The sequence below is a fragment of the Streptomyces gobitricini genome, assembly GCF_039532985.1.
In the GTDB taxonomy this organism is placed as follows: Bacteria; Actinomycetota; Actinomycetes; order Streptomycetales; family Streptomycetaceae; genus Streptomyces; species Streptomyces gobitricini.
Genome location: NZ_BAAASR010000015.1, coordinates 1 through 113,214, shown reverse-complemented (window position 1 = coordinate 113,214; position 113,214 = coordinate 1). Strand labels below are relative to the sequence as shown.

General features: G+C 73.2%; 99 protein-coding genes, 1 tRNA gene and 3 pseudogenes (1 of these 103 only partly in view). 39 read left to right on the top strand and 64 right to left on the bottom strand.

Annotation, left to right across the window (positions count from 1 at the left end; translation table 11 throughout):
• The 3 genes from ABD347_RS13020 to ABD347_RS13010 all read left to right on the top strand — a co-directional run.
• Positions 1-110 carry the final stretch of a nuclear transport factor 2 family protein gene (locus ABD347_RS13020; RefSeq protein WP_344360378.1) on the top strand. Its footprint begins 301 nt before the window's first position, so only the last 110 of its 411 coding nucleotides appear in the window; its start codon lies beyond the left edge, outside the window; it ends in the stop codon at positions 108-110.
• A gap of 178 nt (positions 111-288) precedes the next feature.
• Positions 289-1,176 (top strand): SDR family oxidoreductase, encoded by an 888-nt coding sequence (locus tag ABD347_RS13015; protein ID WP_344360376.1) that lies wholly within the window; start codon positions 289-291, stop codon positions 1,174-1,176.
• Positions 1,173-2,333 carry an FUSC family protein gene (locus tag ABD347_RS13010; RefSeq protein WP_344360374.1) on the top strand — a complete coding sequence of 387 codons (1,161 nt, stop codon included), beginning with the start codon at positions 1,173-1,175 and terminating at the stop codon, positions 2,331-2,333. Before ABD347_RS13015 ends, ABD347_RS13010 begins: the two co-directional genes overlap by 4 nt.
• 49 nt (positions 2,334-2,382) lie before the next feature.
• Here the strand turns inward: ABD347_RS13010 and ABD347_RS13005 are convergent, their stop codons facing one another.
• Positions 2,383-3,477 carry a YihY/virulence factor BrkB family protein gene (locus tag ABD347_RS13005; RefSeq protein WP_344360372.1) on the bottom strand — a complete coding sequence of 365 codons (1,095 nt, stop codon included), beginning with the start codon at positions 3,475-3,477 and terminating at the stop codon, positions 2,383-2,385.
• A gap of 119 nt (positions 3,478-3,596) precedes the next feature.
• Here ABD347_RS13005 and ABD347_RS13000 point away from each other — a divergent pair, with 119 nt between their 5' ends.
• Positions 3,597-5,000 carry an NADP-dependent succinic semialdehyde dehydrogenase gene (locus ABD347_RS13000; protein ID WP_344360371.1) on the top strand — a complete coding sequence of 468 codons (1,404 nt, stop codon included), beginning with the start codon at positions 3,597-3,599 and terminating at the stop codon, positions 4,998-5,000.
• Between the two features lie 106 nt (positions 5,001-5,106).
• Here ABD347_RS13000 and ABD347_RS12995 read toward each other — a convergent pair whose 3' ends face one another.
• Both ABD347_RS12995 and ABD347_RS12990 read right to left on the bottom strand, forming a co-directional pair.
• Complete coding sequence (locus ABD347_RS12995; RefSeq protein WP_344360370.1) at positions 5,107-6,090, bottom strand: glutathione S-transferase family protein; 984 nt, start codon at positions 6,088-6,090, stop codon at positions 5,107-5,109.
• A 95-nt stretch (positions 6,091-6,185) separates the two neighbouring features.
• On the bottom strand, positions 6,186-7,016 hold the full coding sequence (locus ABD347_RS12990) for an MmyB family transcriptional regulator (RefSeq protein ID WP_344360368.1): 831 nt from the start codon (positions 7,014-7,016) through the stop codon (positions 6,186-6,188).
• Between the two features lie 215 nt (positions 7,017-7,231).
• Here ABD347_RS12990 and ABD347_RS12985 point away from each other — a divergent pair, with 215 nt between their 5' ends.
• Complete coding sequence (locus ABD347_RS12985; protein WP_344360367.1) at positions 7,232-8,275, top strand: hypothetical protein; 1,044 nt, start codon at positions 7,232-7,234, stop codon at positions 8,273-8,275.
• A gap of 517 nt (positions 8,276-8,792) precedes the next feature.
• On the opposite strand, the gene ABD347_RS12980 is transcribed toward ABD347_RS12985, so the two are convergent.
• Entirely contained in the window at positions 8,793-9,815 is a 1,023-nt protein-coding gene (locus tag ABD347_RS12980) for a PHP domain-containing protein (protein WP_344360366.1), read from the bottom strand.
• The gene (locus ABD347_RS12975) at positions 9,815-11,890 is read right to left on the bottom strand and encodes a SpoIIE family protein phosphatase (protein ID WP_344360365.1); all 2,076 of its coding nucleotides are present in this window, start codon (positions 11,888-11,890) and stop codon (positions 9,815-9,817) included. The genes ABD347_RS12980 and ABD347_RS12975 overlap by 1 nt, the downstream gene beginning before the upstream one ends.
• 250 nt (positions 11,891-12,140) lie before the next feature.
• On the opposite strand from ABD347_RS12975, the gene ABD347_RS12970 reads away from it, so the two are divergent.
• Positions 12,141-14,672: an alpha-L-arabinofuranosidase C-terminal domain-containing protein gene (locus tag ABD347_RS12970; RefSeq protein ID WP_425575641.1), complete on the top strand. Its 2,532-nt coding sequence runs from the start codon at positions 12,141-12,143 to the stop codon at positions 14,670-14,672.
• A 461-nt stretch (positions 14,673-15,133) separates the two neighbouring features.
• Positions 15,134-17,185: a SpoIIE family protein phosphatase gene (locus tag ABD347_RS12965; RefSeq protein ID WP_344360847.1), complete on the top strand. Its 2,052-nt coding sequence runs from the start codon at positions 15,134-15,136 to the stop codon at positions 17,183-17,185.
• Positions 17,186-17,194: 9 nt separating this feature from the next.
• On the opposite strand, the gene ABD347_RS12960 is transcribed toward ABD347_RS12965, so the two are convergent.
• The 7 genes from ABD347_RS12960 to ABD347_RS12930 all read right to left on the bottom strand — a co-directional run bounded on the left by ABD347_RS12960 (position 17,195) and on the right by ABD347_RS12930 (position 25,791).
• The gene (locus ABD347_RS12960) at positions 17,195-18,346 is read right to left on the bottom strand and encodes an aldose epimerase family protein (protein WP_344360364.1); all 1,152 of its coding nucleotides are present in this window, start codon (positions 18,344-18,346) and stop codon (positions 17,195-17,197) included.
• Between the two features lie 22 nt (positions 18,347-18,368).
• Complete coding sequence (gene mmsB, locus ABD347_RS12955) at positions 18,369-19,598, bottom strand: multiple monosaccharide ABC transporter permease (protein WP_344360363.1); 1,230 nt, start codon at positions 19,596-19,598, stop codon at positions 18,369-18,371.
• Positions 19,599-19,607: 9 nt separating this feature from the next.
• On the bottom strand, positions 19,608-21,167 hold the full coding sequence (gene mmsA / locus ABD347_RS12950; RefSeq protein WP_425575640.1) for a multiple monosaccharide ABC transporter ATP-binding protein: 1,560 nt from the start codon (positions 21,165-21,167) through the stop codon (positions 19,608-19,610).
• Positions 21,168-21,175: 8 nt separating this feature from the next.
• On the bottom strand, positions 21,176-22,288 hold the full coding sequence (gene chvE / locus ABD347_RS12945; RefSeq protein WP_344360361.1) for a multiple monosaccharide ABC transporter substrate-binding protein: 1,113 nt from the start codon (positions 22,286-22,288) through the stop codon (positions 21,176-21,178).
• A gap of 3 nt (positions 22,289-22,291) precedes the next feature.
• Entirely contained in the window at positions 22,292-23,272 is a 981-nt protein-coding gene (locus tag ABD347_RS12940) for a hypothetical protein (protein ID WP_344360359.1), read from the bottom strand.
• Positions 23,273-23,383: 111 nt separating this feature from the next.
• Positions 23,384-24,376, bottom strand: a complete 993-nt coding sequence (locus tag ABD347_RS12935; protein ID WP_344360843.1) for a zinc-dependent alcohol dehydrogenase — start codon at positions 24,374-24,376, stop codon at positions 23,384-23,386.
• Positions 24,377-24,636: 260 nt separating this feature from the next.
• On the bottom strand, positions 24,637-25,791 hold the full coding sequence (locus tag ABD347_RS12930) for a mandelate racemase/muconate lactonizing enzyme family protein (protein WP_344360357.1): 1,155 nt from the start codon (positions 25,789-25,791) through the stop codon (positions 24,637-24,639).
• A gap of 216 nt (positions 25,792-26,007) precedes the next feature.
• Between ABD347_RS12930 and ABD347_RS12925 the strand changes: the two genes are divergently transcribed.
• From ABD347_RS12925 to ABD347_RS12905, 5 genes are all read left to right on the top strand, one after another.
• A complete protein-coding gene (locus tag ABD347_RS12925) occupies positions 26,008-26,781 on the top strand; it encodes an IclR family transcriptional regulator (protein WP_344360355.1) in 774 nt (257 codons plus the stop codon).
• Complete coding sequence (locus tag ABD347_RS12920) at positions 26,778-27,641, top strand: SMP-30/gluconolactonase/LRE family protein (protein WP_344360353.1); 864 nt, start codon at positions 26,778-26,780, stop codon at positions 27,639-27,641. Before ABD347_RS12925 ends, ABD347_RS12920 begins: the two co-directional genes overlap by 4 nt.
• A gap of 111 nt (positions 27,642-27,752) precedes the next feature.
• Positions 27,753-28,289 (top strand): SigE family RNA polymerase sigma factor, encoded by a 537-nt coding sequence (locus ABD347_RS12915; RefSeq protein WP_344360840.1) that lies wholly within the window; start codon positions 27,753-27,755, stop codon positions 28,287-28,289.
• On the top strand, positions 28,277-28,924 hold the full coding sequence (locus tag ABD347_RS12910) for a hypothetical protein (protein ID WP_344360351.1): 648 nt from the start codon (positions 28,277-28,279) through the stop codon (positions 28,922-28,924). The genes ABD347_RS12915 and ABD347_RS12910 overlap by 13 nt, the downstream gene beginning before the upstream one ends.
• A gap of 291 nt (positions 28,925-29,215) precedes the next feature.
• Complete coding sequence (locus ABD347_RS12905) at positions 29,216-29,416, top strand: hypothetical protein (protein WP_189551108.1); 201 nt, start codon at positions 29,216-29,218, stop codon at positions 29,414-29,416.
• A 725-nt stretch (positions 29,417-30,141) separates the two neighbouring features.
• On the opposite strand, the gene ABD347_RS12900 is transcribed toward ABD347_RS12905, so the two are convergent.
• Positions 30,142-31,191, bottom strand: a complete 1,050-nt coding sequence (locus ABD347_RS12900; protein ID WP_344360348.1) for an iron-containing redox enzyme family protein — start codon at positions 31,189-31,191, stop codon at positions 30,142-30,144.
• Entirely contained in the window at positions 31,188-32,729 is a 1,542-nt protein-coding gene (locus ABD347_RS12895; protein WP_344360347.1) for an FAD-dependent oxidoreductase, read from the bottom strand. Before ABD347_RS12895 ends, ABD347_RS12900 begins: the two co-directional genes overlap by 4 nt.
• 63 nt (positions 32,730-32,792) lie before the next feature.
• On the opposite strand from ABD347_RS12895, the gene ABD347_RS12890 reads away from it, so the two are divergent.
• The 6 genes from ABD347_RS12890 (at position 32,793) to ABD347_RS12865 (ending at position 38,549) form a co-directional block, all read left to right on the top strand.
• A complete protein-coding gene (locus ABD347_RS12890) occupies positions 32,793-33,449 on the top strand; it encodes a HemK2/MTQ2 family protein methyltransferase (protein ID WP_344360345.1) in 657 nt (218 codons plus the stop codon).
• Entirely contained in the window at positions 33,433-33,654 is a 222-nt protein-coding gene (locus ABD347_RS12885; RefSeq protein WP_344360343.1) for a CDGSH iron-sulfur domain-containing protein, read from the top strand. The genes ABD347_RS12890 and ABD347_RS12885 overlap by 17 nt, the downstream gene beginning before the upstream one ends.
• A 28-nt stretch (positions 33,655-33,682) precedes the next feature.
• A complete protein-coding gene (locus ABD347_RS12880) occupies positions 33,683-33,928 on the top strand; it encodes a DUF6480 family protein (protein ID WP_344360341.1) in 246 nt (81 codons plus the stop codon).
• 14 nt (positions 33,929-33,942) lie between these two features.
• Positions 33,943-34,359 carry a CBS domain-containing protein gene (locus ABD347_RS12875; protein ID WP_344360340.1) on the top strand — a complete coding sequence of 139 codons (417 nt, stop codon included), beginning with the start codon at positions 33,943-33,945 and terminating at the stop codon, positions 34,357-34,359.
• Positions 34,360-34,998: 639 nt separating this feature from the next.
• Positions 34,999-37,008 carry a serine/threonine-protein kinase gene (locus tag ABD347_RS12870; RefSeq protein WP_344360338.1) on the top strand — a complete coding sequence of 670 codons (2,010 nt, stop codon included), beginning with the start codon at positions 34,999-35,001 and terminating at the stop codon, positions 37,006-37,008.
• A complete protein-coding gene (locus ABD347_RS12865; RefSeq protein WP_344360337.1) occupies positions 37,005-38,549 on the top strand; it encodes a phytoene desaturase family protein in 1,545 nt (514 codons plus the stop codon). Before ABD347_RS12870 ends, ABD347_RS12865 begins: the two co-directional genes overlap by 4 nt.
• Positions 38,550-38,646: 97 nt before the next feature.
• Here the strand turns inward: ABD347_RS12865 and ABD347_RS12860 are convergent, their stop codons facing one another.
• The 5 genes and pseudogenes from ABD347_RS12860 to ABD347_RS12840 all read right to left on the bottom strand — a co-directional run bounded on the left by ABD347_RS12860 (position 38,647) and on the right by ABD347_RS12840 (position 43,087).
• Entirely contained in the window at positions 38,647-38,823 is a 177-nt protein-coding gene (locus ABD347_RS12860; RefSeq protein ID WP_159028900.1) for a hypothetical protein, read from the bottom strand.
• A 349-nt stretch (positions 38,824-39,172) separates the two neighbouring features.
• Positions 39,173-39,366 (bottom strand): annotated as a pseudogene (locus tag ABD347_RS12855) (antitoxin).
• Positions 39,367-39,436: 70 nt separating this feature from the next.
• Positions 39,437-41,257: a serine hydrolase domain-containing protein gene (locus ABD347_RS12850; RefSeq protein ID WP_344360335.1), complete on the bottom strand. Its 1,821-nt coding sequence runs from the start codon at positions 41,255-41,257 to the stop codon at positions 39,437-39,439.
• Between the two features lie 247 nt (positions 41,258-41,504).
• Positions 41,505-41,725 (bottom strand): annotated as a pseudogene (locus ABD347_RS12845) (penicillin acylase family protein); the annotation flags it as partial.
• A gap of 252 nt (positions 41,726-41,977) precedes the next feature.
• The gene (locus ABD347_RS12840) at positions 41,978-43,087 is read right to left on the bottom strand and encodes a glutamate--cysteine ligase 2 (RefSeq protein ID WP_344360333.1); all 1,110 of its coding nucleotides are present in this window, start codon (positions 43,085-43,087) and stop codon (positions 41,978-41,980) included.
• A 150-nt stretch (positions 43,088-43,237) separates the two neighbouring features.
• On the opposite strand from ABD347_RS12840, the gene ABD347_RS12835 reads away from it, so the two are divergent.
• The gene (locus ABD347_RS12835; protein ID WP_344360332.1) at positions 43,238-43,912 is read left to right on the top strand and encodes a restriction endonuclease; all 675 of its coding nucleotides are present in this window, start codon (positions 43,238-43,240) and stop codon (positions 43,910-43,912) included.
• Positions 43,913-43,955: 43 nt separating this feature from the next.
• Here ABD347_RS12835 and ABD347_RS12830 read toward each other — a convergent pair whose 3' ends face one another.
• Positions 43,956-45,041, bottom strand: coding sequence for a saccharopine dehydrogenase family protein (locus tag ABD347_RS12830; protein ID WP_344360330.1), 1,086 nt, complete (start codon positions 45,039-45,041; stop codon positions 43,956-43,958).
• Positions 45,042-45,142: 101 nt separating this feature from the next.
• On the opposite strand from ABD347_RS12830, the gene ABD347_RS12825 reads away from it, so the two are divergent.
• A complete protein-coding gene (locus ABD347_RS12825; protein WP_344360328.1) occupies positions 45,143-46,102 on the top strand; it encodes a helix-turn-helix domain-containing protein in 960 nt (319 codons plus the stop codon).
• A 39-nt stretch (positions 46,103-46,141) separates the two neighbouring features.
• Here ABD347_RS12825 and paaK read toward each other — a convergent pair whose 3' ends face one another.
• Positions 46,142-47,434 (bottom strand): phenylacetate--CoA ligase PaaK, encoded by a 1,293-nt coding sequence (gene paaK, locus ABD347_RS12820; RefSeq protein ID WP_344360326.1) that lies wholly within the window; start codon positions 47,432-47,434, stop codon positions 46,142-46,144.
• A gap of 355 nt (positions 47,435-47,789) precedes the next feature.
• On the bottom strand, positions 47,790-48,287 hold the full coding sequence (locus ABD347_RS12815; protein ID WP_344360324.1) for a GNAT family N-acetyltransferase: 498 nt from the start codon (positions 48,285-48,287) through the stop codon (positions 47,790-47,792).
• Positions 48,288-48,822: 535 nt separating this feature from the next.
• Here ABD347_RS12815 and ABD347_RS12810 point away from each other — a divergent pair.
• Positions 48,823-49,065, top strand: coding sequence for a DUF397 domain-containing protein (locus ABD347_RS12810; RefSeq protein ID WP_344360322.1), 243 nt, complete (start codon positions 48,823-48,825; stop codon positions 49,063-49,065).
• On the opposite strand, the gene ABD347_RS12805 is transcribed toward ABD347_RS12810, so the two are convergent.
• Complete coding sequence (locus ABD347_RS12805; protein ID WP_344360321.1) at positions 49,058-49,426, bottom strand: hypothetical protein; 369 nt, start codon at positions 49,424-49,426, stop codon at positions 49,058-49,060. The two genes, ABD347_RS12810 and ABD347_RS12805, sit on opposite strands and share 8 nt — an antisense overlap.
• 132 nt (positions 49,427-49,558) lie before the next feature.
• Here ABD347_RS12805 and ABD347_RS12800 point away from each other — a divergent pair, with 132 nt between their 5' ends.
• The 3 genes from ABD347_RS12800 (at position 49,559) to ABD347_RS12790 (ending at position 51,376) form a co-directional block, all read left to right on the top strand.
• Positions 49,559-49,960, top strand: a complete 402-nt coding sequence (locus ABD347_RS12800) for an ACT domain-containing protein (RefSeq protein ID WP_344360319.1) — start codon at positions 49,559-49,561, stop codon at positions 49,958-49,960.
• Between the two features lie 364 nt (positions 49,961-50,324).
• Positions 50,325-50,825, top strand: a complete 501-nt coding sequence (locus tag ABD347_RS12795; RefSeq protein ID WP_344360317.1) for a glycosyltransferase family protein — start codon at positions 50,325-50,327, stop codon at positions 50,823-50,825.
• 161 nt (positions 50,826-50,986) lie between these two features.
• Entirely contained in the window at positions 50,987-51,376 is a 390-nt protein-coding gene (locus tag ABD347_RS12790; protein ID WP_344360316.1) for an RNA-binding S4 domain-containing protein, read from the top strand.
• 21 nt (positions 51,377-51,397) lie between these two features.
• Here the strand turns inward: ABD347_RS12790 and ABD347_RS12785 are convergent, their stop codons facing one another.
• The 4 genes from ABD347_RS12785 to ABD347_RS12770 all read right to left on the bottom strand — a co-directional run bounded on the left by ABD347_RS12785 (position 51,398) and on the right by ABD347_RS12770 (position 58,133).
• Entirely contained in the window at positions 51,398-53,659 is a 2,262-nt protein-coding gene (locus tag ABD347_RS12785) for a terpene synthase family protein (RefSeq protein WP_344360314.1), read from the bottom strand.
• Positions 53,660-53,778: 119 nt separating this feature from the next.
• On the bottom strand, positions 53,779-55,689 hold the full coding sequence (locus tag ABD347_RS12780) for an N-acetylmuramoyl-L-alanine amidase (RefSeq protein ID WP_425575639.1): 1,911 nt from the start codon (positions 55,687-55,689) through the stop codon (positions 53,779-53,781).
• Positions 55,690-55,948: 259 nt separating this feature from the next.
• A complete protein-coding gene (locus ABD347_RS12775; RefSeq protein WP_344360311.1) occupies positions 55,949-57,703 on the bottom strand; it encodes a PP2C family protein-serine/threonine phosphatase in 1,755 nt (584 codons plus the stop codon).
• A gap of 145 nt (positions 57,704-57,848) precedes the next feature.
• Positions 57,849-58,133 (bottom strand): GlsB/YeaQ/YmgE family stress response membrane protein, encoded by a 285-nt coding sequence (locus ABD347_RS12770; RefSeq protein ID WP_344360309.1) that lies wholly within the window; start codon positions 58,131-58,133, stop codon positions 57,849-57,851.
• Positions 58,134-58,386: 253 nt separating this feature from the next.
• Between ABD347_RS12770 and ABD347_RS12765 the strand changes: the two genes are divergently transcribed.
• Both ABD347_RS12765 and ABD347_RS12760 read left to right on the top strand, forming a co-directional pair.
• Positions 58,387-58,848, top strand: coding sequence for a hypothetical protein (locus tag ABD347_RS12765; protein ID WP_344360307.1), 462 nt, complete (start codon positions 58,387-58,389; stop codon positions 58,846-58,848).
• A gap of 25 nt (positions 58,849-58,873) precedes the next feature.
• Entirely contained in the window at positions 58,874-59,221 is a 348-nt protein-coding gene (locus ABD347_RS12760; RefSeq protein ID WP_344360305.1) for an ANTAR domain-containing protein, read from the top strand.
• Positions 59,222-59,259: 38 nt separating this feature from the next.
• Here the strand turns inward: ABD347_RS12760 and ABD347_RS12755 are convergent, their stop codons facing one another.
• The 3 genes from ABD347_RS12755 to ABD347_RS12745 all read right to left on the bottom strand — a co-directional run bounded on the left by ABD347_RS12755 (position 59,260) and on the right by ABD347_RS12745 (position 61,814).
• Positions 59,260-59,439, bottom strand: coding sequence for a hypothetical protein (locus ABD347_RS12755; protein ID WP_344360303.1), 180 nt, complete (start codon positions 59,437-59,439; stop codon positions 59,260-59,262).
• A 216-nt stretch (positions 59,440-59,655) separates the two neighbouring features.
• Positions 59,656-60,372: a DNA alkylation repair protein gene (locus tag ABD347_RS12750; RefSeq protein WP_344360301.1), complete on the bottom strand. Its 717-nt coding sequence runs from the start codon at positions 60,370-60,372 to the stop codon at positions 59,656-59,658.
• A gap of 323 nt (positions 60,373-60,695) precedes the next feature.
• Positions 60,696-61,814, bottom strand: a complete 1,119-nt coding sequence (locus ABD347_RS12745; RefSeq protein ID WP_344360299.1) for an aminoglycoside phosphotransferase family protein — start codon at positions 61,812-61,814, stop codon at positions 60,696-60,698.
• A gap of 234 nt (positions 61,815-62,048) precedes the next feature.
• On the opposite strand from ABD347_RS12745, the gene ABD347_RS12740 reads away from it, so the two are divergent.
• Positions 62,049-63,542, top strand: coding sequence for a DNA-binding protein NsdB (locus tag ABD347_RS12740; RefSeq protein WP_344360297.1), 1,494 nt, complete (start codon positions 62,049-62,051; stop codon positions 63,540-63,542).
• A 304-nt stretch (positions 63,543-63,846) separates the two neighbouring features.
• On the opposite strand, the gene ABD347_RS12735 is transcribed toward ABD347_RS12740, so the two are convergent.
• Both ABD347_RS12735 and ABD347_RS12730 read right to left on the bottom strand, forming a co-directional pair.
• Positions 63,847-65,289, bottom strand: a complete 1,443-nt coding sequence (locus ABD347_RS12735; protein WP_344360295.1) for a PP2C family protein-serine/threonine phosphatase — start codon at positions 65,287-65,289, stop codon at positions 63,847-63,849.
• A gap of 210 nt (positions 65,290-65,499) precedes the next feature.
• Positions 65,500-66,294: an SDR family NAD(P)-dependent oxidoreductase gene (locus ABD347_RS12730; protein ID WP_344360293.1), complete on the bottom strand. Its 795-nt coding sequence runs from the start codon at positions 66,292-66,294 to the stop codon at positions 65,500-65,502.
• A 184-nt stretch (positions 66,295-66,478) separates the two neighbouring features.
• Here ABD347_RS12730 and ABD347_RS12725 point away from each other — a divergent pair, with 184 nt between their 5' ends.
• Positions 66,479-67,498, top strand: coding sequence for an NAD-dependent epimerase/dehydratase family protein (locus ABD347_RS12725; protein WP_425575638.1), 1,020 nt, complete (start codon positions 66,479-66,481; stop codon positions 67,496-67,498).
• 123 nt (positions 67,499-67,621) lie between these two features.
• Positions 67,622-68,500 carry a hypothetical protein gene (locus ABD347_RS12720; RefSeq protein ID WP_344360289.1) on the top strand — a complete coding sequence of 293 codons (879 nt, stop codon included), beginning with the start codon at positions 67,622-67,624 and terminating at the stop codon, positions 68,498-68,500.
• A gap of 13 nt (positions 68,501-68,513) precedes the next feature.
• Here ABD347_RS12720 and ABD347_RS12715 read toward each other — a convergent pair whose 3' ends face one another.
• The 4 genes from ABD347_RS12715 to ABD347_RS12700 form a co-directional block, all read right to left on the bottom strand.
• Positions 68,514-69,785 (bottom strand): cation:proton antiporter, encoded by a 1,272-nt coding sequence (locus ABD347_RS12715; RefSeq protein ID WP_344360287.1) that lies wholly within the window; start codon positions 69,783-69,785, stop codon positions 68,514-68,516.
• Positions 69,782-70,588 (bottom strand): VOC family protein, encoded by an 807-nt coding sequence (locus tag ABD347_RS12710; protein WP_344360286.1) that lies wholly within the window; start codon positions 70,586-70,588, stop codon positions 69,782-69,784. Before ABD347_RS12710 ends, ABD347_RS12715 begins: the two co-directional genes overlap by 4 nt.
• Before the next feature lie 128 nt (positions 70,589-70,716).
• Positions 70,717-71,598 carry a ribonuclease BN gene (locus tag ABD347_RS12705; RefSeq protein WP_425575637.1) on the bottom strand — a complete coding sequence of 294 codons (882 nt, stop codon included), beginning with the start codon at positions 71,596-71,598 and terminating at the stop codon, positions 70,717-70,719.
• Positions 71,599-71,694: 96 nt separating this feature from the next.
• Positions 71,695-72,345 (bottom strand): HAD family acid phosphatase, encoded by a 651-nt coding sequence (locus tag ABD347_RS12700; protein WP_344360284.1) that lies wholly within the window; start codon positions 72,343-72,345, stop codon positions 71,695-71,697.
• A 171-nt stretch (positions 72,346-72,516) separates the two neighbouring features.
• Here ABD347_RS12700 and ABD347_RS12695 point away from each other — a divergent pair, with 171 nt between their 5' ends.
• A complete protein-coding gene (locus ABD347_RS12695) occupies positions 72,517-73,470 on the top strand; it encodes a GNAT family N-acetyltransferase (RefSeq protein ID WP_344360282.1) in 954 nt (317 codons plus the stop codon).
• A gap of 521 nt (positions 73,471-73,991) precedes the next feature.
• The gene (locus ABD347_RS12690) at positions 73,992-74,180 is read left to right on the top strand and encodes a hypothetical protein (RefSeq protein WP_344360280.1); all 189 of its coding nucleotides are present in this window, start codon (positions 73,992-73,994) and stop codon (positions 74,178-74,180) included.
• A gap of 72 nt (positions 74,181-74,252) precedes the next feature.
• On the opposite strand, the gene ABD347_RS12685 is transcribed toward ABD347_RS12690, so the two are convergent.
• The 4 genes from ABD347_RS12685 to ABD347_RS12670 form a co-directional block, all read right to left on the bottom strand.
• Complete coding sequence (locus ABD347_RS12685; protein WP_344360278.1) at positions 74,253-74,603, bottom strand: hypothetical protein; 351 nt, start codon at positions 74,601-74,603, stop codon at positions 74,253-74,255.
• Between the two features lie 57 nt (positions 74,604-74,660).
• On the bottom strand, positions 74,661-76,409 hold the full coding sequence (locus ABD347_RS12680) for a ThuA domain-containing protein (protein WP_344360276.1): 1,749 nt from the start codon (positions 76,407-76,409) through the stop codon (positions 74,661-74,663).
• A 22-nt stretch (positions 76,410-76,431) separates the two neighbouring features.
• Entirely contained in the window at positions 76,432-79,278 is a 2,847-nt protein-coding gene (locus tag ABD347_RS12675; protein ID WP_425575636.1) for a PQQ-dependent sugar dehydrogenase, read from the bottom strand.
• Positions 79,279-79,547: 269 nt separating this feature from the next.
• Complete coding sequence (locus tag ABD347_RS12670) at positions 79,548-80,465, bottom strand: S1 family peptidase (protein WP_344360274.1); 918 nt, start codon at positions 80,463-80,465, stop codon at positions 79,548-79,550.
• A 1,108-nt stretch (positions 80,466-81,573) separates the two neighbouring features.
• Here ABD347_RS12670 and ABD347_RS12665 point away from each other — a divergent pair.
• Positions 81,574-81,768 carry a hypothetical protein gene (locus tag ABD347_RS12665; protein WP_344360272.1) on the top strand — a complete coding sequence of 65 codons (195 nt, stop codon included), beginning with the start codon at positions 81,574-81,576 and terminating at the stop codon, positions 81,766-81,768.
• 99 nt (positions 81,769-81,867) lie between these two features.
• Here the strand turns inward: ABD347_RS12665 and ABD347_RS12660 are convergent, their stop codons facing one another.
• Entirely contained in the window at positions 81,868-82,026 is a 159-nt protein-coding gene (locus ABD347_RS12660; protein ID WP_344360270.1) for a hypothetical protein, read from the bottom strand.
• Between the two features lie 440 nt (positions 82,027-82,466).
• Here ABD347_RS12660 and ABD347_RS12655 point away from each other — a divergent pair, with 440 nt between their 5' ends.
• On the top strand, positions 82,467-83,021 hold the full coding sequence (locus tag ABD347_RS12655) for a hypothetical protein (RefSeq protein WP_344360268.1): 555 nt from the start codon (positions 82,467-82,469) through the stop codon (positions 83,019-83,021).
• On the opposite strand, the gene ABD347_RS12650 is transcribed toward ABD347_RS12655, so the two are convergent.
• The 8 genes from ABD347_RS12650 to ABD347_RS12615 form a co-directional block, all read right to left on the bottom strand.
• Positions 83,018-83,398: a hypothetical protein gene (locus ABD347_RS12650; RefSeq protein ID WP_344360266.1), complete on the bottom strand. Its 381-nt coding sequence runs from the start codon at positions 83,396-83,398 to the stop codon at positions 83,018-83,020. The genes ABD347_RS12655 and ABD347_RS12650 overlap by 4 nt on opposite strands.
• A 53-nt stretch (positions 83,399-83,451) precedes the next feature.
• A complete protein-coding gene (gene crcB, locus ABD347_RS12645; protein ID WP_344360264.1) occupies positions 83,452-83,826 on the bottom strand; it encodes a fluoride efflux transporter CrcB in 375 nt (124 codons plus the stop codon).
• Positions 83,823-84,176 (bottom strand): DUF190 domain-containing protein, encoded by a 354-nt coding sequence (locus ABD347_RS12640; protein ID WP_344360262.1) that lies wholly within the window; start codon positions 84,174-84,176, stop codon positions 83,823-83,825. Before ABD347_RS12640 ends, crcB (ABD347_RS12645) begins: the two co-directional genes overlap by 4 nt.
• Positions 84,173-84,583, bottom strand: a complete 411-nt coding sequence (gene crcB / locus ABD347_RS12635) for a fluoride efflux transporter CrcB (RefSeq protein ID WP_344360260.1) — start codon at positions 84,581-84,583, stop codon at positions 84,173-84,175. The genes ABD347_RS12640 and crcB (ABD347_RS12635) overlap by 4 nt, the downstream gene beginning before the upstream one ends.
• Positions 84,584-84,646: 63 nt before the next feature.
• On the bottom strand, positions 84,647-84,862 hold the full coding sequence (locus ABD347_RS12630; RefSeq protein ID WP_344360258.1) for a hypothetical protein: 216 nt from the start codon (positions 84,860-84,862) through the stop codon (positions 84,647-84,649).
• Positions 84,863-84,973: 111 nt separating this feature from the next.
• Positions 84,974-86,269, bottom strand: coding sequence for a vanadium-dependent haloperoxidase (locus ABD347_RS12625; RefSeq protein WP_344360256.1), 1,296 nt, complete (start codon positions 86,267-86,269; stop codon positions 84,974-84,976).
• Positions 86,270-86,391: 122 nt separating this feature from the next.
• The gene (locus tag ABD347_RS12620) at positions 86,392-87,708 is read right to left on the bottom strand and encodes a phytase (protein WP_344360255.1); all 1,317 of its coding nucleotides are present in this window, start codon (positions 87,706-87,708) and stop codon (positions 86,392-86,394) included.
• Positions 87,709-87,904: 196 nt separating this feature from the next.
• The gene (locus ABD347_RS12615) at positions 87,905-88,777 is read right to left on the bottom strand and encodes an MBL fold metallo-hydrolase (protein ID WP_344360253.1); all 873 of its coding nucleotides are present in this window, start codon (positions 88,775-88,777) and stop codon (positions 87,905-87,907) included.
• A gap of 483 nt (positions 88,778-89,260) precedes the next feature.
• Between ABD347_RS12615 and ABD347_RS12610 the strand changes: the two genes are divergently transcribed.
• From ABD347_RS12610 to ABD347_RS12600, 3 genes are all read left to right on the top strand, one after another.
• Positions 89,261-91,357 carry a SpoIIE family protein phosphatase gene (locus tag ABD347_RS12610; RefSeq protein ID WP_344360252.1) on the top strand — a complete coding sequence of 699 codons (2,097 nt, stop codon included), beginning with the start codon at positions 89,261-89,263 and terminating at the stop codon, positions 91,355-91,357.
• 90 nt (positions 91,358-91,447) lie between these two features.
• A tRNA-OTHER gene (locus tag ABD347_RS12605) sits at positions 91,448-91,565 on the top strand.
• Between the two features lie 246 nt (positions 91,566-91,811).
• Entirely contained in the window at positions 91,812-92,102 is a 291-nt protein-coding gene (locus tag ABD347_RS12600) for a hypothetical protein (protein WP_344360250.1), read from the top strand.
• A gap of 22 nt (positions 92,103-92,124) precedes the next feature.
• Here ABD347_RS12600 and ABD347_RS12595 read toward each other — a convergent pair whose 3' ends face one another.
• The 11 genes and pseudogenes from ABD347_RS12595 to ABD347_RS12545 all read right to left on the bottom strand — a co-directional run bounded on the left by ABD347_RS12595 (position 92,125) and on the right by ABD347_RS12545 (position 104,370).
• The gene (locus tag ABD347_RS12595) at positions 92,125-92,745 is read right to left on the bottom strand and encodes an L-threonylcarbamoyladenylate synthase (RefSeq protein ID WP_344360248.1); all 621 of its coding nucleotides are present in this window, start codon (positions 92,743-92,745) and stop codon (positions 92,125-92,127) included.
• Between the two features lie 532 nt (positions 92,746-93,277).
• Positions 93,278-94,117 (bottom strand): hypothetical protein, encoded by an 840-nt coding sequence (locus ABD347_RS12590; RefSeq protein WP_344360246.1) that lies wholly within the window; start codon positions 94,115-94,117, stop codon positions 93,278-93,280.
• Positions 94,118-94,522: 405 nt separating this feature from the next.
• On the bottom strand, positions 94,523-95,179 hold the full coding sequence (locus ABD347_RS12585) for a hypothetical protein (RefSeq protein WP_344360244.1): 657 nt from the start codon (positions 95,177-95,179) through the stop codon (positions 94,523-94,525).
• 321 nt (positions 95,180-95,500) lie between these two features.
• Positions 95,501-96,877 (bottom strand): diacylglycerol/lipid kinase family protein, encoded by a 1,377-nt coding sequence (locus tag ABD347_RS12580; RefSeq protein ID WP_344360242.1) that lies wholly within the window; start codon positions 96,875-96,877, stop codon positions 95,501-95,503.
• Positions 96,878-96,947: 70 nt separating this feature from the next.
• A complete protein-coding gene (locus ABD347_RS12575; RefSeq protein WP_344360240.1) occupies positions 96,948-98,252 on the bottom strand; it encodes a polysaccharide deacetylase family protein in 1,305 nt (434 codons plus the stop codon).
• The gene (locus ABD347_RS12570) at positions 98,249-100,318 is read right to left on the bottom strand and encodes a transglycosylase domain-containing protein (protein ID WP_344360238.1); all 2,070 of its coding nucleotides are present in this window, start codon (positions 100,316-100,318) and stop codon (positions 98,249-98,251) included. Before ABD347_RS12570 ends, ABD347_RS12575 begins: the two co-directional genes overlap by 4 nt.
• A gap of 443 nt (positions 100,319-100,761) precedes the next feature.
• On the bottom strand, positions 100,762-101,748 hold the full coding sequence (locus ABD347_RS12565; protein WP_344360236.1) for an NAD-dependent epimerase/dehydratase family protein: 987 nt from the start codon (positions 101,746-101,748) through the stop codon (positions 100,762-100,764).
• A 346-nt stretch (positions 101,749-102,094) separates the two neighbouring features.
• Positions 102,095-102,280 (bottom strand): annotated as a pseudogene (locus ABD347_RS12560) (hypothetical protein); the annotation flags it as partial.
• Between the two features lie 60 nt (positions 102,281-102,340).
• A complete protein-coding gene (locus ABD347_RS12555; protein WP_344360234.1) occupies positions 102,341-102,868 on the bottom strand; it encodes a hypothetical protein in 528 nt (175 codons plus the stop codon).
• A gap of 402 nt (positions 102,869-103,270) precedes the next feature.
• Positions 103,271-104,107, bottom strand: a complete 837-nt coding sequence (locus tag ABD347_RS12550) for an ATP-grasp domain-containing protein (protein WP_344360232.1) — start codon at positions 104,105-104,107, stop codon at positions 103,271-103,273.
• Positions 104,108-104,226: 119 nt separating this feature from the next.
• The gene (locus tag ABD347_RS12545; protein ID WP_344360231.1) at positions 104,227-104,370 is read right to left on the bottom strand and encodes a hypothetical protein; all 144 of its coding nucleotides are present in this window, start codon (positions 104,368-104,370) and stop codon (positions 104,227-104,229) included.
• A gap of 518 nt (positions 104,371-104,888) precedes the next feature.
• On the opposite strand from ABD347_RS12545, the gene ABD347_RS12540 reads away from it, so the two are divergent.
• The gene (locus ABD347_RS12540; RefSeq protein WP_344360229.1) at positions 104,889-106,427 is read left to right on the top strand and encodes an FAD-dependent monooxygenase; all 1,539 of its coding nucleotides are present in this window, start codon (positions 104,889-104,891) and stop codon (positions 106,425-106,427) included.
• Here ABD347_RS12540 and ABD347_RS12535 read toward each other — a convergent pair.
• Both ABD347_RS12535 and ABD347_RS12530 read right to left on the bottom strand, forming a co-directional pair.
• Positions 106,412-107,098: a ScbR family autoregulator-binding transcription factor gene (locus ABD347_RS12535; RefSeq protein WP_344360227.1), complete on the bottom strand. Its 687-nt coding sequence runs from the start codon at positions 107,096-107,098 to the stop codon at positions 106,412-106,414. The two genes, ABD347_RS12540 and ABD347_RS12535, sit on opposite strands and share 16 nt — an antisense overlap.
• A gap of 332 nt (positions 107,099-107,430) precedes the next feature.
• Entirely contained in the window at positions 107,431-108,426 is a 996-nt protein-coding gene (locus tag ABD347_RS12530) for a ScbA/BarX family gamma-butyrolactone biosynthesis protein (protein WP_344360226.1), read from the bottom strand.
• An 881-nt stretch (positions 108,427-109,307) separates the two neighbouring features.
• Between ABD347_RS12530 and ABD347_RS12525 the strand changes: the two genes are divergently transcribed.
• Positions 109,308-109,973: a lysophospholipid acyltransferase family protein gene (locus ABD347_RS12525; RefSeq protein ID WP_344360224.1), complete on the top strand. Its 666-nt coding sequence runs from the start codon at positions 109,308-109,310 to the stop codon at positions 109,971-109,973.
• A gap of 109 nt (positions 109,974-110,082) precedes the next feature.
• On the opposite strand, the gene ABD347_RS12520 is transcribed toward ABD347_RS12525, so the two are convergent.
• Entirely contained in the window at positions 110,083-110,361 is a 279-nt protein-coding gene (locus ABD347_RS12520) for a hypothetical protein (RefSeq protein WP_344360222.1), read from the bottom strand.
• Positions 110,362-111,638: 1,277 nt separating this feature from the next.
• Here ABD347_RS12520 and ABD347_RS12515 point away from each other — a divergent pair.
• The gene (locus tag ABD347_RS12515) at positions 111,639-111,971 is read left to right on the top strand and encodes an STAS domain-containing protein (protein ID WP_344360220.1); all 333 of its coding nucleotides are present in this window, start codon (positions 111,639-111,641) and stop codon (positions 111,969-111,971) included.
• 145 nt (positions 111,972-112,116) lie between these two features.
• Here the strand turns inward: ABD347_RS12515 and ABD347_RS12510 are convergent, their stop codons facing one another.
• Positions 112,117-113,004: an SDR family oxidoreductase gene (locus tag ABD347_RS12510; protein ID WP_344360218.1), complete on the bottom strand. Its 888-nt coding sequence runs from the start codon at positions 113,002-113,004 to the stop codon at positions 112,117-112,119.
• Between the last annotated feature and the right edge of the window lie 210 nt (positions 113,005-113,214).

The window sequence follows — 113,214 nt, the reverse complement described above, 5'->3', positions numbered from 1 at the left end:
CGTACGGCAACGAGAACTGGGAGTTCGACGCGAACGGCCTGATGCGCAAGCGCTACGCGAGCATCAACGACGTCCCCATCACCGCCGCGTCCGACCGGATCACCGTGTGAGCGCGTCATCGTGGGCGGCTCATGACCGGATCGCCGTCCGGCCGGATCGCCGTCCGGTGGCCCGTCGCCCGGCCGGACGACGGGCTGCGGCCCTGATTCGCGGGGAATGGTTCGGTCCGTGAGTCTTGGGAACGCGAGATGTCGACCCTGAACCACCCCTGACCAGGAGAGGCGGACCATGACCGACCCCCGCGAGCCCCAGGACCCCGTCACCCGGCACCCGCGGCCGGACTTCCCCGAGCAGGAGCAGCAGCACCCCGGATGGACCGGCCCGATGGACCCGCCGCCGGACCACGGCGAGGACTCCTACCAGGGGACCGGGCTGCTGCGGGACCGCGTCGCCGTCGTCACCGGCGGCGACTCCGGCATCGGGCGCGCGGTGTGCCTGGCGTACGCCCGCGAAGGCGCCGACGTCGTCTTCACCCACCTCCCCGAGGAGGAGGACGAGGCGCGCGAGACCACCAGGCTCGTCGAGGAGGCCGGCCGCAAGGTCATCTCCACGGCCGCCGACAACCGGGACGAGGAGCAGTGCCGTGCCCTGATCCGCCGGGTCGCCGACGAGTTCGGCCGGATCGACGTCCTGGTGAACAACGCGGCGTACCAGATGGCCCAGCCGGACGGCATCGAGGCCATCACGACCGAACAGTTCGACCGGGTGATGAAGACCAACCTGTACGGCATGTTCTGGCTGACCCGGGAGGCGCTGCCGCACATCCCCCGGGGCGGGTCCGTCATCAACACCACGTCCGTGCAGGCCTACAAGCCCAGCCCGCCCCTGCTCGGCTACGCCATGACGAAGGCGGCCATCGTCACCTTCACGCAGGGCCTGGCGCAGATGGTCGCCGAGCGGGGCATCCGGGTGAACGCGGTGGCGCCCGGACCGGTCTGGACGCCGCTCATCCCCGCGACGATGCCGGACACGGCCGAGTTCGGGAAGCAGTCGCCGCTCGGGCGCCCCGCCCAGCCGGCGGAAATGGCACCGGCGTACGTCTTCCTCGCCTCACCGAGCGCGAGTTACATCACCGGAGAGATCGTCAACGCCACCGGCGGCACCCCGCTGCCGTGAACCCGGTCGCCCGTGCGCACGAGGTGTGGCAGCGGGCCGGGTGGGAAGTCGCGGCCGTCGGCAGGTCCGTACGCCGGGCCCTGGCCGGCCCGGGCCCGGAGCGGGACCGGGCCGTCCAGGCCATCAAGGCCGCCGGGGCCGCGATACTCGCCTGGGCGCTGGCCGGCTGGTGGTGGCAGGCACCGCTGGCCCTGATGGCGCCCTGGACGGCGGTCGCCCTCGTCCAGAGCACCGTCTACCGCTCCGTACGGACCGGCGTCCAGCAGGTCGTCCTCATCGCCGCCGGTAGCGTGCTCGCGGCCGCCGCCGCCGGGCTGACCGGCGGCAACACCATGGCGGCCATGGCGATCGTGTTGCCCGTCACCGCGCTGCTCGGCAACTACTCACGCTTCGAGGGGCAGGGCGTCTACGCCTCCACCACGGCGCTGTTCGTCCTGGTGTACGGCTCGTTCAGCGGGTTCGCCATCCTGCACCGGCTGCTGGAGACGCTCCTCGGCGCGGCCATCGGCATCGGCGTCAACGCGCTGGTCCTGCCGCCGGTACACCTGCGGCACGCCCATGAGTCGCTGTGCCGGCTGCCCAGAGACGGCGCGGAGCTGCTCCGCACGATGGCCGGGGAGATGGAGCGGGGCTACGAGCGGCGCCAGGCCCAGGAGTGGCACGACCGCGCCCGGCGGCTGCCGCAGCTGCTCGCCGACCTGCGCAACGCCCGGATGTGGACGAAGGAGAGCCTGCGCCTCAATCCGGGACGCCGCATCCGGCGCCCCGGCCCCGAACTCCCCTCCACGCAGTGGGACGCGGCGTGGGAGCGCGTCGCCGACCATCTGACGGCGCTCACCGGCATGCTCGCGGAGGCGGCCGGCGACCACCCCCGGCTCAGGCCACCGCCGGACACGGTGCTCGGGGAAGTGCCACGGCTGCTGTACGCCCTGGCGGACGTGTGCGAGGCGGACTGCGCGACGCTGACCGGACAGGCCGGGCTCGACGGCGGCCGGGACGAGGCCCTGGAGCGGGCGTGGGCCGCGCAGCGGCGCCTGAAGGCCCGGCTCACCGAGCACGACGAGGAGACCGCCACCTCGGTCGGCGGGCTGGCGGCGGTGACCCAGCGACTGCTCTACGACCTGGACGACGCCCGGCCCGCCGGTACCGGGACGTGACCGGCCCGGTACCACGGCGCACCGGCCGGCGGTACCGGACCGGTGGGCGTCAGCCGCGGCGGGTTGCGTCGTCGCGGGGACCGCCGTGTCCCTCGCGCACCGCCTCCTGGTGCACGACCTCGGCCTCCTCGCGCACCGCCTCGTCGCGATCGGCCTCCCCGTGCGCGACCTCCTCGCGCAGTTCGTCGGGCCACGTGCGGGTGTCGCGCGGTTCCACGTAGGGCTCCTCCGACGCGGGCATGCCCCTGCTGATCGCCCGCTGCCGTGCGAGTTCCGCGTCGAGCTCCAGGCCCAGGAGAATGGCCAGGTTCGACAGCCACAGCCAGATGAGGAAGGTGATGACGCCGGCCAGCGTGCCGTAGGTCTTGTTGTAGGAGCCGAAGTTCGCCACGTACAGCGCGAAGCCGCCCGAGGCGATCAGCCACAGCACCATCGCCAGCACGCTGCCCGGGCTCAGCCAGCGGAAGCCCTGGCCGTGGACGTTCGGCGCCCGCCAGAACAGCAGCGCGATCATCGCGATCACCAGGACGATCAGCACCGGCCACTTGGCGATGTTCCACACGGCGACCGCCTCGTCGCCGAGGCCGATGGCCGCACCCGCGCGCTGCGCCAGCGGGCCGGTGAAGACCACGATCACCGCGCTCATCGCGAGCAGCACCATCAGCACCAGTGTCAGGCCGACCCTGAGCGGGGTCAGCTTCCACACCGGGCGGCCCTCCGGCAGGTCGTACACGGCGTTCGCCGTACGGATGAAGCCCCCCACGTACCCGGAGGCCGACCAGATCGCGCCGATCAGGCTGACGATCGCCACCACGCCACTGGCGCCAGGGCTTTCCTGGAGCTGCTTCACGGCGTCCCCGAGGATGTCCCGCACCGGCCCCGGCGCCAGCTTCTGCAGGTTGTCCAGCACGGTACGGGTGGCCGTCTCGCCGATCACACCCAGCGCCGAGACCAGGACCAGCAGGGCGGGGAAGATCGACAGAACGCTGTAGTACGTCAGCGCGGCGGCCCGGTCGGGGAGTTCGTCGTCCAGGAACTCCTTGCCGGTGCGCTTGAGGACGGCCCGCCAGGAGGCGGCGGACAGGTCGGTGGGTTCTTCCGGCGCCCCGGCGTCTTTTTCCTCGTCATCACCTGTGTGTGCCATACCGGCACGGGTTACCCGACAGGCCAGGCCCAACCCGCCGCCGCGCCGCGGGCGCTCGCGTTGCGGCGCCGCGACCGGGGCGGCAGGGTCGAGGCAGCGACTGCGAGGAGGACCCACTCATGCCCATCGCGACCGTCAACCCCGCCACCGGCGAGACGCTCAAGACCTTCGACGAGCTCACGCCCGACGGGATCGAACGGCGCATCGCCGCCGCCGACGCGGCCTTCCGCGACTACCGGACGACCGCGTTCGCCGACCGGGCCCGTCTGCTGGACCGCGCCGCGGACCTGCTCGAGGCCGACCAGGACGACATCGCCCGCACGATGACCACCGAGATGGGCAAGCCGCTCACGGCCGCCCGGGCGGAGGCCGCCAAATGCGTGAAGGCCATGCGCTGGTACGCGGCCAACGCCGAGCGGCTCCTCGCCGACGAGGAACCGCCCGAGGCCGACGTACGGGACGCCGGAGCGGCCCACGCGCGCGTGCGCTACCGCCCGCTCGGCCCGGTGCTGGCCGTCATGCCGTGGAACTTCCCGCTCTGGCAGGTCGTCCGCTTCGCCGCGCCCGCGCTCATGGCGGGCAACGTCGGGCTCCTCAAGCACGCCTCGAACGTTCCGGGGACCGCGCTCTACCTGGAGGACCTCTTCCGCCGCGCGGGCTACCCGGACGGCTGCTTCCAGACGCTGCTCGTCGGCTCCCGCGCCGTCGAGGGCATCCTGCGCGACGACCGGGTGGCCGCCGCCACCCTCACCGGCAGCGAACCCGCCGGACGCTCCGTCGCCGCCATCGCCGGTGACGAGATCAAGAAGACCGTCCTGGAACTCGGCGGCAGTGATCCATACGTGGTGATGCCGTCGGCGGACGTCGGGAAGGCCGCCGAGGTGGCCGTCACCGCCCGCGTCCAGAACAACGGCCAGTCCTGCATCGCCGCCAAGCGCTTCATCGTCCACACGGACGTGTTCGACGCGTTCCGGGAACGCTTCACGGCCGGTATGGCCGCGCTGACCGTCGGAGACCCGATGGACGAGTCCACCGACGTCGGGCCGCTCGCCAGCGAAGCCGGGCGCGACGGGCTCCAGGAACTCGTCGACGACGCCGTACGCCGGGGTGCGACCGTCCTGTGCGGGGGCAGCCGCCCCGACGGTCTGTCGCGGGACCTGGAGCGCGGCTGGTTCTACGAGCCGACCGTGCTGACCGGCATCACACCCGACATGCGGATCCACCAGGAGGAGACGTTCGGGCCGGTCGCCACGCTCTACCGGGTGGCCGACGTCGACGAGGCGGTGAGGGTCGCCAACGACACGTACTTCGGACTCAGCTCCAACGTCTGGACCCGCGACGAGGAGGACGTACAGCGGTTCGTGCGGGACCTGGAGGCGGGTGGCGTGTTCGTCAACGGCATGACCGCCTCCCATCCCGCGCTGCCGTTCGGCGGGGTGAAGCGCTCGGGGTACGGGCGGGAGCTCTCCGGGCACGGCATCAAGGAGTTCTGCAACGCCACCACCGTGTGGCAGGCGCGGTAGCGGCCCGCCACCCGGTCGCGGGCGGGGCGGCGGCCCGGGCGGGCGGCGGCCGCCGCACGGTCCCGGGCGCCGGGAACGCGTGCGGCAGGGCCCCGCCGCCCCGCCGCTACAGCGGCTGGAAGATCTCGGAGGGCGGGGGAGGGGGCGGTGGCGTCCCGTCACCGAACGGGCGCCCGCCCAGCTCCTCACGGTGGTGCGGGGCGCGCCACCCGCGCAGGTCGGGTCCGCGCGGCACGATCCGCGTCGGGTTGATGTCCTCATGGACGACGTAGTAGTGCCGCTTGATGTGGTCGAAGTCCACCGTGTCGCCGAAGCCGGGCGTCTGGAACAGGTCCCGGGCGTACGCCCACAGGACCGGGTCCTCGGTGAGCTTGCCGCGGTTGCACTTGAAGTGGCCGTGGTAGACGGCGTCGAACCGCACCAGCGTGGTGAACAGTCGGACGTCCGCCTCGGTGATGGTGTCACCCATCAGGAAGCGCTGTCCGGCCAGGTGCTCCGACACCTGGTCCAGCCGGGCGAAGAGCCGTGCGTACGCCGCGTCGTAGGCCTCCTGGCTCTTGGCGAACCCCGCCTTGTAGACGCCGTTGTTGACGTCCTGGTAGATGCCCTCCATCCGCTCGTCGATCTCGTCCCGCAGCCCCTCCGGGTAGAGGTCGGGGGCGCCCTCGCGGTGCAGCTCCCGCCACTCGGTGGACAGGTCCAGGGTGATGCGCTGGTAGTCGTTGGTCACCAGCCTGCCGCTCGGCACGTCGACGACCGCGGGGACGCTGACGCCGCCGTCGTACTCCTTCTCCCTGGCCAGGTACGCCTCGCTCAGGAACCGGATGCCGAGGACCGGGTCCCGGTCGTCCGGGTCGAGGGTGAAGCGCCAGCTCCGTTCGTCCTGTACCGGGTCGGTCACGGCCAGCGGCAGGGCATCCTCCAGCCCCAGCAGCCGCCGGACCACCAGGGAACGGCTCGCCCACGGGCAGGCCCGGCTGACCACGAGCCGGTACCGCCCGGCCTCGACCGGCCAGCCGTCCCGGCCGTCGGCGGTGATCCGGTCCGTGAAGTGGCTCGCGGACCGCGTGAACTCGGCGGAATCGCGCACGGCGTCTGCCCTTCCTCGCGACGGTAACGTGCGCCCCGGGTACCCGCCCGCGGCCGGGTGACCCGCGCTCCCGAGGGGGTGTCCGCCCCGGGGGCTCAGGCCTCCACCGGGGCGCGCAGCGCCGCGGGACGGCCGTGCCGGTGACGTGGGCCGGCGCGGAAGACCAGGATGATCAGCCGTGACCCGGGGGCCGCCAGGGGCTGGGCGGCGGACATGGTGACCCAGCCGTGCCCCAGCGTGGGGTGCCGCAGCGGACGCTCGTCGCCGTCGAGGTGGCTGTAGGCGCTCGCCGACCGGTAGAACGGGGCGGCCACCGGGTCGGCCAGGACGTCCTGCTCGATCGCGCACAGGGTCTTGTCGGCCGGGTCGGCGGCGAGTGCGACCCGCAGCTGGGGCAGCACCACCGGCGCCCACGCCGTCTCCCAGTCCGCCAGGACGCCGCGGGCCTCCGGTTCGACGGCCATCCACCGCATGGCGTTGGCGGGGACCCGGCGGTGCGGGAAGAGCTCCTCGAAGGCGGCGTTGTGGGCGAGCACGTTCCAGGAGCGGTCGTTGACGTACGCCGGATGGCGGACGCCACCGAGGATCTCGCGCCACACGCCCGGCAGCGCCCCGCCGGAGCGGAAGTCGAGCGGGCGGGGCGGGTCCTGGCCCAGCGCGTACCGCCACAGCGCGATCCACTCCTGCTCGTTCATGCGGAAGAGGCGTGCCACGTCCTGGAGCAGGTCGACCGGCGGATTCGGGTAGCGCCCGGACTCCAGACGTCCGTAGGTGTCCGGAGCGCGGTGCAGGATCTGGTCGATCTGCGCCTGCGACAGCCCGCGCGCCCGTCTCCCCTGCCGCGTGGGGCGCGACAGGCCCTGGCTCTCCGGTGTGATCGACGCCCGGCGCTCACTGAGCAGGAGACGCAGTGCAAGCTTGTCCATGACGCTTTCTTCCCCAAGGGGGCGGCCGCCGGTCGTGCCGTGGCCGCCGTGGTGTGCCGCGGGCCGTTCCGGGAACAGAGCCGGAAGGGCCACACCGGTACGCTGGCCCGTCGTACGTCAGCGATCAAGCGTTCGCGTGGTGCGTACATGCGCACGGCGCACACACGCAGGCGTAAACGGGGGCGAGAGCGATGGACGAGGACAATTCCGCGCGCGTGGGTTCGGCTGCCGGCACCGGCGGCCGGGACGGGCTGTCGGCGGCCGCGAAGGCGTTGTACGCCGGGATCACCCGGGGTGAGCCCCCCGGTCCGGCGGACGGCGCCGCGCTGCGGGAACTCCTGGCCTGGCGCCTGGTCGCCGTCGACCCCGACCGGCCCGAGGCGCCGATCGCCCTCGACCCGCAGGAGGCGGGCCGGCGCCGGCTCGACGAGGGGCTGCGCGAACTGGCCGCCCGGGCGGCCGGCATGGCGGCGGTACCGGGCGTCGCCGATGAACTCGCCCTGCACTTCGAGCGCGCCAAGTGGCGTTCCGGCTCGGGCAGCGAGTTCCTCGCCGAGCCCGAGCAGGTCGGCGCCCGCATCGAGGAGGCCGTCGGCCGGGCGGAGGCCGAGCTGCTGACCGCCCAGCCGCTCGGCCCGCACGGGGCCGACGCCATGGAAGCCGCACACGCCCGTGACGCCCGCGCCCTGGCCCGTGGTGTGAGCGTGCGGATCCTCTGCCGCGACGGCGAGCGCGACGACCCGGCCACCCGTGACCGGGTGACCCGGCTGACCGCGCGGGGGGCCCAGTTCCGGACGCTCGCCGCGTCCTTCCAGAGTTGCGTCGTCGTGGACCGGCGCCAGGCGTTCATCCCCGATCACGTGGTCAACTCCAGCCCCACGTACGCCGCCTGGCACGTGATGGACCGGGCGCTGGTCGCGTTCATCGCCGAGGGCTTCGAGGACGCCTGGCGCCGCGCCGACATCTGGCACGGCGACCCCCGCGGGGCGGCCCCCGGCGGAAAGGCCGGGCTGACCCACCGTCAGCGCGAGATCCTCATCGACACGGCGGCCGGAATCGACCAGCGCATCACCGCCCGGCGCCTGAGCATCGGGCTGCGCACCCTGACCAAGGAACTCGGTGTGCTGCGGGCCCGATGGGGAGCCCCCACGCTCGCCGCCCTCTCCTACCAGTGGGCCCTGTCCGCCGAGCGCCGGCGGATGACGGACGAGGCCGCCGGTTCCGCACCGTGTGGATCCGGCCACGCGGAGGCCGGGTGAGGGCCCGGCGATGGCCGAGCTTTTTCACCGAAGAAGCATCAGAGGAAATCACCGGAGGATTGCTGCATCCTGGACGAGTTGATCGGCCCGCTCTCCGGGCGCCGGCCGGTCCGCGAAACCGCTATTACGGGGGGCGTTGTCCGCGCCTCATGCCAGAAACGGGCAACGCAGGACACGGGCAGCGTGTCCTGCCGGGCATCGCGTGGATACCGCAAGGTCGAGCCAGGGCCTTTCGGGCCGCCACACCGGATCTTCGGTACGTCCCCCGTGATAGGGCGGTCCCGGGCGCCTCGGGCGCCGGGCGGGGCCGGTGCTCTCCTCGTCGAGTCCACAGGGCAGGTGTGCGTGCCGGCGGCGGACGGGAGCGCCCGTGCGCTCCGAGCGAGACCCGTGCGCTCCGAGCGAGGCCGGACGGGCGCGGTCCGCCCGGTCGTCACCACGCGGTCGTCACCGCCCGGCCGGGTCCCGCCCGGGACCTGCCCGACCGCCCCTCGGCCGTCCGGGAGGCACCACGCCCTCACCCGCCCGCCGGCGCCTCGCGCGTACGGGTCCAGTGGAGCAGCTCCTCGGCGTGCCACGTGTTGATCACCCGGTCGGCCGGTACGCCGCACTCCTCGGCCCGCGCGCAGCCCAGGACCTGCCAGTCGAGCTGCCCCGGCGCGTGCGCGTCGGTGTCCACCGCGAAGAACACCCCGGCCTCCACGGCCCGCCGCAGCAGCCGCCGTGGTGGATCCAGCCGCTCCGGGCGGCTGTTGATCTCCACCGCCGTACCCGACTCGGCACAGGCCGCGAAGACGCGCTCCGCGTCGAACTCCGACTCCGGCCGCTTCCCGCCGACCAGCCGGCCCGTGCAGTGACCCAGCACGTCCACCAGCGGGTTGCGCACGGCCCTGACCATGCGTCGGGTCATCGCCGGGGCGTCCATCCGCAGTTTGGAGTGGACCGAGGCGACCACCACGTCCAGCCGGTCCAGCAGCTCGTCCTCCTGGTCGAGCGAACCGTCCAGCAGGATGTCGCACTCGATGCCCGTCAGCAGCCGGAACGGCGCCCACCGCTCGTTCAGCTCCGCCACCACGTCCAGCTGCTCCCGCAGCCGTTCGGCCGACAGGCCGCGGGCCACCGTCAGCCGGGGCGAATGGTCGGTCAGCACCGCCCACTCGTGACCCAGGGCCGCCGCCGCCCGCCCCATGGCGTCGATCGGGCTGCCGCCGTCCGACCAGTCGGAGTGCAGGTGGCAGTCGCCGCGGAGCGCCGCCCTCAGGGACGCGCCCCGCTCGGGCGCGTCGCCCGCCTCGCTCTCCAGCCGCTCCAGATACGCCGGTACGTCACCGGCCAGCGCCTCCCGCACCACCTGCGCGGTCTTCGGGCCGACGCCCTTGAGCCGCTCCAGGGTCCCGGCCGCCGCGCGTTCCGCGGCCTCGCCCTCACCGAGGGCCGACAGCGCCGCCGACGCGGTGCGGAACGCCCGCACCCGGTATGTCGGCGCCTGCGACCGCTCCAGCAGGAAGGCGATCCGGTCCAGTGCCTCGACGGGGTCCATCACCCATGCCTCCTCGCCTGACCGGACCGTGACGACGGACCGATCTCGCACCACACCGCCTTGCCCTCGCCTCGCGGCTCCACACCCCAGCGCAGTGCCAGCGCGTCCAGCAGGAGCAGGCCCCGCCCCGAGGTGGCCGCCTCACCCGGCGTACGCCGCCGGGGCCACGCGCTGGAACGGTCCTGCACCGTCAGGCGCACCCGCCGGACCGGTTCCGGCAGCACCTCCAGCGTCAGCACAGCGCCGCCCTCGGTGTGCAGCAGCACATTGCCGAGCAGCTCCCCGGTCACCAGCTCGGCGTCGTCCGCGAAGGCGCGCATGTCCCAGTCCCGCAGCGCCCGCCGTACCACCGCCCGCGCCTCCGACAGGCCCTGGGGATCCGCCTGGTGGATGTACTGGTGGATGCGCGGCGCCCGCGGCGTGCCCGGGTCCGGGCTGCGCCGCAGCACCAGCAGCGCCACGTCGTCGCCCGCCCCCCACCGCTCCCAGAAGCGCTGCGAGAGGTGGTCGGCCAGCGCCTCGGCGCCCGGGGGCCCGCTGCTCACCGCCGCCTCCAGCGCGTCCATCCCCTCCCCGATGTCGACGCCGGGCTGCTCGACCAGTCCGTCGGTGCACATCACCAGCGTCTCGCCGGGCACCAGGTCCAGCCGGGTCTCGGGGAACTCCTCGTCCCCGAAGACGGACGCCACGCCCAGTGGCAGGCCCCCCGGCAGCTTGGGCCGCCCCACCCGTCCGTCGGTGTGCCGGATCAGCGGCCCCAGGTGGCCCGCCCGGACGGCCCGCACCGTCCCCGAGTCCAGGTCCACCTGCGCGTACGTGCAGGTGGCGAACCGCTCCGTGTCGAGCTCGGCGAGAAACCTCGACGCCCTGGCCAGCACCGTCGACGGGGCGTGGCCCTCACCCGCGTAGGCCCGCAGCGCGATGCGCAGCTGGCCCATGATGGCGGCGGCGTGCGTGTCGTGGCCCTGTACGTCGCCGACCACGACCCCCACCCGCCCGCGGGGCAGCGGGATCACGTCGTACCAGTCCCCGCCGACCTGGCGGCCGCTCCACGCCGAGTGGTACCGCACGGCGATCTCGCCGCCCTCGACGGCCGGGATACGGCGGGGGAGCATCGTGGCCTGGAGGCCGGTGGCGAGCTCCCGCTCCTCGTCGAAGAGGATCGCCCGCTGGAGCGACTGGGCCACGATGGCGGCGAGGCCCAGTGCGAGGTTGCGCTCGTCGGCGCTGAACGCGGTGCGGCCGCGGTAGAACAGGGCCATCCCGCCCAGGGTCCGCGCCTGTGCGACCAGCGGCAGGTAGGCCGCCGCCCGGAACCGCAGCCGCCCGGCGAACGGGGAGAGCACCGGGTAGTCCTTGATCAGCTCCTGGAACGAGCTGCTGAACAGGGGGCGCCCGCTCAGCACCGTCTCGGCCAGCGGCATTCCGGGTTCCAGGCGTCGCATCCGCAAATGCTCCAGGACGTCGAGGGACTCGCCGCTGAGCGCGATGACGTTCAGTGAGCCGTTCTCGACGAGGCCGAGCGCGAAGCCGTCGGCCCCCAGCCCGGCCAGGCCTCCGGGCCCGCTGAGCGCGGCCGTGACGTCGTCCACCGTCACGGCGCGGGACAGGGCCTGCGTGGTGCGCTCGACCATGTTGGTCTGGCGCTGCCTGCGCTTCTCCAGCTCCAGCACGAAGGCGGAATGGGTGATCTCCGGTGTGGCGTCCCGGACGATACCGACGATGCGGTGTGCCCGCCCGTCGCGGTCGCGAAGGATGCGGGCCTGGACGTGCGTCCACTGCACCGACCCGTCGTCGAGCGGGACCTGGAAGCGCGCGGCGTACGAGGACCGGCCGCTGCCCAGGGCCTCCTTGATCACGGCGTCCAGACGGGCGCGCTCGTCCGGTTCCAGCCGGTGCACGAGGGAGGCGGGCCGTGCGTCGAAGGTGCCGGGCGCCAGGCCGAACACCAGGAGGCCGGCCTCGTCGATGTCGATGGTGCCCGCGTCGAGGTCCCAGTCGAAGCTGCCCGTGCGGTTCATGGCGAGCCGCTCGGTGGGCCCGATCTCGCCGCTGTGTGCCCGGTTGTCCGTCATCCCCCTCATTGTCGAACCGGTGGCGCGGGAACGCCAAGGTATCGGCGCGTCCCGGTGGGCCGAGCGGGGCTGCGGTGGGCCCGGCGGGCGCGGGGCGGCGGCCCGACGGGCGGCGGCGCCCTACCGGTGAGTAGTCGAGGACACCCGGTCGGAAGGGTTGACGCCTCAAGTGCCCCTCCCTATCTTCCTGTTCGAAGTCCTGGTCAACGTCCGAAATATCGAACAACTGAAGAAATCCAGGAGCACTCACATGGCATCCATACGGCCGAGGCTCGTCCTCGCGCTGGCGGCCCTCATGGTGGGCACGGTCATGGCCGCGCCCACCAGAGCCGATGCACCGCCCCCGGCCGACTACGCGATCACGGTCGCCCCCGACCGGGCCGGTCCGGCGATCGACCCGACCATGTACGGCGTCTTCTTCGAGGACATCAACAACGCCGCCGACGGAGGCCTGTACGCCGAGCTCGTACAGAATCGTTCCTTCGAGTTCGGCCCCCTCGACAACCGGTCGTACACGCCGCTCACCGCCTGGCAGCAGACCGCGACCGGCGGCGCCACCGGCACCCTCTCGGTCGTCGACGACGCCGAGCGCCTGAACGAGCGCAACCGCAACCACCTCCGCATCGGTCTCACCGGCGACGGCGGCCCGGGCGCCCGCTTCGGTATCGTCAACAGCGGCTACGCGGCGGGCATGGCGTTCAAGGAAGGCGCCCGCCACGACTTCTCCGTCTGGGCGCGCACCGACAGCGCGGCCGGCACCCGCCTCACCGCCGAGCTGCGCACCGCCGACGGCACCGTCGTCTCCGCGCCGCTGGGCATCACCGTGCGCGGCGACCGCTGGACCAAGTACACCGGCACGCTCACGTCCAGCGTGACGACCGCCGGGGGCCGCCTCGCCGTCACCGCGGCCGGCGGCGGCACCCTGCGCCTCGACATGGTCTCGCTCTTCCCCCGCGACACCTACAAGGGGCGGGCCAACGGACTGCGCAAGGACCTCGCCGAGAAGATCGCCGCCCTGAAGCCCGGCTTCCTCCGCTTCCCCGGCGGCTGCCTGGTCAACACGGGCAGCCACCAGGCGTACGAGGCCCCGGACTGGGAACGCCGCCGCTCCTACCAGTGGAAGGACACCGTCGGCCCGGTCGAGCAGCGGGCCGTGAACGCCAACTTCTGGGGCTACCACCAGAGTTACGGCCTCGGCTACTACGAGTACTTCCAGTTCGCCGAGGACATCGGCGCGATGCCCCTGCCCGTCGTCCCCGCCCTCGTCACCGGCTGTGGCGAGAACAAGGCCACCGACGACCCGGAACTGCTGGAGCGGCACATCCAGGACACGCTCGACCTGATCGAGTTCGCCAACGGGCCCGTCACCTCGGAGTGGGGCCGCAAGCGGGCCGCCATGGGCCACCCGAAGCCCTTCGGCCTGACGCACCTCGGCGTGGGCAACGAGGAGAACCTGCCCGACCAGTTCTTCACCCGCTTCACCGCGTTCCGCCAGGCCATCGAGGCCGCGTATCCGGACATCACGGTGATCGCCAACTCCGGCCCCGACGACGCCGGAGGCGTCTTCGACCGCGCCTGGCAGCTGAGCCGGGAGAACGGCGTCGACATGGTCGACGAGCACTACTACAACAGTCCGCAGTGGTTCCTGGAGAACAACGACCGCTACGACACCTACGACCGCAAGGGGCCCAAGGTCTTCCTCGGCGAGTACGCCTCGCGCGACAACCGGTTCCACAACGCGCTCTCGGAGGCCGCCTTCATGACCGGCCTGGAACGCAACGCCGACGTCGTCAAGCTTGCCTCCTACGCCCCGCTGCTCGCCGACGTGGACAACGCCCAGTGGCGCCCCGACATGATCTGGTTCGACAACCACCGGTCCTGGGGCTCCACCAGCTACGAGGTGCAGAAGCTGTTCATGAACAACACCGGTGACCGGGTCGTACCCAGCCGGGCCACCACCACCCCCGCCGTCTCCGGCCCCATCACCGGAGCCATCGGCCTGTCCACCTGGGCGACCAGCGCCGCGTACGACGACGTGGAGGTCACCGCGGCGGACGGCACCACGCTCCTGAAGGACGACTTCTCGGCCGGTGACTCACGCTGGACCCGGGCCGCCGGGCGGGGCAGCTGGACGGTTCAGGACGGCGCCTTCGTCCAGACCGACGCGGCCGCCGAGGACACCCTGGTGACCGCGGGCGACAAGGGCTGGCACGACTACGACCTGCGGCTGAAGGCCACCAAGAAGTCCGGCAGCGAGGGATTCCTGGTCGCCTTCGGCGTCCGTGACACCGGCAACCACTACTGGTGGAACCTGGGGGGCTGGAACAACACCCGCTCCGCCGTCGAGGAGGCCGTGGACGGCGGCAAGGAGACGCTGGCCGAGAACGGCACGACGATCGAGACGGGACGCACCTACGACCTCCACGTCAAGGTGCGCGGGCGCCAGGTCACGCTCTACCTCGACGGCAGAGAGTGGGGGAGGTTCACCGACGACAAGGCCGCCGAACCGTTCCGGCAGGTGGTGACCCGGGACAAGGGCGACCTCGTCGTCAAGGTCGTCAACGCCCAGGCCACGCCCGCCCGCACCCGTATCGACCTCGGCACGGCGAAGGTCGCCCCGACCGCCCGGCTCACCACCCTCCAGGGCGCACCGGACGCCGTGAACACCGCCGACGCCCGGCCGGTCCGGCCACGCGCGTCGACCCTGGGCGGGATCGCCGAGGAGTTCACGTACACCTTCCCGGCCCACTCCGTCACCTTCATGCGGATCAAGGCGGGGTAGGGGCGCGGGAGCGGCGCCCCTCACCACCACGGGCCGGGAGGGCGCAGGCGGGGTAGGGGCGCGGGAGCGGCGCCCCTCACCACCACGGGCCGGGAGGGCGCCCGTCCACGACGGACGGCGTCCTCCCGGCCCGGGCGCGGAAGGCCGGCCGGCCAGCCGTCGAGCAGGTCGTGGCCGAGCCGGACGGGCGGGGCGCCGGAGCGGCCGTCCCGGTCTCACCGCGACTCGGCGTGCGCCACGGCACCGGCCCCGCCGGCGCACGCCGAACGGCAGGACGGCCTCCCCGCCGGCCCTCACCGTCCCCGACCCCTTCGCCCGGGAGTCCCGCGGGCCGCCGAACTGCGTCCGGCGGCCCGCCGGGGCACGCTTGAAGCGTGAACCCCGAGGAGGCGGACCCGGGCCTGCGGTCGCTGAGCGCCGCCCTGTCCGACGTCATTCGCCGTACGGACGCGGCCATCGGCATGGTCTACCTGCGGCCGCCCGGGGAGAGCGCGATGCGGCTGGCGGTGCTGAGCGGTGTCTCCCTGGAGTTCGCCGCGCCGTGGATGCGGGTCGCGCCGCACGACCCCGTGCCCGTGGCCGACGCCGTGACGGAGGGACGTCTGGTGTGGATCGGCGACCGGGAGGAGATGGCCCGCCGCTACCCCCGGCCGGGGCTCGTCCTCCCCTACCCGTTCTCCCTGGCCGCCGCCCCTCTCACCGGTGCCGGCACCACTTGGGGCGGTCTGGTGCTGCTGTGGCCCGAAGGACACGCGGACCGGCTCTCCGCTGCCGAGGAGGACGCCGTCCGCGGCGGCTGTGACCGGATGGCGCTGGTCCTGGCGCGGGCCGACGGCGAGGGCCGGCCGGTGCTCCCGGGACGGCAGCCCCGGATCCTCCGGCCCGCCCGGCGCACCCCGGGGCCCATCGAGGCCGCGGCGGCGGTGGAGTTCGTCCACCGCCTGCCCGGAGGGAGCTGCGCACTTGACCTCAACGGTCGCGTCACCTTCATCACCGAGGAAGCGGCCCGCCTCCTGGGGGCCGACGCCGAGGAGCTGACCGGCGCCCTGCCCTGGGAGGCCCTGCCCTGGATGGACAGCCCCGCGGTTGAGGACCGGTACCGGGCGGCGGTCATCAGCCGCCGCACCACCACGTTCACCACGCTGCGCCCGCCCGGCCACTGGCTCCGCTTCGAACTGCACCCGGACGCCACCGGCATCAGCGTCCGCATCACCCCGGCCCGCCCCGGCGAGCACCCCACCGCCACCGGGACCACCGGGGGCGACGAGGAGCCGGAGCACACCGGGCAGGCCGCCCTGCCGAGCCGGGCGACCAGCCTCTACCACCTGATGCATCTGGCCGCCACGCTCACCGAGGCCGCCGGGGTGCAGGACGTGGTCGACCAGGCCGCCGACCAGATCACCCCCGCTCTCGGTGTCCACGCCCTCGCCCTGCTCACCGCCGAGGACGGTCGGCTGCGGGTCGTCGGCCACCGAGGCTGCACCCCCGACGCCGTGGCCCGGTTCGACTCCGCCCCGGTGGCCTCCGACACCCCGGCGGCACACGTCCTGGTCACCGGGACGCCCCTGTTCTTCGGCAGCCGCGCGGAACTGGAACGTGCCTTCCCCTCCGCCGTCGTCCTGGACAGCGCGGGCGCCGCCTGGGCCTTCCTGCCGCTCATCGCCTCCGGACGCCCGGTCGGCTCGATGGTCCTCGGTTACGACCGGCCGCGGAACTTCCACCCCGGCGAGCGGGCTGTCCTCATCTCGCTGGCAGGTCTCCTCGCCCAGGCCCTGGACCGCGCCAGGCTCTATGACAGCAAGCACGAACTCGCCCGCAGGCTCCAGGCGGGCCTGCTCCCGCACACCCTTCCCCACATCCCCGGCCTGGAGGTCGCCGCGCGCTACCTGCCCGCCGGCCACGGCACGGGCGTCGGCGGCGACTTCTACGACCTGATCAGGCTCAGCGGTACCACCGCCGCCGCGACCATCGGGGACGTCCAGGGGCACAACGTCGAGGCGGCCGCCCTCATGGGCCAGGTACGGGCCGCCGTGCACGCGAGCGCCGGCGCGCCGCCCGGCGAGGTCCTCGCCCGTACCAACCGCCTGCTCACCGACCTCGACCCGGGTCTGTTCACCAGCTGCCTGTACGCGCACATCGACCTGAAGCACCACCGCGCCCTGCTCGCCACCGCGGGCCACCCGCCTCCCCTGGTGCGCCACCCGGACGGGCACACCAAGGCACTCGACATGCCCCCCGGACTGCTCCTCGGGATCGACCCGGCGGCCGACTACCCCACGGCGGGGGTCACCCTGCCCATCGGCACCGTGCTGGCCTTCTTCACCGACGGCCTCGTCGAGGCACCCGGCGTCGACATCGACGACGCGACCGCCGGGCTGGCCCGGCGGCTCGCCGGGAGCGAGGCCCCGACCCTGGACGGACTCGCCGACACGCTCATCGGCCACGCCCGGGGACCGGCGCCCCGCGACGACGACATCGCCCTGCTCCTGCTCCGTACGGTCGCGCCCGTCTGAGGCCTCCGCTCAGCGCGCCGAGAAGCCGTGCACCGTCGCCGAACGGTACGTAGCGCCGGGCCGCAGCACCGTCGACGGGAACGCCGGCCGGTTCGGGGAGTCGGGGAAGTGCTGCGTCTCCAGGCACAGCCCGTCACCCTGCCGGTACGTACGCCCCGACGGCCCGGCCAGGGTGCCGTCCAGGAAGTTCCCCGAGTAGAACTGCACGCCCGGTTCGGTCGTCGCGATCGTCATCGTGCGCCCCGAGGACGGGTCGCGCAGTGTCGCGAAGGGCTGCGGGCGGGCCGTGAGGCCCTTGTCCAGCACCCAGTTGTGGTCGTAGCCCTTGGCGAGGACCAGCTGCGGGTGCGCCGTGCGGATGTCCTCGCCGATCGTCTTCCCGCGCCGGAAGTCGAAGGGCGTGCCCGCCACCCGTGCCAGTTCTCCGGTCGGGATCAGCGTCGCGTCGGTGGGCGTGTAACGGGAGGCGTCGAGTCGCAGCTCGTGGCCGAGGACGTCCCCGCCGCCCTCGCCCGCCAGGTTGTAGTACGTGTGGTTCGTCAGGTTCACCACCGTGGGCCGGTCGGTGGTCGCGGCGTAGTCGACGCGCCAGTCCCCGCGAGCGGTGAGGGTGTACGTCACCGTCACCCTCAGCGTGCCCGGGTAGCCCATCTCGCCGTCCGCGCTCACGTACCGCAGCACCAGCCCGACCCCCGTGCGGCCGGTGAACGGCTCCACGTCCCACACGCGCTTGTCGAAGCCCTCGGCGCCGCCGTGCAGGCTGTTCGGCCCGTCGTTGACGGACAGCCGGTACTCCGTGCCGTCCAGGGTGAACCGGCCGCCCGCGATCCGGTTGCCGTACCGGCCGATCAGCGCCCCGAAGAACGGTGACGACGCCACATAGGAGCCGAGGTCGTCGAAGCCCAGCGACACGTTGGCGTACCGGCCGCGCCGGTCCGGTATCTCCAGGGACTGGACGATGCCGCCGTACGACAGCACCTTCAGCCGCGTGCCGCCGTTCTCCAGCGTCCACCGGTACACCTTGGTGCCGTCGTCGAGCGTCCCGAAGAGCTCCTTCACCGGCCTGCCGCCTCCCGACGCGTACGCGGTGCCCCCCGTGGCCGCTGCCACGAGTCCTGTCGCGGCCGCGGCCGCCAGCACCGTCCGTCTGCTCGTTTCCATCCGAACTCCCCAAGAGTGAGAACTACTTGCCGGCCTTGCGCTTGTTCCAGACGTCGAACCCGACCGCGGCGAGCAGCACCAGCCCCTTGATGACCTGCTGGTAGTCCGTGCCGATGCCGACCAGCGACATACCGTTGTTCAGGACGCCCAGCACCAGGCCGCCGATCACGGCGCCCATCACCGTGCCGACGCCACCGCTCATCGAGGCGCCGCCGATGAACGACGCGGCGATGGCCTCCAGCTCGAAGTTCAGGCCCGCCTGCGGGGTGCCCGCGTTGAGCCGGGCCGCGTACACACAGCCCGCCAGGGCCGCCAGCACGCCCATGTTGACGAAGACGAGGAAGGTGACCCGCTTGTCCTTGACGCCCGACAGCTTCGCCGCCGCCTTGTTGCCGCCCAGCGCGTACACATGGCGTCCGATCACCGCGTTGCGCATCACGTAGCCGAGCCCGATCAGCAGCCCGCACATGATGAGCATGACCACCGGCACGCCGTGGAAGCTGGCCAGCGTCAGCGTGAACGCGACCACCGCCGCCGTGATGGCGGTGCACTTCAGCGCCCACAGGCCGAACGGCGGCACGTCCAGCGCGTGGGCGAGCTGCCGCCGCCGGTCCCGCCACTCGCGCAGCAGCAGGAAGACCATCGCGACCAGGCCCAGGAGGAGCGTGGGGTTGTGGTACTGCGTGTAGGGACCCATCTCGGGGATGAAACCCTTGGCGATGTTCTGGAAACCCTCGGGGAACGGGGCGATCGACTGGCCTTCCAGCACGATCTGCGTCAGCCCCCGGAAGAGCAGCATGCCGGCCAGCGTCACGATGAACGACGGGATGCCCACGTACGCGATGAAGAAGCCCTGCCAGGCGCCCGCGACGGCGCCGATGAGCAGCGACAGCACCAGGGCCAGGACCCACGGCATGTCGTGCTTGACCATCATCACCGCCGACATGGCGCCGACGAACGCCACGACCGAGCCGACGGACAGGTCGATGTGGCCGGCGATGATGACGATCATCATCCCCATGGCCAGGATGAGGATGTAGCCGTTCTGCTGGATCAGGTTGGAGACGTTGTTCGGCAGCAGCAGGGTGCCGTCGGTCCAGATCTGGAACAGAACGACGATGAACGCCAGGGCGATCAGCATGCCGTACTGGCGCATGTTGCCCCGCACCCCGTTCAGCAGCAGCGCCGCCGCCGACGGCCGCGGCGGGGTGTCGTGCGGCTGGGGACGCGGGGGAGTGGTCGTGGTGGTCATGGCGGGGCCTCAGCTTCTGTTCATGGTCATCTGGCGCATCAGGACTTCCTGGGTGGCGTCGGCGCGGGCGACCTCACCGGTCAGCCGGCCCTCGGCCATGGTGTAGATCCGGTCGCACATCCCGAGCAGCTCCGGCAGTTCGGAGGAGATGAACAGCACGGCCTTGCCCTGCGCCGCGAGCCGGTCGATGACGGTGTAGATCTCGTACTTGGCGCCCACGTCGATCCCGCGCGTCGGCTCGTCGAGGATCAGCACCTCGGGGTCGGCGTGGATCCACTTGCTGAGGACGACCTTCTGCTGGTTGCCGCCCGACAACCGTCCCACCTGCTCGAAGACGGTCGGCGCCTTGATGTTCATGGTGGTGCGGTACCGCTCGGCGACGCTGCGTTCGTGGTGCTCGTCGACGACGCCCCGGCGCCGCATCCCCGGCAGTGAGGCCAGGGAGATGTTCCGGTTGATGTTGTCGATGAGGTTCAGGCCGTACGTCTTGCGGTCCTCGGTGACGTACGCGAGCCCGGCGTCGATCGCCGCCGGCACGTTCTTCGTCACCACCTTCCGCCCGCCCACCTCGACGGTCCCGGCCACGTGGATCCCGTACGACCGCCCGAAGACGGACATCGCGAGCTCGGTGCGGCCCGCGCCCATCAGTCCCGCGATGCCCACGATCTCGCCGCGCCGCACGGTCAGCGACACGTCGTCGACGACCGTGCGCTGGTGGTCGACGGGGTGGCGGACCGTCCAGCCGCGCACGGTCAGCGCGACCCGGCCGGCGTCCTCGCCCTCGTACGGCGTACGGTCCGGGAAACGCTGGTCGAGGTCGCGGCCGACCATGCCCCGGATGATCCGGTCCTCCGACAGCCGCGGCTCGGCGTCCGGTGACTCCCGGACCGTCAGGGTCTCGATGGTCCGCCCGTCGCGGAGGATCGTCACCGAGTCGGTGATCCGCCGGATCTCGTTCAGTTTGTGCGAGATGATGATGCTGGCGATGCCCTGGTCGCGCAGTCCGAGGATCAGATCGAGGAGCTTCGCGCTGTCCTCGTCGTTGAGCGCGGCCGTCGGCTCGTCGAGGATGAGCAGCTTCACCTCCTTCGCCAGCGCCTTGGCGATCTCCACCAGTTGCTGCTTGCCCACGCCGAGGTCGGCGACCGGTGTCTGCGGCTTCTCCCGCAGCCCCACGCGTTTGAGCAGCGCGCTCGCCCGGCGGAGCGTCTCGTCCCAGTCGATCAGCCCGCGGGTGGCCTGCTCGTTGCCCAGGAAGATGTTCTCGGCGATCGACAAGTACGGGACGAGCGCCAGTTCCTGGTGGATGATCACGATGCCGTGCCGCTCGCTGGCCCGGATGTCCCTGAAGGCCACCGGCTCGCCCTCGAAGCGGATCTCCCCCTCGTAGGTGCCGTGCGGGTGGACGCCGCTGAGCACCTTCATCAGGGTCGACTTGCCCGCGCCGTTCTCGCCGCAGATCGCGTGCACCTCCCCGGGCCGTACCGTCAGGTTCACCTCGGAGAGCGCCGTGACGCCGGGGAACGTCTTGGTGATCCCGCGCATCTCCAGTACGGGCCTGTCCGTCACGGGCCGCGTCACTTCAGCTGCCCGGCGGTGAAGTAGCCCTCGTCGACGAGGAGGCCGGTGTTGGACTTGTCGATGCTGACCGGGTCCAGCAGGAACGAGGGCACGACCTTCTTGCCGTTGTCGTAGTCCGTGGTGTTGTTGACCTCGGGCTTCTTCCCGTTGAGCACGGCGTCGCCCATCCTCACCGCCTGCGCGGCCAGCTTGCGCGTGTCCTTGAAGACGGTCTGCGTCTGCTCGCCACGGATGATCGACTTCACCGACGCGAGTTCGGCGTCCTGCCCGGTGACCACCGGCAGCGGCCGGCTCTTGGTGCCGTAACCGGCGCTCTTGAGGGCGGAGATGACGCCGATGGAGATCCCGTCGTAGGGCGAGAGGACCGCGTCGACGCGCACCTCGCCGTAGTTCCTGCTGATCAGGTCGTCCATCCGCTTCTGCGCGGTGCCGCCGTCCCAGCGCAGCGTGGTCGCCTGGTTCATCCGGGTCTGCTTGCTGCGGACGACGAGCCGGCCGCTCGCGAGGTACGGCTGGAGGACCTTCATGGCGCCGTTCCAGAAGTACTTGGTGTTGTTGTCGTCCGGCGAGCCCGCGAACAGCTCGATGTTGTAGGACTTGCCCCGGGCGGTGGCGGGGCCGAGCCTCAGGGCGTCCACGATGTACTTCGCCTGTAGCTCGCCGACCCGTTCGTTGTCGAACGACGCGTAGTAGTCGACGTGTTCGGTGCCCATGATGAGACGGTCGTACGAGATCACCGGGATGCCCGCGTCCTCCGCCCGCTGGAGCACCTCCGTGAGGGCGGAGCCGTCGATCGCGGCGACCACCAGCAGCTTGCGCCCCTTGGTGATCATGTTCTCGATCTGGGCGATCTGGTTCTCGACCTTGTCGTCGCCGTACTGGAGGTCGGCGTCGTACCCCGCCTTCCGGAACTGCTCCGCCATGTTCTCGCCGTCGGCTATCCAGCGCTCGGAGGCCTTGGTCGGCATGGCGAGGCCGATGGTGCCGCCCTTGCCGCCCGCGGGCTTGTAGCGGCTGCCGCCCCTGGCCTCCTGGCCGCAGGCGGTGAGCGAGACGGTGAGCAGCGCGGCGAGCGACGCCGCCACCGCGGTTCTGCGGGAGATGCGCATGGATCAGTCGCCTTCCGGGACGGGGAAACGCCGGAGCTCACCCGGCAGTCGCGTGCCGAGCGGGGACATCCCGCCGTCGGCGCCGTGCCGGGCCAGCAGATCGAGGACGAGCCGCCCCCGGCGGACCCGCTCCCGGGCGGTGGCGAGCGCGGTGTCGCGCAGCTGCGCACCGTAGGGGTAGATCCCGGGAGAGCGGCTCAGGCCGAACTTCAGGTACAGCGGGGCGCCGCGCCGGATCAGCTCGGCCACCTCGTACATCCGGATGTAGCCGCCGAGGTCGTCGGGCGCCTCGACGTACATGTCCATCGGCGCGCTCGATGCCAGCCGGATCTCGGTGAGGTGGTCCAGCGTCAGGTCGGAGGGCACGTTGACGGAGTCGGCGCCGAGCCGCTCGTACACGGCGTAGGAGGCCGGGTTGACCGGGCCGGTGAGCGCGGACAGCTTGAACGTGGTGTCGGCCGGCAGGTGTCCGGCCGCGCGAAGCCGGTGCAGCGTCCACAGCACGCCCTCGTCGGCGACGAGCAGGCAGCGCACACCGAGCGACACGGCACGGCAGGCGTCCTCCACGCAGCCGGCGAGCGCGTCGTGGCCACGGGCGCGCAGGCCGGCGCCGCCCGAGTCGGTGCGGGTGCCCGCACCGATGTCCCAGGTGCCGCGCGGGCCGGTGAACAGGCACAGTTCGATGTCGCGTTCGGCGCAGGACTCCACCATCTCGGTGATCTCGGCGTCGGTGAGCATCCACACGCCGCTGCCCTGACTGATCCGGTGGACCGGTACGTCGAGGCGGGAGGTCTCCTTCAGGACGACGGCCAGCGCCTCCGGGCCCTCCACGGACGGGATCTCGGTACGCCAGGTCCCGCCGTCGGGAAAGGCGTGCGGCGAGGTGTCGGCCGGGTCGGCGGCGGGCGCCGGATGGCCGATGGCGGCCAGGGCCTCGGCGCCGGGGCGGCGAGGTGCTGGTGCTGCTGCGGACGGGGCGGTCACAGGGCTCCTTGGTGTTCGGTATTTCGGACGTCGTCCGTGAAGTTGGGTGTACGGCGGTACGGGGGCGAGTGGAGCGCCCCGTACCGCCGTACGGTTCTCGGAAGGCGCGCCTCAGGGGCGCAGCAGCACCTTGCCGGTCCTCGGGTCGCCGCCGCCCACCAGGGCGACCGCGTCCGCGAACCGCTCCAGCGGGAACTCGTGGGTGATCAGCGGCGCGGGGGCGAGCAGCCCGAGCCCGAAGGCCCGCACCGCGTCCGACCAGGCCGACGAGGGGGCACCGAAGACGCTGCGGACCTCCAGCTGGCTCAGCGACAGGTGGACCGGGTCGATGCCGACCGCGCCGGGCGTGAACATCCCGGTCAGCACCACCCGGCCGCCCCGGCGCGCCAGCCGGCACGACGAGGCTGCCGTGGTCGGCGCCCCCGCCGTCTCGACCACCAGGTCGAACCGGCCCTCCAGCGCCGCCGCCTCGGCCGGGTCCAGTGACTCGCTCGCACCGAACCCCAGCGCCTGGTCACCCCGCGCCGCCCTCGGGTCGATCACCGTCAGCCCGGCCGGGGACGAGGCGGCCAGCAGCTGCACGGCGAGCAGCCCCAGCGTCCCCGCGCCCACCACGGCGACCCGCTCGCCGGGGCGCGGCCGCCCCGCCCGTACCGCCGCGGCGACCACGGCGGCGGGCTCCAGCAGGGCCGCGGCCCTCAGGTCGGCGTCGTCGCGCAGGAGGTGCAACAGGCGCGCCGGGACGGTGATGTGGTCGGCGAAGGCACCCGGCTCGGTGAACCCCGTCTCCGCGTACCCGCCCGCGCACAGGCTCGTCTCGCCGCACCGGCAGCGCTCGCACGCCCCGCACGACCGGAACCCCTCCGCCACCGTCTTGCGGCCGACCAGCGCCGGATCGACGCCCTCGCCCACCGCCTCGACCGTCCCGGACCACTCGTGGCCCGGGACCACCGGGTGCCGGACGTACGCCGCGTCCCGGTGGCCGTCGTACACCTCACGGTCGCTCATGCAGATCCCGGCCGCCGCGACCCGCACCAGCACCTCGCCGGGCCCCGCCACGGGTACGTCCCGCTCGACGAGCCGGTGCACGCCCGGGCGCTCCACGACGACGGCGCGGCCGGTCCGCCCGCCGGCCTCCCGGGCGGGCCCGTCCTCGGCAGCCGGGCCGGGCGTGCCGCCGGTGTTCCGGCCGGGCGTGCCGTCCTCCGGGCCGGTGCGCCCCGGCCCGGTGTGCCCGGGCCCGGCGCCCGGTGTGCCGCCGGCCGACCGGTGGCCACCCGGCCCACGGCCCGGCTCGGGACCGGCCGCGGCGGAGCCGGGCGACCCGCCGGCCGCCCGGGCCGGGGCGCCGCTCGGTGGACGGCTCACTTCGGCGCCCTCTTCTCCCAGCCCTCTGCCCACAGGTCGAACCGGGCCCTCTGCTGCGGGAACTCGGCCGCCGCGTCCACGTCCAGTTCGACTCCGAGGCCCGGGGCGTGCGACACCTCGAAGCAGCCGGTGTCCGGGTCCACCTGAGGAGCCCCCTTGACCACCTTCTTGATCTCCGCGTCCGCGAAGTCGTTGAAGTGCTCCAGGATCTTGAAGTTGGGTGTGCAGGCGGCCAGTTGGAGGGACGCCGCGGTGAGCACCGAGCCGCCCACGTTGTGCGGGGCGACCAGCATGTAGTGCGTCTCGGCGGTGGCCGCCAGCTTGCGGGTCTCCAGGATGCCGCCGATGTGCCCCAGGTCCGGCTGGATGATGTCGACCGCCTGGGACTCGAACAGCTCCCGGAACTCGATCCGGTCGTGGATGCGCTCACCGGTGGCCACCGGGAGGTCCACCTTCTCGGCGACCTTCGCCAGTGCCTTCAGGTTCTCCGGCGGCACCGGCTCCTCCAGCCACGCCGGCGCGAACGGCGCCAGCTCCTTGGCCAGCCGTACCGCCGTCGCCGGGCTGAACCGCCCGTGCATCTCCAGCATCAGCTCCGCGTCCGGCCCGATCGCGTCCCGCACCGCCTCGATCAGCGACACCGCGTACCTGGTCTGCTCCGCGTCCAGCTCGAGATGACCGGTCCCGAACGGGTCGATCTTCAGCGCCCGGTAGCCGCGCGCCATGACTCCCTTGGCCGCCTGGTGGTAGGCCTCGGGGGTCCTCTCGGTCGTGTACCAGCCGTTGGCGTACGCCTTGACCTTGTCGGTCACCTTGCCGCCGAGCAGCTGCCAGACCGGCACGCCCAGCGCCTTGCCCTTGATGTCCCAGCACGCCATCTCGACGACCGCGATGCCCGACATGACGATCTCGCCGGCCCGGCCGTAGTCGCCGTACTTCATCCGGCGCACCAGGTCCTCCACCGCGAACGGGTCGGAACCCGCGATGTGATTGGCCTCGGCCTCCTTGAGGTAGCCGACCAGCGCGTCGGTATGTCCCAGCATGCGCGTCTCGCCGACACCGGTGAGCCCCTCGTCGGTGTGGACGAGTACGTAGGTCAGATTGCGCCAGGGGGTCCCGACGACATGAGTGCTGATTCCCGTGATGCGCACGGCAGTTGCCCTCTCGAGCTCGTTCGATATTTCGTCACACGTTCGAAATCTTGGCGTGACCGTAATCAGCCGCCCGGGGCGTGTCAATGGTTCGCGCGCGTTCGTCCGGAACGGGTTTCGCGACCCGGCCATTGCCCGGCGAAGTCGCCTGCGGTTAGCCTACGTTCGTCATACCGATCAAAGGCCGAAGTTTCGAACGAAGGGGTGGGTGGCGGTATGGGACGTCTTGTCCCGGCTTTGACCAGGGCGCTCGACATCCTGGAACTGTTTCTGGAGGGGGACGGAACCCTCTCGGCGCCGGAGGTCACCCGCAAGCTCCGGCTGCCACGCACCACCGTGCACGAGCTGCTCACCACCCTCGCCGCCCGCTCCTACCTGGCGCCGCTGCCCGGGCAGCCCGGACGCTACCGCCTGGGCGTACGCGCCTACCAGCTCGGCAGCCGGTACGCCGAGCAGCTCGACCTGGCCGCCGAGGGACAGCGGGTGGCCCGTGAGGTCGCGGAGACCTGCGACGAGACCGTCCACGTGGCCATCCTGGAGGACACCGACGTCATCTACATCGCCAAGGTCGACTCCACCCACGCGGTCCGTATGGTGTCCGCGGCCGGACGCCGGCTCCCCGCGCACTGCACGTCCGTCGGCAAGATGCTCCTGGCCTCACTGCCGCAGCACGAGCTGGACGCCCGGATCGAGGGACGCGACCTGCTCGCGATGACGGCCAACAGCCTGACCGACCCCGACGCGCTGCGGGCCGAACTCACCGCGATCCGCGAACGGGGCATCGCCACCGAGCACCGCGAGTCCAACCCGGACGTCAGCTGTGTCGCCGCCCCCGTGCGCGACGGCGCCGGCCGGGTCGTCGCCGCCCTGTCCATCTCCGTCCCGATGATCCGGTGGACCGAGGAGCGCGAGGCCGAACTCGCCGAGCTCGCCGCCAAGGGCGCCGACGACCTCTCCGTGAGCCTCGGTCACCGGGCGGGCGCGCGGTGACGGCACCCCGGCGCGTCGAACTCGCCGCACGGGAGCACGCCGAGCTGGGCGAGGGCCCGACCTGGGACCCGGCTGCCCGGCGGCTGGTCTGGGTCGACATCCTCGGCTCCCGCGTGCACACCTACGACCCGGCCGGCGGCCGCCGTACCGTCATGGCCACCGGGCAGCACGTCGGCGCGGCCAAGCCCCGGGCCGGCGGCGGACTGGTGGTCAACCTGCGGGACGGTGTGGGGCTGTACGACGAGGGCGGCGCCGCCTTCCGCTGGCTGGTCCACGACCCAACCCCCGGGCGGCGCGGCAACGACGCGGCGGTCGCCCCCGACGGGTCCCTGTGGGCGGGCACGATGCGCTACGACGAGGCACCCGGCGGCGGCGCCCTCACCCGGATCGGGCGCGACGGCGACACCACGCTCGTCATCCCCCGTGTCTCGGTCAGCAACGGCACCGGCTGGAGCCCGGACGGCGCCCTGATGTACTACGTCGACAGCCCCACCCGGCGCGTCGACGTCTGCCGCGTCTCCGAGGACGGCCAACGGGTCGTCGACCGGCGCCCACTGGCCACCGTCGAACCCGGCGCGGGCTTCCCCGACGGCCTCACCGTGGACGCGGACGGCTGCGTGTGGGTGGCCCTCTGGGACGGCGCCGCCATCCGCCGCTACACCCCCGACGGCACCCTGGACAGGACCGTCGAGCTGCCCGTACGCCGCCCCACCGCCTGCGCCTTCGGCGGCCCGGGACTGCGGGACCTCTACATCACCACCGCCCGCACGGGTCTCACCCGCCCCCATCCGCTGTCCGGCTCGCTCCTGGTGCTCCCCGGCGCCGGACAGGGCATGCCGGGCGTCCCCTTCCGGGGCTGACATGCCCGGGCGAACGCTTGCTACGATCGCGCCCTCGCACGGCGATGGGGCCCGTACGGGCACATGACCATCAGCTACGCGGTGCGCGACGACGCGCGGGGAGGGGACGCCGTGGGGACATCCGCCGATGACGCCGCCACGGAGTTCCACGACTTCTTCGAGCGTCACTACGCCGAACTGGCCCGCCTGGCCCACCTGCTGACCGGTGAGGCGGACGCGGCCGACGACATCGCCGCCGACGCCCTGCTGGCCCTCTGGCACCGCTGGGACCGCGTCCGCGCCGCCGAACACCCCGCCGCCTACGCCCGCGGCGTGGTCGCCAACCTCGCCCGCAGCCGTATCCGCGGCGCCGTACGCGAACGCCGCCGCATCGCCCTCTTCTGGTCCCAGCACTCCCCGTACACCGACGGCCCCGACGTACCGTCCGTCGTCGACGTCCAAGGCGCCCTGCGCACCCTGCCGTTCCGCAAGCGCGCCTGCGTCGTGCTGCGTCACGCCTTCGACCTCTCCGAGCGGGACACGGCCCTCGCACTGGGCATCTCGGTCGGTACGGTGAAGAGCCAGACGTCCAAGGCCATGGCCCAGCTCGAGCGGCTGCTCGGCAACCGGGCGGCGACGCACCTCGTGGGGAAGACATGGACCAGCTGAAGCAGCGGCTGCGGGAAGCGGCGCACACGCACCAGCCCGACCGCGCCCGTATCCTCGCGCGCGTCGAGCGCGGTATGGCCGCGCCGGCCGCGGGCGGACGCCCGCACACTCCGGCACAGCGCACGTCCTGGATCCGGGTCGCGGGCGCCACCGCCGCCGTGGCCGCGGTGCTGGCCGCCGGGGGCTACACCGCCACCGCCGTGCTGGGAACCGACCGGCCGGACCATGGCGTCGCAGCACCGACCGCCGCCCCCCTCCGCGCCGGCGGGGCCGTCGACCCGCACAGCAACCGCTTCTGGGCCCAGAGCAACATCACGCTGACGGCCCCCCGGCCGCTCACCGCCCTCACCGTCGACCTGCGGGTCGCCCAGACCGGCGGTGTCGCGAGCACCGGTCACTGGCGCACTCCGCCGGCCGAGGACTTCGCCGTCTCCGTACGTGAGGACGAGGACGGCGCCCTCCACTACACCTGGAGGCTCAAGCCCGGCCGCAGCGTCCCGGCGGGCCAACACGTCTTCGCGGGGCAGTACAACCACGCCGAAGGCGCCCGCACCGCCCAAGGTGACCACTACACCGTCACCGCCACCGACGACGAGGGCGACCGGACCACGGTACGCGGCGGCTTCACCTCCTGACCGCGCCGGAGCTGCGCGCCGTCCTCGACCACGACACGTACGCCCGCGCCCACGCCGAGGGCCGTGACCTGACCGTGCGTGAGGCCGCCGCCCTCGTACGCTGACGGCCGTCACGGCTCCGCCGAGCGCCCCCGCGCCCCGGCGGGACGGGCCTCCGCCGGGGCGTCCTCGCGGGTCGGACGGGGGCACCGGTACGACCCCGCGCCGATCCGGCCGCCACCCGATCGGTGTAGAGGATGCGATCCGGGTACCCGGCGACGACAATGTCTGCAGGACGAGCAAGGAGGCGGCATGAACGCTGAGCCCGATTCGACCTCCAAGCGAGAGGGCGTCACGCCCGACAGGCTTCTGCACAGCGGCGCCGAAGGCGAATTCAACGCGGAAGACCTGGTGCTCGCTTCAGGACGTGACGTCAACCCGAAGAACCTGGCCTGGGCCGAGCGCAGGCTGGCCGAGAAGGGCAAGGCCGCCCTCGACGAACTCCTTCCCTGACCCGGCGACCCCACGGGCCACGCGACCGCCCCTCCGGCGCCGCGTGGCCCGGAAACCCGCGCGGGCGGCCCACCGCCCTGCGCCCCGGCCGGTGCGCCCCGCACCGGCCGACGCACGCCCGGCCGACGTGCCGGCGCCCAGCAGCCGACGGCCGGCCCAGCAGGCGAGCGGTCCGGGTCGCCCGGCCGGTGCCCGCGCCCGGCGTCCGCCCCGGCCCGGTGCGCGACGGCCGGGCCGCCGAAGCCGCCGCGTCCCGTCGTCCCCGCGCTCGGCCGGGCTCGCCCCTCGGGGTGGAACCGCTCGGTCCGTATGCACACGCCCGCGCCGCTGCTCGCCGACGCCGCACGGGGCCCGGCAGTGCCGTGTCCGGACCCGCCGGACCCGCCGACCCGCGCCCGAGAGCGCGGTCCCCTGAGCCGCGCGCCCCCTTGAGCCGCGCCGGTCGTCTCCCCGGCCCCGCCCGGTCGTGCCGACGGGTCCGGGGGACCTGCCCCCGGGTCATGAAGCCGCCCCGGCGGCCTGCGCGGCGAGCCGCGCCTCCTCGGCGTCCCGCCGGCGGCCCCGGGGGCGCCGGGCGCGCCGGGGCTCCCCGCCGCGACCGTGGGCGGACGCCGGCCACCGGGCGCCGCCGGAGCCACACGGCCCCGGCGGCGGACGCGCCGCGACCGAGCCCGCGGCGCGGACCGCCGTGCCGGGAGCCCGGGCCGCGACACCGGCCGGCGCCGCTACGTGGCCGGTGAGGGCTTCGGCGACGGGGGCGACCCGGCCGCCGCCAGCGGGCGCCGCAGGGAGGACCGGCCGTGGTCCCAGGCCGAGAGCACCCGGCCCTCCCAGCGCTCGTCCAGCCACACCGTCGCGCGGATGCCGAACGCCACGTCCGCCGCCAGCTCCGGCTCGCGGTCCAGCAGGTCGCCCAGGACGTCGCGCCGCATCACCTGTTCGTGGACGGCGTCCGCCTCGATGTGCTCCGTGAAGAACCGGACGCACCGCTCCTCGGCGCCCAGCCGCTCCAGCGCCTTGGCCATCCGCCTCGCACCCGGCGGCGACGTGATCTCGATGACCGCGAAGTTCCCCGCCCCCGCGCCCCGCAGCGACCGGTGGAGCCCGAACAGCGACATCACGTTCACCGTCGCGAGCGTGGTCGCCGGGGCCAGGTCCAGGTAACGGCCGTACGAGGCGTCCAGCCCGGCCCCCTCCATGAGGTCCGCGAACAGCCGGGCGTGCACCCGTTCCCCGCGTCCCGCGCCGAACTCGTCGTACGCCACCGCCACCAGTGAGGCCTTCGCCTGCCCCTCCAGCCGGGGGATCAGCCAGGCCTGCGGGTCGGACTCCTTGAGCTGGTACAGCGAGCGGTGCGCCAGGTACTCCCGCATCAGCTCCCAGGTGCCGTCCTCCACCAGCCGGTGCGACACCCCGTGCCCGTCCACCGGCTCGACCAGCAGCGGCTCCAGCGCCGCCGTGACGTCGTCGTCGCCCGGCACCGCCTCGCGCAGGGCCCCGAGGAACGCCTCCTCCATGGGGCGGCGCAGCGCGAGCAGCGCCGGGTCCCACTCCCGCTCGTCGGCGACCCCTTCCAGGGCGCGGTAATGGGGCTCGTAGGACAGGTACAGCGCCAGCTGGAGGTCCTCGCCCAGCGGGTCGGCGCCGGCCACGGTCACCTCGGGCGCCGCGCCACCCAGCAGCACCCGCCGGACAGCGGCAGACAGGGGGCCCCGCTCCTCCGGCAGGGGGGCGCCCTGCCGGGGAGCCCTGGTCGGGGGAGCCGTCGCCGTCACTCGTCCTCCTCGATGTCCATCTGCTCCAGCGGCCGCACCGCCGGGCCCTGCACCACCTTGCCGTCCACGTCGAACCGCGAACCGTGGCACGGGCACTCCCACGAGCGCTCCCCGTCGTTGAAGTGGACGATGCACCCCAGGTGGGTGCAGCGCGCCGACACCGCGTGCAGCCCGCCGGTCTCGTCCCGGTGCACCGCCAGCCGCCGCCCCCCGACCCGTACGACAGCGCCGCCGCCGGGCGGGATCTCGTCCGTCGAGTCGGCGTGCGCGCCCGGCACCCGGTCGCCGATGAAGTGCTTGGCCACCTGCGCCTGGAGCCGCAGCATGGCGGGCGCCTCGCGCACCGGGTGGAGCCGCACCGGGTCGTACAGGCTGGTCCAGGCGGGCTCGCGGCCGCGGATGCGGGACGCGATCAGGTCGCCGGCCATCACGCCGTTGCTCATGCCCCACCCGGCGAAACCGGTGGCCACGTACACGTGCCGGGACCCGGCGTGGAGCCGCCCCACGTACGGCACGTGGTCCGTCGTCACGTTGTCCTGCGTCGCCCAGCGGTGCGTCAGCTCCACGCCGTCGAAGTGTGCGCGCGCCCAGGAGGAGAGCTTCTCGTAGCGCTCGGCGACCTCGCCCTCGTCGGCGGTGCCGGGAGTGAACTTCTCGCCCGTGACGATCAGCATCCGCCGCCCGTCCTGGCCCAGCGGTGCCGTCCGCACCGAGCGCGTGTTCTCGTCCCAGGTCAGGAACATCCCGCCCGGGTCCTGCCCGTCCAGGAGCGGTCCGGCCACCACCAGTTCGCGCTTGGGCTCCAGCCGGGAGAACAGCAGCGCGCGGTCGAAGACCGGGTAGTGGGTGGCGACGACGACCTCGCGCGCCTTGACCGTGTGCCCGGCACTCGTGGTCAGCTCGCACGGCGAACCCTCGTGCAGCCGCGTCACCCGCGTCCGCTCGAAGATCCGCCCACCCAGCACCTCCAGGTCGGCCGCGAGGCCCAGCAGGTACTTGCGCGGGTGGAACTGCGCCTGGTCCTCCACCCTGACGGCGCCGACCACCGGGAACGGCAGGGGCGCGTCGGTCTCGTAGGAGGCGTCCAAACCCGCCTCCCGTGCCGCTTCCGCCTCCGCGCGCAGCTGGTCGGCCTTGGCCGGATCGATGGTGTACGTGTACGCGGGGAGCCGTTCCAGGTCGCAGTCGATGCCCAGCTCCTCGCTCACCTCCGCCACCCGGTCGATGGCGATCTGCTGCGAATGGGCGTACAGCCGGGCGGCCCGCCGACCGTGGATCTTGGCGATGTCCGCGTACACCATGCCGTGCAGGGCCGACAGCTTCGCCGTGGTGTGGCCGGTCACGCCCGACGCGACGCGGTCCGCCTCGAGCAGCACCACCTGGTGCCCGGCACGGGCCAGCTCCCACGCCGTACAGAGCCCGGCGATCCCGCCGCCCACCACGGCCACCTCCGTCTCGACGGGGCCGTCCAGGGCCGGACGGACTGGCCCGGGCGCGTACTCCATCCACAGCGAACCGGAACCGGACTCAAAACTCATCACGCACTCCTTACACACTGGTCACCAGCGTTTCCCCGGGGAAGATCGAGGTACCCGCTGTGCATGCGTCTACTCAGACCGCGCGGTGTGTACGCGCCCCAGGAGGACACGGAATTGCTCGCCCAGGCCGCCCGCAGTGAGCTGCGGACCCTGCGGGCACAGCCCCGTGTCGAGGTGCTCGACGTCGGAACCGGCACCGGCGCCCTGGCGCTGCTCGCCGCCGAGTGCGGAGCGGCACGGGTGACCGCCGTCGACATCTCCTGGCGGGCCGTACTCGCCGCGCGTTACAACGCCTGGCGGCACGGGCTGCCGGTCGTCGTCCGGCACGGCGACCTGACCGGCCCCGTCACCGGCCGCCGCTTCGACCTGATCCTGTCGAACCCGCCGTACGTACTGTCCCCGCGCCCGGCGCGCGGGGCGGACCGCACCTGGAACGCGGGGACGGACGGCCGCCAGGTCATCGACCGGCTCTGTGCGCGGGCACCCGACCTGCTGCGGGAGTCCGGGGTCCTGCTGCTGGTGCAGTCCGCGCTGGCCGGCGTGGACGAGACACTCGACAGGCTGCGCGACGGGGGCCTCACGGCGCGCGTCGAACTGCGCACCACCATCCCCTTCGGGCCGGTGATGGCCCAGCACGCCGAGTGGCTGGAGCAGCGCGGGCTCATCGACCCGGAGGAGCGGAAGGAAGACCTGGTGGTGATCCGTGCGCGACGAGACTGAATCCACCACCGAGCGCACCGCCGAACGGGTGGTGATCGACCCGGAGGGGCCCCTCCTGATGGAGGGGCCCGTCGAGATACGGCTGCCGGACGGTACGACGGCGCACTCCGACCGCTTCATGGTCGCGGTGTGCACCTGCCGCCGCAGCCGCCGCTACCCGTGGTGCGACACCAGCCACCGCCGCCGGACCCGGGAGGAGGATTGAAAGCCCCCGGCCTGCGCACTCGTACGGCATGACCCACCCGAACCCCACCCCGAATCCGGACCCCGATCCGGACCGCACCCCGGGCCTCGACGCCGGTGGCGGCGTCCCGCCGGGTGAGACGCCGCCCGCGGAGTCGAGCATGCCGGGGGCGGGGCCGCAGGAGACGCACAACCCGACGACCGGCTGGGCGAAGGCACCGCTGGCGCTGATCCTGCTGGTCGTGGTGCTCGTGGCGGCGCTGTTCGCCGCGATGGCACTGGTGATCGCACTCTGAAGGGAGCGTGAGGCATGACAACCGTACGTCAGCTGATGACCAAGGGCGTCGACTGCGTCGGTGAGGGTGACACCGTCCTTCAGGCGGCCGAGATGATGAAGCAGCTCGGGGTCGGCGCGATGCCGATCTGCGGCTCCGACGACAAGCTCAAGGGCATGCTGACCGACCGCGACATCGTGGTGAAGGCGCTCGGCGCCGGGAAGGACCCGGCGAGAACGACGGCCGGCGAACTCGCCCAGGGCACAGTCGTGTACGTGGACGCCGACGACGACGCGCAGATGGTGCTCCGCAAGATGTCCGAGCACAAGGTGCGCAGACTGCCGGTGATCGACGACCACCGCCTGGTCGGCATGGTCGCCCAGGCCGACGTCGCCCGCGCGCTGCCCGACCCCCAGGTCGGTGACCTTCTGGAAGCCCTCTCCACCGACTGACCCCCCTTCCATCCGGCCCGCCACCGCACCGCGCACGCGTCGCACGGTGCGGTGGCGAGCCACGTCCCGGCGGACACGGACGGCACGCGGCGGACCGCCCCACCTTTTTGTGCCCGTTCCGCACAGCGCCGTGTCACCCTCGCCGCGCCCGGCACGACATGCGGTGCGTGGCCGCCAATCCCCGGTGCGCCGCCCCGGAACACCCCTCGGCGACGCCCAGGCCGACCGCTCCGTCGAGGAACACCCCGTCAGCGCCGCCCGGCCCGTCGGCCTGGACCCGGCCCGCGGGCCGGCCCCGGTCACTGGACCGGAGGCGTACGGCGAGGGCGTACGCACCGACCTCGCCGCCACCGCCGCCGCCCGCACCGTGGACGCCTTCCCACGCCGGCCACCGGTCCCCGCCGTGCCGGCCGCGCCGAGCCGCCGCACGTTCACGCACCCGCTGCGCTGTTTCCCCTCCCGCATCTCCCGGCAACTCACGTCGCAGCACCTCCTCCAGGTCGTGGCCGGAGTGGGCCCGACACCCGTCCGGCCCCGTGCGGACTCCGCGAGCGGGCCGCCATACTGGACGGGCCGGGGAGGGCGTAACAGGGGGCGACGGGCGGATCGACGGGGACTCGACGGGGGCGATGGCACGCGATGGGGGAGACCAGGCTGCTCCAGGGGCGGTACCGGCTGGAGAAGGTGATCGGACGCGGCGGAATGGGCGAAGTGTGGCGCGCCACCGACGAGGCACTCGGCCGCCGGGTGGCGGTCAAGTGCCTCAAGCCGCTGGGACCGCAGCAGGACCGGGACCTGGTCACCGCGCTGCGCGAGCGGTTCCGCCGCGAGGCGCGCGTCGCGGCCGCGCTCCAGCACCGCGGCGTCACCGTCGTCCATGACTTCGGGGAGTCCGACGGCCTGCTCTACCTGGTCATGGAACTCCTCGAGGGCCGCAACCTCAGCCAGCTCCTGGAGGACAACGAGCAGCATCCGCTGCCCGTCCACGTCGTCGTCGACATCGCCGAACAGGTGGCCGACGCGCTCGCCCACACCCACCGCCAGGGCATCGTCCACCGGGACCTCAAGCCCGCCAACATCATGCGGCTGGACGACGGCACGGTGAAGATCTGCGACTTCGGGATCGCCCGGATCGGCGCGGACGTCGGCTTCACCGCCCGTCTCACCGGCACCGGCATCGCCATGGGCACCCCGCACTACATGTCGCCCGAGCAGATCAGCGGCGACCACGTCGACCACCGCAGCGACCTGTACTCCCTGGGCTGCGTCCTGTATGAGATCGCCACCGGCGTCCCGCCCTTCGACCTGGACGACGCCTGGGCGGTACTCGTGGGCCACCGCGACACCCCGCCCGAACCCCTGCGCAACCACCGGGCGGAACTCCCCGAGTTCTTCGAGCGGGCCGTCCTCGACCTGCTCGCCAAGACACCCGACGGCCGCCCCACCGACGCCGCCGACCTCCGCCGCCGCATCACCGCCGCCCACCCGGCCCGGACCGCGGTGCTCCACGCCCCCTTCCCGCCCGCCCCCACCCACCCGCGCGCCCCCCACCTGCCGTCCTGGACCCGGGGCATGAGCACCGGGCACAAGGCGGTCGGCACCACCCTGCTCCACGCCGCCCCGCCGCCCGACCCGTCGGCCGGCCTCACCGGGAGGTGGACCACCTCCACCGACCCGCGCGGCACCGTCCGCCCGGCTCCCGGGCGCGTCGGGGACCGCGTGCCGCCCCGGACGCTCGACCACCTGGCGGGCCGGCACAGCGCGGGGCTCAGCCTCGGCCGCCTCGGCCGCTGGGAGAAGGCGGGGGAGGTGCACCGAGCGGTCGCCGCCGAGCGGGAGCACGCCCTGGGCCCCGACCACCCCGACACCCTCACCAGCCGGTACGAGGCCGGGTTCGCGCTCAGCAGGACCGGCCGGGACGCCGACGCGCTGCGCGAGTTCGGCCGCGTCGCCGAGGGCCGGGACCGGGTGCTCGGACCCGACCACCCCGACACCCTCACGGCCCGTCAGGAGATGGCGTACGCCCTGGGCCGGCTCGGGCGCCATGCCGAGGCGCACCAGGTGTACACCTCGGTCCTCGACGCCCGCACCCGCACCATGGGCGCCGACCACCCCGACACGCTGCGCTGCCGTCACCACCTGGCGTTCAACCTCGGCAGGCTCGGGCGCCCGGAGGAGGCGTACCGGACGGCGTACGAGGTGGCCGCCGCCCGCGCCCGCCTGCTGGGGCCCGAGCATCCCGACACCCTGCTCACGCGGTACGAGGTGGCGTACACGCTCGGGCGGCTGGGGCGCTGGACCGAGGCGCTGCGCACCTACCGGGAGGTCGCCTCGGTCCGCGCCCGCGCCCTGGGCCCGGACCACCCCGACACCCTCGCCGCCCGCCACGGGGTGGGGACCAGCCTCGGCCGGCTCGGGCTCTGGGCGGAGGCGCTCCTCACCCACCAGCGGGTCGCCGAGGCCCGGGACCGGGTGCTCGGCGCCGCCCACCCGGACGCCCTGGCCAGCCGCGACGAAGAGGCGCACTGCCTGCGGCGGCTGGGACGGCGCACCGAGGCCGTCGAGCTGTACCGGAGGGTGGCCGAACTGCGCGGCCGGGGCGGCGGGCACTGGAGGACCGGCGCGGACGCGTGTTACGAAGGGCCATGACCGTACAGCGCTCGTACGACGCCGTCATCGTCGGCGGCGGCCACAACGGACTGGTGGCCGCCGCCTACCTCGCCCGGGCCGGGCGCTCCGTCCTCGTGCTCGAACGCCTGCCCGGCACCGGTGGGGCCGCCGTCTCGACCCGGCCCTTCCCCGGGGTGGACGCCCGGCTGTCCCGTTACTCCTACCTGGTGTCCCTGCTGCCGCCCACGATCGTGCGCGACCTGGGCCTGCGGTTCGCCGTCGCCCGGCGCACCGTCTCCTCGTACACCCCGGCCGAGCGCCGGGGCCGGGCCGCCGGCCTGCTGGTGGGCGGTGAGGGCACCCGGGAGTCGTTCGCCGCGCTCACGGGCTCGGACGCCGAGTACACGGCCTGGCAGCGGTTCTACGCCATGACCGGGCGCGTCGCCGAGCGCGTGTTCCCCACCCTCACCGCACCGCTGCCCACCCGTGAGGACCTGCGGGCCCGCGTCGCGGACGACGACGCCTGGCGGATGCTCTTCGAGGAACCCGTCGGCGTCGCGATCGAGGAGCACTTCGACGACGACCTGCTCCGCGGCGTGGTGCTCACCGACGCGCTGATCGGTACGTTCGCCGACGCCCATGATCCTTCCCTGGTACAGAACCGCTGTTTCCTGTACCACGTGATCGGTGGCGGGACGGGGGAGTGGAACGTGCCGGTCGGCGGCATGGGCGCCCTCACCGGCGCCCTGGCGCACGCGGCGCGCTCAGCCGGCGCCGACCTGCGCACCGGCCATGAAGCGGTACGGATCCGGACGGACGGCCGGGACGCCGAGGTCGCCTTCCGCACCGAGGACGGGGAGGGCGCGGTCGCGGCCCGGCACGTCCTCGTCGGCGCCTCGCCGCACGTCCTGGCCGCCCTTCTGGGGGAACCGGCCCCACCGGCCGCCGAGGGTTCCCAGCTGAAGGTCAACATGCTGCTGAAGCGGCTGCCCCGGCTGCGGGACCGCTCCGTCGACCCGCGCGACGCGTTCGCCGGAACGTTCCACGTCGCCGAGGGGTACGCGCAGTTGGCGCACGCCTACCGCGAGGCGGCGGCGGGCCGGCCACCGAGCGCGCCGCCCTCCGAGATCTACTGCCACTCGCTGAGCGATCCGTCGATCCTCGGCCCCGACCTGGTGGCCCGTGGTCACCAGACGCTGACGCTCTTCGGTCTGCACGCCCCGGCCCGGCTCTTCGCCGCCGACAACGAAGCCGCCCGCGCCGCGCTCCTGGAGGCCACCGTCGCCGAACTCGACGCCCACCTGGAGGAACCGCTCGCCGACTGCCTCGCCACCGACGCGGACGGCCGGCCCTGCATCGAGGCCAGGACCCCGCTCGACCTGGAGCGGGACCTCCGGCTGCCGGGCGGTCACATCTTCCACGGCGACCTCGCCTGGCCGTACGCCACCGACGACACCGGCCGGTGGGGCGTGGAGACGGCCCACGCCAACGTGCTGCTCTGCGGGGCGGGCGCGGTGCGGGGCGGCGGCGTCAGCGGCATCCCCGGCCACAACGCGGCCATGGCGGTGCTGGGCCGCTGAAGCCCGGACGCGGACGCGGAGCCGGGCCCGGACCCGGGCCCGGGCCCGGACACACGGATGGGCGCCACAAGGGCGCCCATCCGTGTGTCGTTCGTGATCAGCCGACGTCCCAGCAGGTGGCGTCGAAGTGCTTGACCTTGACGTCGCCGGCCTTGACGTGACCGCCGGACCCCCAGCAGCCTTCAACGTCCGAGCCGTGGGCGGCGGCGGGGGCCGCGGCCATGAAGCCGACCGCGAGCAGACCGGCCAGAACGAGCGAGATGCGCCGAAGCATGAGTTTCTCCTTCGAGTTGGGGACTCGACACGACTGTTCATCAGCTGCCGCTCCACCGCACGTCGAGGCGCGCGGGCGGGTGGTGGCGAGCCTTCCCCACGGCGCGTCGCGGACATCGAGGTGGCGGGACCGCCGCCCGAGACGGCGCGGCTGTGCGAGGTGGCGGAACCGTGGAGGTGCGAGCGCCCGAGGTGGCGGAACCGTGGTGGCGCGACCGCCCGAGGTGGCGCGGCGGCCTCGTCCCCGGCCCGCTCCGCACGGCCATGCCGCCGCCCCGCGCCCGGACACGGCGCGTCCCCGGTGGTCGTGGGGACACGACCACCGGGGACGGACGGGATGCGGGCGCGGCTCAGGTCCGGGTCGGCGGATCCTGGTCGGGGTCGCTGCCGAAACGGTCCCTCAGCTTGTCCTGCGCGGTTCGACCTGACCGCTGTACTTGCCCCGGGTCTTCCTGTCGACGAGGTCACCGCCCCTGTCGATCCCTTCGCCGGCCTTGTCCTCGTGGCCCTTGAGCATCTGCTTGAGCTTGTCCATCACGGACATAGGGTCGTCCTCTCGCCGAGTCGGTTTCGCCCGCCCGTGTGACACCCGCATCCTCGGGCAGGCCGGCCCGTCAGTCCGCCGAGGCGGCCCACCCGCGCGCCTCGACGAGTGACCCGTCCGCCGGCCGGGCCTCGTCGAACAGGGTCCTGGCGCCGTCCTGCACCCGGATGTCGTCCACGTACACGCCACGGCCGACGTACAGCCGGTCCGTCACATACCGCCAGCGCAGCCGGACAGGGGTGTGCCGCCACGCGGACAGGTCGGCCTCCAGCCGGTGCCACGACCGGCCCGACCACCCGCTGACCGTCCCGGCCGGGTGCGGCCTGGGCGCTTCCCCGTGACGCGCGGTCACGAACGGCAGCGGCCGCCACGTCACGCCCGCGTCACCGGACGCCTCCAGGAACAGGCCGTCCGACCCCGGCTCCGTGTCCCACCACACCGAGCAGCGCAGCCGCGGGCGCGGCGAGGTGGGTGTCAGGTCCGGCAGGGTGAGCGTGGCGGCCGTACTCGACGCCATGCCCGCGTACCAGGCGGTGCGGCCCCGCGCCGGGCGTACGGGAACGGCACGGGCCAGGTTGTTGGCGGCGGCCACCCGCGGTGCGGAGCCGGAGCGCCAGCTCCGGACCGGATGGACCGAGTTGCCGAGGACCACCAGGAAGGAGTCGGTGGTGGGATCGATCACCAGGCTGGTACCGGTGAAGCCGGTGTGCCCCGCGGTGTGCGGGGTGGCCATGGCGCCCATGTACCAGTGCTGGTACAGCTCGAAGCCCAGACCGTGCTCGTCACCGGGGAAGGCGGTGTTGAAGTCGGTGAACAGCAGGCGCACCGACTTCGGTTCCAGGATCCGGGCGTGCCCGTAGACGCCACCGTTCAGCAGCGTGCGGGCGAGGACGGCGAGGTCCCAGGCGCAGGAGAAGACCCCGGCATGGCCGGCGACGCCACCGAAGGCGTACGCGTTCTCGTCGTGGACCTCGCCCCACACCAGGCCGCGGTCGAGGCCCGACCACGGGGGCCGGGCGTCCTCGGTGGCGGCGATCTTCGGTCTCCAGGAGGCGGGAGGGTTGAAACGTGTGCGGTGCATCCCCAGCGGAGCGGTGATCTCGTTCCGGAGCAGGGCGTCCAGGGAGCGACCGGTGATCTCTTCCAGGATCAACTGCAACGTGATCAGGTTGAGGTCGGAGTAGAGATAGCGGGTGCCGGGCGGGTGAGCCGGTGCCTCCCGCCACAGCAGTCGCAGCTTCCCCTCCCGTGTCGGCTCCTCGTACAGCGGGATCCACGCACGCAGACCGGAGGTGTGCGTGAGCAACTGGCGGACTGTGATGCCCTGCTTGCCGCCGCCGCCGAACTCCGGCAGGTACGCCGTGACCCTCTCCTCCAGTTCCACGGCCCCACGCTCGATCTGCTGCACGGCCAGGATCGAGGTGAACAGCTTCGAGACCGACGCCAGGTCGAACACCGTGTCGTCGGCCATCGCGATCCGCCGCTCCGGCGGCAGCTCCACGCCCGTGTCGGTCCGCTCGTCGTACGCCGCGTAGCGCACGGCGTGGCCGATCGCCCGGTGCAGCGCCACCGTCGCCCCCCGCCCCGCCAGCAGTACCGCCCCGGCGTACCACGGGTGCTCGGGGGAGGGGCCCAGGAACCGTTCGGCGTCGGCCACCAGCCGGTCCAGGTGCTCGGACAGCAGTCCGGCCCGCTCGGCGGAGCCCAACCGCAGGGTCGGCCGCCCCCCGCCCGCCGTGGTGCCGACGGCAGCCGCCGCGGCCCCTGGCACAGAACCGATCACCAGCGCACCTCCCAGGGCCAGCACCCCGCCGCCGAACCGGCGACGGTTCATCCCCTCCGTCAGTCCCACCACGCTCCCCTCCCCGCAGCGCTCCCTCGACCACTCCATCGGAAGCTCCTCGCACCGGAAGCTTCGAAGCCGGCTGCACCGTCCCGAAAAAATCCTTCGGCACCACACACACCAGGTGAAACTTTCTTACCGGCCGTCGGCGACGTCAAGAACCGGCCGCCCGCGACGAAGTACGGCACCGGCCGGGCCAAGGCGGTCGTCGGTGCCGTCACCGCCCTCGGCCAGGCCCCGGCATGTGCGGACCTGCTTACGGTGACGAGCCGTCGGCGGGCGGGCGCACCTAGCCGGCGGCCTGCGCCGACCCGGTACCGAAGCCGAGGTCCGCGTGGTCCTTGGCCACGATGTGAGGGACGCCGTACCCGGTGGACCGGATCACGGCGGACGGGCCGCCGCCGGAAGGACCGGGGCGCGCGTCTGCGGTGGGGCGGAAGCGGCGGTGCCGACCGCGGTCGCGAGCGCGACGGCGGCCGGCACCAGATGTCTTCTCGGGCGGGACGGGCAGGACAGGCGGGACAGGAGGGTCAGGCGGGCCGGGTGAGGAAGAGGAACGTGCCTCCCAACGGGACGAAGACGGACGCCTCTTGGCCCACGCGCCCGCCCGGGCGCCCGCCCTGTCGCCACCCCACCCGCGCCGCCCCGCCCGCCAGCGTCGCGCGCGTCCGCCCGCGTCGCCCACACGCCCGCCCGCGCCCTCGGCCGGCGCTGTGTCCGTCCGCCCACGTCGTCAGCGAGTCCGCCCCGCCTCGCCCGGCCGACCCGTCAGCCCCGGGTGAGCCTCACGCACTCGGCGACCACCTCGCGCAGGCTACCGGTCCGCCGCAGCAGCTCCCGCTGGATCCGCGAGCCGTTTCCGGTCTTCAGCAGCCCGGCGAGCGCCTCCTGCGCGGGGACCACGTCACCGCTGTCCTCCAGCGCGTCCCGGACGTGGTCGAACAGCGCCCGCACCACCGCCTCGGCCGGCGCGGGCCGCATCGTCACCGGATGGACCAGCTGGTCCTCCAGCCCCGACCGCGCCGCCCGCCAGGCGGCCAGCCGCAGCAGCGCCACGCCGTGCCGCGTCGGCGGCTCACCGTCCCGCCACTGCCGCGCGGCCGTCTCCACCAGGGCGCGCACCAGCGTCGCCAGCAGCACCGTGGTCGACGGGTCGAGACAGACGTCCGCCACCCGGATCTCCACGGTCGGGTAGGAGTGGGACAGCCGGGCGTCGAAGTAGATCATGCCCTCGTCCCGCAGCACCCCGCTGGCCACCATGTCGGCGACCTGCTCGTGGTAGCGGTCGGCGGAGCCGAAGATCTCCACCGGGCCGGCCGACGGCCAGCGCCCCCACACCCGGTTGCGGTAGCTGGCGTACCCGCTCTCCTCACCCTGCCAGAACGGTGAGTTCGTACTCATGGCCAGCAGCACCGGCAACCACGGCCGGATACGGTCCAGGACCGCCACACCTTCCTCGTCCGACTCCACCGACACATGCACGTGACAGCCGCACGTCAGCTGCTCCTGCGCGGTGAGACCGAAGTGCTCCTTCAGCCACTGGTGGCGCTCGCCCGTGCCGATGGTGGGGGAGACCGGGAGCGGTGAGGTCGCGAGAGCGGCGACGGACGCGTTCAGTCCCTCGGCATGGCGCGCGGCCTCCGCCCGCCACCGCCGGATCTCATCTCCCAGGTCACCCATGTCGGTCTGCGGGCGCGTCGCGAACTCCAGCTGCTGGCGCTGCAGTTCGCTCTCGAACACCTCGTCGTTGCCCTCCGGGTCCCGGGCCGCGGCCGCCAGGACGGCCGTCGACAAGGCCCTCGGCTCCCCGGTCCGGCTGTCCACCAGAAGGAGCTCCTCCTCGACACCCACACTGCGCACCATCATCCTGCCTCTCATACGGAATGACCGTCGTCTGCCCCCGATCCGAACCCTCACGCATCGGCCGCACACCCGCCCCGACCTGGACCGGGGTGCGGGAACGCCCGGACGGGGCATACGGGCAGAACAAGATCGTCCGCGTACGAGAGACGAGAAGGGAGCCCGCTGATGGCGATACCCGTCCGCAGGCCACGCACCGACCGCCCCGCCCGCCGCGCGGGTTTCAGCCTGCGTGAGACCACGCTGGGCTTCGGTCTGGTCGCCATCTTCCTGTGCGGGGCGGGGGCGATGGCGCGGGCGGCCGTCGGTGACTCCGCCGACGTGCCCGCCGCCGTACTGGCCGTCGCGGGGACCCTGGTCGTCGCCTCCGCCCTGGTCCGCGCCGCCCGCCTGCGCCGCGTCGCCGCCGCGCCGCCCGCACGGCCGGCGGTACAGGTGGACTACGCGGCCCTGGACGCGGACGCCTTCGAACAGGCCGTCGCGGACCTGTGCGTACGGGACGGCTGCCTGGACGTCGAGGTCGTGGGCGGCGCGGGGGACCTGGGCGCGGACGTGGTGGCCACCGCGCCCGACGGGCGGCGCGTCGTCATCCAGTGCAAGGCGTACGGACCCGACAACAAGGTCGGCTCCCAGGACGTCCAGCGTTTCGGCGGCACCTGCTTCGCCGTGCACGAGGCCCACGTCGCCGCCGTCGTGACCACCAGCGAGTTCACCGAGCCGGCCGCGGAGTACGCCGTCCAGTGCGGCATCCTCTGCGTCGACCGGCAGGACCTCGACGACTGGACGGACGGCACCGCCCCGGCGCCCTGGCTCCGGGCGCCCCTCCAGGAGGCCGGGAGCTGAGCCGCCGCCGTCGCGGCCAGGGCGCGCAGCGCCCCGTAGTGCCTCAGCCGGCCGCGGGCCGCACCGCCGCCCCTGCCGGCGGCTCCTCGCCGGACGCCGGCTCGACCAGCTCGAACGACAGGCGCGGCGAGAGCGAGCGCAGGAAGCCGGACGCGTCGAGCAGTTCCCCCGCTGTCGCCGCCCCCGTCCGCGTGACCCGGCCCGCCAGCACCTGAGCGACCGCGCCCACGGCGAGCGGCGCGCTGATCGCGTAGATGTCCCGGCCGCGGGCCACGGCACGGCGCCGATCGGTGCCTCGGCGCACGACGACGTCGACGAGGAACCTCTGGTCGGAGCGCCCCAGTTCGTCGACCGGCACCGGCGGCGCGGCGTCCGGGGCCAGCAGGTCCTTGACGGCTTCCACCGTCATGCACGTGCGGATCTCCGGGGCGTGAAGGTGACGCGGCACGGTCACGCTGTCGGCGGTGGTGAACTCCTCCAGCACGGACCGCTCGCCGACCGGTGCCGGGAAGGACCAGCGGCCGGTGGGCGCCTGGTCGGTACGCAGCTCCAGACGCCCGCCCCTGAAGACCGGACGCCGGTTGTCACGCCGTCGCCGGGAGACCTCCCCCGACTTCAGGGTCCCGGCCGTGGGATGCCAGCTGCTGAGCGCGTAGGCGAGGAACACCTCGTCGGCGCGCTTCCACGGGCCCATCGCCGCGGTGGTCAGCAGATCGCCCAGTCCACCGTAGAACGCCATCGCGGGTGCGACCAGGACACCTGCCGCACGGGCCGGTGCGTCGAACCGCGCCAACGTGTCGGCCACCGCCTCCACCTCCGCCGCGACGTCGACATAGGTGATCCGTGCCCGCAGGGCCGCCTCGACCACCGGCGCGGCCGTCATGGCGAACGGCCCGGCGCAGTTGATCACGGCTGCCGCGCCGGACAGCGCGGCGTCGAGCGATCCCGCGTCGTCCACCGACGCCACCCGCGCCTCCACGCCCCGGAGCGACTCCGCGAGCGCACGGAGCCTGCCGGCGTCCCGCCCGCAGAGGACGGGGGTCAGCCCCCGCTCGAGCAGCTCCGCCACCACGAAGCGCCCGGTGTGCCCGTAGGCACCGAAGACCGCGACCGCCTGGGCCGATCCCATGGTGTTCCCCTGTCTCGTAAGTGATCCACTGCCGCCATCCTGATTCGCGCCGGCCGCCCGCCGACAGTGGCGGCAACGCCACCACCCGTACACTTTCCGACATGAGAACCGTCGCGCTGGCCGTCACGGCCGGCGTTCCGCACTTCGAGCTCGCCGCCGCCTGCGACGTCTTCGGCGTCGACCGCTGCGACCTCGCCGATCCCTGGTACGACTTCAGCGTCTGCGGCCCGGCCACCGTCCCGGTCGGAGGACGGTTCCTTTTGGAACCCGACCACGGCCTCGACCGCCTCGTACAGGCCCATACGGTGATCGTCCCGGCGTGCCCCGACCCCGACGCGGCCCCGCCCGCCGACCTGGTCGACGCCGTACGAGCCGCACACGAGGCGGGCGCCCGAGTGGCGTCGCTGTGCACCGGCGCGTTCGTACTGGCCGCCGCCGGCCTGCTGGACGGCCGCCGAGCCACCACCCACTGGCTGCACGCCGACGCGCTGGCCACCAGGTACCCCCGCGTCCGGGTCGACCCGGACGTCCTCTACGTCGACGACGACCGGGTGCTCACCTCCGCCGGCAAGGCCGCCGCCATGGACCTGTGCCTGCACCTGGTCCGCCTCGACCACGGCTCGGCCGTCGCCAACCAGGTCGCCCGCCGCCTGGTCGTCCCGCCCCACCGGGCGGGCGGACAGGCCCAGTTCGTCACCACCCCGCTGCCCGAACCACGCGACCACCCGCTCGCCGACCTGCTGTCCTGGGTGATGCAGCGCCTCGACCAGCCCCTCACCGTGGAGCAGCTGGCCCGCCGGGCGAACATGAGCTCCCGCAGCCTGGCCCGCCACTTCACCGCCACCACCGGTACGACCCCGCTGCGCTGGCTGCTCACCCAGCGCGTCCACCGCGCCCAGGAACTCCTCGAGACCACCGACGACACCGTCGACGCGATCGCCGCGGCCACCGGCATGGGCACCGCCACCACGCTTCGCCGGCACTTCCACCGCAGCGTGGGCGTGCCGCCGGACGCCTACCGGCGTACCTTCCGCAACACCCGGACCGCGCACGCCGGCTGACGGGTACGAGGGCCGGAGCGCCGAGCCCGCCCGGGCGACTCACGCGGAGTCCCGAAGGTCCACTATCCGCTTGATCTTCCCCACCGACCGCTCCAGCGTCTCCGGGTCGACCACCTCCACCCCGACGGACACCCCGATGCCGTCCTTGACGGCCGCGGCGACCATCCGCGCCGCCTCCGCGCGCTCGTCAGAGGTGGCGTCCGCCCGGGCCTCGGCGCGCACGGTGAGCGCGTCCAGGCGCCCGTCCCTGGTGAGCCTGAGCTGGAAGTGCGGGGCGAGTCCCGGCGTACGGAGCACGATCTCCTCGATCTGGGTGGGGAAGAGGTTGACGCCGCGCAGGATCACCATGTCGTCGCTGCGCCCCGTGACCTTCTCCATCCGCCGGAACGCCGGCCTCGCCGTTCCCGGCAGCAGTCGTGTGAGGTCACGTGTCCGGTACCGGACGACCGGCATGGCCTCCTTGGTGAGCGAGGTGAACACCAGCTCGCCCTGCTCGCCGTCGGGCAGCACCTCACCCGTGAGCGGGTCCACGACCTCCGGGTAGAAGTGGTCCTCCCAGATGTGGAGCCCGTCCTTCGTCTCGACGCACTCCTGGGCGACGCCCGGGCCCATCACCTCCGACAGGCCGTAGATGTCGACTGCGTCGATGGCGAACCGCTCCTCCATCTCCCGCCGCATCTCCTCCGTCCACGGCTCCGCACCGAAGATGCCGACCTTCAGGGAGGTGGAACGCGGATCGACGCCCTGCCGCTCGAACTCGTCGAGCAACGTCAACATGTACGACGGCGTCACCATGATGATCTCGGGCCGGAAGTCCTGGATCAGTCGCACCTGCCGTGCCGTCATCCCCCCGGAGGCCGGCACGACGGTGCAACCGAGCCGCTCGGCGCCGTAGTGTGCTCCGAGGCCGCCGGTGAACAGTCCGTACCCGTACGCGATGTGCACCGTGTGCCCGGGCCGGCCCCCGGCCGCGCGGATCGACCTCGCGACCACGTCCGCCCAGGTTTCCAGATCGTGGTCGGTGTACCCGACGACGGTGGGCAGACCGGTCGTGCCACTGGACGCGTGCACCCGCCGTACCCGCGACCGGTCGACCGCGAACATCCCGAAGGGGTAGTTGTCGCGCAGGTCCGCCTTGACGGTGTACGGGAAGCGGGCCAGATCGGCGAGCGTACGGCAGTCCTCGGGGCGCAACCCGGCCTTGTCGAAGGCCTGCCGGTAGAAGCCCACGTTCTCGTACGCGTGGCGCAGGGTGGCCCGCAGCCTCTCCAACTGGAGCGCCGCCAGCCGGGTATGGTCCATGCCCTCCCCGGCGTCGAGAGAATCCGTCATCCGCCGCACACTCCTTCTCCCGTGTGTCCCATCGAAAGGGACGACCGATCATTCGGTCGATCGTCGGGATCAGTAATCCAAGCCGGCGCCGCGACCGCAAGGGCCGTGCGGACATTTTCGCGTTGCGGATCTCGGGGGCGGCTGTGAGGAGCTCGGCCGTGTCCGCCTTCGGCTCGTACGACGGGGCCGAGCCCGCCTACCGTGTCCGGGGTCGCGGGCGAACCGCCCGTCCACCTGCCCGGCTGCCCGGCTGCCCGACCTGAGCCTTCCGCCCACCCCTGCGGCCACCGCCACCCGGCCCTGCCGGCCCCGCGCGGCACCGGCGACTCCGGAGCGGCGCCCGGGGCCGGGACGCCTATGGGCTGACCGCGATGACGAGTTCTGGGCGGTCCCACATCACGGCCGGCGGGTTGGCGTACACCGTGCCGATCCGCCGCGCGCCCACACTGCGGTAGAAACCCTCGGCGGGCGGGTGGGAGACGACCCGGACCGAGCTCACCCCGGCCGCCCGTGCCCGCTCCGCCATGTGCCCTACGAGCCGGCGGCCCACACCGAGCCCCTGGGCGGCGTCGGCGACGAACATGAGGTCCAGCTCCGGCGGGGTCAGGACGAGCGCGTAGAAACCCAGCACCCGTTCGTCCGCGCCGACGGCTAGATGGACCTCATGCGCGTCGATGTAGTCGGGGCCGACCCGGTACCCCGCCACCATCGGTGCGTACGGGCCTTCGTACGCCCGCGAGTTCCGTACCAGCGAGGTCAGCCGCTTCGCGTCCCGGGCCGTCGCCCGCCTGATCCGGACCGGCTGGCCGTCCGGTCGACCGGCGATGCCATGCCCTGTCATACGCGAAGTCATGGAGCGAGTATTACCTCTCCCCGGTGTTCCGCGGTAGCGGCCCAGGTCAGGAACGGCATCGGGGCCCTCAAGTGCCACGGAGCGGGCCCCTCGGTAGTCCGCCCCACTTACCGGACCGCGCGACGCGACGGTGACCTGCCGGCGAACCCCTCGGGGGCGCCTTGTCCGCCGTCCCGCTCGGCGCCTTCGGCATGATCCCCCCTCGTTCTCCTTCGGTGGCGTCCGGGACGAGCGGTCGTCCGTGGTGCGGATCCCGACGAGCGGCCGAGGCGGCTGTCCAGGCCCGCGGCCGGGCAGGCCGGCACGAGGTACCCGGGGGCCCGTCGTGCCCGGAACACGTCCGTGGCGGCGACGCACCGTTCTTCTCCCACGCGGCTAGGCGGGTGCCGGACCGCCGACGAGGTGACCCTCACCGGCCGAGTGACCGTCTCGTGCCGGCGCACCGCCCGCATGACCGGCCGTGTGCCGCGCCCTGTCCGCGACCGGCCCCGATGGCTAGTCTGAGCGCGGACGACGAACCGGGAGGAGCAGGTACGTGGCGGAGACCATCACCACCCAGCATCAGTTCGCAGGCTGGGAGAAGCCGGATCTCGACCTCAGCGACGCCGACTGGCGGTCGGGGAGCCAGGGAGCGGGTGACGTCCAGATCGCCTTCGTCGAGGGGTTCATCGCGATGCGCAACGGCGGCCGTCCGGAGAACCCGTCGTTGATCTTCACCCCAGCCGAGTGGCGTGCCTTCGTGCTCAACGCCAGGGAAGGCGAGTTCGACCTCACCTGATGGCGGCGCCCCGGTCGGCTCGCTTCCGGGCCCGCGCGTCGACGACGGCGCACGCCGCTCCGGGCAGTATCAGCAGGAGCGTGACCCACAGGGGCAAGGGGAACAGCGGCCCGTCGCCTGCCAGTTCGTCGGCCACCAAGGCGACCGGCAGGCCGACGGCGGCCCCCACCAGCCAGTTCTTCGCGAGGCCCAGTCGGCCACGGCGCAGCTCCACGGTCACCGTGACCGCGGCGATGGCGGCGATCAGCGCGAGGCGGCCGGCCGTGACGGGCAGTGTGGTGGTGCGCCACAGCAGGTGGGAGAAGAGCATCAGGACGTTGTCCACCTGCCACGCCCCGGGACGGGTGCGGTAGTTCCGCATGGAGCACCCGCGTCAGGAGTGGGCCGAGCCCACCCGTGGCAACGGCGCCCACCGCCGCGACCGCCGCGACCGCGCCCACCGCCGCGACCGCCACCGCGCCGGACGGCGCACGTCCGGCCTAGGGTGGGAATCATGAGTGCAGAACGTGACCTCGCCCGGCTGGTCTCCGGCATGCGGCCCGAGCTCAACGCCGGGCGCTACGTCTTCGTGACCGTCGACGGCCCCGCCGTGCCACCCGGCCTGCACCCTGTCGTCACCGTCGCCGAATCCGAGGGCCTCACCCTCGTCGTGCCGCAGGAGGAGGCGGACGCCGCGTCCCTCCCGTACGACTACGTGGCCGGATGGATCACCTTGCGCGTCCACTCCGCACTCGACGCCGTCGGGCTCACCGCCGCCGTCGCCCGGGAGCTCGCCGATGCCGGACTGAGCTGCAACGTCGTCGCGGGGTTCCACCACGACCACCTCTTCGTCGAATACGCCCGAGCGGGCGAGGCGCTCACGGCCCTGCGCCACCTGGCGGAACGCTCGGCCTGACCGGCCCGGCCGCCCACCGTCACCGCTCCGGCGCGCCCCGCTTCCGCGGTGGTGGGGGAGTCCGTCCGTCACCTGTACGGGGCGGAGAGCCGCGCACGGGCCCTGAACGGTCGCTGCAACGCCATCACCGTCATCGCCGGCGTCACCGAGAAAGCGCCCCGGGGACAGGCGCCGGGGAGCCGACCGACGCCCTGCGGTGGCAGGCCCCCGCCCTGGGCGGAACAAAGCCGTCCGCCGCTCCGGGGAGTCGCCCGTAGCGGTGAATCCGCGACGCCGCCGCGGGCCGGGCCACGGGGCCGTGGGGGTGGCCGGGGCGCGCGGGCCCGGGCGCCGGTGGCGGGCTCCGGGCACGTACCATGGCGGCATGTCCTTCCTCCGCCGCCGCAGCGCCGCCACACCCGCGGGCCCGGACTTCGACGTCCTGGCCATGGACCCGGGCGACTGGCCCGGCAATCTCGGCGCCGGTCTGCTTCCCGCCCCCGACGGCACCTGCCAGGGCGTCTTCCTGCGCTACGACCTGTTCGGCGGCCGCGGCCCCGCGATGATCATCGGGAACCTCCCGGAGGGCTCCCCGGCCCGGGAGCTCGCGGAGGGCCAGATCCCCTTCGAGGTGGCCCAGCTCCTCGCCGCGCTGGAGAACGACGACCCGGTCGAGGTCGTCGAGACCGAGGACATGCCGGTCATGCAGGGCGACAACCTGCTGATCGTCCGCCGCCTCAAGCTCTCCGAGAGCCGGATCTCCTGCGTGCAGTTCGACCGCAGCGACAACGTGCTGGTCACCATCGCCAGCTGGGACCGCCCCATCACCGACGACCTGTACGCGCTGCTCAAGCCACTGCCGGCGGAGCTCTTCCAGCAGGGCTGAGCCCCGGCGCCCGTCCCGTGGAGCGGGACCGTCCCCCGCCGGGATCGTCCCTCGCCGGGATCGTCCCCCGCCGGGACCGTCTCCCGCCGGGGGCCTCGCGTCCGGCACGGCCGGGGAAAAGCACTGCTGCGCCTCCGCTCGCGCGGATTAGAGTCGGGACCATGGCAACGCACGAGGGGAACCCGACCGCGCGGGTCGACAGCTGGATCTGGGCCGTACGGCTCACCAAGACGCGCTCGCAGGCCGCCACCGCCTGCCGGGCCGGGCACGTTCGCGTCAACGGCGAGCGTGCCAAGCCCGCCCAGCCCGTGAAGGCCGGCGACGAGGTCCGGCTGTTCCACGCCGGTCGCGAGCGCACCGTGAAGGTGAAGCAGGTGCTCACCAAGCGGGTGGGCGCGCCCGTGGCCGTCGAGGCGTACGTGGACAACAGCCCGCCCCCGCCGCCCCGCGAGCACGTCGCCCTGGCGGGCGTCCGCGACCGCGGGGCCGGACGCCCCACCAAGCGGGAACGCCGCGAACTGGACCAGCTCCGCGGCATCCGTCCGTCCTGATCCGCGCCGCCCGGCAGCCGGCTACGAGGCGAACAGTTCCGCTACCCGGGCCGCGGAGGTGCCCAAGCCGGTGGGCCCGCCCGGCAGCCCCGCGCCCGGCGCCGCGACGGCCCCGTGCGGTGCCGCCCTGCCCGACGGGGTGACCGCGCCGGCCCGCAGCCGGGCCGTACCGGCGCCGGAGCGGACGTCCTCGTCCCGGTAGCGGCTGACGCCCAGGTGCCAGTTGAGGATCCCGGCGAGCCAGTCCTCCAGCTCCCGCACGTACGCGGCGAGGGCGGCCCTCCCCTCCCGGTCCAGCTCGAACTGCTCGATGAGCACCGGAAGTTCATGCTTCTTCACGTGCTCGAACTGGCGCAGCCGGCCGCGCATCAGATCGTCGATGATCTTCACGCCCGTCGGGTAGTCGCAGCCGAAGAAGGACTGCACCACCAGCACCCCGTTGTGCACCTCACCCTCGACCTCGATCTCCTTCTGGTACGAGATCAGGTCGTTGAGCATGGTGGCGTAGTCCGCCACGGAGTTCTCCATGCTGCGCACGGTGCCGCTCCGCAGGAGTTCCCGCGGCAGATGGTGCTGGTGGCGCAGGCGTGCCAGGCTCATCGTCAGGTCCGAGCCGAAGGTCAGCCGCCGCATCTCCACGTAGTCCACGGGGTCGGGCACGCGGTGCTGCGCCTGGTTGTGCAGCTCCCACAGCCAGCTCTCCAGCATGTCGTCCAGCGCCTTGCGCAGCGACGCCCGCGCCCCCGGCGCCATCGGCCCGGCGGTGCGCGCCCACAGGTCGGCCAGCGCCCGCTCCATCGGGCTGACCGCCCCGGCGGCTCCGGCCTCCGGGTCGTCCACGGGCATGCACATCATGAGCCGCTCGTTGCACAGCTTCGCCCCGGCGAGGTCACGCGGCCGCCCGAAGACCAGCGGATAGTAGTCGTCGCCGTACGTCCCCCAGGTGAGCCACTCGGCGCTGAGCTCCAGCTCCTCCGCCGTGGCGTCCGGGTCGAGTCCGGCACTGCACAGGGCGAGGTCGAAGCCCGCCATCATCCGCTCGTCCCAGATGTCGTCGAGCAGGCCCATCCGGCCCGCCCACGCCAGGGACTTGGCGCGCGCGTCGTCCAGGTGGGGGCTGAGCGTCAGGGGGTACGGCAGGTCGAAGTCCGGCAGCAGGGAGGGGCCGACGCGCTGGTGCGGAACATGGGTGAGGCCGCGCGCCCGCGCGGCGGCGGGGCGGCCGAACAGCGTGGTGATGTCGAGCGCCGACGTGCCCAGCACACCGCTGAAGAGCGACGGTCCGGTCCTGGCGTCCTCGTTCATGTAGCGGCTGGAGCGCATGTGCCACTCGTGGCCACCGGACTGCCAGTCCTGGAGCCCCTTGGTGTACGCGGCGACCGCGGCGCACTCCTCGGCGTTCAGGCCCTTCTCCAGGCACAGCTGGGGAACCTCGGTCAGGGCGGTGTTCTCGAACTGCTGGAGCCGTGAGGTCAGCAGGTCGTTGACGGCCTCGGCCGCCTCCTGGGTGGTGCACTCCAGGAACTTCTCCAGCACCAGGACGCCGTTGCTGTTCTCCCCTTCGTCCTCGACCTCACGCTGGTAGGAGAAGAGGTCGTTGCGCAGGTGGACCGCGTCGGAGAAGGCGTCCCGCAGGACCCGCAGCGGCCGGGAGGCGGCCACCGACTCCGGCACCTCGGCGCCGGCCGCGTACTCCACCAGCCCGGCGGACCACGGCGCGCCACCCACCTTGCGGCGCATCTCGATGTACTCGACGGGGTTGGCGATCCGCCCCTCGTTGATGTTCGCCAGCTCCCACAGGGACTCATTGAGCAGGTGTTCGGTCGCCTCGGCGAACCGGGCCCGCCACGCCTGCGACATGCTCGGCACCGTCCGCTTCCACAGGTCGGCGAGTCCGGCCTCCACCGGGTTCGTCGGCTCGGGCGTCTCCTGGGAGAGGTCCAGCGGCATGAAGGCCGGCAGCCGTTCCAGGTACGCCTTGCCGCCGGCGTAGTCCTGGGTGCGCTTGAAGACCTCCAGGAAGTGGTCGTCGAAGAAGAACACCCAGACATACCAGTCGGTGACCAGCGAGAGAGCGTCGGATCCGCAGTCGGGGTGGGTGTACGCGCACAGCAGGGCGTAGTCGTGCGCGTCGAGGTCCTGCTGGTCCCAGACCCCCGATCCCTCCAGCATCCCCATCCGGCGCGCCCACGTCCTGGTGTGGGAACGGGCCGACTCCACATGGGGATTGAGGCGCGCCGGATACGGCGTGTAGAAATCCGGCAGGACGAAGGGCTGTGCCATGCGTGCGGCGCCTTTCGGTGAAGGAGGACATACCGCGGCCCCCCTACCCTTCGCCGTTTCGTCCTACGCCGTCCGCCGTATTAGTCATATGAACGCCACCAGGCGGGCTTCCGTGCCCCTCACACACGGGAAACGGTCACCTCGGACGCCTTCACAAAGGCCACCCGGTGACCGAACTGGATCTCGTAGTACGCCTCCCGGCCCCGCACCACCCGGTGCCCGGAGGTGTCGAAGGAGGGGGCGTAGTAGTACTCGCCCGGAACCCGGTCACCCACCACGTACCGCTGACCCGCCGGAAGTCTGTACGGCAACGGCGACAGCGGCTGCACCGGCACCCCCGCCGGGTACGCGGCCGCCTCGGGATAGGCCCGACCGTAGACCGGGATCTCCGCGAGCCCCTCCCTCGGCGTCAGGACCCACCCGCGCGTGCCCACGGCCGTCGGCTCCGCACCGGGGTTGGAGAACCACGCCTTCTGGCCCAGGTACCAGATCGCCGTCCATGGCCCGCGCCGCTCCGCCACCGCGTAACTCTGGCCCGTCGACGCCCGCGCCCCGGTGTCGTTGACGCCGGCGGTCGAGTCCTGGCCGCCCGGCCGGAGTCCGGCGTCCTTCACCAGCGGCGCGCTCTCGCTGGGCTCCGTGTGCAGCCGGACCGCGCCACTGCCGTGCGGCGGACAGGCCTCGCCGGGCTCCGTGCAGCCCGTGTAGAGCGGCTGGTGGGCGGTGTACCGGGGGCGGATCGTCACGACGGCGGCGTGCGGCCCGGCGGCCGGCGTGAACGGCCGCCCCAACAGCTCGAAGTAGTGCGCCCAGTCCCAGTACGGGCCCGGGTCGGTGTGCATGCCGCGGACCGTGGCGGCGGTCGGGCCGGGCACATTGTCATGGCCCAGGATGTGCTGCCGGTCCAGTGGAACGCCGAACCTCTGGGCCAGGTACCGCACCAGCCGCGCCGACGTGCGGTACATCGCCTCCGTGTACCAGGCGTCCGGCGCGACCAGGAAACCCTCGTGCTCCAGGCCCACCGACTTGGCGTTCACGTACCAGTTGCCCGCGTGCCAGCCGACGTCCTTCAGCGGCACGTGCTGGGCGATGTGCCCGTCCGACGACCGCAACGAGTAGTGCCAGGAGACGTACTCCGGGTCCTGCACCAGCTTCAGCGTGACGTCCCAGGTCGCCTCCGTGTCGTGGACGACGATGTACTCGACCGACTGGGACGCGGGCCGCTCCGCCTTGTCGTGGTTGCCGTAGTCGCCCTCTCCGAACTCCTCGTACGGAGCCGGGACCCACTCGCACGCCACCGTCCTCGGGCACTCGGTCCCGGCCGTCACGGCCGTCCGCAGTCCCAGCCCGGCGGCCTGACCGGTCTCCGGCACGACGTCCGGATCCGCGGGCAGGGCCACCACCTGCCCGCTGTCCGTCGTACGACGCTCACCCGAACGGATGACGTCGTAGACGTCGTCCGCGTACGTCGTGGCGGTCGCCGTGTCATCGGCACCCGAGTACCGCGCCACCGCTCCGTACCAATCGCCGGGGTCGGTGCTCGCCGGGTGACCCAGCTCCCGCTGAGCGGCCGCCAGCAGGGCCGCGCCGCCGAGGATGTTCGCGGCCGGGCTGGTACGCAGCCGCTCGGGGGCGAGCCCGGACAACCGGGCCGCCCGCTCCAGGGTCCGCAACCGGCCGGGCAGGGCGGACGGCTCGGGCGCCGCGGCGTCCACCACGTGCTTCGCGGCACGCGAGGAGTCACCGCGCGGGTCCTCCGCGCCGTGAGAATGGTGGGGCGCCGAGGCCAGAGCGGTCCGCGCGTCGGTGAGGTGCATCGGGCCGTACCCCCCGGTGACACTGGGCGCGCCGCCGTGGCCGTCCCAGCGGGACTGCAGGTACGACACCGCGAGCAGGACGCTCCGCGGCACCCCGTACTCGTCGGCGGCCGCCGCGAAGGCGCGCTGCAGGACATCGGAGGCGGCCGGCCGGCCCGCGGTCGCGGGCGGTGCCGCCGAGACCAGCGGCAGCAGCAGCGCGGCGGACACCACCGCCGCGCCCGCTGTCCGTGCGTGCCCTGCGTGTCGTACGCGTCGACGAGCCGGAGCGGGCAAGGCGGCCTCCAGGGGCGGATGGAATGCGGCGACCCGTACAGGGGTAGCGGCTGCCGGACCACCCGTCAATCAGGCCCGCGGGTGGGGAAGTTCCCGTCCCCGGCCAGGTGTGGCGGAGGTTTCACGCCGACGGAGCGCGGGCCTGCGGGCCGTCACCGGCCTGCACCAATGACGCCCGGTGCCTCGGGAACCGTCCTCAGTCGACCCGCACGGCGAGCAGACACGCGTCGTCGTCGTGGATGCCGCGCTCGTACTCCTCCGTGAGCCGGTCGACGATCCGCCGCGGCGGCAGCCCGCTGCTCGCGGCGAGGAGCCCCGTCAGGGCCGTGATGCCCTCGGTGATGTCCTGCCCGCGCCGCTCGACCACCCCGTCGGTGTACAGCAGCAGCACATCGCCCCGCTCCAGCTGGAACTCCGCCGTCTCGTACCGGTGGCCCGGCAGCGCCCCCAGCAGTGGCCCCCGGTGCTCGGTCGGCAGCGCGTACGCGCGCCCCTCGCGCAGCAGCAACGGAGCCGGGTGCCCCGCGCACGTCCACCGGAAGACCCGGTCGGCGCCGACATGGCCGACCGACATCGTGGCCGTCGCCGACGAGGGCTCGGTGCACACCAGCTCGTTCAGCCAGGTGGTGACGTCCCCGGCGCTCGCCCCCGTCTGGGCGAGCCCCGCCATGGCGTGCCGCTGCTGGGCCATCCGGGCGACCGCCTCCAGGCCGTGCCCGCTGGCGTCCCCGATGGCGATGAGCGCCCGGCCGTCCGTCAGCGGCCGGCACTTGTACCAGTCGCCGCCCACCGCGGCGTCCGGCTCGGCCGGCAGGTAGGCGGCCGCCACGTCCAGCCCGAGTTCCGCCAGCCCCTCCGAGTACGTCGGCAGCAGCGCCTCCCGCAACGCCGAGGCGACATGCCGCTCCGCCGCGGCCTGCTGCCGCAGCTGCTCGGTCTCCACCTGCTTCTCCACCAGCCTGCGGCGGCTGCGCATCTGGGGAGTGAGGTCACGGGCCACGATCTGCAACGCCCAGGGACGGCCGTCCGTGCCCGCCACCGGGCGGCCCAGCAGGTCGACCGTCCGGATCTCACCCAGAACCAGGAACCGGATCCTGGTCCAGGCCGGTTCCTCACCGGCCAGCACCGACGCGATGAACTCGCCGAACGGCCCCACGTCCGCCGGCACCAGCGCGTCGCACAGCTCCAGCAGCGACCACGGCAGCGCGGGATCCGCACGGAAGATCCGCTGCAACCCCTCCGACCACGTCACCGACCCGGACAGCAGGTCCCAGCGCCCCCACCCCATGGAGGCCAGGTGCTGGGCGTCGATGGTGAGGAGCTCGGCCTGGCTGCGCACCGGGCGCCAGGTGGTCAGGACCTGGTCACCGCACCACGACGCGTAGTGCACCAGCTGGACACGCCGCAGCGTGCCGTACCGTTCCTCCGTGTAGTCCACCACCAGGCCGTTCAAGGCCCGGCCGTCCTCCAGGACACCCCTGAGCGCGGTCAGCAGCCCGCCGGCCGCCGCCCCGGGCCGGGCCTCCGAGAAGAACCGCTGGCCGACCTGCTGGTCGGGGGAGACCAGCCATTCGGCGGAGCGGATGTGATTACCGGCGCGGATGACGAAGTCGGTGACACCACCGGAGTCGTCCCGGACCGGGGACAGCAGCGCCGCCGACACGGGGATGGCCGGCAGCGTCGCGCAGAGACACGTCCACGGGTCGTGCCGCTCATCCGCGTCCACGCACGTGTGCGGAGAGCCGTACCCCTGACCGCACGGGCACTGGGCCGTCCGGGTGCCGCCGGCCTCCGGTGACGGATCACCGACCTCACCGGTGGACCGGCCGGGGGAGGGCTCCGCCACCCCCGCCGTCTCGGCCCGGCGGCGCACATCCGCCCGCAGCGTCGCGATCTCGCGCTCGATGTACGCCTTCAACGACGCCACGTCGGAGGTGTGCGGCCGGTTCATGAGGGCGCCACGGTCCCGGTGCCGGCAGCCGCTCCGGCGGCCGGAGCGTGGCGTGCGCCGGGAAGGTACATGGTGGCGCCCTCTCTCCTTCTGCTTCCGGTGCCCGTCCGGGACTCACACCCGTCGGGGCACGTTCCGTACCGGGTCAGGCGTGCACCCCGTGACCCCGGTGCCCCCGCCCGGTGATGAGCCGGTAGAGGGCGAGAATGATCACTGAACCGACGATCGCCGCTATCCAGGTCGACAGGTGGAAGAAGCCGTTGATCGACTCGACGCCGAAAATGACCTTGCCCAGCCAGCCGCCCAGCAGACCGCCCACGATGCCGATCAGCATGGTCACCAGCATGCCGCCCGGGTCACGTCCCGGCATCAGCGCCTTGGCGATCGCACCGGCCAGCAGCCCGATGATGATCCACGCGATGATTCCCATTCTCGACCTCCCGTAGCTTTACGCACGTTCCGCCACGCGGCGGGACATGAAACCGCGTTGCCCCGCCCGGAGGCCGTAAACGCCCGCGGTGGCCACCGCTCCGTTTCAGGGGCGAAGGACCGGGCGTGAACGGGCCGGAAGTCCCGGAACGGACGGGCCGGTCGGCGTGCTTGGCCGTGCCCTCACCGGCAACACCACCGGCAGGGTCCGGCCGCGCCAGGACACCGGACCGCCGGAGAGAAGAGAAACGCCCATGAAGCAGCACATCGAGCGGCCCGTGAAAAAGCCGCTGAAGCAACCCCTGAACCAGCCCCTGAAGCCGTGCCTGCGCTGGATGGCCCGCCACCGCACCGGGGCCCGGCTCCCGCACGCACCGGACCTGTTCCGTCCGTGGCGCGCACGGCCCCCGGCGCCGCAGGAGTCGCTCCTCCTCCGCAGCCCCTCGGAGGGGGACCGGTGGACCTGCGTGGAGCGGCACCGCATCAGCTGGCAGTACACGGGCGCCCTGTGGCACCCGTGCGACGTGCTCCTGGAACGGCGCACGGACGAGGGCTGGGCCAGGGCGGCCCTGCTGGCCGCGCAGGTGGACCCCCGTGCCCTGGGCACCTCCGTCGTCGTACCCGAACTGCCGACAGGGCCGTACCGCGTCCTCATCACCTCACCGGAGCTGCCCGTCGCCGCCTGCAGCCCGCCCCTGGTGATCCGCCACCACTGACCCCACGCGCCGAGGACAGCCCTACGTGGAGCAGAACGAATGCGCCCGCCTCACCGCCGAGGTGACCCAGCTGCGACAGGCCCTCGACAGCCGCTCCGTCATCGACCGGGCCCAGGGCATGGTCATGGCACTCGCCCCCTGCCCGGCCGAGCGGGCCTGGCGGGTCCTGGTGGAAACCTCCCAGCACGGCAACACCAAGCTGAGGGATGTCGCCGCCGCTCTGGTGGCCACCGCCGAAGGCCATCGCCTGCCGGCCCGGCTGCGGGCCCCTTTCGCCCGAGCCCTCCGCCACGCCCGCGCCGGGAGCGGCGGCGCGGGGCGAACGCCCACCACCCGGCCGAGCCCCTCCGCCGCCGGTGCCGGCCCGGCCTGACCTCGCGCCGGGCCCGGCGTAGCCGGGGCGGGACGCTCTCAGCCGGCGTCCCCCGTCTCCCTCCTGAGCGCGATCCAGCGTTCGGCGACCCCCCTGACGGCCGGGTACCTCTCCAGCAGTTCCTCGTCCGCCAGGGACATCTCGGTCGCCGCGGCCATCGGAGTGCGGGCGGACCCGTCGGAGCGGGGCAGGGTCCGCGCGGGGTGATCGTTCGGCATCAGGCCTCCAGTCGCTCGGGCACGCGCCTGGCCTCCCGTGGGGAGCCGGGAGGCGGCGCGGCCCCGCCCACGCGGCGACGCGGGGCGGAGCCGGAACGGCCACCCGTCGGGGGTACGAGCGCCGCGGGCACAGCATGCACCCGAACCAGCCATCGCCGGTAGAGGTATGGCCGAAATCAGTCGAACCGTCGACGCTTTCCTCCTCGACGGGCCGCCTCAGAGGGCGTCGGCGGGCAACCGGCGGACGGCTTCACGGAAGGTGACACCGGACATGCGGGGGCGCCGTTCCCGCACCCAGGCCGCGACGAACCCGGGGTCGCGTACGGAGACCTCGCGCAGGACCCAGCCGATGGCCTTGCGGACGAAGAACTCCCTCTCGTCGAGCATGGCGTCGGCGTAGCGGCTCAGGCGCCGCAGGTCGGGCGCTCCGGCGCGGATGCCGGGGAGCAGCGCCAGGAGCGCCGTACGGCGCAGCCAGAAGTCCCCGTCGTGCGCCCAGCGGTCCAGGGTGGCGCCGCAGGGCGCCGGTTCGCGGGCCACCACGGCACCGGCGGCGTGGACGGCCAGGGTGTCCACGAGCGCCCAGGTGCGGGAGGCGCGCAGGTACCGCTCCAGCGCCGTCAGGTCCTCGGGCCCGAGCACGGCGGCCGCCCGTGCGGTCAGCGTCTCGACAGCCGCCTGCCGGTGCTCGTACACGTCACCCGACCACAGCAGCGCCGCCAGGTGGAGGATGTCGTCGCGCGTGAGCGGGCCGAGTGCCCGGCACGCGGCCGTCACGGTCCGCCGTACGTCGGGCACCGGCACCCCCAGGTGCGCGAGGTCGCTGCGCAGGTACGCGCGGTCCCGCTCCGCGCGCTCGGCCGTGCCCATGCGGTCGAGCGCCTCCCGGACGCCTGTCGCGGCGGCGACGAGCCGGGGGTGCGGATCGGTCATGCTCGCCTCCGGAGTCGCTCCTCGGGACGCGGTCGCGGCGCCTGCGCGATCACGCTCGTCGGCCGGTCCCGGCCTCGGGAGTCCCGCCGCCGTGGAGCCCGGGCAGCCGTGCCGGGTCGCGCCCGGCACGGTGACGCCGCGGTCGCGCCGACAGCTGTACCCACTGTGCCACCCCGCTTCCATGCCCCGCCGGTACGCGGGGCGCCACCTTGCCGAAGGGCGGGTGCCCGAGCCGTCGCCGGCCGCGCCGGGACGTACGGCAGCGCGCTGGGTGGCCGGTGTGTCGGCACCGGGCACCCAGCGCGCTTCCCCCTCGCCGTCGGTCAGCGCGTGCCGACCGCCGCGCGCACGGCCCGCCGTGCCAGTGCGCAGTCATCGTGCAGCCGCCTCAGCAGCAGCCGCTGTTCCTCCCCGGCGGACACCGCGCCCGGCGCGGCCGGCACCGAACCGACGGGTGGCGCCTCGCGTATCGTCCGCTGCACGGCCGTCTCGTACGTACGGATCTCCCGTGTCAGCACCAGCATCAGGTTCACCAGGAAGGCGTCCCGCGCCGCCGGGCCCTCGCGCTGGGCGAGCTGGCTGATGTGACGCCTGGCCGCGGGGGCGTCGCCCAGCACCGCCCAGAGCGTCGCCAGGTCGTACCCCGGCAGGTACCAGCCGGCGTGCTCCCAGTCGACCAGCACGGGGCCGGCCGGTGAGAGCAGGATGTTGGACAGCAGCGCGTCACCGTGGCAGAACTGGCCCATGCCCTGCCGCCCGCCCGCGTGGGCCAGGCCGTGCAGCAGCTTCTGCAGGTCGTCGCGGTCCCGGTCGGTGAACAGCCCCAGTTCGTGGTAGCGGGAGACCCGGGAGCCGTAGTCGAGCGGTGCGTCGAACGTCCCCGCCGGCGGCCGCCACGAGTTGAGCCGGGTGATCGCGCCGAGCGCGGCCCGCAGATCGGCCCGTGGCGGTGCCTCCAGAGGGTGCCGCGTCAGGGCCGCGGCCCGGCCGGGCATCCGCTCGATCACCAGGGCGCAGTTGTCCGGATCGGCGGCGATCAGCCGCGGTGCCCGCACCGGGGGCCGGTGGCGGACGAAGGCCCGGTAGGCCGCGATCTCATGACGGAACCGCTCGACCCACGCGGGGGAGTGGTCCAGTAAACACTTGGCGACCGCGGTGGCGCGTCCGGTGGTTCCGACGAGCAGGACCGAGCGGCCGCTGCGTCGCATCACCTGCACCGGGTTGAACTCGGGGCAGATCCGGTGCACCGACGCGATCACCTTCCGCAACTGCGCGCCCTGGGTGCCCGACAAGTCGATTCTCCCGCTGAGCGGTCCCGCCACCGCCCCCGCCCAGCGCCGGGCCCGACCCGCCTGGGAGGGATCCAGATACGGGCCCCCGCCGGCCGGGACGGTGCGCTGCGGCCGGGGCGGGGCGGACACGGAGGACGTTGCTGTGTACATGGGCGAGACAGACCCCTTCGTGTGCCGACTGTTTACGTACGCTGCCCCGTCCCGGCCGCCGGTCGACACCCTGGGGAATGAGGGCCGGTTGCCGGGGCGGGGTGGCGCTTTCCTACCTGACACCCGGGCGCGGGTGGCACACCATCTGGCGCACCCTGGCGAACCCTGGCGAATAGTCGCCAGCCCTATGACAGCGGGTTAGTGTCAACTCAGCCGAGAACCTGGGGGCTTGACGTGACCGGAGAACCCAACACCCGCCTTGCAGACCTGTTCGGCCTGGCCGGCTGGTCCAAAGGCGAACTCGCGAGACTCGTGAACCGGCAGGCGGCGGCCATGGGCCACCCCCAGCTGGCGACCGACACCTCGCGGGTCCGGCGCTGGATCGACATGGGGGAAACCCCGCGCGATCCCGTACCCCGGGTGCTGGCAGCACTGTTCACCGAGCGACTCGGCCGTGTCGTGACCATCGAGGACCTCGGGTTCGTACGACACGGGCGCGCCGGGAAACGGCGGGACGTCAGGAACACCGACAACCCTGACGGGCTGCCATGGGCGCCCGAGCGTACGGCTGCGGTCCTCACCGAATTCACGGGAATGGACCTCATGCTCAACCGACGCGGCTTGGTGGGCGCGGGCGCCGCGCTCGCCGCAGGCTCCGCACTCACCAGCGCCATGCACGACTGGCTTCACACCGACCCCGCTCTCGCCGCCGACGCCCCCCGCATCGCCGATCCCCTGCGCGCCGATCCCGCCGGGTTCGACCGCTATGAGGCGGCCCCCATCGGGTCACAGGAGATCGAGGCGCTGGAACGCTCCGTCGAAGTGTTCCGCGCCTGGGACGCCGCCCGTGGCGGCGGGCTCCAGAGAAAGGCCGTCGTCGGCCAGCTCAACGAAGTGGGCGGCATGCTCGCCTACCGCCACCCCGACCACCTCCAGCGCCGGCTCTGGGGCGTCGCCGCCAACCTCGCCGTCCTGGCGGGCTGGATGTCCCACGACGTGGGCCTGGAACCCACCGCCCAGAAGTACTTCGTCATCGCCGCCCACGCGGCGCGCGAGGGCGGCGACCGGCCCCGCGCCGGCGAGGCCCTCTCCCGCGCCGCCCGCCAGATGGTCCACCTGGGCCGCCCCGACGAGGCCCTGGACCTGATGAAGCTCGCCAGGTCCGGCTCGGGCGAGGAGATTCTGCCGCGTACACAGGCCATGCTGCACACCATCGAGGCCTGGGCGCAGGCTTCCATGGGACGTGGACAGGCGATGCGCCGCACGCTGGGCGAGGCGGAGGAGCTGTTCGTCTCCGACAAGTCCGACGTACCGTTGCCGAGCTGGATGCAGACCTTCCGGAGCGAGGATCTGTACGGCATGCAGGCGCTCGCCTACCGGACGCTGGCCGAGCACGAGCCCGCCGCGGCGAAGCAGGCCCAGTACTTCGCGCAGAAGGCCCTGGCGCTGCGCAACGACGGCCGGCAGCGTTCGAAGATCTTCGACTACCTCTCCATGGCGTCGGCGTGCTTCATCGCCGACGACCCCGAGCAGGCCGACCGTTACGCCAGGCTCGCACTGATGTCGATGGGGGAGACCTCGTCCCAGCGCACCTGGGACCGGCTGCGCGAGATGTACCGGCTCACCGGGCAGTACGCGGGCTACACGAAGATCGAGGACCTGCGTGAGGAGATCCAGCTGGTGATGCCCAAGTCCGCGGCGAAGAGGCCGCGGCGCAGCCAGGCCTGACGACCCGGGCCGTGCCCGATCGGCCGCCACCGAACGACGCGCCCCCAGGACGACACCTCAGGACGACACGGCGGAACGGCCGGCGCCCGGACGCCCGGTCACAGCAGCAAGCCCGTCGAACAGCATGACCCGAACGGCACGACCGTCGAACCGGCGGCCGTCGAGCGCCGTGCCTGTCACCGACGACGACCGTGCACGGGCTCCATGGCACCCTCCATGGCACCGGCTACAGCTCCGCCCAGCCGCCATGACCACGTCCGCGCATCGTGCCGACTCGGTGACGACATGACGCACGGGCCACCACTCACGACCGGACGCCGCCGACCTTGGCGACCATCACACAGGCGTCGGTCTCACGGGCCGCGCCGCCGAACTCCTCCACCACCAACCGCACACACTCCCGCGCGTCGCGCGCTTGGGCGAACCGCGGCGCCAGCTCCAGCAGCTTTTCCCTGCCGGGGCCGCGCGTCAGCCCGTCCGTGTGCAGCACCAGCAGGTCCCCGGGCAGCAGCCCGATCTCGGCCTGCTCGTACGTCGCCCCGGACGTCGCCCCCAGCAGGGCGCCCTCCGGGCGCGTCAGCGCGTGCCCCGCCCCGCCGCGGAACAGCAGCGGGGCGGGGTGGCCCGCCTGCGCCCAGCTGAGCGTCCGGGACCGCGGGTCGTAGCGGCAGCACACCGCGCTGCCCAGAGCGGGCTGCGACGAGCTGTCCAGCACCTGGTTGAGGTGGCCCATCAGGGCACCCGGCCTGATCCCGGCGACCGCCATGCCCCGCAGGGCGCCCAGCAGCATGGCCATCGTGGACGTCGCGGAGACGCCGTGCCCGGTCAGGTCACCCACCGTCAGCAGGGCTTCCCCGTCGGGAAGTTGGAGGGCGTCGTACCAGTCGCCGCCGATCGTCGCGCTGGCCGCCGACGGCAGGTACTGCCCCGCCAGGTCCAGCCCGGCCGGCCCGCTGTGCGGAAGTCCCGAGGAGCCGCGCCACGGCGGCAGGACCGCCTCCTGGAGCTCGACCGCCATCCGGTGCTCGGCCTGCTCGATGTGGTGGCGGCGCTGCAAGGAGTCGCGCGACTCGCGTACCGCCCGCTCGCTGCGGCGAAGTTCGCTGACGTCCCGCAGGACCGCCCACATGGACGCGGTGCATCCGTCGACGTCGAGGACGGGCTCGCCCATCATGTGCAGGGTGCGCACCCGGCCGTCGGCGCGGACGATCCTGAACTCGCCGTCGATGGGTTTGCCGTCGATCAGGCAGCCCGTCACCATCGCCGTCAGCAGCGCCTGGTCCTCGGCGAACACCATGGAAGGCAGCTCGTCCAGCGTCAACGGGCCGGCTTCGGGGGAGCGGCCGAAGATGACGTACAGCTCGTCGGACCAGCTCACCTCGTCGGTGAGGAGGTTCCACTCCGCGCTGCCGACCCGGCTGAGCAGCGAACCGGTGGGCGGCGGGTCCGCGGGGGCCGTGTCGTCGCCGGTCAGGTCCCCCTGGGGCTCCGCGGCCTCGTCCGGAGCGTCGGGTACGCCCTCCCTGAGCTGGCCCAGCTGGGCGCCGAGGTCGTCGAGCTGGTGGACGGCCAGGTCGCACAGGGCGCGCTGCCAGCGGCCCTGGGGGTCGTCCTCGTCCGCCACGGCGTCCCGGCGTACGGCATCGACGTCTCCGCGCAGCCGACGGGTCTGCGAGATCAGGGCGTCCAGCGTGCCGCGCTCGGGCGGCTGTGGGGCGGGACGGTCCGCGAACAGATGGGACGGCATGTCGTACTCCGATACGGGCGCGGCGCGGCCAGGGTCATGAATGGAGGACCGGTTACGACTGTTGCACAGGCGGAGACCGCCTGTAAGGGGTTTGGCAACACTCGATCCGGTGGTGCTTCCGGCATATGTCAAAGGCCCGGTGGGGGCCGGTGGTCCGGGCGGGGGCACGGTCGGCGTCCCAGGGCCGGCGCGGGCACGGTGACCGGTGGGTCACGGCAGGATGGAGTCCACGTAACCGCCGTCGACCCGCACCGCTCCACCGGTCGTCGCCGACGCCTGGGGCGAGCTGAGGTAGACCACCATATGCGCGATCTCCTCCGGTTCGATCAGCCGCTGCAACAGGGACTGCGGCCGGTGCTCCCGCATGAACACGCGCTGCGCCTCGTCCCATGCCAGGTCCCGGTCGACCAGCTCGTACACGAAGTCCTCGACACCACCCGTACGGGTGGGTCCCGCGATGACGGCGTTGACGGTGACGCCCGTCCCGGCGGCCTCCTTGGCGAAACCGCGGCTCACCGCCAGCAGCGCGGTCTTCGACACACCGTAGTGGATCATCTCGGCCGGGATCACGACGGCCGAGTCGCTGGCGATGTACTGCACCCGCCCCCAGCCCCGGTCCGTCATCCCCGGCAGGTAGGCGCGGGTGAGCCGCACCGCCGTGAGCACGTTCACCTCGAAGTACCGCCGCCATTCCTCGTCCGTGATCTCCAGAGCCGGCCGGGGCCCGAAGACACCGAGGTTGTTGACGAGGATGTCCACCTCGGGCAGCAGCTGCACGGCCAGCCCGGCGCCTTCCTCGGTCGCGATGTCCGCGGCCACCGGGACGACCTCGGCGTCGGGCACCTCCGCCCGCAGCCGCTTCACGGCGGCCGTGACACCGTCCGCGGTCCGCCCGTTGACGGCCACCGTCGCGCCCGAGCGTGCCAGCTCGGTGGCGATCGCCGCACCGATGCCCCGCGTCGAGCCGGTGACCAGTGCCGTCCTGCCGGTGAGGTCCACACGCATCCGCCGTTTCCCTTTCTCACGTGCCGCCCCCCCCGCGTCCCATGGATGCCCTTCCGCCCGGGTCCTCATACCGGTGCCCGGCCGACGTGGACCGCCGTCCAGCGGGTACCCGGACCTCCCGGCGCGGGGTACCGGGCCGGGACGCGGACAGAGCCGTCGCCGTGGAAAGGCAGGAGCCGTGAACATGAACGCCGGCAAGCGGGTCGTCGTCACTGGAGCCACCGGAAATGTCGGCACCAGTGTGGTGGCGGCCCTCGCCGAGGACCCACAGATCTCGTCCGTACTGGGCCTCGCCCGGCGGCTGCCGGACTGGTCGCCGCCGAAGACCCACTGGGCCACGGTGGACCTGCGTGAGGAGACCGACCTGGTCAGGCACTTCGAGGGCGCCGACGCGGTGATCCACCTGGCCTGGGCCTTCCAGCCCACGCACGATCCGGTGGCCACCTGGCGCACCAATGTCCTCGGCAGCCTCCAGGTGTACCGGGACGTGTCCGCCGCCGGAGTGCCCGCGCTCGTCCACGCCTCGTCGGTCGGCGCCTACTCGCCCGGGCCGAAGGACCGGGCGGTCGACGAGTCGTGGCCCACGCACGGCTGGCCGGGGGCCGCGTACTGCCGTGAGAAGGCCTATCTGGAGCGGGTCCTGGACGGCTTCGAGGCCCGTAATCCCGGAGTGCGGGTCGTACGGATGAGGCCGGCCTTCCTGTTCAAGGAGGAGTCGGGGAGCGAGCAGCGGCGCATCTTCGCCGGCCGGTTCATGCCGGGGCAGCTCGCCGGGCCCCGGACGATCCCGGTCGTGCCGGACATCCCGGGGCTCCGCTTCCAGGCCCTGCACACCGACGACGCCGCCGAGGCCTACCGGCTCGCCGTCACGAAGGACGTGAGGGGCGCGTTCAACCTCGCCGCCGAGCCGGCCCTCGACGCCCGTCGGCTCGCCGAGCTCCTCGACGCCCGGGTCGTACGCCTGCCCCGGCCGGCCATCCGCGCCGCCCTGGCCGCCGGCTGGGGGCTGCGCCTGATCCCGGCCTCCCCGCAGCTCTTCGACGCCGTGCTGCGCGTACCGGTGCTGGACTGCGCGCGAGCCCACGACGAGCTCGGCTGGAGCCCCCGGCGCACCTCCCTGGAGGCCGTCGAGGAGATGCTCGAGGGCATGCGGCGGGGCGCCGGTATGGACACCGCCCCTCTCGCGGGCCGCAAGGCGAGCTGACCGGCGCGGCGGGTCCCGCCCGCAGGTGAATCCGGCGCTCCCAGTGGGCAGACCGACAGGGAGGGACAGGACGCCCCGACGTCCCGGCCCGATCCACCCGCTCGGCCGGTGAAGGGGGCAATGGTGCCGGACAGGCGTCCTCGTGGTTATCAGCCCGACTGGCAACCGCGCCCCGCGACGCAGGAGTTGCTCGCCGCGGTGGAGTTCATCCTCGGCAGGTACGCCGCGCAGTTGCCCCTGACCATCCGTCAGATCTGGTACGCGGCCGTTGCCGAGGGTGTCCTCGTCAGGCAGGAACGGACCTACAAGCGCCTGGTGGACCTCCTCGGCATGGCCCGCCGTTCCGGCCGTATCTCCTGGCTGGCCATCGGCGACGGCACGGACACGGCCGTGGAACCCGTCGCCTACGACGGCGCCGACGGCTTCCGCCGGGTGCAACGGGACGCGGCGCGCTGTTTCCGGCTGGACCGCCAGGCGGGCCAGGAGGCCCGGCTGGAGGTGTGGTGCGACACGGCCGGCCTGGTGCCGCAGCTGGCCACGGTCACCGACCCGTGGGGCGTGCCGGTGTACGCCTCCGCGACCGGGCTCTCCGGCAAGAGGGCCGCCGCCCAGCGGGCGGCCGTGGGCGGCCACACCTCCGTACGGATCCTGGTGATCGGCGACTGGGACCCCAGCGGGCTGCACCTGTTCACGGCGCTCGCCGAGGACGTCACCGCCTTCGCCGCGCTGGACGCGCCGGACGTACGCGTGCACTTCGACCGGCTGGCCGTCACCGAGCGGCAGATCGCCGAGTTGCGCCTGCCGACGGCCCCGGTGAAGGCCAGCGACCGGCGCTCCTTCCCCGGCACCTCCACCACCCAGGCCGAGTCCCTGCCACCGGACGTCCTGGCGGCCCTGGTGCGCGACGCGATAAGCGGCAGCCGCGACGCCGACGTCCTCGCCGAGGTCCTGGAACGCGAGGAAGCCCAGCGGCAGGCCCTGCTGGAACGTTTCGTGGTGTAGTAGCACGCGATGCTCAGGGCGGCGGATCGCCCGGAGCCGCGGTGCCGCGCAGCCGGTCGAGGCGGTTGATCACCGGCGTCGCGGACACCCCGTGCACGACGACGGAGGCGACGACCGTGAAGGCCACGGCGGCCCACAGCTGCCGCGCCAGCCCGCCGAAGTCGTCGTGCCCCAGGCCGTACGCGAGGTAGTACAGCGATCCGATGCCCCGCAGCCCGAACGCCGCCGTCACGAGCCGCTCGCGCGGGCCGGCGGCCGAGCCCGCCTGCGCCAGCCAGCCGGTCACCGGGCGGACGACCAGGAGCAGCAGCACCGAGACGGCCGCCGCCTGCCAGGTGAGGTCCGCGAACCCGTCGGCGGCGACGTACATGCCGAGCAGGAACAGCAGGAACGCGGTGAGCAGCCGCTCGACCTGCTCGGTGAAGTCGTGCAGCACCTTGTGGTACCCGTGGCTGCGCTCGGCGCCGCGCAGGGTGCAGGCCGCGACGAACACCGCCAGGAAGCCGTAGCCCTGCAGCAGCTCCGCCACCCCGTACGACAGGAGGGTGGCCCCCAGGGCCACGAAGCCCTCCATGTGCTCCGAGAGCCGCAGCGCCACCACCCTGGTGCGGAAGAACATCCATCCGAGCAGCCGGCCCACCGCCACCCCCGCGAGGGCTCCGATCGCCACTTTGCCCAGCAGGTCGGACAGGGCCCAGTCGCCGATCCACCCGGACGACCAGCCGGTCCCCGCCGCCGCGGCCAGGGCGACGGCCGCGTAGACGAAAGGGAAGGCGAGCCCGTCGTTGAGGCCCGCCTCACTGGTGAGCGTGAAGCGCACCTCGTCCTCGTCCTCCTCCTCGCCGGTCGGCTCCCCCACCCGCACCTCCGCCGCCAGCACCGGGTCGGTGGGTGCCAGTACGGCGCCCAGCAGCAGGGCGACGGCGGGCGGCCAGTCCAGCAGCGCCCACGCGAGTACGGCGACCGCCACGATCGTCAGCGGCATCGTGATGCCCAGCAGCCGCCAGGTGCTCGCCCACGCGCGGAGCCCGGGAGGCCGGTTGATGGCGAGCCCGGCGCCCATCAGCGAGACGATCACGCAGAGCTCGGTGATGTGCTCCACCCACAGCCGGTCCGCCACCGGGTCGACCACGGGGACCGGCAGCGGCAGCAGCTGGACGGCGACACCGGCGGCCAGGAACACCATCGGCATGGAGAAGGGGCGGCTGAAGACCAGTCGCGGCAGGACGGCGGCCGCCAGCGCGCCGACGCCCAGGCCCGCGTACACAAGATCGGAAAAGCTCATTCAGCAGTAATGCGCGTCGTCAGCGTGAACAAACCCCCGTCCGGGTCCCGCAAGGTGGCGTGGGCGCCCGGTTCGTGGTGGACCACGGTGCCGCCGTGCAGCCGCGCGGCCGACACCCGGGCGTCGACGTCGCGCACCGGGAAGTGGACCTCCCACCGGGGGCGGATGGTCGGGTCGGGCGCGGATTCGAGCGCACCGGAGCTGAGCCGGGCGACCACGTGGCCGCCGCTGCGCAGCACGACCTCGTCCGCGTCGTACTCGACGTCGCAGCACCCCGGCCGGCCGCAGGCCCAGTCGAAGACCTCCCCGTAGAAGATCGCGGCCTCGAAGGCGTCCCGGGTCTGCAGCCGCAACCAGGCGGGTGCGGCGGCGCGCCAGGTCTCCCACCCCGAGAGCAGCTGGCCCTCCCAGATGCCGAAGACGGCGCCGTCGCGGTCGGCCGCGAGGGCTCCCCGGCCGACGACGAACCCGACCGGCCCGACAGCGACCGTGCCGCTGCGCTCGCGGATGCGGGACGCGGTCTCGTCGGCGTCCTGCACGGCGAAGTACGGGGTCCAGGCGACGGCCACCTGGAGGGCGGAGGCCAGTGCTCCTATGCCGGCGACCGGGTTCCCGTCGTCGAGGGCGACGCTGAACTCCTCGCCGAGCCGTGCCGGGCGGAATTCCCAGCCCATGACCGTGCCGTAGAAGTCCTGGGCGGCCCGCAGGTCGCGGGTCATCAGGCTGACCCAGCAGGGGGCACCGAACACGGAGCTGCTGGATGTGACCCCTGACGCCGTGGTGGCTGTCGGCTTCCTGTTCATGTGCAAAACCGTCCCGGTGTCACCAGTAGTGCGGATGTGCCGCAGGTGTCCCTGCTGTCTCTTCTGCCTCTGCCCGGTGTCCATCCTCGCACTCTTCGCGGAGGATGGCCCTTTCCCGACGCCGCAGCTCAGCCGCGTCGCCGGGGTGGTCGCAGGCGGTCGCCCCAGCGTCGCAGGGCGCGGTCCAGGTGCCAGCGCTCCTCGTACAGCAGGCGGCCGACCAGCGCGCCGCCGAAGACGACGAAGCCGACGCCGACGAGCCAGGACTGGACGACCAGCATGGTGCCGACCGGTCCGTAGGCGACCGCGTTGGAGGCGATCAGCGGGGAGAAGACCAGGCGGGAGAAGACCCGCAGCCCGGCCAGGCCGATCACCGTGCACACGGCGCCCGGCAGCAGGGCGCGCCAGGGCAGCCGCCCGCCGAGCAGCAGCCGCTGCGACCACCAGAAGAACAGCACCGCGCTCGCGACGGCCAGCAGCACGCGCCAGACCAGGTCGGCGCCGGCCGAGGGACGGGAGGCGACGTCCGCCGACAGCAGGAGGTAGCCGATGAGCAGGGCGAGCCATACGGCGTGGCGCCACATGGTGTGCCAGCGGGCGGCGGGCAGCTCCCACACCTTCTCGTAACCCGTCTGCACCACGGCGCCGAACGTCAGGCCGAACACGACCAGTGCGGCGAGACCGAACCCGGTGATCGACTCCAGCGCCGCGCCCGGCGGCGCGAACAGCCGCTCGACCTCGTCCGTCGAGCCCTCCGCGACGCCGAGACCGTCGGAGAGCCACTGGGCGAACCCGGTGCCTCCGGCCGGGTCGGCCGCCGCGATCACGATCAGCAGCGGCACCAGGGTGAGCAGCCCGAGAGCGGCGAAACCCATCGAGCGGTGCATCAGCTCCAGGTCGGTGCCCGTCCGCCAGCCACGCCCGGCGGCGGAGCGGTGGAAGCCACCGTGCAACCGCCCGATCCACCATTCGCGGGCCCCGCCCTCGGCACCGGGAGACTTCTCGGACATGCTCCTCGCATACCCGGCGGCGGGGCGCGGGGCGCGGGCGGGCGCGGGGGAGGCCCCGAATGGACGCCTCCGCCCGCGTCCCCGCGTCCGCCGCCGTTAGGACAGCTTCCCGTCGTAGTCGGGCAGCTTGAACGTCCTCTCGGCGCGTCCGCCGACCAGGTCGGTGGGCCGGTTGCCGATGTTGGCGATGATCGTGTACCCCTTGGCCTCGATCTCGCCGCGCTTGTCCGTCTTGTACGCGCTGACCTCGTCGAACAGGTCCGGCAGGTCGCGTACGTACAGGCCGTCGACGGGGTAGCCGACCGCCTTGAGGTTGTACGCGGTGGGCGCGTGCAGGATGCCCGGCCGGGCGGTGACGAAGAAGACGTCCACACCGCGGGAGTCCGCGTAGCGGGCCAGGTCGAGGACCGGCCGGACGGCGGGCGTCGGGTACTCCCAGAAGTGGTGGAAGTCCGTCTCCAGCGAGGTGTTGTCGATGTCGAGGACCACGGCCAGCTTCCGGCCGGAGGGGGAGGCGGTGCGCTGCTCGATGTAGGGGCGGGCCTGGCTGAGGGCGGTGGCGACATCGCGCTGCCAGGTGGCGTAGTCGACGCCGGCGAGCTGGGCCCCGGTGGTGGCGGCGCGGGCCGAGGAAGCGGTCTGCGGGGCCGCGGTGGCCGTGGTGGTGGTCGCGGCGGTGGTGGCCGTGGTGACGGCGAGGGCGGCCGCGGTGAGCGCCACTCGTGTTCTCCATCGAACTGCGTGCATGGGTTCAACTCCTGTGGGGTGGGGAGCGGTTGACGCGTTGGCATGCTCGCGCTCAATGATGTACGGAATGCGACGTTCCATCTACTGGCCGGTAGCTATTTGGTTCGGTCCCGGCGGCGGGCCCGCGAAATCGGCTTGCGCGCCCGGCGGGCGGGCCCGGACAGTGGCCCGATGCATACGGGACCCACACTCACCGTCCGGGCTGCCCGGACCGACGACGTACCGCGGATAAGCGAGCTGCTCAACACCATCGACACGATCGAGATCGGTGCGCCCGAAACCGATCCGCACACCGTCGAGGCCGACCTGACCCACCCCGAGGTGGACCTCGCCCACGACTCGTGGCTGGCCTTCGACCAGGACCGGCTGGTCGCGTACGCCCTCGTGTGGAGCGACTCGGGCGGTGAGCGCGTCGACATGGACCACTACGTCCTGCCCGAGCACCAGGCCGCCGGCGAGCACCTGCTGGAACTGGGCGAGGAACGGTGCCGCCGGATGGCGCGGGGCAACGGCGCCACGCGGGCCGTGGTCCACCTCCACCTCAACCAGCGGCCGACCATCGACACGGCCCTCCTCGTCCGGCGCGGCTGGCACACCGTGCGGCGCTACCAGGTCATGGTCCGCGACCTGACGCCGCACCAGGAGCCGCTGCCCGAACCCCCGGCCGGGGTGACCGTGCGCGCCTGCACGGACGAAGCGGACCGGCGGCGCGCCCACGCCCTGGTCGAGGAGACCTTCGCGGAGCACTTCGACCATCAGGCGCGCACCTACGAGCAGTGGCTCGACGACATCGCCGCGGCCCATCTGGACTGGTCGCTCGTGTGGATCGCCTCCGTCCAGGGCATCGGCGACGCCGCCGTGCTCCTCTCCCGCAACGACCGCTCCGGCATGGGCTGGATCCACAACCTCGGCGTCACCCCGGCCGCGCGCGGCCGGGGCCTCGGCGGTCACCTGCTGCGCCACGCCTTCGGCGTCTACGCCGCCCTGGGCCGCGACAAGCTCGGGCTCGGTGTCGACACCCTGAACCAGAGCGGCGCCCTGCGGCTCTACGAGGCCCATGGCATGCGGCTGCACTACGCCGTCGACACCTGGGAGGTCACGCTCCCGGTGGCCGACGCCCTCTGAAACCCGGATGGGCGTCCGGGCGGCCCACCCGGGGGAATCGCCCCTGCGCCAGGACGCTCGCCGGCCGCCCCGGAGAGCGGCGAGCGGCGAGCGGAGGCCGGCGGCCTGACACGGCGGCACGGGCGGCGGGCGCGGGGCCCGGTGAGGGCGGGCACCGGCCGACAGGACCAGGACCGTCAGCGCGGCGAGCAGCCGCCGTGGCAGTGGGCCGGGCCTCCTGCGGGCGTACGGCGCGGGAACGGCGGAGGCATGGGCGGCTCCTGGAGGAGATGCCGGACGGGTCCCCGTACCCGTGCAGCCCCTCGGATACCGCTCGGTATGTCCATGCGCCCCGCACCCCGGGCGGCCCCGGGCGGCTGCCCGGGGATGGCGCCGGGCCCCGGCGCCTGCCGGAGGCGTCCCTCCGGCCGCCCGCGGGACGGGCTGCGCGCGCCCCGCCCGGTCACGCCCCGTACACTCGTCCACCGCTGCCCGCAGCGGCGGTGAGCGAGCAACAGACTTCTTCGGAAAGGTTTTTCGACATGGATTCCGCCGTGCGAGGCGACGCGCCGATCTACGACCGCCTCATCGAGGAGCGCGGCGACGTTCCCGCCGACGTGCGCCGTGTGGCCGAGGAGACGCTCAGGCAGCTGACGCGTGCGCTGGACTTCGGTGCCGTGGGCCGTCCGTCGGGGTATCCGGGCATGGGTTTCCCGCCCGCCTCGATATGACCGGGGCGGGAGGCGCGGCCTTCACGGCCGCACACCACTCACCGGCGCCCGTGCCTCACGGCCGCCCGCGCGTCACGGCTGATCGTCGATGAGCCCGCAGACCCAGGCCAGCGCGTCGTGGACGCCGCGGACCTGGGCCGCGCCCTCAGGGGGCTGGGTGGGGTCCCCCAGCTGCACCACGGCCGCGTCCAGCTCGGCCGTGAGCAGATGGCTGGACGGTACGCGGCCGGTGCAGGCCGCCCCCGTCACCGGGGCTTCGACGGCCCGCCCCAGCGCCCACTCGTAGGCCGCCACGGCGCCCAGCGAGAAGGGCGTCCGAAGACCGGGCGCGGCCGCCTTGTGCGCGAGCCGCTGGTATGCCGCCTCGACCAGCGCCCGGGGCTTGGTGCCGACGAGTACGTCCTGGTTGCGTTCGGAATCCACTGCCATACCGTACGTCTCACCGCAGCGGCCCGGGGGATGCCCCGCGACGCGAAATATTCAGGGCAGGGTCCATTTCTGGTTGGGGCCGGTGTGGCAGGTCCACAGGTGCAGGCGGGTGCCGTCGTTCCAGGTGGCGCCCTGGGCGTCGAGGCATTTGCCGGAGTGTGGGTTGCGCAGGGTGTTGTCGGGGTGGGGCTGCCATTGCTGGGCCGGGGTGTTGTTGCAGGTCCAGAGCTGGATCTTCGTGCCGTCGGTGGTGGCGCCGCCGCTGATGTCGAGGCATTTGCCCAGGGCGCGCAGGGTGCCGTCGCCGGGGACCGTCCAGTGCTGGGCGGCGCTGGTGTTGCAGGTCCACAGCTGGATCTGGGTGCCGTCGGCGTTCGCGCCGCCCGCCACGTCGGCGCACTTGCCGTTCACGCCCTTCACCGCCCCCGACCGCGGGCCCGGCGGAGGGGTGGTGCCGGAGGTCTTGACGCGTACGTTGCGGAAGGACACCCGATCACCGTCACCGTGGTTCTGCAGCCCGATGTGTCCCTGGGCGAGACCGCGCGCGGGATCGGTGTTGGTGAAGTCGTTGATCTCACGCCCGTTGAGGAAGACCTGCAGACGCTCGCCCGTGACCCGGATCTCGTACGTGTTCCACTCGCCGGGCGGGTTGAGCGCGGCGTCACGGGCGGTGACGTCCGCCGACTTGAACCCGTACACCGCGCCCGTGGTCCGGTCCGCGCTGTCGGTGGCGTCGATCTGGATCTCGTACCCGTTGTTCACCGCGGACCAGGGATCGTCGGAGGCCGGGAAACCGACGAAGATCCCCGAGTTGTCGTCGCCGTCCATCCGCCAGTCCAGCTTCAACGAGTAGTCACCGGTGAGCTCCTTGCCGGAGTACCACAGCAGCCCCAGGCCGCCCTGCGAGGTGAGCGTGCCGTCGCTCAGCGTGAACGATCCGGGCCCCGCCTGCTGCCAGCCGGTCGTGCCCGAGCCGTCGAACAGAGGCACGTATCCCGTCTCCGGGCGGCAGTCGGCCTCGGTCATCCCAGCCGCCCAGCGGATGCCGCCGAGCAGGTGCCGCCGGAACGGGGCCTCGGCGTACGACTCGTCCGTGTGGCCGCCACCCGTGTAGAAGGCACGGCCGCCCTGGTAGTCCTTGCACCAGGAGATCGGGTGGTCGCCGGACATGTTCCCGCCCGAGTAGCTGGACTCGTCGAGTGACGCGAGCACGCGCGCGGTGGCGCGGGGGTTGGAGCGGTAGTTGTACCACTCGTCGAACCGTTGCCAGGTGCGGCCGAGGTGCGCAGTGGCGTCATGGGCGCGGTCCTCCACCCTCACGGTCGCGGTCTGGTTGTGCGGGTGCGAGTGGAACAGGGCCCCGGCGAGACCGGCGTAGAAGGGCCAGTCGTACTCGGTGTCGGCGGCGGCGTGGACGCCGACGTAGCCACCACCGCCCCGGATGTACTGCTCGAAGGCGGTCTGCTGGGTGGTGTTCAGTACGTCTCCCGTGGTGGAGAGGAACACGACGGCTCCGTACTGCGCGAGGTTGCCGGCCGTGAAGGCCCGCGCGTCCTCCGTGGCGTCGACGGTGAAGTTGTGGACACCACCCAGCTCACGCAGTGCGGACAGGCCGTCGTCGATGGACGAGTGGCGGAAGCCCGCCGTCCTGGAGAAGGCGAGGATCTTGTACGCCGGGTCCGCGGCGGCCCGCGCCGAGGGAGCCGGTCCCTGCCCGGAGGGTGCCGCCGCCGGGGCGGCGGACACGCACAGCAGCGCGCCCGCGAGCCAGCAACCGGCCTTGACGAGAGTGGAACGCATAGCGGTTACGCCTCCTCTCCTGCTATGGCAGGGTCCATTTCTGGTTGGGGCCGGTGTGGCAGGTCCACAGGTGCAGGCGGGTGCCGTCGTTCCAGGTGGCGCCCTGGGCGTCGAGGCATTTGCCGGAGTGTGGGTTGCGCAGGGTGTTGTCGGGGTGGGGGTGCCATTGCTGGGCCGGGGTGTTGTTGCAGGTCCAGAGCTGGATCTTCGTGCCGTCGGTGGTGGCGCCGCCGCTGATGTCGAGGCATTTGCCCAGGGCGCGCAGGGTGCCGTCGCCGGGGACCGTCCAGTGTTGGGCGGCGCTGGTGTTGCAGGTCCACAGCTGGATCTGGGTGCCGTCGGCGTTCGCGCCGCCCGCCACGTCGGCGCACTTGCCGTTCACGCCCTTCACCGCCCCCGACCGCGGGCCGGCGCCGCCGGTGGTGATGCGGAAGTCGTCCACGTCGAACAGGGCGCCCGGGCCGCCCTTGAAAACGAGGTGGAGCGTCGTCGTACCGGCGGGCCGGTTCGTCAGTGCGGTGGAGACGTCCTGGAAGGTTTCCCAGCCGCCCGTCACCGGCACCGTCGCCGTACCCATCAGGGTTCCGGTGGGTGAGCCGGCCCGTACCTCCAGCGTGCCACCGTTGCCGCCGGAGGAGACCCGGGCGGTGAACCCGGTGGCGTCGTCGAGCGCGTACGGGGTGAAGGAGATCCAGTCGCCGTTGTCGATGTGCCCGACCGTCCTGCCGCCGTGGGCGGGTGCGTGGGTGACGACCTGGACACCCGACGAGCCGCCGAAGTGCTCGGCCTGCCGGTGGCTGGGCTGGCTGATGTGCTGGTCGTGGGTGGTCAGCGCGGGCTGGCCGTTCGCGCCCTTGTCGGTGTACTCCGCGTCCCAGACGCCGAAGATGTTGGCGTTGGGGTCGTGTTCGCCGTCCGCGATGGTCCGCACGGTGCCGGAGCAGCCGGTCGCGGAGGTCTGCGGGTGACCGTGGCTGTCGTGGCCGATGATGAAGGTGACCTTGACCCTGGAGCAGTCGATGGCCCCGTCCTCGGGGTCGGTGACGGTGACCCTGAACGGGACGGCCGAGCCCGGGTCGATGATCCTGCCGTCGACCGGCAGCTCCAGTCTCACGGTGGGCGCGGTGTTGCCCACGGTGACCTGGACGGAGGCGGTGGCGCTGTGTCCGGTGCCGTCCGAGACGGTGAGGGTCGCCGTGTACTGGCCGTTGGCCGTGTAGGTGTGGGACGGGTTCGCGGCCGTGGATGTGGCGCCGTCGCCGAACGTCCAGGCGTGGGTCAGCGTGTCGCCGTCCGGGTCGGAGCTGCCCGCCGAGGAGAACGCCACGGTCAGCGGAGCCTGCCCCGAGGTGCGGTCCGCCGTGGCCTGGGCGACCGGGGAGCGGCCGGAGGTGACGTGTTCGATGCGGTAGAGCGCCGAGTTGGCGTCGCCGTTGAAGTAGCCGGTGCCGTAGTCCAGTACGTACAGGGCCCCGTCCGGCCCGAAGGCCATGTCCATCACCTGGGTGCCGTTCCAGGGGAAGGCGTTGATGGACTGGACGGTGCCGTCGGATCCCTGCGCGATGCGCTTGATCCACTTGCGGCCGAACTCGCCGGCGAAGAAGTGACCGTCGTAGCTCTGTGGAAATCTGACGGAGGATGTCGACGTCGCGTCGTAACGGTAGACCGGTCCGCCCATGGGAGACTCCGAGCCGCTGCCGAACTCCGGGACGGAGCCGCCGTCGTACGGTATCCAGGCGGGCTGGGCCGGCGGCAGGTCGGTCAGGCCGGTGTTGCGCGGCGAGGTGTTCCTCGGGGCCGCGCAGTCGAACTTCGCGCCGGTCGCGCCGGTGGCGAAGTCGTGGTCGACGTACGCGTCGTTCCTGCCCGTGCAGTAGGGCCAGCCGAAGTTCCCCGCCTTGGTGACGCGGTTGAACTCGACCTGGCCGGCCGGGCCCCGGGCCGGGCTCGCGGTGCCGGCGTCGGGACCGTAGTCGCCGACGTAGACGATGCCCGTGGGTTTGTCGACGCTCATCCGGAACGGGTTGCGGAAGCCCATGGCGTAGATCTCGGGGCGGGTCCTCGCGGTGCCGGGGGCGAAGAGGTTGCCGGCGGGGACGGAGTACGAGCCGTCCGCGTTGACCTTGATCCGCAAAACCTTGCCGCGCAGGTCGTTGGTGTTGCCCGACGAACGCTGGGCGTCGTAGGAGGGGTTGCGGGAGGGGCGTTCGTCGATCGGCGTGTAGCCGTCGGAGGCGAAGGGGTTGGAGTCGTCGCCGGTCGACAGGTACAGATTGCCCTGCGCGTCGAAGTCGATGTCGCCGCCCACATGGCAGCAGATCCCGCGCGAAGCCGGTACGTCGAGGATCTTCTTCTCGCTCGCCGGGTCGAGGGTGCCGTCCGTGCGGAGGACGAACCGCGACAGGCGGTTCACCCCGTCGAACGGGGCGAAGTCGGCGGCCGTGCCGTCGCCGGGCGCGTCGCCGGCCGGGGTGGAGAGCTTGGGCGCGTAGTACAGATAGACGTGGCGGTTGGTGGTGAAGCCGGGGTCCACGCCGACGCCCTGCAGGCCCTCCTCGTCGTGGGAGTAGACGTCGAGCCTGCCCGACACCTTGGTCGCGCCCGCGGCGTCGGTCAGCCGCAGGGTGCCGTCGCGCGAGGTGTGCAGGACGGAGCGGTCGGGGAGGACCGCCATGGTCATCGGCTCACCGGTCTCGGCCACGCCCTTGGCCAGAGTGACCTGTTGGAACTCCTCCGCCGCGGCGGAGACGGGGCCGGGGGCCGCAGCGGCGGTCGCGGCGGTGGTGGCCGGGGCCAGGAAGCCGGTCGCGAGCACCGCGGTGAGGAGGAGGGCGGGGCCCCGACAGGGCCGTTTCGGTCTTGTGCGCACAGGAGTCTCCCGGGACGGTGGGGGAAGCCCGGCGGTCCGGGGTGTGTGACCGCAGGGGGGACACAAGGGGGAGCACAGGCGCGCGCCGTCGCGCCGAAAGGTCACCGGTCACGGCTCATGACCGGTTCGTTCGAAGGAAGTTAGCGGGCTTGGTCCGGTCGCGTAACCCCTTTCGCGGGGTCTTTCGCAACTTCTTCCTCGACCAGGACAAAGAAGCGGCGGCCCGCCGGGAGGCGGACCGCCGATGTGGGAGAGCTGTGCGGGGCTGTCTAGAAGACGCTCACGCCGTAGGCGTTCAGCGCCTCGGTGACCGGCTGGAAGAACGTGGTGCCCCCGCTGGAGCAGTTGCCGCTGCCGCCCGAGGTCAGACCGAGCGCGGTGCTCCCCGAGAACAGCGCGCCGCCGCTGTCGCCGGGCTCGGCGCAGACGTTGGTCTGGATCATGCCGTAGACGATGTCGCCGTTGCCGTAGTTCACGGTCGCGTTCAGGCCGGTGACGGTGCCGCCGCGCAGGCCGGTCGTGCTGCCGCTGCGCTGCACGGACTGGCCGACGTACGCGTTGCCCGCGGACGTGATGTCGCGGTAGCTGCCGTTGTACAGGGACACGCGGCCGTCCGCCGCCGAGGCGTTGGAGTGGCGGATGATGCCGTAGTCGTTGTTCGGGAAGCTCGATCCGGTACGCGTGCCGAGCACGGTCGTGTTGGACGAGTTGGTGTACCAGGTGCTGCCGATGTTGGTGCAGTGACCGGCCGTCAAGGCGTAGTAGGTGCTGCCGCTGCGGACGTTGAAGCCGAGCGAGCAGCGCCCGCCGCCCGCGTAGATGGCCTGACCGCCGGCGATGAGCTTGTTGAACGTGCCCGGGGTGCGCTTGATCTCCAGCGCGCCCGCGCGGCTTCCGGCGGCTTCCTTGATACGGGCCAGCTCGGCCGCGGACACGGTGGAGTCCGCCGTGACGACGAGCTTGCCGGTCTTCGTGTCCGTGTACCAGGCGGTGCCGGGCACGTCGGCGCCGAGGACGGCGTCGCTCGCCTGGGCCAGCTGTGCGGCGGTGGTCCGCGCGCCGTCGAGCGGCGTGGCGCCGGCGCTCGGGGTCGCAAGCGCGGAGGCGGCCAGGAGAGCGGCGGCGACGGTGGTCAGCCGTGCGCCTCTCGCGATGCCGCCGAGGGGGGTGAAGCGCTTGAAGTTCACTGCATCCTCCGGTGGGGGATCCGTGGCCCGCTGGGTGGGCGGGCTCGACAGGGCGCCGTATCGCCGGAACGCGACGGGTGGGTGACCGCCATGTGCCTGACAATCGGCGCGGTAGGAATCCTGGGCTCCGGTCGGGTGCGGGGGCAAGATCGCCTTTTGGCCGCGCTACGCGCGTCCCCCGCCCGCGCGCCCGGTCGCGGGCGGGCGGTGGGGGGAGGAGGGGGCGGCGGGGCGGCTTACCCGGCGGGCGGCCGGTGCGCCGGAGGGGTGCGGGGCGGAGTCGGGAGAACGTTTGCTCATTGTTCACCGGTTCGTTCGCGGGTCCGGGCGGTGTCCGGTCGGCCGATGGGGCAGTAAGTGGCCGCGGCCGGTCGTCGAATGCCCCGTTCGATGCTGTTCAGCGTTCAACCGAGGAGGGGGGCGGGGCGCTCGGGCCGGAGGGGAGGAATCCGTTTCGCCGGGTCCGGATGCGGTCCCACGACGGCGGACGTTGCAGTGGCTCCCGCAACTTCCCGCGATCAGTTTCCCGCGGCGCCGAACGAGGACCCCTCGGCGCGAGGCGGCCGAGCACAGCGCCGCCACCGAGGGACTGGAGCCGGACGTGGGGGGCGCCGGCGGCGCGCGGCCCCTCTCCTTATGCGCCGATCGCTCCCGTTCGCCCAGCGCGCCACTGTGTCCGAATACCGTCGCTCGGCCGCGTGCTGTTCGGCTGCTCGGCCACTGTTCCGTCGGTCGTCGGCTCTGTGGGCCTGTGGGCCCGTCGACCCGTTGGCTCGCCCGCCGGCGCCCGCGCGCCCGCCCGTCCCGTTACCGGCCCGTCGCACGGGCCCTCCCGTCAGGCCGCCGGGTCCTCGGGCTGCCGGGTCACCCCGCCGTGGTTTGCCCGCTCCGGGGCGCCGGGGCGCCGTGCCGCGGGGCGCGGCACGGGACCCCCTGGCGGCGTCCGGCCAGGGGCGGGGGCGGCGCGCGAGCCGCCCGCGTGGGTCAGTCGGCCCCGTCCTCGTCCCTGTCAGGCCACCCTCGCGAGCGGGAGGTGTGACCAGGGGTGTAAAGGGCGGGGCGGCGAGGAAGTCGGGAGGCACAGGCGAAGCGCTCGTGAAGGAGAGACATGAAGGACCGCGACAAGAAGCCCGAGACCGCCGCCGAAGAAGTGCTGGACGAGTTCGAGGAAGCCGAGCTGCGGCTCGACGACGGAGGCCCCGACGAGCACGACAAGGAAGCGGCGGACGCACTCACGCCCAGCATCACGGGACAGGAGTCGGTGCAGAAGGACAAGCACCGCCGGATCGGGCCCACCCCCTGAAGGCAATCCGGCCCTCATCCGGCGCACGCCCGCGCGCCCGGCCGGAGCGCACCGCCGGTTCCCGGCCCGGGCGGCCCGGCAGAGTGGACCGGACGGTGATCAAACCTGCCCCGCCGCCTTCGGCGCCGGCCGGCCGACGGGGAGGCAGCGCCCGCGGCTCACCAGGCTCACGAGCCGCCAGTGCGGGTTGTCGTCCATGCGCTCGCCGGCGACCACGACCGCCGGGGCGTCGGTCAGGTCTGCGGAGTGGACCCGCATCCGGCCCTCGGCACCACTGTGGTCGAGGTGCCGCCCGCCGGGCGGTACAGGACGGAGAGGCGGTGGGTGTCGGGACAGCGCGCGGGGCCCACAGCTCGTCGTGGCCGACCCGGATCAGGGTGAGGGTGTGGAGGGGCAGGTGCCGGGCGACCCGGCGGGCCGCGTGCTCGATCCGGTGCCGACGTCGCCGCCATGGGGCCGGACGCTCCTGGTGATAGCGCGAAGAACCGCTCCGGGTGACGCGGACGGATGCCGCGTGCACGGGGTGGGCCGGGACACGGCGTCGGGGCGCCGGTCACCCGGCCGACGCCCCCGCAACGTCGTGTTCCGTACCCGGCCGGACACCCAACGCGACGGAACCGCCCCCAATGAGCCACCGCACGTAACAGGTTCGGCCAGGACCGGTGCGCCGCCCCCGCCGGTGCCGATACGGTCCGCCCGTGGACGACTCCGAGTTGACCGAGGGCATCGACGTATGCGCGCCGCCCGACCGGTTCGTGCGACTCCGGCTCGCCGCCTACGACGCGGCTGCGGACGCGGGCATCTCCTGGGCCCTGAAGGCACAGCGGCCGCGTCGGGCCGAAGTACGGATCGCGCGGGAACTGCACCAGGACATCCAGGCGGCGCGGGCCGCCTGGAGCACCCCCGAAACCCCCGACGAACACTGGCCACAGCTTGTGCGAAGACTGCACAGCCTCCTCCACATAAGCCACCTCATACCCGCGCTGCTGGAGACCAGCGACACCCGGGACCTCGACCCGGACCTGGTCCAGGCCCTGAGGACGGCCGCCGTCATGTGCGGCGGGTTCGACCGGCCGCTGACCGACCTCGAGGACTCACTGCGTGACGCCCCCGGCGACGGAAGGAACCGGGACACCGGGCGCGCGGCCGACCCCGACCTCCTGGCGGTGGCGTCCCGGCACGCACTGACCGCGCTGCTCCTGCTGGACAAACAACTCCTGTCGAAGATCGCCGCCTGCGAGAGCACGACCTAGACCCGGCGCAGAAGGCGCCGCAGGGACCGCCGCAGGAACCGGCGCGACACCCGCACCACCCGGTGCGGCTCGTGGTGCGCCGGTTCCCCACCGGCACCGCCCAGCGGCACCCGCGGCATCAGGTACCGCATGCCGCCGATCTCCAGCTCGCAGAAGGGGACGCCGCCCGTCCGGCGGGGCCGGCCGACCGTGATGACGAACGGCCGCGGTGGGTCCCCGGGCAGCTCCGCCGACACCGTGTCCCCCTGGCGCCGGCCGGCCCCGTACGCGACGACCTTGCCGTCCACCAGGACCTCGAACGCACCCGTGCGGTCCAGGAACTGGACGGTGACGGAGTGCCCGTCCTGGTCGACGTGGAAACGGTGACCGAGGGCCATGACGCGCCTTTCTGGCCGGGAGGAGACACCGCACCACCAGGGTACGCACCCCGTCACCCCCAGAGCGCCTCCGCCGCCGTCGCACCGGCGAACACGGCGGCGAGTGCGGCACCCACGCTGCCGGCCACGTTCAGGGCCGCGTAGCGGGACGCACCGCCCTCCACCAGGCGCAGTGTCTCGTAGGAGAACGTCGAATACGTCGTCAGCGCCCCGCACAAACCCGTGCCCAGCAGCAGTTGGAGCCCCGACGGGGCGGCCCCCGCCGTGACCGCCCCCGTCACCACGCCCAGCACCAGGCAGCCCACCACGTTGACCGTGAACGTGCCCCACGGGAAGACCGAGTCGTGCCTCGCCTGTACGGCCCGGTCGGTCAGGTACCGCAACGGCGCCCCGACCGCCGCGCCGGCGACCACCCACAGCCAGTTCACCGCACCCGCTCCCCGCCGGTGTACCGCACGACCTCGCACGGGTCGAGCACCACCAGACCGTCCCCGAGGAGTCCGTCCAGCCGAGGCAGGAACGCCCGCACACGTTCCTCGGCGTCCACGACGACGACCGCGACGGGCAGGTCCTCGCTCAGCGAGAGCAGCCGTGCGGTGTGGACCACGGACGACGCGCCGAAGCCTTCGCACCCGCGGAAGACGGAGGCCCCGGCGAGCCCGGCCTCGTGAGCCCGGCGCACGATCTCGCTGTACACGGGCCGGTGGCGCCAGAGGTCGTGCTCACCGACGAAGATCGTCATACGCAGCGCCGGTGAGCCGCCCGCCGGTACGGTCATGCCGGCCTCCCCGCCAGTGCGCGGCGCGTCAGCCACGCCGCCGTCCCCACCGCCACCAGCGCCATTGACGGCGTGAGGACGAGATACGCCAGCCCGGCCGGGAGCCGGCCGACCTCCACGAGCTGCCGGACGTCCACCGCGTACGTCGAGAACGTGGTGAACCCGCCGAGCACCCCCGTGCCGAGGAACGGGCGGACCAGCCGGTGGGCCGCCCGGACCTCACCGACCACCACCATCAGCACACCGATCAGCGCGCAGCCGGCGGCGTTGACGCCCAGCGTGGTCCAGGGGAATCCGCCCGCGGGGGTCGGCCAGACCGACAACGCGGCGTAGCGCGCCGAGGCGCCCACGGCCCCGCCCAGCGCCACCACGGAGACCACCGGGGCCTGCGCCCGCCACGCTGTCATGAACGTCCGTCCCACCGGCCGGGGAAGCCCCGGGTCGACCACGGCCGTCAGCGTAACGCCTCCTTACCGCCCCAGGCCGTCCAGGGGCCTGAGGTCGGCGTCGGTCAGGGCACGCCCGGCGCTCTGCGGCTCCGGGCTGCCGGTGTTGCCGTACGACTGCGTCGAGAAGTTGCCGTTCTGGGTGTGCACCTCGCGGTCGCCCACCGCGGAGGCGACGGGGGAGGAGGCACCGAGAACGGCCGCGGCGACGCCGGCGGCGGCGAGAACCTGCTTGATCATGGGTTCGTTTCCTTATCGTCGTAGCGACCGGGAGTCCGGACTGCGTAACGGTCGCCCGACGACGGACGTTTGCCGCATTCACCCGTTTGCCGGGGCGTGCCGGGCCGGCGGTCAGGCGCGCACCGGCCGGAAGTACCGCTCCAGGGCCCACGCCGCCAGCCGCTGCCCGGTGGCGTTGCCGACGGTGTCGGCGGTCCGTGTGTGGATGCCTCCCCAGACCCGGGCGTTCACCACGTCCCTGTTGTACGCGTGCGCGTGGCGGTAGTGCCGGGTCGTCCCGGTGCCCCTGGACGGGAGGAAGAGGTCGATGCGGGAGGTGCCGAGGAGCCCGGTGAGGGTGCGCGTCAGCGCGCCGCCGGTCACCGCGTGTCCGCTCAGGTAGTCCGGGTGTGGGGGCGTGGTGAGCAGCGGCTCCCACCCCGGGTCGGCCCGGGTGGCGGGGTTGCCGTCCCGGTCGGCCTCCCGGATCGCGGTGACGGGGCGCCAGGTGCCGTAGTGCAGCTTGGCGTCCCAGGCGGTGACCACCGCGTCCAGTTGGGCGGTGTTGGCGGCCGCGTACAGCCGGGCCGTGTCGACGATGTCGAGCCGGTGCCGGTCCGCGTGGTCGCCCAGGGCCTTCTGGACGTCCACGTTGGTGAAGTACAGCGCGGTCTCCGTCTGCCAGGGCGTGCGGGCCGACCCCTTCTTGGCGCCGAACGTCCGCACTTCCGCCAGGTCCCTCGCGTACCGGGCGGAGGTGAGCCTCGGCGGGGCGGGGGGCCGGAAGCGGGCGGGGGAGTCGATCAGCATCGGGCGCAGCCGGCCGAGCCAGGCGCTGGCGAACGGCTGGTGGCCCGGTGGCGTGGGCCGCCAGACGCCGGGAGCGGGACGCGACGGGAACGGTACCGAAGCGCCGCGGCCGTCCCCGGCGCGCAGAGCCAGCACGTGGTCGGCGGCACGCTCGCCGAACGCGACACCCTCGTCCTCGGCCCGGCCGTCCGGTACCCGCGCCAGGCTCGCGGCGTAGACCTCCCGCAGCCGGTGGGCGGCGGCGGGGAAGGAGAGCCGCAGCAGCCGGTGCGCCGCGGCCGCGGCCGCGGCCTGCGACGACGCGGTACGGGGGCCGCGCACGCTCCAGCGGTAGGGCTCGTACCGCCCCTCGATGCCGACGACCGCGTTGTACACCGCCGTCGAGACCAGCGCGTGCCACACCGTCTCCTCCGGGATGGTCAGCCCGCCTTCCGGGTCGACCGTCCCGGTGACGGCGCCCAGCCACTCGGCGACCACCTCGCCCGAGACGGGGGCGCCTGGCCGGGCCGTCCCGGCGGTGGCGTGCGGCACCGCCGCCGCCAGGGCCGCCAGGCCGGTAGTGGCGGCGACCGCCACGGCCACGCGCGAGGCCGGCCGCCCCGCTCTCCTGCGTCGCACAGCAAGCTCCTCGCACCGGTTGACCGTCCCCACAGCTGTAGACCCCGGAGCGGGCGGCGAACCGCTCCACCTCCGGGGTCTGCGCTGTACGGGGCAGTCACGCCACCCGCACGGAGTCAGCCTCAGTCGTCGACGCGCTCCAGGAGCTCGCCGAGGTCGACGAACGCGAAGTTCGTGGCCTCACGGTCGCCGTCCACCGGCGTGTCGTGCCCGTCCTGCACGACGAGCAGACCGTTCGGGTACTTCGCACCGAGCGGGGCGTTGAGGACGGCGGCGCCGTCGCACTCCTCCGAGCCGTCGACCGAGCCGTCGGCCCTCGCGGTGACGCGGAACCCGCCCTCGTACTCGTTGGCGTCCTCCAGTTCACGGTCGTACAGCGCGAAGGTGCTGTCGCCCTGGCTGGAGGCGAGGAGGTAGCCGTCACCGTCCTCCTCGGTGAGCAGGGCCAGGCCCTCGACGTCGGCGGCGAGCCGGGTACCGCCGAAGCCCGGGTCGGCGCCGGCGGTGCACTCCTCGGTCTCCTCGTCGTACACGCCCGGCACACCGTACTCGCGGACGCGGTCGATGAGCTTCGGCGCGGCGCCCGTCAGGTCCGCGCGGACGCGCCAGACGCCGACGTCCTCCTGCCCGGCGTACAGCATGCCGTTGGCCGGGTCGACGACCATGCCCTCGACCTGCGGCAGCTCGTCCGGCTCGCCGCACGGCGTCCAGGAGGTGCCGTCGGGGAGCCGGAAGGAGGACGGCAGGTCCAGGCTGCGCACCTTCCGGTAGGTGACCGTGCCGGCGGCGGTGGGAGTGAGCTCCAGCAGGGCCACGGTGGTGCGGTTGCGGCGGCTGACCAGGGCGTAGGAGCGGCCGGACGCGGCGTCGGTCCAGGTGGCGAGCCCGTAGGCGGTCTGCTGCTCGTTGATCTCCTCCTGGTTCGCCGAGAACACCGGCGGCGCGGCGGGGTCGGTGATGTCGACGAGCGGTCCGCCGGCACGGCCCGGGGCGATGCGGTGGATACGGAGCCGGTCGTGTCCGCGATCGGTCGTCACGGTGACGTCCGCGCGGCCGGACGGCAGGCGCAGGCCGTGGACGAGGTCGACGTTGTTGAAGCGGCCCGGCGCGTCGTCCGGCCCGGCCGCCGGGGGAGCGGGGACCGACTGCACCTGGCGCGCGTCCAGGTCGTACACGCGCAGGCCGCCCTCCTTGGCGGTGGCGATGACGAGGCTGCGGTCCGGCCGGGCGGCGTTGCGCCAGATCGCCGGGTCGTCGGCGTCGGCGTTGCCGCCCGCCTCGTCGTCGTACAGGGTGGCGGTCTCGGCGCGGGGCGCCATGCCGGGCAGCGATGCGGCGGTGCCGGACGGGTGCGCCCCGGCGGGAACGGTCGCGGCGAGCGCCGCCAGAGCCGTACCCAGGACGAGAGCGGCCGACCGGACGGGACGGTGCCTGAACACGAGAGGAGACCCCTTGCTGTCGGGAGCATGGCAAACCGCTGCCGATCTTGGACCGGCTGGGTGACCGGCTCCCCTACGCCGGGTGTTCCTTCCGTGAATTCACCACTGAACCCTCCCCTGAACCCACCGCTGAAGCCACTACTGCACCCCCGGCTGAAGCACCGCTGTAGTCACCGCGTCGCGGCCGTCCCGCCGCTCAGGTGAGCGCGCCCGGCGCGGGCACCTCGGCGGGCGTCTCCTCCGGCGCCCGCACGGGCCCGGGAGCCCGCCCACCGGGCTCGAAGCCCGCCAGCATGCGCTCCAGCGCCCCCTGGTCCGGGCCGACGAAGGGGTCCGACCCGGGTGCGCCGCTGATCGTGTCGACCATCCGGGGCGCCAGGCCGGTGGCCGGTGGCAGATGCGTGCTCAGGACGCTGTCGGGGTCCATCTCCCGCAGGGGCAGTACCGTGGCGAGGTACTTGTCGACGTCCACGGCGTGCACCCACGGGCTGTCGACGGTGGCCCACAGCAGCTGCGCGGCCCTCAGCTGCTCGGGCACCAGCGCGCCCGCGTCGTCACCTTCCGCCAGGTCGGCGCTCGGCATGGGCGCCCCGAAGCAGTCGGAACTGAAGCAGGCGCGCGCCCTGTCGTCGTAGAAGCCCACCGTCGCCGGATTGTCGAAGAGCGGCGGCCGGAACGCGGTGAGCGTGCGGTCGCCGACGTCGAGGGACTGCCCCGGGTTGAGCAGGAACACCCGCTCCAGCGGCAGCGGCCGCTCGGTCGACAGGATCCCGGCGCCGATGTACGTCGTGACGACCCGCGCTCGGGGGGCCGCCTCCAGCAGGGCGAACAGGCCGCCCGTGTGGTCGCGGTCGGGGTGGGTCAGCCAGATCCACCGCACATCGGCGGGGTCGATCGCCGAGCCGACCGTCTCCAGGAAGTTCCGGTCCGGCAGGCCGAGGCCGGTGTCCACGACGACCGGTTCCTCGGCGTGCAGGACGAAGGCGTTGACGGGGAGGAAACCGATGCCGGGTACCTCGACGGAGTCCGCGAGGGCGGTGATGTCACGGCCGACTCTGTGCATAGTCATGGTGGAACTCCATGCCCCCCGGCAGGTGGAGAAGGCTCGCGGCGCGTGCGGGGAGCGGGGCCGGTCGTCCCGCCCCGGCTCCCACCCTCCATGGTGGTCCCGCCCGCACCGGCCCGCACTCCGGCGACGGCGATCCGCCCGCCGCTGCCCGGCGGGCCCGCGGCCACCGCGCCATCCTGCCCCCCGCTCCCGTCGGCCGCGCGGTCCACTCGGCCGTACCGCCCGCGCGGTCCGCATGATTCCGGCGTACCCGGTCATGCCCCGATGCCGGCCGCTGCCCGGGTCAGGCCCGGGCTCCGTGCCTCCGCCCTCCGGCCCTCCCTTCCGCAGCGGCCGCGTGTAGCCGCGTTCGGCCGAGTTCGGCGGCGTTCAGCCGCGTTCGGCGGCGGGAGCCGGTGGTACTCGGCCCAGCGGCCGTTCAGCCATACCGGCGTGCGTGCGCGCCGGTAACGAGGCACGGTGGCAGAACGGAGAGGAGCGGTCATGGGCGGCGAAGAGGACACCCCGGCCGACCGTGGCGCGCCGGGCGGCCCGGAGTCGGGCGCGGGGGCGGCGGAGCCGTCGTCGGCGGAGGGGCTGCTCGACGTCCTCGGGGTGGCGGCCGTGGTGCTGGACGCGGACGGGCGCATCGTCCTGTGGAGCCCGCAGGCCGAGAACATGCTGGGCTACACGGCCGACGAGGCGCTGGGCCGGTACGCCGCCCACCTGATGGTCGCGGAGGAGCACTTCGAGCGGGTCCTCCACCTGTTCGAGCGGGTGATGAGCAGCGGGGACGCCTGGTCGGGGGAGTTCCCCGTACGGTGCAAGGACGGCACCACACGGGTCCTGGAGTTCCGCAACATGCGGCTCCTGGACGACCGGGGCGACTACTACGCCCTCGGCCTCGCCACCGACCAGGCGACACTGCGCCGGGTGGAGCGGGACCTGGCACTGTCGGTCCGGCTGGTGGACCAGTCCCCGATCGGACTGGCCGTCGTGGGCACCGACCTCCGGTACGTCGGAGCCAACGCCGCCCTCGAGCGGATCGACGGCCTCGACGCCGACCAGCACAAGGGCCGGCGGATCGCGGAGGTCCTCCCGTTCGTCGACGCCGAAGCGGCCGAGGAGGCGATGCGGAGCGTCCTCGCCAGCGGTGTCCCCCTGCTCGACCGCCAGATGGTGGGACGCACACCGGCCGACCCCGACAACGATCACGCGTGGTCGGTGTCGCTGTACCGGCTGGAGGACGTGGGCGGCCGGGTCCTGGGCCTGGCGATCTCGGTGATCGACGTGACCGACCGCCACCGGGCGACCACCGAGGCCGAGCGGGCGCGCGACCGTCTGGCGCTGGTCGCCGACGCCTCGGTCCGCATCGGCACCACGCTCGACCTGGAGCAGACCGCCCGGGAACTGGCCGACGTCGCGGTGCCCGAACTCGCCGACATCGCCGCCGTCGACCTCCTGGACAGGGTGCTGGAAGGGCGCCCCGGCCGCGTACTCGCCGACGGACCGGCCGTCATCCGGGCCTTGGCCGTGGCCGCCGCCTATCCGACCGTCGCGGTCCAGGCCGCCGACGTCCCGGGAGAACGCGCCCACTACGGCGCCGACCGGCTCGTCACCCGCTGCGTACGCACCGCCCGGCCGGTGATGGTGGCCGAGGTCGACGACGACGCCCTGTCGTGCATCGCTCGCGACCGTCAGGCGGCGGAACTCCTGGCCCGGGCCGGCGTCCACTCCTACCTCGCCGTCCCCCTGATCGCCCGGGGAGAGGTGCTGGGCGCGCTCGACCTCAAACGCGCCCGCAACCCGTACCCGTTCACCGAGGACGACGCGCTCCTCGCGAGCGAGCTGGCCGCCCGGGCGGCGGTGTGCATCGACAACGCCCGCCTGTTCCGCCGGCAGCGGGAGACCGCGCTGACCCTCCAGCGCAGCCTGCTCCCCGAGACACCCCGCCACCTCGTCGGACTCGAAGTGGCCTCCCGCTACCAGCCGGCCGGGTCCGGCAGCGAGGTGGGGGGCGACTGGTTCGACATCATCCCCATGGACGACGGACGCACCGCCCTTGTGGTGGGTGACGTGATGGGCAGCGGCATCAACTCCGCCACCACCATGGGCCGCCTGCGCACCGCCACCCAGACCCTGTCCCGCCTCGCCCTCGAACCGGCCGAGGTGCTCCGGCACCTCGACGAGATCACCGCCGGCTTGGAACCCTCCCTCGCCACATGCGTCTACGCCGTCTACGACCCCCACCGCGCCCAATGCTGCTTCTGCACCGCCGGCCATCCCCCTCCCGTACTGATCCGCGCCGGTGACGGTCCCCGGCTGCTCGGCCTCCCCACCGGCGCGCCGCTCGGCGTCGGCGGCGTCCCCTTCCGCGAGGTCACGACCGAACTCGCCCCCGGCGACCGGCTGGTGCTCTACACCGACGGCCTGGTCGAAACCCGCGACCAGGACATCGACACCCGCCTCGACCGACTGCTCGGCCTCCTCCGCACGCCCGACGCCTCCCTGGAGGACACCTGCGACCGTCTCCTGCGCGAACTGCGGCACGGCGGCAACCACGACGACGTCGCCCTCCTCGTGGCCCGCGTCCGCGACTGATCCTGCCCCGCCCGGAAAACGACCGCGCGCCGCCGGGGCGCAGGTCCGTACGCTGTCCCGAGCGGCGCCGCGCGCGGCCCCGCAGGTCGCGGAGCCGTGGCAGAGCGGCCCATCGCGATCGGCGTGAGGGAGGTCCCCCTCACGCCGGCTGAGGGGTTCCGGCGGACCTGCCCGTGCCCTTCCGCGGGTTCGAATCCCGTCGGCTCCGCGACTGCCGACCGGCCGACCGGCCGCGCGGTCCGCACGGTGACGTACGCAACGACACCGTCCGCGTGGTGGTGTCCGTGCGACGGTGTCCGGAACACCGTCGTCCGCAGCGGCGGTGTCCGCATGGTGGTGCCCGCCACGGCACCGTCCGGATGGTGGTGTCCCCGACGGCGGTGTCCGCAACGGCACCGTCCGGTGCCGGTGGCCGGAGCCGTGACTGATGGTCGATTGCGGCGTTGGTCTGGCTATGACCAAGTCTCAGCGTGTTCTCGCCGCCCTCGCCATGGCCGCGGGCGCTTCCGTTCTGTCGGCTCCCACCGCGGCAGCGGCGATCGTGCCCGCTCCGGGGCCCCAGGGGCCCTCCGTCCTCGACCGGGTCGACGACCTCTCCTCGATCGCCGTCGCTCCCGAGCACCGTTCCCAGGTGCCCACGGTGACCGAGCAGTTCGGAGGGCTCGACGGACTGCAGCGGCTCGGTGAGGCCCGGCAGCTCATCGAGCCGGTGGCCCCGGTGGTGGGGCTGCTGCCACTGGGCTGAGGCCCCTTCCGGAGCACGGCGGCTAGGCGAACCGCGCTGTGTCGCCCGCCCCTCGCCGTACGATCTCGGCCTCGCCGCCGGAGAAGTCGATGACCGTGGTCGGTTCGGTGCCGCAGTCACCCGAGTCGACCACGGCGTCCACCAGGTGGTCGAGGCGCTCCTTGATCTCCCAACCTTGTGTCAACGGTTCCTCCTCGTCCGGCAGGAGCAGCGTGCTGGAGAGCAGCGGCTCGCCGAGCTCCGCGAGCAGGGCCTGGGTGACCCCGTGGTCGGGGATCCGCACCCCGACCGTCTTCTTCTTGGGATGCAACAGCTGGCGTGGCACCTCCTTGGTCGCGGGGAGGATGAAGGTGTAGCTGCCGGGCGTCGCCGCCTTCACCGCGCGGAACACATCGTTGTCCACGTGCACGAACTGACCCAACTGGGCGAAGTTCTGGCACACGAGGGTGAAGTGGTGACGGTCGTCGAGGTTCCGGATCGACCTGATCCGGCTGAGCCCGTCACGGTTGCCGAGCTGGCAGCCCAGCGCGAAACAGGAGTCCGTCGGGTACGCGATGAGCGCGCCGGAGCGGATGTTGTCGACCACCGTGCTGATCGTGCGCCGTTGGGGGTTCTCCGGGTGCACGTCGAAATACTTCGCCATCCGCCGAGCCTACGCGATCAGGCCGCCCGCGCTCACCCGCTCGGGTCGGCCCCGCCGCGCCGCGAGTGGGCGCGGGTGCCTCGCACGGAGGGGCGTGCGTCCGGAGATCCTCGCGCCCGGGGAGCCGGCCTGCCCCCGGCGGGCGCCTCAGCGCGGGGAGGCTTGTCGAACACTGCGGAACCGCGGCATCGACACCGGCTGCCCTGCTGGCGACAGGCGCAGCACGGGTCCGCGTGGCACATCGGCACATCCGTACGTACGTCCGCCGGCGGCAGGCCTCGCTGAAGCAGGGGTTCGCGGCAGCGAGCGACCGGTGCGGAGCCCTCTCGCCCCCGGCCGCGGCACACAACGGAACGATTATTGGATCGGTGACGTCACAACGGTGGCGGTGCACGCACGACATCCGTGCCGGTGTGCTGATGGCCCGAGTTCGCTCAGAAGGGTAAGGCGCGCGTTCCCGTTGGCTGCGTTCGAGGGGCATCCCGGCGGCGCTGGGCCGCCGGGACGGGGCGGCACGTTCAGGTGGGGAGGTTCAGGCGGCGGGCGCCTGGTACAGGCCGCGGCCGGCACGACGGGCGCGGGAGGTGGCGACGAGCCGGTCGAGCGTGCTGCGTACGGTGTTGATGGCACCGGTGCTGTCGTCGCGGCCGAGTTCCTTGGCGACGTCCCGGGCGCGCAGGGGCTTGTCGCTGTTGCGGGCGAGGATGGAGGCGACCTGGTCGGTGAGTCCGCCGTTGCCGTCGGCGGCGGGGGTCGCGGTGGAGCCGTCGGTGGTGGTGGCGGTGGCTGCCTTGCCCGCGGGCTTCTTCGCCTTGGCGGGCTTGGTGGCCTTCGTCGTCTTGGCCGGTGCCGTCTTCCTGGCCGGGGCGGTCTTCTGTGCCGGGGCGGTCTTCTTCGCCGGGCGGGACTTGGCAGCCGTCTTGGCGGGCTTCTTGGCGGTGGTCTTCCGGGCGGCGGCAGTGGTACGGGCGGTGCGCTGTGCCGGAACGTCCTTCGTGGTGACGGGCTCCGGCTCCGCCTCCTGCTTCGGCTCGGACTTCTGTTCCGGCTCCTGAACCTGCTCCGGGGCCTGGGCGGAAGGGGCCTCGGCGGCGGGGGCTTCCTGGGGCGTGGGCGTGGGCGTGGGATCGGGCGTTGCGGCGGGCGGCGCGTCCTCGGCTTCTTCCGGTGCCTCGGTGCGCGGCGCCGGAACGGCCCCGATGGACAGCGCCTCCAGTGCGGTGAGTGCGCTGCGGACGGAGCCGAGCCGGTCGGTGACGGCGGCGAGGTCCTTCTCCAGCGCCTGCTGCTGTTGTTCGAGTTGGGGGAGTTCCTCCCTCAGCAGAGCGGTGGTCGCCTCGATGTTGCCGGCTGCGGTGGCGGAGATGGGCACGTGTCCTCCTACGGGTTCATGGCGTTTGTGAAGGAACGAAACTGTGCTGCAGGGTACGGCTGTGGTGTTGTGTCAAGCAAACAAGCGGTGGCCGCCGCGTTGATGGACAACGTGACGGCCACCGTCCCGCTCGTGATCGTCGCGCTTGCAACTGTTGTGTGTGCCACGGCCGTTGTGGGCGTCGGCGTCCGAAGCGCCGTGGTGAACCGCGCCGGAGGAAGTCGAGGTGCGACCACGCCCTTCCCGGGCGGTTTACGGGCCCGGGCGACCGGTTGCGGGCGCGGGGTGGTCTGCTGCCGACGGGTGAACGCCTGGCGCTGTGACGCCGCGGTGCCGGACGCGCGGCGGGCGGCCACGGCCGCGGACGGGCCGCACGCGGGCGGGGCCACTATCCGGCGGGTGGTGTCATCTCGCGGCGTTGAGGTGTAACCACGCGCTGAGCGCCGCGTGCAGCTCGACGACGTCCTGGTGGGGCAGGCTCTCCCCGGCACGGCCCACGTGGAGGCGTACGCCGGCGGCGGTGACCGTGTAGCCGACGGCGAGGCGGGGTGAGGAACTGACGGCCGAGCCGTCGGCCAGGGCGCGCCGCAACGCCGCCACCCGGCGGGGGAGCCTGGCTGTGGGCCCGCCACCGGCGGCCGGACGGCCGGGGCGCCGGGGCAGGAACGGCACGCCGATCGTGGTGTAAAAGCCGTTGATCGCGTCCTCGAGGGTGCCGCGCGAGGCGGCGGGCGCGGCGTCGTCGAACGCCCGGAACAGCAGCGGCCAGGAGGGCTCGACGATGTGGACCTTGCCGGGAACGGGTTCCGGCGCCGACTCCTCCAGTTCGAGCTGGACGCATGCTCCCGGGATCAGCTCGTCCGAGTAGCCCTTCGCCATGTACCGGGAGCGGAGGTCCCGCAGGTGCGCGACGTGCCGGTGGACGGGGTTCTTGCGGAACGGCGTGTCCGGGCGGGAAGCCCGGCCCACGGCGCCGTAGGGACCGTGGGCGCGGTGGAGCCGCCCCGACTCCGTCACCAACGCCGTCATGTGCCGGCTGCCGTTCCCCAGCCGAAATCCCACGACCGTGAGCATCGCCGTCCCCTCCCAGCTTCCGCACGCACCCCACCGACGCTACCCGCCGCGCGGACCTCGCGGGGCCGATACGCCCGACCCGCCCCGGTCGGTACCAGGCGTACCGATTCGCCTGCGCAGCCGCAGCCGCAGCCGCAGCCGATGTCCGTGCCCACCCGCGCCCGCAGCCCCTGCCCCGTAACGCAGCCGCAGCCCGTGCCCCCGCAGCCCTTACCCCGTAACGCAGCCGCAGTCCGTGCCATCGCAGCCCGTACCCCGCAACACGGCCCGCCGCGCGCGGCCTTCGCCCCTCCGCCCGCTCGGCGACCGCTATCCCGGCCGCCCAGGGCCCCCGCCGGCCCGGCGGCCGGTGACCGCGGTGCGGCCCACCGCCGCGGCGAGCTTGCGCAGGCGGCGCCAGTCGAGGCGGGGCTGGGCCTGCGGGACCCCGGGCCGCAGCCGGGGCACACGGACGCGCAGCGCCCGGGGCACGATGCGGCAGTGCACGGGAACGGGCAGGACGAAGGCCTCGCCGTCGATGCCGGCGTCGACGGTCGGGCGGTCGGCGTCGACGATCACCTCGCGGGCCGTCAGCACCGTCAGTCCGGCCGCCTCCGGGTCGAGGAGCAGCCCGGCCGCGTCCGCCGCGCTGTCCACCCGGATGCCCAGCACACCGAGCACGCCGGAGTCCAGACGCTCACGGCGGCCCAGGCCGGCCGGATCGTCCCGCCGGTAGGGGTTGTTGCTCACCAGCAGCGCCTGTGGGCCGACGAGGGTCGTCCCCCCGGCGCGTGCGGTCAGCCTGGGGCCGCTCTGACCGGTGAGCAGCTCCGGCAGCAGGTCCAGCGCGGTGCCCACCTTGTCCTCCCGGTAGGCGGGGCTCTGCACGACGGTCCCGTAGACGCCGAAGGAGGCGTTGTTGACGAAGGGGCGTCCGCCGACGAAGCCGAGGTCCACGTGGAGCTCGACGCCGTCGGTGAGCGCGTCGAGGCAGGCGGCCGGGTCGTCACGGTCGAGTCCCAGGTCCATCGCGAAGTGGTTGCGGGTGCCCGCGGAGACGACCAGGAACGGCAGGCCGTGCTCGGCGGCGACCGCTGCGACCAGCGCCTGCGTGCCGTCACCACCCGCGACGCCGAGCAGGTCGGCGCCGTCCGCCACCGCCCGCCGGGCCAGCTCCGTGACGTCGCGCGGCCGCTCCGGGTCGAGCAGCACCACACGCGCACCGAGCCGTTCGGCCTTCTCCTTCAGGCCGAACCGCTCCACCTTGGCGCCGCCCGAGCGCGGGTTCATCACGAGGAACGGTCGTCGTGGGGGTGGCGTGCGGTGCTCCTTCACCCGCACGGGCCGCAGGCCGGTGCTCCGCAACGCGTACCGCCCGGTCACGACGGCCAGGACCCACAGTGTGAGAGAGAGCAGCACCACCCACAACAGGTGTGTGGAGGCGAACATCCCGACGACGGCGACGGGCGCCGCCACCGCGAGTGCCACGGCGGCCACACGGGCGGCGCCGCGCCGCGTCAGCGCCCACCAGAGGCCGGCCACCGCCATGCCCATGCCCGCCGCCCCGACCAGGAGCAGCAGGACGCCGCCGACGCCTCCGTACAGCAGTGGCAGCAGCGCGGCGAGCGTCACCGACGCCAGGGAGGCCCTGGCCGACCACCGTTGCTTCCGATCGGCCCGCTCACCGGACTGCCATGCGAGCCCCATGGGCCCTCCCCTCGTTCGCGCACATCGTAGGAGGCCCGGACGGACCGCGGTCCACCGGAGCCGCCGCCGGTCACCTGTCCGGAGTGGACCAGCCGGGAGGCTGAGCGGGGTCGAGGGTGCGCCACCGGGCCAGCACATCGGGGTCCTGCGCGTCGAGCCAGTCGGTCAGTTCACGGAAGGAGACGCAGCGGACCTCCTTGCGTGGGCAGACACTCCGCATCACGTCCTCCACCGCGTCCATGTAGATGCCGCCGTTCCAGTTCTCGAAGTGGTTGCCCACGAACATGGGCGCGCGGCTTCCGTGGAAGACGCGCGCGAAGCCGGCGAGGTAGGAGTCGCGGGTCTGCTCGCGCCAGGTCGCGTACATCGCCGGATCGCCGTCCGTGCGCCCCTTGGACTGGTTGTAGAGGTAGTTGAAGTCCATGGACAGCACCTGGAAGTCCCTGCCCGGGAACGGCAGCATCTGCAACGGCAGGTCCCACACACCGTTCTTCTTGGACGGCCAGATCTGGAAGTCGCCCGCCGAGCTCGCGTCGTAGCGCCATCCGAAGGGTTTGGACGCCGGTATCAGCGTCTTCTGCCCTTCGAGGCAGGGGGCCCGCCCACCGACCACCTCACGGGTGGGGTCGAAGGGGAGGGGGGCGAGGTCGCTGAAACCCGTGTTGGTCTTCCAGTTCTGCACGAAGGAGTAGAACTGGTCGATCTCGCTGGTCCACTCCGCGGCGCTCCAGTCCCCGCCGCCCTTGGCACCGCAGAAGTGGCCGTTGAAGTGGGAGCCGATCTCATGCCCTTCCTTCCACGCCTTGCCCAGCTGCTCCAGGGTGGTGCGGATGTGCTCGCGGGTCGGGTACGAGATGGCCGCCGCGCCCGTCTCGTGCTGGGGTGGCCGGTAGAGGTTCCTCTTCTCCTTCGGCAGCAGGTAGATGCCTGTGAGGAAGAAGGTCATATGGGCGCCGCTCTCCTTCGCGACGCGGCGGAAACGGGAGAAGAGCCGGTCGTCGCCCTCCAGGGCGCCGTCCCAGGAGAAGACGACGAACTGGGGAGGCCGCTCGCCGGGTTTCAGCCGTTCGGGCTTGAGCCTGCCGGGCTGCGGGCCGGTGTAGGAGGTGGAACCGTCTCCGAGGATTCTCACCCGGCCGTCCCACTCCTCGTCGTCGGCGCCCTTGGCGCCGCCGCCCTTCTGCCCGACCGGGGGGCGTGGCGCGGGGGCGGACGTCCGGTCGGCCGTCGTCGCGACGTCGTCGTCCTGTCCGCCGGTCAGCAGCGGGACGAGGCTCGCGCCGGTGGCGAGGAGGACCGCGGCGATTCCGAGCGCGACGCCGCGGGTGGCCGTGCGTTCGCGCAGGCGCCGCAGGGCCGGGTTGGTCCGGATCATCGTGTCTTCCCCCGATCGTCGCGGGCGCCGCGCGTCACGTCCCGCACCGCGTCCGTGTACTGGTTCCAGATGCCGGCCGGGCGGTCGGCCCCGGCCGTTGAGTCGCCGCCGAGCCCCTTGAGCGGCAGCGGCGCGAGGCTCTTGGCGAGGTCCATGCGGTAGAGGACGACGGCTGTGGCTTCGGTGGGCGTGTAACCGGCGTACCAACGTGCCGTGTCGTCCGCGGTGCCGCCGGTCTTGCCCGCCGCGTCGTCGGGCCCCCCGGCGCCGGACGCCTCGCGGGAGAGGGCGTCGGTGACGTGGTCGGCCACCGTCGGGCTCACGGCCCGCTGTCTGCGCGGGGCGGCGAGGGGGACGGGCTCTCCCCGGTGGGTGACGCGCAGGACCGAGTACGGCTCGGTGTGCGTACCGTGTGCCGGGAACATGCTGTACGCGCTGGCCATGCGGATGGCGCTCGGTGTGGAGTTGCCGAGGGCGAAGTCCGGGACCGGCGGGCCGAGGCTGGAGCCGAGGATTCCGGCCGACTGCGCGGTGCGGCGCACCTGCTCCAGGCCGACGTCCATGCCGAGTTGGAGGAAGGGCGCGTCGGCCGACTCGGCCATGGCACGGCGAAGAGTGATACGGCCGTGGGAGCGGCCGTCGAGGTTGGTGGCCTTCGCCATCTTCCCGGCACGGTCCCAGTACGGGCCCTCGGGAGTCATCAGGGGGACGCCGTCGTCGCCGTTGTAGACGGTCGAGGGGGTGACCGGGAGGCGGGGGCCGCCGCGCTCGCGCCGTACGCCGTGCTCGAGGGCGGCGGCGTAGACGAAGGGGGTGAAGACCGTCCCGGCCGGTACGGTGGCGGCGTTGGACTCGTTGAACGCCTGCTTCTGGTAGTCCGGTCCGCCGTGCACGGCGAGTATGCGGCCGTCGGGGGCGACCGAGGCGGCTCCGAAGCGGGCGTACCGGTCCTCCGCGCGGTTCTCGGGGTCTAGGCCGGCGCGTGCCTCGTCGACGGCCTTGGTGAGGGCGGTCGTACGAGCCTTCTGGAAGGTCGTGTAGACCTGGTAGCCGCCGAGGTCGAACCGTGCGTCGCTGATCCGTCCGGCGCGCTTGGCGTACGTCTCGGCCAGCTCGACGAGGTAGCCGTTCTGGCCGCCGACGGTGCTGGGGGTGGTCGGAACCCTGGGCTCCGGGAACCTGGTGTAGCGGGCCCGCTCCTCCGGGGAGAGCCTGCCGATCTTGACCATGCGGTCCAGGGTCCACGACCACCGTGCGACGGCGCGCTCGCGGTTGGCGGGCGAGATGGCGGGGTCGTAGAGGGAGGCGCCTTTGAGGAGGGCGGCGAGGAAGGCGCCCTCACTGGCGTTGAGCTGGGTGACGTCCTTGCCGTAGTACGCCTGGGCGGCGCGCTGCAAACCGTACGTACCGCGCCCGAACCAGCTTGTGTTGAGGTAGTCCTCCAGTATCCGGTCCTTACTGTGGTGCCGGTCCAGTTTGATGGCGAGGAGCACCTCGGTGAACTTGCGGGACAGCGACTGGTCCTGGCTGAGATAGACGTTCTTGACGTACTGCTGGGTGATGGTGGATCCGCCCTGCGTGTCGCCGTCACCGATCGTCCGCCACAGAGCCCGCGCCACACCGCTCGCGGAGACTCCGGGGTCGGAGTAGAAGCCGGCGTTCTCCGCGGCCAGCACGGCCCAGCGGACATGCTCCGGGATCTTCTCCAGGGGCATCTCCTGGCGCCTGACCCATCCGGTGCGGGCCATCGGCGAGCCGTCGGCCCAGTAGTAGACGTTGTCCTGCTGGGTGGCGAAGCCGTTCAGGCCGTCCGGTATATCAGTGCGTATGTAGGCGATGGTCACGGCTCCCAGGGCGGCCGTCACGGCCACCAGGAACGAGGCCAGTGTCTGGCGCCACGACGGGACCCACCGGCGCCAGCCGCTCCTGCCCGACCGCGGGTAGTCGGGCCGGCGAAGACCGCGCGGGGCTGGCGCCCTTCGCCGCCTGCCCCCACCCCTGGTCAGGGGCGCCACCGCGGTGCGCAGCGCGTCCGCGACTCTTCTGTGGTCGATGTGCTTGGTCATCCCCGTCCAGCCATGGCTCGTGGCCCGGTCCCCCACGCCGGTCGCGGGTGTGCGGTCCGGCTTCCGATTACCGGCGCGATGAAGCAACAGAGAAAGCGCACCCCATAAAATGACGGAGGGTGACACTCGCAATGTCACGTCAAGATAACAGGCTGGTGTGACAGCCCTGGGGGACGGTGCTTCCTTTGGCCGAAGCCCGGCCCCTCGGGGCGGATTCCGCCCGCCCCCTCGACGGAGGATCCGGGCGGTACGGCGTCATCGGACCGGCTGCTTCACAGGGCCCTGCGGCCGGCCGCCTCGCCGCCGATATGCCCGGGCGGCCTCCGGACGGCGCCCCGGGAGAGAGAACGCGGGACCATCGCCGAGGCGGGAGGTGAACAGACCGAGGACGTCCACCCGTTCCTCCGCTCGGCACTCCGTGAAGCGCGTGGGGAACACGCCCGTCACACCAGGGCCGCCAGCAAATCACGCTCGCGCCGGTCACTGAGCCCCGCACGCCGGGTGCGGCCCAGGCCCTCCTGCCGCTCCCAGAGCAACGTGTCGGCCAGCAGCTCCGCCCGGGGCCGGTGCCGCAGCCCCGCTGCGCGCGCCGCGGAGCCGCTACGGGCCGCCCAGCCCTCCCACCCCGGCTCCACCACCCACATCGGCAGCGACTCGGCACCCATGTACTGCGCCACGCCCTGCGCGAGCAACCACGCCGAGCCGGCGGCGACCACCTGGCCGGTGTGCCCCCCGACGGACCGGGACAGCTCGACCCACTCCTCGAACGGGACGACCGGGCCGACGGCGTCGTACGTGCCCACGCGCCCCGCCGTCGCGGCGTCGAGCAGCCAGGACGCGAGGTCACGCACGTCGACCACCTGGGTCGGTATGCCCGGAGTGGCGGGCACCAGCATCGGCCCCCGAGGATCACGGGCGGCGCGCGCGACCCAGTAGCCGGAACGTCCGCTGCCGTCCCCCGGGCCGCCGATCAGACCGGCGCGCGCGATCAGGAGACGGTCGCCCAGGGCGCGGCCCGACGCCTCCTCGCAGGCGGCTTTCGCCTCCCCGTACAGGCCGCGGCCGGCCTCGTCGTGGTCGGTCGGAGCGAGGAGGTCCGCGGACTCGTCGGCACCGGGGGTGGCGTGGGAGGCGTAGGCGCTGATGGACGAGACGTACGTCCAGTGCCCGGCCCTGTCGCCGAGCGCGCGGAGGGCCCCTCTCACGAACCCCGGCTGCCACGACACCTCGAGGACCGCGTCCCAGTCACGGTCGAGGAGGGGCACGTACGCCGAGGGCTCCCGCCGGTCGGCGGCGACCAGCCGTGCCCCGTCCGCGACGGGCCCGCTCTCACCGCGAGCCAGGCACGTCACCCGATGGCCGCGATCGATCGCCTGCCGCGACAACTCCCGGCCCAACCATGCCGTTCCGCCCAGCACGAGTATCTCCATGCGACCAGCCAATCACCGTGCGCACCACGGCTACCAGGACTATTCGCCGACAGCAGACCCGTCACCCGGGCCCCGTCCCGTCCGTGCCTCGTCCGCCCCTGTCCCGCCGACCGGTTGTCTGCGGCCGGGCGCACACCCTGGACGCCCGAACGCCCGGATCCCCCCGACCGGAGCCTGGGCCCCGTAGCCCGTAGCCCGTAGCCCGTAGCCCGTAGCCCGTAGCCCGTGCCCCGGACTCCGTAGCCCGGGCCCCGGGGGAGGCACAGCGGCGAGACGTGGCCGCCGCAGCCGCCGCCCGCCAGCCACCTCCAGCCCCGCCCGCTCGCCCGCCCGCAGGCTGCACCGCTCAGCGGAACTCGTGCGCGACGTGGATCCTGCCGACGATACGGGCGTTGCACTCGTCGAGCTCCTCCGCCGGCACCCACAGCTCCAGAATCGTGCGGTCACCCGCCTGTTGGACGGGGTACCGACGCAGGAACTCCGACTCGACCTCGAAGCGGGTGACGCAGCCGGCACCGGAGTGCTGGACGTGGACCTTGGCCGGAGCGCGGTCGCCGCTCCCGTGGCGCTGCTGTTCCGCCGGCGGGGCGCGTCAGCCGTACGTCCGGTGGCAGAGGCTGACGATGGAGGGATCCGCCACGCCGTGCGACGCGCGGCACAAGTCCCGCATGCTGACGGGCCGGTGGGGCAGCGGCCTCCTCGGAGCGGGCTTCGTACGGGTCTTCCGCGGCGCCTTCGCCCGCGGCGCCTCGACGGGCCGCTCGTGCCGTGCGGAGGAGCGGCGCTGCCGGGGCGGGGCGGGACGCTGACCCTCGGCGGCGGTCTGCGGCCGGCGCTCGGCCCGGCGGAGGGGTTGCCGCCCATGGCCCGCCTGCGTGTCCCGGGCCTTGTGCCCGGCCTCCTTGCGCGGTGGTGCCCCGGGTGCGCGGCCGGTACCGGCGAGCTCCTCACGGGCCGGCGCCGGGTGCGGGGTGGTGAACTCCGCGACGGGGGAGGGGAGACGGCCGCCCGCTGGCACGGGACCCGGACGCGGGGCGGACGGCACGCCCGCGACGGTGGTGCATCCGGACAGGACCAGGAGGGCGGCGAGAACGGGCGGGGCGATCCGGCGAAGGCGCATCCTCCCACGGTGCCGTGCGCCCGTGGTGCCGCGCCCGGAACGCGCGGGGCAACCACCGTGACGGGTGACGGAACCAGACGTTCCGCCGCGCGATGGGCCGCAGGGGCGCCCCGTCGTCACGCCGAACGCATCGTCGGCGAAGGGGCGGAAGAAGTACGACCCGGCCTCCGCTCGGCGAAGGGGCACCGGACGCGGAGGAGTGGAGTCGCAGGCCTCTCGGTTTCCGTCCGGCGACCCGAGCGGCACCAAGCCGGTCGCCGGCCTCCGGGCCTCCCGGCGCACCGTGGAGCGGTACCTCGAGACCGGACCACGCAGCCGCGCAAGGCCTCGCCGCCCGCGCCGCCCGCGCCGCCCGCGCCGCCCGCGCCGCCCGCGCCGACCCCGGCGCGAGGTCCGAGGTGCTCAGGGGCCGGGGACGGCGTCCAGGAACCGGTGGAGGGAGGACGCCATGCCGGTGACGAAGGCGGCGCGGGTCCGGTCCGCCACCAGGTCGAGGGAGAGGTAGGGGTTGAGGTCCTCCAGTTCGACCAGGAGCAGGTCGCCTTCGCGGGTGCGGCAGGCGTCCACGCGCTGGATCCCGTGGTCGAGGGTGTTCCAGTCGACGAACCGCCGGGCGAAGGCGAGGTCGGCCTCCGTCGGCGCGTACGGCGCGAGCTCCCAGCGCAGTGCGGGGTCGGGAGCGTGAAGGGCGTACTGGAAGGCGTCGTCGATGTAGTAGAACGACACCTCGTAGCGGAAGTCGACGCGCGGCTGGACCAGGACGTCGCCGTGGGCGAGGCCGCCGAGTTCGTCACGGGACACGAAGCGGAGCCCGATGGAATCCGCCCCGGCTTTCGGCTTGACCACGTACTGGTCGGTCTCGGGCAGGAGGGGCAGGTCGTGGGGCCGGTCGATGGTGGGGATGACCGGGAACCCGGCTCGCGTCAGGTCCAGCAGGTACTGCTTGCCGGCCATGTCGGCCCGGCCGGTCAGGGGGTTGTAGACGCGGGTGCCCTGTGCCGCCGCGCGGGCGCGGAAGGCTTCGTACTCCTCCTGGTAGTGGATTACGGGTCCGCTGTTGCGGACCACGACGGCGTCGAAGCGGTCCATCAGAGCCGTGGCGTCGAGCGGGTGGCACAGGGCGATGTCGAAGTCCGCGCGCAGGCGGGAGGAGAGGAAGATGTCCTCGTCGCAGTAGCGCCGCCCCCGAGCCGGGTAGGCCAGATCGGTCACGTACAGAAGGCCGGGGCGGGCGGGCATGGCGCGTCTCCTCGATCGGTGGGCACCCATGGTGCCACCCGACGGGAGGAACCCTCCGCGGTGGTCGGGGCGGCGGCGGGGCCGAGGCGGTCGGCGGAGCAGCCGTGCGGGGGAGTGCCTCAGCCGTGTTTGCCCTCGATCAGGATCCGTACCAACGCCACGGCGACGAGCGGAAGGAAGAAGACCTGCTCGGACACGAAGAGCCCGAGCAGCACCCACACGACGATCACGGCGGCGAGCGCACCGCAACAGGACCTGTTCACGCAGCCACCCCCTCGGTCCGCGTACACCGCCGACGCCGACGCCGATGCCGACGCAGACACCGAACCGGTCCCGCGGCCGCCGTGTGCCGCGTGTACGCGCGGTGTGGCGGACGCGGAGCCGTCCGGGGCGTGCGGACGGCGGGACCCTCATGCACGATGGTCTGCCCTTCTGCGTGGACGTCCTGACGTCGATCAGCACGCCGTGCGGCGGTACGCCGGTTCCCCTTCCCGCGGTCGGGTCACCGATCGGTTCACGCACGGGCGGCCTGCCCTGTCGGCCTTACCCCATGGCCTGGCCCCGCCCGGCCGGCTTCGCGCGGCGGAGGCCGGGCCCCTTCCGTCCGGGGCGACGCGAGCACCCTCGTCGTCCGCGCGGCCCGCGGGAGTCGGTCGCGGACGCGGTGGAACAACCCCCGGTTCGCCGCCCGCGACCCGTCCCCCTGACGCGATGCGTACACGGCCTCGTACGTACCATCCGGACTGTAAGTGTTCGTGGGGGAAGGGGAGGTGGTTCCGCGATGGCGCAGCCGACAGCGGCACGGGTACTGGTGGTCGGGGGCGGACCGGTCGGCATGCTGGTCGCCGCCGAACTGGCCACCCTGGGAACGGACGTCGTCCTCCTCGAGCACCGCCCGACCACCTCCGAACGGCCGAAGGCGACGACACTCCACGCCCGGACCGTCCAATGCCTGGCCCGTCGGGGGCACTTGCCCGAGCCCGTCGCACGCGCGGGCGGCGAGCAGAACACCATGCCCTTCCACTTCGCGGGCATATCCGGCCTGTCCATCAGCGCCCCGCCCACCGAACCCGGTCCCATCCTCAAGATTGCCCAGGCGGAACTCGAGCGGTTCCTCGAGACGCGGGCCCGGGCCGCCGGCGCCCGCATCCTCCGTGGTCACCAGGTGGTGGACCTCGACCGGACGCCTGAGGGCGTGCGGGTGGAGGCCGAGGGGCCGCAGGGAACCGTCGTCCTCCACGGGCGGTACGCGGTCGGTGCCGACGGTGCGCGGAGCACGGTCCGGCGCCTCGCGGGAATCGAGGCCGACACATGGCCCCCGACCGCGACCGCGCTCATGGGGAGAGTCCGCCTGCGGGACGCCCACGCGCTCCCGCAGGGCTGGCACCGGACCCCGCGCGGCTGGCTCGTCGTCAAGGAGGCACCCGACGGCACCACGCACCTGCGCACGCTCAACTGCGACCGGCCCCCGGCCGACCGTGAACGCCCCCTCACGGTGGAGGAGTTGAGTCGCGAGGCCTCGTACATCGCCGGGCGGGACATCGTCATGACCGAGGGCCGGTGGCTCAGCAGGTTCAGCGACTTCGGGCGGCTGGCCCGGACGTACCGGGCCGGCTCGGTCCTCCTCGCCGGTGACGCGGCGCATGTGCACTTCCCCGTGGGCGGTCAGGGGCTCAGCACCGGGCTGCTCGACGCGATCGGCCTGGGCTGGAGGCTCGCCCTCGCGGCGGCGGGCGACGCGGAGGGCGCGGGGGACGAGCTGCTGGACACGTACGACGCCGAGCGCCGTCCCGCTGCCCGGCGCGTCATCGACAACACCCGGGCCCAGGTGGCCCTGATGCGCCCGGACCCCGCCCTCGATCCCCTGAGGGACCTGGTCGCCGACCTGTTCGCGTCCGGCAGGGGCGACGACTGCTTCGGCCCGATGATCAGCGCCCAGGACACCGTGCTCCCCACGCGGTCGGCGTCCTCGTGGGAGGGGACGTTCCTGCGGAACGTCGCCCTCGACTCGACCGGCGGGCCGACGGACGTGATCCGCCTGCTCCGGGACGGCAGGCCGCTGCTGCTGCTCTTCGGCGAGGACGCCGAACGTCACCTCGACGCGGCACGGCCCTGGGCGCACCGCCTGCGGGTGGCCCGATGCGCGCCGGTGCCTGACCTGCTGTGCACGGCGCTGCTCGTACGCCCCGACGGGTACATCGGCTGGGCGCCGGACGGCGGTGGGCTCGACGCCGTGCTGGCCGGCTACTTCGGCAGCGGCGAGGCGCTGAGCGCTCCCGGGGGCGGCGCGGGAGCCCGGCCGGGTCAGCCGACGGGCTGACGCGCCAGCGACCCGGTGGGAGCGGCCGCCTCGGCGGAGGCGTCCAGCTCGGCCAGGACGACGGCTCCCCTCGTGCGCGACAGATCGATGGAGGCGAGGACCGAGGAGAGCACCACCGTGGGCAGCATGTGGCGGAGCAGGGCGCACACCCGCTCGGGCAGGTCCTGGTAGTCACTCACGGCCTGGGACATCGCCTGGATGCCGGCGAAGCTGCCCACCAGCACCTCCGCGCTCTCGGTCGGCACGACGTGGGGGAGCAGCTCGCCCTGAGACCGTGCGTCGTGCAGCAGCTGGTCCATCACCCGGACCCAGCGCAGGAACGGTCCCGAGCGGTCGAGTTCGTGCGCCTGCTGGTCCAGCGACAACCGGACCCCGGCACGCACCATGGGATCGGTCTGGAGCCGGTGGGCATGCAGCATGACCACGTCCACCAGCTCCTGCGTCCGGCAGGCGCGGCGGGGCACGACCATCCGCTGGTCCTGCTCGGCGAGGACCCCCTGCGCCAGGTCGTCCTTGGACTCGAAGTGGAAGTACAGCGCGCCTTTGGTGACTCCGGCCGTGGAGAGGATCTCGGAGATCGTGGCCGCCTGGTACCCCCGCTGCTCGAACACCTTCGCCGCCGCGGCCAGAATCGTCCGGCGCGTACGGATGGCTCGGTCCTGCATCGCCACTCTCGCCTCCTCCACGAGCTCTCGGGACTGCGGTGTCCACCCAATAACAAACCGCTGGGTCTGTATCTTACCGCTCGACCCGGTAGGCGAATGTGTGAGCGCTTTTCCCCAGTGAGGGAAGTGGCTTGAAACAATGCCTGAAAGGAGGGGGTGCTGCGACCCCTTCCGCGACCCCTCCACGGGTCTCCGCGACGCGGACGGCGTCTGCCGGAACACGCCCTTCGACAAGGCCGCCCGCCCAGGGTGACCGGCTCTCGCCGCGCCGACGGGGGACGACCCTGGCCCTCCCGGGCGTGACGGCCGTGCCGGGCCGGTGTACAGAGCCGGCGTACTCAGAGGGGGCGGGGCGAGGCCGTCACCGTCGAGGAGAAGACGGGTTCCCCCTCCTGGTGGCCGGTCACCCGGACCGACGCACGGCCGGCCGTCCCTGCTTCGGAGGCGAGCGCGGCCTCGACCACGCAAGGGGCGTGCAACTCGGCGTACCGGGTGAAATGGCTGGTGATGGCGACGGGAAGCAGGCCGCCGTCACCTAGGAACGCGGCCGCGGCCTGGCGGGCGGCCTCCAGCAGGACCATGCCCGGGACGTGGTCAACCGGGTGGTCGAACAGGACGTGGTGCCGGCTGTCGGCGCGCAACTGCCAGCGGCTCTCCTCGCCGATGGGGGAGAGCACCACGTCCATGGGGGAGGTGCGTCCGACGCTCTGCGGCGAGGCGGGGGCGGTCAGCGGGATCGGTGGCCGTCCGTCGGCCGGCCCGCGGCCCGCGCGGAGCCGCCGGTAGACCGCCGGGGAGGTGCAGGTGTACGAGGCGCTGCCGGTCACGGCGACGTGGCCGTCACGCCTGATCACCGCCGTGTAGCGCAGTCCGGTCAGGTTGCCGGCACGCCGCTTGACCTCGGTGCAGGTGACGTCGATGTCGAGTGCGGCCGGGGCGTCACCGACCAGGAGGTGCTCCTGCTCGACGGCGTACTCCAGGTCCCACATCAGGAAGTGGTGGCCGAAGGGGACGCCGAACTCCGCGTGAGCCAGGAGCGAACCCACCTGACGGATCGTTTCCGCAGCGAGCAGGGGGTCGTGATGCCCGCGTATCGGGCTGAAGAAGCTGTGCCCGCGCGGCCATTGGGCCGTGACGTCGAAGCGGGTGTCGCTCCTGCGCCGCCAGTCCGTGAGCATCACCTCGGCCACGGCGGCCCGGTGCACGAACTCCTTGGGCACCGTGGTGGTCAGGGAGGGGAAGCGGAAGGCGGGCGGGCAGCGCGCCGGATCTTCACGATTCCCGACGGACGCGGTGTTCAGGTAGCCCTCCGTCCGGAACGCGCTCGTAGCCATGTACTCCCCCAAGACGCACGGTATTTGGCGGGCGAGACGCTTGCCGCACCCGCCCTGAAGATACATACCAACCGGTTTAGTTTCTACCCGATGCTCGCATTGGGCATGGGGTGTGAGCATGCGGCATATCCGGTATAGGACAGGGCGGAAGGCGGAAATCCGCTCCAGCGGCTTTCCTTCCATGTCCGGCGGGCCGGACTTGACGCGCCCGCCGGTTGTTCCCACGCACTTCGTGGGAACGTTTCGTCGTTCCTGTCCGTGCCTGTCCGTCCTGTCTGTGCCTGTCCGTACCTGCTTCACCGCGTCCCTTGAGCGGCGGGCATGCCGACCGGCGCAGTCGTTGCTCTCGGTGGCGGATGCGCGGAGCGGGAGCGCCTGCCGCCGGAACGCCCGGCTCATCGCCCGCCGCGCGCTGACCGCCTGCCGTACGCCGTACGCCGACCGCGTGCGGGCGTGGTGGACGGACGACGTGCGCGTGGGCGCCACCCGGGGCGGGACCGGCTGCGGTGGCGCTGCCCGTAGGCGTACGGAGGTGTTCAGACGGTCCTCGGCCGCCCGGTGCGCCGGAGGCGGGGACTTCCGCGCGGTCCCCGCCAGGCCCCGGAACCCCGACCGCGGGATGGCACCCGGTTCCGGGCCCCGGCCGCTGACGGCGATCACCGCGGAAAGCGGGGCGGGCGTACGCCGGATCGCCCAGGCGCACCGCGCGAGGCGGCAGCGACGTGGACGGACTGCCGCCCCACCTGGCCGACTTCGCGCCATCCGTGCCGCAGATGGACGGCCTGGGTACCGGGCGACGTGTACGTGAGTACGCGTGCTCAGGCCAGCCGCCTCCCGCCCGCCGACGATGAGGACCACATCGTTGGAACGGGGAGAACCGCATGCTCAGCCGCCTCAGCCAGGCCCTGGTACCCACCATCGGGCGCCTCACCGTGACCGTCGACGCCGGTGCCGCCATCGCACCGGGCAGCATCGTCGCCGCGAACCACACGTCGCTCGCCGATCCGGCCATCGTGCTCGCCGCGCTGCACCGGCTCGACGTCCGGCCGATCGTCATGGCGGCCGCCGGCCTGTGGCGCGTACCCCTCCTCGGCCGCGCGCTCGCCCGTGAGGGTCACATCCCCGTGCACCGCCATGACCACCGTGCCGCGCGGGCCCTCGACCTCGCCGCGGCCGCTCTGGACGAGGGGCGTCCGGTTCTCATCTACTCCGAGGGCGGCCTCCCGCTCCGCAGGGACGCCGCCGAAGCCGCGCCCGCCACCTTCCGCAGCGGGCTGGCCCGGCTCGCCGAGCGCACGGGCGCCCCCGTCGTACCGGTCGGCCAGGCCGGGGCGCGCCGGGTCACCTCGGGCAACACGGCCAAGCAGCTCGCCGGCCTGCTCACGGCGCCGGTCCGCCGACCCGAGCTGCACGTCCACGTGGGGTCGCCGCTCACGCTGACCGGCGACCACGCCGTGCGTACGGCGCAGGCGTACGGCGCGGTGACGGACGCCTGGCGTACGGCGGCCGCCCGCCTGGGCGAGCCCGCCGCCGCACTGGCCGCGTAACGGCGCGGGGGCGCGCGCCCGTGCGGTGGCCGAACGCCGGGGCGCCGGGCGCGCCTGGTCCGGAGGCCCCTCCTGCCTCCTCCACCTCTGCCGGCCGGGTCACCGGCGGTCACGGAGGGGGAAGGAGGCCTTCCTCCTGGGCCACGTACGAGCAGGCCATGGCGGCGGCTGTCATGCCGAGCCGGTCGAGCACCTCGATGGAGTCCAGCAGGATCCGGCTGTCGGCCTCGGCCATGGCGGTGCCGTACCGGTCGCGCTCGGCCAGGTCCTCGGCGGACGTGGCGGTACGCAGCGCCGTGACGCGTGCGGCCAGCACCTCGCGCGACGCCTCCATCGCGACGATGCCGCGCACCGCGCGGGCGATCGCCTCGTCGTTCATGTCGTTCATACCTCCTCAGACGGCCCTGACCTGCCTGCCGTCACCTCGGTCCACCCGGCTGTGAGGAGGAACACCCGCTCACCCGCGCCCGCCCGGCGCGGCTGCGTCCGGCGCGGTCGGCTCCAGGCGCGTCTTCGCCAGCCGCCGCGGCATCCGTCGTAACCCGCGTCCGCGAGAACGCTCCGGCCCGGGAACGTGCCCCGGTCTCCGCGCCGCCACCGCGAACGCGTCGAGGAGACGCTCCACGACACCGGCCACGAGCACTGCGTGGCCGCCGCGTCGGCGCCGTTCAACAGCAGGGCGACGACCACCGGTGAGCGCCCCGGACCACGGTGCCGGCGAGCGGACAAACGATCGCGCCTTTCCACGGAGTCCCGGTGGTCGGGGAACTCCCGCCGCCCTGGCGCGAGGACCTTTCGCACGGCCTTCGGTGTCAGGGACTTCGTGATCAGGACCACTTCCGTCAGCCCGTCGTGCGCGGGTCCCCGAGGTACGCCGGGTGAGGACGTCGTCCGAGGGCAGCCGGCGCCGCTCGACACGGTGCTGCGCAACCTCGGCCGCGACACGGTCATGGCCCCCTCGTACAGCGCCGAGCCCTCCGGGCGCGCCCAGGCCACCGTGTCGCCTGCCTCCGACCGTCCGGCCGTGGCCGTGCCGAGGCCCTGGACAGTCCCGTGCTGACCGAGCCCACCGGTCAGCCGCCGCAGCCCGCAGCTCGCCGGTTGCAGCCCGCAGGCGCCCGCCGCCCGCAGGCCGCCGTCCGTCGGTACGCGGACCGGGGCGGTCCGTCCCAGGAGACGCGGGCGGTCCGCGTCCCCGCCCGCCGGGTGGGGGGCACACCCTGTGCGCGGGCGCGCGGCGGGCGCGCCGGCGATCGCGGGACATCCCATCCGATTAGTGGCGTGAGCCCGTCAGCGGCGCGTCACCTCGCGCCGGCGCGGAGAGGTTTGTGGTGAGGGCGTTTCGCCTGCATCAGCGGCTCGCTCCTGTTCCGTACGGGAACCCTGGCCCGCCGCCGAGGGCGGGCGCATGGCCCCTCGCGGCACGGCGGTTCACATCGATGGCCGAGCCGATTCCTCCCGCAGCGGAACCACGCGCGCGGCCGCCCATGCGGCACCGGGTGATGTGCCGGCCGCGCTATGTCAGTCGTCCAGACGTGCCCCGGGCACGCCTTGGCCGCGAAGGGTGAGAAAGCGCATGCGAGACGGCTACCCGCGGCAACCATGTACCGGCGAACGCCGCGCCGCGCCCCGACCGGCCGGTGACAGCGACGAGGAGGGAGACCAGTGAGAGCGCAGGTACAGGCATTGCCGGACGAGGGCGGCACCAGGATCATCCTGTGCGCGGGCGAGTTCGACGTCGCCACCTCCGTCCTGCTCGACGCGGCGCTCGCCACGGCGGCCGCGGACACCACCGTGACGCGCACGGTCGTCGACCTCAGCCAGGTGTCCTTCGCCGACTCGACCCTGCTCAACGCGCTCGTCAGAGGGCACCGCACGCAGCGCCTTCTCATCGCCGGTCCGCTCTCCCCCAAGCTCTGGCGCATTCTGACGCTCAGCGGCCTGGACACCGCGTTGCGCATCGCCCCCGACCTGCGTTCCACGGCCGAAACGGAGTGATCCGGCCAGGTACCCGCCCTCCTCCGGCAGGCGCCCCCTCCCGGCGCGCATCCCTCCCGGCAGGCGCCCCCTCCCGGCGCGCTTCCCCGCCGTCGCGTACCCGAGGGGCCGTCCGAGAGCGGCCGGCCCGCGAACCGCCGGCGCGTCAGGAGGAGGGGCCCGGCGCCGGCGTGTCCGCGAGACCACCCGGGCCGAGGAGGCCCGTGGCCTCGAACGGACGGGCGGCGGCGAGGCGGGGCAGCTCCCGGCGCGACAGCATCGTCACCACGGGTGGCATGGCGGCCCGCACGAGCTGCGTCGCCCGCAGCCAGGACGGTACGTAGACCACGGGGCGGCGCCGTTCCACCGCACGGACCAGCCGCCCGGCCACGTACGCGACGGGATACACCTTCCGTGCGGGCGGTGGCATGTGGCCGCGCAGTTCCCGCAGGACCGCGTGGGCGTCGACGTCGCGGACCATGTCGGTGTCGGTCCAGTTGATGTAGGCGATGCCCACCCCCACACGGCGATGGGCGACCTCGGCACGGAGTGAGTGGGCGAACGACTCGACACCGGCCTTGGAGGCGCAGTACGCGCTCATCATCGGTGCCGCCCCGATGGAGGCGAGCGAGGCGACCTGGAGGAAGTAGCCACCCGTCTCGAACAGCGACTTGAGGTGGGCGCGGGCGGTGATGGCGCTGCCCACCAGATTCACCTCGATGACGCGACGCCAGAGGGCCGGGTCCGACTCCGCGAAAGGGCCGCCCTCCGCCACGCCCGCGTTCGCCACGACCACCGACGGTGGTCCGAGTCGTTCCCTCACCTCGGCGGCGACTTCCGCCATGCGTGCGTCATCGGTGACGTCGACCTCCCAGCAGAACGACTCCGTCCGCAACCGTTCCCGGACCCGGGCGAGAGCCGCTTCCTCCCGCCCGAGCAGAGCCACCTTGGCGCCCCGCTCGGCCAGCCGCAGGGCCAGGCCCTCGCCGAGGCCGCGGGCCGCTCCGGTCACGACAGCCGTGCGGCCGTGAAGCGGCCTCGCTTCCGTTGCCATGCGCCGACTCCCTCAGCCCTTCGGACACCCGTCCTGCCACGCTAGGGCCATCGGGCCAGGACGGCCCGTCGACACCGTGTCCGGCTGCTCCGTCGACAGCGTCCGGCTCCCCACCGGCCCCGTCATCCGCACCGTGGTGTGCGGCGCGGGCCCGCACAGTCGCCCGGCGTCCCGCCCGCGCGTACGCGGCCGACCTCTCGGCGGCCGGGG

What these genes read in the sequence shown, in the direction of transcription:
- ABD347_RS12925 (WP_344360355.1), top strand. Translation starts at nt 26,008, where the DNA reads ATGGGACGTCTTGTCCCGGCTTTGACCAGGGCGCTCGACATCCTGGAA.
- ABD347_RS12600 (WP_344360250.1), top strand. Translation starts at nt 91,812, where the DNA reads ATGACCAAGTCTCAGCGTGTTCTCGCCGCCCTCGCCATGGCCGCGGGC.
- ABD347_RS12865 (WP_344360337.1), top strand. Translation starts at nt 37,005, where the DNA reads ATGACCGTACAGCGCTCGTACGACGCCGTCATCGTCGGCGGCGGCCAC.
- ABD347_RS12835 (WP_344360332.1), top strand. Translation starts at nt 43,238, where the DNA reads ATGGCGATACCCGTCCGCAGGCCACGCACCGACCGCCCCGCCCGCCGC.
- ABD347_RS12850 (WP_344360335.1), bottom strand. Translation starts at nt 41,257, where the DNA reads ATGGAGTGGTCGAGGGAGCGCTGCGGGGAGGGGAGCGTGGTGGGACTG.
- ABD347_RS12650 (WP_344360266.1), bottom strand. Translation starts at nt 83,398, where the DNA reads ATGGCCCTCGGTCACCGTTTCCACGTCGACCAGGACGGGCACTCCGTC.
- ABD347_RS12785 (WP_344360314.1), bottom strand. Translation starts at nt 53,659, where the DNA reads ATGGCACAGCCCTTCGTCCTGCCGGATTTCTACACGCCGTATCCGGCG.
- ABD347_RS12615 (WP_344360253.1), bottom strand. Translation starts at nt 88,777, where the DNA reads ATGACTATGCACAGAGTCGGCCGTGACATCACCGCCCTCGCGGACTCC.
- ABD347_RS12575 (WP_344360240.1), bottom strand. Translation starts at nt 98,252, where the DNA reads ATGATCCGGACCAACCCGGCCCTGCGGCGCCTGCGCGAACGCACGGCC.
- ABD347_RS12870 (WP_344360338.1), top strand. Translation starts at nt 34,999, where the DNA reads ATGGGGGAGACCAGGCTGCTCCAGGGGCGGTACCGGCTGGAGAAGGTG.
- ABD347_RS12730 (WP_344360293.1), bottom strand. Translation starts at nt 66,294, where the DNA reads ATGCGTGTGGACCTCACCGGCAGGACGGCACTGGTCACCGGCTCGACG.
- ABD347_RS13015 (WP_344360376.1), top strand. Translation starts at nt 289, where the DNA reads ATGACCGACCCCCGCGAGCCCCAGGACCCCGTCACCCGGCACCCGCGG.
- ABD347_RS12695 (WP_344360282.1), top strand. Translation starts at nt 72,517, where the DNA reads ATGCATACGGGACCCACACTCACCGTCCGGGCTGCCCGGACCGACGAC.
- ABD347_RS12880 (WP_344360341.1), top strand. Translation starts at nt 33,683, where the DNA reads ATGACCCACCCGAACCCCACCCCGAATCCGGACCCCGATCCGGACCGC.
- ABD347_RS12525 (WP_344360224.1), top strand. Translation starts at nt 109,308, where the DNA reads ATGCTCAGCCGCCTCAGCCAGGCCCTGGTACCCACCATCGGGCGCCTC.
- ABD347_RS12840 (WP_344360333.1), bottom strand. Translation starts at nt 43,087, where the DNA reads ATGAGAGGCAGGATGATGGTGCGCAGTGTGGGTGTCGAGGAGGAGCTC.
- ABD347_RS12700 (WP_344360284.1), bottom strand. Translation starts at nt 72,345, where the DNA reads ATGCACGCAGTTCGATGGAGAACACGAGTGGCGCTCACCGCGGCCGCC.
- ABD347_RS12805 (WP_344360321.1), bottom strand. Translation starts at nt 49,426, where the DNA reads ATGCGGAACTACCGCACCCGTCCCGGGGCGTGGCAGGTGGACAACGTC.
- ABD347_RS12765 (WP_344360307.1), top strand. Translation starts at nt 58,387, where the DNA reads ATGAAGCAGCACATCGAGCGGCCCGTGAAAAAGCCGCTGAAGCAACCC.
- ABD347_RS12745 (WP_344360299.1), bottom strand. Translation starts at nt 61,814, where the DNA reads ATGTACACAGCAACGTCCTCCGTGTCCGCCCCGCCCCGGCCGCAGCGC.
- ABD347_RS12565 (WP_344360236.1), bottom strand. Translation starts at nt 101,748, where the DNA reads ATGGAGATACTCGTGCTGGGCGGAACGGCATGGTTGGGCCGGGAGTTG.
- ABD347_RS13000 (WP_344360371.1), top strand. Translation starts at nt 3,597, where the DNA reads ATGCCCATCGCGACCGTCAACCCCGCCACCGGCGAGACGCTCAAGACC.
- ABD347_RS12775 (WP_344360311.1), bottom strand. Translation starts at nt 57,703, where the DNA reads ATGAACCGGCCGCACACCTCCGACGTGGCGTCGTTGAAGGCGTACATC.
- ABD347_RS12815 (WP_344360324.1), bottom strand. Translation starts at nt 48,287, where the DNA reads ATGACTTCGCGTATGACAGGGCATGGCATCGCCGGTCGACCGGACGGC.
- ABD347_RS12640 (WP_344360262.1), bottom strand. Translation starts at nt 84,176, where the DNA reads ATGACCGTACCGGCGGGCGGCTCACCGGCGCTGCGTATGACGATCTTC.
- ABD347_RS12770 (WP_344360309.1), bottom strand. Translation starts at nt 58,133, where the DNA reads ATGGGAATCATCGCGTGGATCATCATCGGGCTGCTGGCCGGTGCGATC.
- ABD347_RS12825 (WP_344360328.1), top strand. Translation starts at nt 45,143, where the DNA reads ATGAGAACCGTCGCGCTGGCCGTCACGGCCGGCGTTCCGCACTTCGAG.
- ABD347_RS12910 (WP_344360351.1), top strand. Translation starts at nt 28,277, where the DNA reads ATGGACCAGCTGAAGCAGCGGCTGCGGGAAGCGGCGCACACGCACCAG.
- ABD347_RS12860 (WP_159028900.1), bottom strand. Translation starts at nt 38,823, where the DNA reads ATGCTTCGGCGCATCTCGCTCGTTCTGGCCGGTCTGCTCGCGGTCGGC.
- ABD347_RS12540 (WP_344360229.1), top strand. Translation starts at nt 104,889, where the DNA reads ATGGCGCAGCCGACAGCGGCACGGGTACTGGTGGTCGGGGGCGGACCG.
- ABD347_RS12610 (WP_344360252.1), top strand. Translation starts at nt 89,261, where the DNA reads ATGGGCGGCGAAGAGGACACCCCGGCCGACCGTGGCGCGCCGGGCGGC.
- ABD347_RS12905 (WP_189551108.1), top strand. Translation starts at nt 29,216, where the DNA reads ATGAACGCTGAGCCCGATTCGACCTCCAAGCGAGAGGGCGTCACGCCC.
- ABD347_RS12680 (WP_344360276.1), bottom strand. Translation starts at nt 76,409, where the DNA reads ATGCGTTCCACTCTCGTCAAGGCCGGTTGCTGGCTCGCGGGCGCGCTG.
- ABD347_RS12660 (WP_344360270.1), bottom strand. Translation starts at nt 82,026, where the DNA reads ATGCGGGTCCACTCCGCAGACCTGACCGACGCCCCGGCGGTCGTGGTC.
- ABD347_RS12570 (WP_344360238.1), bottom strand. Translation starts at nt 100,318, where the DNA reads ATGACCAAGCACATCGACCACAGAAGAGTCGCGGACGCGCTGCGCACC.
- ABD347_RS12555 (WP_344360234.1), bottom strand. Translation starts at nt 102,868, where the DNA reads ATGCGCCTTCGCCGGATCGCCCCGCCCGTTCTCGCCGCCCTCCTGGTC.
- chvE (WP_344360361.1), bottom strand. Translation starts at nt 22,288, where the DNA reads ATGCGCATCTCCCGCAGAACCGCGGTGGCGGCGTCGCTCGCCGCGCTG.
- ABD347_RS12510 (WP_344360218.1), bottom strand. Translation starts at nt 113,004, where the DNA reads ATGGCAACGGAAGCGAGGCCGCTTCACGGCCGCACGGCTGTCGTGACC.
- ABD347_RS12735 (WP_344360295.1), bottom strand. Translation starts at nt 65,289, where the DNA reads ATGCCGTCCCATCTGTTCGCGGACCGTCCCGCCCCACAGCCGCCCGAG.
- ABD347_RS12595 (WP_344360248.1), bottom strand. Translation starts at nt 92,745, where the DNA reads ATGGCGAAGTATTTCGACGTGCACCCGGAGAACCCCCAACGGCGCACG.
- ABD347_RS12750 (WP_344360301.1), bottom strand. Translation starts at nt 60,372, where the DNA reads ATGACCGATCCGCACCCCCGGCTCGTCGCCGCCGCGACAGGCGTCCGG.
- ABD347_RS12875 (WP_344360340.1), top strand. Translation starts at nt 33,943, where the DNA reads ATGACAACCGTACGTCAGCTGATGACCAAGGGCGTCGACTGCGTCGGT.
- ABD347_RS12895 (WP_344360347.1), bottom strand. Translation starts at nt 32,729, where the DNA reads ATGAGTTTTGAGTCCGGTTCCGGTTCGCTGTGGATGGAGTACGCGCCC.
- ABD347_RS12580 (WP_344360242.1), bottom strand. Translation starts at nt 96,877, where the DNA reads ATGGGGCTCGCATGGCAGTCCGGTGAGCGGGCCGATCGGAAGCAACGG.
- ABD347_RS12830 (WP_344360330.1), bottom strand. Translation starts at nt 45,041, where the DNA reads ATGGGATCGGCCCAGGCGGTCGCGGTCTTCGGTGCCTACGGGCACACC.
- ABD347_RS12690 (WP_344360280.1), top strand. Translation starts at nt 73,992, where the DNA reads ATGGATTCCGCCGTGCGAGGCGACGCGCCGATCTACGACCGCCTCATC.
- ABD347_RS12790 (WP_344360316.1), top strand. Translation starts at nt 50,987, where the DNA reads ATGGCAACGCACGAGGGGAACCCGACCGCGCGGGTCGACAGCTGGATC.
- paaK (WP_344360326.1), bottom strand. Translation starts at nt 47,434, where the DNA reads ATGACGGATTCTCTCGACGCCGGGGAGGGCATGGACCATACCCGGCTG.
- ABD347_RS12800 (WP_344360319.1), top strand. Translation starts at nt 49,559, where the DNA reads ATGAGTGCAGAACGTGACCTCGCCCGGCTGGTCTCCGGCATGCGGCCC.
- ABD347_RS13005 (WP_344360372.1), bottom strand. Translation starts at nt 3,477, where the DNA reads ATGGCACACACAGGTGATGACGAGGAAAAAGACGCCGGGGCGCCGGAA.
- ABD347_RS12755 (WP_344360303.1), bottom strand. Translation starts at nt 59,439, where the DNA reads ATGCCGAACGATCACCCCGCGCGGACCCTGCCCCGCTCCGACGGGTCC.
- ABD347_RS12795 (WP_344360317.1), top strand. Translation starts at nt 50,325, where the DNA reads ATGTCCTTCCTCCGCCGCCGCAGCGCCGCCACACCCGCGGGCCCGGAC.
- ABD347_RS12520 (WP_344360222.1), bottom strand. Translation starts at nt 110,361, where the DNA reads ATGAACGACATGAACGACGAGGCGATCGCCCGCGCGGTGCGCGGCATC.
- ABD347_RS12630 (WP_344360258.1), bottom strand. Translation starts at nt 84,862, where the DNA reads ATGATCAAGCAGGTTCTCGCCGCCGCCGGCGTCGCCGCGGCCGTTCTC.
- ABD347_RS12890 (WP_344360345.1), top strand. Translation starts at nt 32,793, where the DNA reads ATGCGTCTACTCAGACCGCGCGGTGTGTACGCGCCCCAGGAGGACACG.
- ABD347_RS12550 (WP_344360232.1), bottom strand. Translation starts at nt 104,107, where the DNA reads ATGCCCGCCCGCCCCGGCCTTCTGTACGTGACCGATCTGGCCTACCCG.
- ABD347_RS12980 (WP_344360366.1), bottom strand. Translation starts at nt 9,815, where the DNA reads ATGGACCCCGTCGAGGCACTGGACCGGATCGCCTTCCTGCTGGAGCGG.
- ABD347_RS12530 (WP_344360226.1), bottom strand. Translation starts at nt 108,426, where the DNA reads ATGGCTACGAGCGCGTTCCGGACGGAGGGCTACCTGAACACCGCGTCC.
- ABD347_RS12960 (WP_344360364.1), bottom strand. Translation starts at nt 18,346, where the DNA reads ATGGAAACGAGCAGACGGACGGTGCTGGCGGCCGCGGCCGCGACAGGA.
- ABD347_RS12965 (WP_344360847.1), top strand. Translation starts at nt 15,134, where the DNA reads ATGGTCTACCTGCGGCCGCCCGGGGAGAGCGCGATGCGGCTGGCGGTG.
- ABD347_RS12970 (WP_425575641.1), top strand. Translation starts at nt 12,141, where the DNA reads ATGGCATCCATACGGCCGAGGCTCGTCCTCGCGCTGGCGGCCCTCATG.
- ABD347_RS12975 (WP_344360365.1), bottom strand. Translation starts at nt 11,890, where the DNA reads ATGACGGACAACCGGGCACACAGCGGCGAGATCGGGCCCACCGAGCGG.
- ABD347_RS12665 (WP_344360272.1), top strand. Translation starts at nt 81,574, where the DNA reads ATGAAGGACCGCGACAAGAAGCCCGAGACCGCCGCCGAAGAAGTGCTG.
- ABD347_RS12990 (WP_344360368.1), bottom strand. Translation starts at nt 7,016, where the DNA reads ATGGACAAGCTTGCACTGCGTCTCCTGCTCAGTGAGCGCCGGGCGTCG.
- ABD347_RS12715 (WP_344360287.1), bottom strand. Translation starts at nt 69,785, where the DNA reads ATGAGCTTTTCCGATCTTGTGTACGCGGGCCTGGGCGTCGGCGCGCTG.
- mmsB (WP_344360363.1), bottom strand. Translation starts at nt 19,598, where the DNA reads ATGACCACCACGACCACTCCCCCGCGTCCCCAGCCGCACGACACCCCG.
- ABD347_RS12710 (WP_344360286.1), bottom strand. Translation starts at nt 70,588, where the DNA reads ATGAACAGGAAGCCGACAGCCACCACGGCGTCAGGGGTCACATCCAGC.
- crcB (WP_344360260.1), bottom strand. Translation starts at nt 84,583, where the DNA reads ATGACAGCGTGGCGGGCGCAGGCCCCGGTGGTCTCCGTGGTGGCGCTG.
- ABD347_RS12705 (WP_425575637.1), bottom strand. Translation starts at nt 71,598, where the DNA reads ATGTCCGAGAAGTCTCCCGGTGCCGAGGGCGGGGCCCGCGAATGGTGG.
- ABD347_RS12725 (WP_425575638.1), top strand. Translation starts at nt 66,479, where the DNA reads ATGAACGCCGGCAAGCGGGTCGTCGTCACTGGAGCCACCGGAAATGTC.